At 44.9% G+C, this 115,343-nt stretch carries 106 protein-coding genes, 1 pseudogene and 3 riboswitches (2 of these 110 cut by a window edge); of the genes and pseudogenes, 84 read left to right on the top strand and 23 right to left on the bottom strand.

Features of this window, described 5'->3' with window-relative positions; genetic code table 11:
• The 17 genes from MHI48_RS17935 to MHI48_RS17855 all read left to right on the top strand — a co-directional run.
• A protein-coding gene (locus MHI48_RS17935; protein ID WP_076328524.1) for a serine/threonine protein kinase crosses the window boundary here: on the top strand, positions 1–1,212 show its 3' portion. 267 nt of this gene lie to the left of the window's left edge; 1,212 of the gene's 1,479 nt are visible here — the last part of the coding sequence; its start codon lies off the left edge, out of view; it ends in the stop codon at positions 1,210–1,212.
• 24 nt (positions 1,213–1,236) lie between these two features.
• On the top strand, positions 1,237–2,256 hold the full coding sequence (locus tag MHI48_RS17930; protein WP_036613619.1) for an SAF domain-containing protein: 1,020 nt from the start codon (positions 1,237–1,239) through the stop codon (positions 2,254–2,256).
• 75 nt (positions 2,257–2,331) lie between these two features.
• Positions 2,332–3,045 (top strand): hypothetical protein, encoded by a 714-nt coding sequence (locus MHI48_RS17925; RefSeq protein WP_017688052.1) that lies wholly within the window; start codon positions 2,332–2,334, stop codon positions 3,043–3,045.
• Positions 3,042–3,872 carry a hypothetical protein gene (locus MHI48_RS17920; protein WP_076317614.1) on the top strand — a complete coding sequence of 277 codons (831 nt, stop codon included), beginning with the start codon at positions 3,042–3,044 and terminating at the stop codon, positions 3,870–3,872. The genes MHI48_RS17925 and MHI48_RS17920 overlap by 4 nt, the downstream gene beginning before the upstream one ends.
• Before the next feature lie 7 nt (positions 3,873–3,879).
• Positions 3,880–5,706, top strand: a complete 1,827-nt coding sequence (locus MHI48_RS17915; protein WP_076317615.1) for an ATPase, T2SS/T4P/T4SS family — start codon at positions 3,880–3,882, stop codon at positions 5,704–5,706.
• On the top strand, positions 5,696–7,762 hold the full coding sequence (locus tag MHI48_RS17910; protein ID WP_076317616.1) for a hypothetical protein: 2,067 nt from the start codon (positions 5,696–5,698) through the stop codon (positions 7,760–7,762). The genes MHI48_RS17915 and MHI48_RS17910 overlap by 11 nt, the downstream gene beginning before the upstream one ends.
• A gap of 62 nt (positions 7,763–7,824) precedes the next feature.
• On the top strand, positions 7,825–8,310 hold the full coding sequence (locus MHI48_RS17905) for a hypothetical protein (RefSeq protein ID WP_017688056.1): 486 nt from the start codon (positions 7,825–7,827) through the stop codon (positions 8,308–8,310).
• A 16-nt stretch (positions 8,311–8,326) separates the two neighbouring features.
• Complete coding sequence (locus tag MHI48_RS17900) at positions 8,327–8,725, top strand: hypothetical protein (RefSeq protein WP_036613627.1); 399 nt, start codon at positions 8,327–8,329, stop codon at positions 8,723–8,725.
• Positions 8,722–9,273 (top strand): hypothetical protein, encoded by a 552-nt coding sequence (locus MHI48_RS17895; protein WP_036613628.1) that lies wholly within the window; start codon positions 8,722–8,724, stop codon positions 9,271–9,273. Before MHI48_RS17900 ends, MHI48_RS17895 begins: the two co-directional genes overlap by 4 nt.
• Positions 9,260–10,243, top strand: a complete 984-nt coding sequence (locus MHI48_RS17890) for a hypothetical protein (protein ID WP_076328525.1) — start codon at positions 9,260–9,262, stop codon at positions 10,241–10,243. Before MHI48_RS17895 ends, MHI48_RS17890 begins: the two co-directional genes overlap by 14 nt.
• A gap of 138 nt (positions 10,244–10,381) precedes the next feature.
• Positions 10,382–11,932, top strand: coding sequence for an ABC-F family ATP-binding cassette domain-containing protein (locus tag MHI48_RS17885; RefSeq protein ID WP_036613631.1), 1,551 nt, complete (start codon positions 10,382–10,384; stop codon positions 11,930–11,932).
• 75 nt (positions 11,933–12,007) lie between these two features.
• A riboswitch (TPP riboswitch) is annotated at positions 12,008–12,117 on the top strand.
• A 226-nt stretch (positions 12,118–12,343) separates the two neighbouring features.
• On the top strand, positions 12,344–13,006 hold the full coding sequence (locus MHI48_RS17880) for a thiamine phosphate synthase (protein ID WP_076328655.1): 663 nt from the start codon (positions 12,344–12,346) through the stop codon (positions 13,004–13,006).
• A 17-nt stretch (positions 13,007–13,023) separates the two neighbouring features.
• Complete coding sequence (thiO, locus tag MHI48_RS17875) at positions 13,024–14,196, top strand: glycine oxidase ThiO (protein WP_076328526.1); 1,173 nt, start codon at positions 13,024–13,026, stop codon at positions 14,194–14,196.
• The gene (gene thiS / locus MHI48_RS17870; protein WP_036613636.1) at positions 14,193–14,396 is read left to right on the top strand and encodes a sulfur carrier protein ThiS; all 204 of its coding nucleotides are present in this window, start codon (positions 14,193–14,195) and stop codon (positions 14,394–14,396) included. The genes thiO and thiS overlap by 4 nt, the downstream gene beginning before the upstream one ends.
• A gap of 2 nt (positions 14,397–14,398) precedes the next feature.
• Entirely contained in the window at positions 14,399–15,166 is a 768-nt protein-coding gene (locus MHI48_RS17865; protein WP_076328656.1) for a thiazole synthase, read from the top strand.
• Entirely contained in the window at positions 15,163–16,212 is a 1,050-nt protein-coding gene (locus tag MHI48_RS17860; protein ID WP_076328527.1) for a ThiF family adenylyltransferase, read from the top strand. Before MHI48_RS17865 ends, MHI48_RS17860 begins: the two co-directional genes overlap by 4 nt.
• 119 nt (positions 16,213–16,331) lie before the next feature.
• Entirely contained in the window at positions 16,332–17,036 is a 705-nt protein-coding gene (locus MHI48_RS17855) for a response regulator transcription factor (RefSeq protein ID WP_076328528.1), read from the top strand.
• 109 nt (positions 17,037–17,145) lie between these two features.
• Here MHI48_RS17855 and MHI48_RS17850 read toward each other — a convergent pair whose 3' ends face one another.
• Both MHI48_RS17850 and MHI48_RS17845 read right to left on the bottom strand, forming a co-directional pair.
• Positions 17,146–17,646: a C40 family peptidase gene (locus MHI48_RS17850; protein WP_076250238.1), complete on the bottom strand. Its 501-nt coding sequence runs from the start codon at positions 17,644–17,646 to the stop codon at positions 17,146–17,148.
• A 296-nt stretch (positions 17,647–17,942) separates the two neighbouring features.
• Positions 17,943–18,584 (bottom strand): thiamine diphosphokinase, encoded by a 642-nt coding sequence (locus MHI48_RS17845; RefSeq protein ID WP_076328529.1) that lies wholly within the window; start codon positions 18,582–18,584, stop codon positions 17,943–17,945.
• Positions 18,585–18,766: 182 nt separating this feature from the next.
• On the opposite strand from MHI48_RS17845, the gene MHI48_RS17840 reads away from it, so the two are divergent.
• Entirely contained in the window at positions 18,767–19,468 is a 702-nt protein-coding gene (locus tag MHI48_RS17840; RefSeq protein WP_036613646.1) for a trimeric intracellular cation channel family protein, read from the top strand.
• A gap of 1 nt (position 19,469) precedes the next feature.
• Positions 19,470–19,940 carry a low molecular weight protein-tyrosine-phosphatase gene (locus MHI48_RS17835; protein ID WP_036613648.1) on the top strand — a complete coding sequence of 157 codons (471 nt, stop codon included), beginning with the start codon at positions 19,470–19,472 and terminating at the stop codon, positions 19,938–19,940.
• Positions 19,941–20,105: 165 nt separating this feature from the next.
• On the opposite strand, the gene MHI48_RS17830 is transcribed toward MHI48_RS17835, so the two are convergent.
• A complete protein-coding gene (locus MHI48_RS17830; RefSeq protein WP_076328530.1) occupies positions 20,106–20,840 on the bottom strand; it encodes an esterase family protein in 735 nt (244 codons plus the stop codon).
• 256 nt (positions 20,841–21,096) lie between these two features.
• On the opposite strand from MHI48_RS17830, the gene pdhA reads away from it, so the two are divergent.
• The 9 genes from pdhA (at position 21,097) to MHI48_RS17785 (ending at position 33,292) form a co-directional block, all read left to right on the top strand.
• A complete protein-coding gene (gene pdhA / locus MHI48_RS17825; protein ID WP_017688072.1) occupies positions 21,097–22,164 on the top strand; it encodes a pyruvate dehydrogenase (acetyl-transferring) E1 component subunit alpha in 1,068 nt (355 codons plus the stop codon).
• Positions 22,165–22,265: 101 nt separating this feature from the next.
• The gene (locus MHI48_RS17820; protein ID WP_405141313.1) at positions 22,266–23,243 is read left to right on the top strand and encodes an alpha-ketoacid dehydrogenase subunit beta; all 978 of its coding nucleotides are present in this window, start codon (positions 22,266–22,268) and stop codon (positions 23,241–23,243) included.
• 176 nt (positions 23,244–23,419) lie between these two features.
• Complete coding sequence (locus tag MHI48_RS17815) at positions 23,420–24,742, top strand: dihydrolipoamide acetyltransferase family protein (protein WP_340013326.1); 1,323 nt, start codon at positions 23,420–23,422, stop codon at positions 24,740–24,742.
• Between the two features lie 3 nt (positions 24,743–24,745).
• Positions 24,746–26,161, top strand: a complete 1,416-nt coding sequence (lpdA, locus tag MHI48_RS17810; protein ID WP_036613658.1) for a dihydrolipoyl dehydrogenase — start codon at positions 24,746–24,748, stop codon at positions 26,159–26,161.
• A 505-nt stretch (positions 26,162–26,666) separates the two neighbouring features.
• Positions 26,667–27,461, top strand: coding sequence for a thymidylate synthase (thyA, locus tag MHI48_RS17805; RefSeq protein WP_405141310.1), 795 nt, complete (start codon positions 26,667–26,669; stop codon positions 27,459–27,461).
• A 50-nt stretch (positions 27,462–27,511) separates the two neighbouring features.
• Positions 27,512–28,000, top strand: coding sequence for a dihydrofolate reductase (locus tag MHI48_RS17800; RefSeq protein ID WP_036613663.1), 489 nt, complete (start codon positions 27,512–27,514; stop codon positions 27,998–28,000).
• Positions 28,001–28,616: 616 nt separating this feature from the next.
• Positions 28,617–30,104, top strand: coding sequence for a glutamate synthase subunit beta (locus MHI48_RS17795; RefSeq protein ID WP_036673826.1), 1,488 nt, complete (start codon positions 28,617–28,619; stop codon positions 30,102–30,104).
• Positions 30,105–30,335: 231 nt separating this feature from the next.
• Positions 30,336–30,827, top strand: a complete 492-nt coding sequence (locus MHI48_RS17790) for a Fur family transcriptional regulator (RefSeq protein ID WP_036613667.1) — start codon at positions 30,336–30,338, stop codon at positions 30,825–30,827.
• Positions 30,828–30,952: 125 nt separating this feature from the next.
• Entirely contained in the window at positions 30,953–33,292 is a 2,340-nt protein-coding gene (locus MHI48_RS17785) for a type IA DNA topoisomerase (RefSeq protein ID WP_076328533.1), read from the top strand.
• Between the two features lie 35 nt (positions 33,293–33,327).
• On the opposite strand, the gene MHI48_RS17780 is transcribed toward MHI48_RS17785, so the two are convergent.
• Together MHI48_RS17780 and MHI48_RS17775 are read right to left on the bottom strand one after the other, a co-directional pair.
• Positions 33,328–34,092 (bottom strand): HAD family hydrolase, encoded by a 765-nt coding sequence (locus tag MHI48_RS17780; RefSeq protein WP_036673824.1) that lies wholly within the window; start codon positions 34,090–34,092, stop codon positions 33,328–33,330.
• A 49-nt stretch (positions 34,093–34,141) separates the two neighbouring features.
• Positions 34,142–35,062 carry a helix-turn-helix transcriptional regulator gene (locus MHI48_RS17775; RefSeq protein ID WP_036613670.1) on the bottom strand — a complete coding sequence of 307 codons (921 nt, stop codon included), beginning with the start codon at positions 35,060–35,062 and terminating at the stop codon, positions 34,142–34,144.
• 379 nt (positions 35,063–35,441) lie between these two features.
• On the opposite strand from MHI48_RS17775, the gene MHI48_RS17770 reads away from it, so the two are divergent.
• From MHI48_RS17770 to MHI48_RS17750, 5 genes are all read left to right on the top strand, one after another.
• Positions 35,442–36,632, top strand: a complete 1,191-nt coding sequence (locus MHI48_RS17770; RefSeq protein ID WP_076328535.1) for an MFS transporter — start codon at positions 35,442–35,444, stop codon at positions 36,630–36,632.
• Between the two features lie 83 nt (positions 36,633–36,715).
• Positions 36,716–37,441 (top strand): phosphonate ABC transporter ATP-binding protein, encoded by a 726-nt coding sequence (locus tag MHI48_RS17765; RefSeq protein ID WP_076328536.1) that lies wholly within the window; start codon positions 36,716–36,718, stop codon positions 37,439–37,441.
• A gap of 127 nt (positions 37,442–37,568) precedes the next feature.
• A complete protein-coding gene (locus MHI48_RS17760; RefSeq protein WP_143780983.1) occupies positions 37,569–38,783 on the top strand; it encodes a hypothetical protein in 1,215 nt (404 codons plus the stop codon).
• Positions 38,776–39,474, top strand: a complete 699-nt coding sequence (locus tag MHI48_RS17755) for a response regulator transcription factor (RefSeq protein WP_017688086.1) — start codon at positions 38,776–38,778, stop codon at positions 39,472–39,474. The genes MHI48_RS17760 and MHI48_RS17755 overlap by 8 nt, the downstream gene beginning before the upstream one ends.
• The gene (locus MHI48_RS17750; protein WP_076328537.1) at positions 39,471–40,979 is read left to right on the top strand and encodes a HAMP domain-containing sensor histidine kinase; all 1,509 of its coding nucleotides are present in this window, start codon (positions 39,471–39,473) and stop codon (positions 40,977–40,979) included. Before MHI48_RS17755 ends, MHI48_RS17750 begins: the two co-directional genes overlap by 4 nt.
• 121 nt (positions 40,980–41,100) lie before the next feature.
• On the opposite strand, the gene MHI48_RS17745 is transcribed toward MHI48_RS17750, so the two are convergent.
• A complete protein-coding gene (locus MHI48_RS17745) occupies positions 41,101–42,327 on the bottom strand; it encodes a glucose-1-phosphate adenylyltransferase (RefSeq protein ID WP_076328538.1) in 1,227 nt (408 codons plus the stop codon).
• 193 nt (positions 42,328–42,520) lie between these two features.
• Between MHI48_RS17745 and glgB the strand changes: the two genes are divergently transcribed.
• On the top strand, positions 42,521–44,527 hold the full coding sequence (gene glgB, locus MHI48_RS17740; protein WP_076328539.1) for a 1,4-alpha-glucan branching protein GlgB: 2,007 nt from the start codon (positions 42,521–42,523) through the stop codon (positions 44,525–44,527).
• Positions 44,524–45,966: a glycogen synthase GlgA gene (gene glgA / locus MHI48_RS17735; RefSeq protein ID WP_074095456.1), complete on the top strand. Its 1,443-nt coding sequence runs from the start codon at positions 44,524–44,526 to the stop codon at positions 45,964–45,966. Before glgB ends, glgA begins: the two co-directional genes overlap by 4 nt.
• 151 nt (positions 45,967–46,117) lie before the next feature.
• Here the strand turns inward: glgA and MHI48_RS17730 are convergent, their stop codons facing one another.
• Complete coding sequence (locus tag MHI48_RS17730; protein WP_076328540.1) at positions 46,118–47,875, bottom strand: alpha-glycosidase; 1,758 nt, start codon at positions 47,873–47,875, stop codon at positions 46,118–46,120.
• Between the two features lie 267 nt (positions 47,876–48,142).
• Positions 48,143–49,318, bottom strand: coding sequence for a M20 family metallopeptidase (locus MHI48_RS17725; RefSeq protein ID WP_076328541.1), 1,176 nt, complete (start codon positions 49,316–49,318; stop codon positions 48,143–48,145).
• Positions 49,319–49,501: 183 nt separating this feature from the next.
• On the opposite strand from MHI48_RS17725, the gene MHI48_RS17720 reads away from it, so the two are divergent.
• The 3 genes from MHI48_RS17720 (at position 49,502) to MHI48_RS17710 (ending at position 52,764) form a co-directional block, all read left to right on the top strand.
• Complete coding sequence (locus tag MHI48_RS17720; RefSeq protein WP_083677436.1) at positions 49,502–50,965, top strand: ABC transporter permease subunit; 1,464 nt, start codon at positions 49,502–49,504, stop codon at positions 50,963–50,965.
• Entirely contained in the window at positions 50,952–51,674 is a 723-nt protein-coding gene (locus tag MHI48_RS17715) for an amino acid ABC transporter ATP-binding protein (protein ID WP_076328542.1), read from the top strand. Before MHI48_RS17720 ends, MHI48_RS17715 begins: the two co-directional genes overlap by 14 nt.
• A 218-nt stretch (positions 51,675–51,892) precedes the next feature.
• A riboswitch (cyclic di-AMP (ydaO/yuaA leader) is annotated at positions 51,893–52,087 on the top strand.
• A gap of 2 nt (positions 52,088–52,089) precedes the next feature.
• Positions 52,090–52,764 carry a 3D domain-containing protein gene (locus MHI48_RS17710; RefSeq protein ID WP_036613684.1) on the top strand — a complete coding sequence of 225 codons (675 nt, stop codon included), beginning with the start codon at positions 52,090–52,092 and terminating at the stop codon, positions 52,762–52,764.
• Positions 52,765–52,871: 107 nt separating this feature from the next.
• On the opposite strand, the gene MHI48_RS17705 is transcribed toward MHI48_RS17710, so the two are convergent.
• Positions 52,872–53,663: a polysaccharide deacetylase family protein gene (locus tag MHI48_RS17705; protein ID WP_076328543.1), complete on the bottom strand. Its 792-nt coding sequence runs from the start codon at positions 53,661–53,663 to the stop codon at positions 52,872–52,874.
• Positions 53,664–53,817: 154 nt separating this feature from the next.
• Here MHI48_RS17705 and MHI48_RS17700 point away from each other — a divergent pair, with 154 nt between their 5' ends.
• The 5 genes from MHI48_RS17700 (at position 53,818) to MHI48_RS17680 (ending at position 56,721) form a co-directional block, all read left to right on the top strand.
• On the top strand, positions 53,818–54,159 hold the full coding sequence (locus MHI48_RS17700) for a hypothetical protein (RefSeq protein ID WP_051447323.1): 342 nt from the start codon (positions 53,818–53,820) through the stop codon (positions 54,157–54,159).
• A gap of 111 nt (positions 54,160–54,270) precedes the next feature.
• Positions 54,271–54,942: a PspA/IM30 family protein gene (locus MHI48_RS17695; RefSeq protein ID WP_076210133.1), complete on the top strand. Its 672-nt coding sequence runs from the start codon at positions 54,271–54,273 to the stop codon at positions 54,940–54,942.
• A 95-nt stretch (positions 54,943–55,037) separates the two neighbouring features.
• Positions 55,038–55,439, top strand: coding sequence for a DUF350 domain-containing protein (locus MHI48_RS17690; RefSeq protein WP_076328544.1), 402 nt, complete (start codon positions 55,038–55,040; stop codon positions 55,437–55,439).
• A 23-nt stretch (positions 55,440–55,462) separates the two neighbouring features.
• Complete coding sequence (locus tag MHI48_RS17685) at positions 55,463–55,969, top strand: DUF4178 domain-containing protein (protein WP_076317633.1); 507 nt, start codon at positions 55,463–55,465, stop codon at positions 55,967–55,969.
• Positions 55,970–55,980: 11 nt separating this feature from the next.
• Positions 55,981–56,721, top strand: a complete 741-nt coding sequence (locus MHI48_RS17680; protein ID WP_017688102.1) for a DUF4247 domain-containing protein — start codon at positions 55,981–55,983, stop codon at positions 56,719–56,721.
• A gap of 114 nt (positions 56,722–56,835) precedes the next feature.
• Here MHI48_RS17680 and MHI48_RS17675 read toward each other — a convergent pair whose 3' ends face one another.
• Positions 56,836–57,132, bottom strand: a complete 297-nt coding sequence (locus MHI48_RS17675; protein ID WP_076328545.1) for a restriction endonuclease — start codon at positions 57,130–57,132, stop codon at positions 56,836–56,838.
• 215 nt (positions 57,133–57,347) lie between these two features.
• Between MHI48_RS17675 and glp the strand changes: the two genes are divergently transcribed.
• Together glp and mobB are read left to right on the top strand one after the other, a co-directional pair.
• Positions 57,348–58,616, top strand: a complete 1,269-nt coding sequence (gene glp / locus MHI48_RS17670; RefSeq protein WP_076328657.1) for a gephyrin-like molybdotransferase Glp — start codon at positions 57,348–57,350, stop codon at positions 58,614–58,616.
• 6 nt (positions 58,617–58,622) lie between these two features.
• Positions 58,623–59,156 (top strand): molybdopterin-guanine dinucleotide biosynthesis protein B, encoded by a 534-nt coding sequence (gene mobB, locus MHI48_RS17665; protein ID WP_083677437.1) that lies wholly within the window; start codon positions 58,623–58,625, stop codon positions 59,154–59,156.
• A gap of 245 nt (positions 59,157–59,401) precedes the next feature.
• Here the strand turns inward: mobB and xerS are convergent, their stop codons facing one another.
• A complete protein-coding gene (xerS, locus tag MHI48_RS17660; protein WP_076328546.1) occupies positions 59,402–60,508 on the bottom strand; it encodes a tyrosine recombinase XerS in 1,107 nt (368 codons plus the stop codon).
• A 178-nt stretch (positions 60,509–60,686) separates the two neighbouring features.
• Here xerS and MHI48_RS17655 point away from each other — a divergent pair, with 178 nt between their 5' ends.
• The 5 genes from MHI48_RS17655 (at position 60,687) to MHI48_RS17635 (ending at position 65,971) form a co-directional block, all read left to right on the top strand.
• Entirely contained in the window at positions 60,687–61,175 is a 489-nt protein-coding gene (locus MHI48_RS17655; protein ID WP_076328547.1) for a GNAT family N-acetyltransferase, read from the top strand.
• A gap of 78 nt (positions 61,176–61,253) precedes the next feature.
• The gene (locus MHI48_RS17650; protein ID WP_076328548.1) at positions 61,254–62,027 is read left to right on the top strand and encodes an SDR family NAD(P)-dependent oxidoreductase; all 774 of its coding nucleotides are present in this window, start codon (positions 61,254–61,256) and stop codon (positions 62,025–62,027) included.
• Between the two features lie 128 nt (positions 62,028–62,155).
• On the top strand, positions 62,156–63,049 hold the full coding sequence (locus tag MHI48_RS17645; protein WP_340017668.1) for an aldo/keto reductase: 894 nt from the start codon (positions 62,156–62,158) through the stop codon (positions 63,047–63,049).
• Between the two features lie 552 nt (positions 63,050–63,601).
• Positions 63,602–64,369, top strand: coding sequence for an S-layer homology domain-containing protein (locus tag MHI48_RS17640; protein WP_036613706.1), 768 nt, complete (start codon positions 63,602–63,604; stop codon positions 64,367–64,369).
• A 255-nt stretch (positions 64,370–64,624) separates the two neighbouring features.
• Complete coding sequence (locus MHI48_RS17635) at positions 64,625–65,971, top strand: amino acid permease (RefSeq protein ID WP_405141299.1); 1,347 nt, start codon at positions 64,625–64,627, stop codon at positions 65,969–65,971.
• 56 nt (positions 65,972–66,027) lie between these two features.
• Here MHI48_RS17635 and MHI48_RS17630 read toward each other — a convergent pair whose 3' ends face one another.
• The 6 genes from MHI48_RS17630 to MHI48_RS17605 form a co-directional block, all read right to left on the bottom strand.
• Complete coding sequence (locus MHI48_RS17630) at positions 66,028–66,789, bottom strand: YqcI/YcgG family protein (protein WP_076317641.1); 762 nt, start codon at positions 66,787–66,789, stop codon at positions 66,028–66,030.
• Positions 66,790–66,871: 82 nt separating this feature from the next.
• The gene (locus MHI48_RS17625; protein WP_017688112.1) at positions 66,872–67,498 is read right to left on the bottom strand and encodes a LysE family translocator; all 627 of its coding nucleotides are present in this window, start codon (positions 67,496–67,498) and stop codon (positions 66,872–66,874) included.
• 137 nt (positions 67,499–67,635) lie between these two features.
• Complete coding sequence (locus MHI48_RS17620; protein WP_076250280.1) at positions 67,636–68,244, bottom strand: DUF1989 domain-containing protein; 609 nt, start codon at positions 68,242–68,244, stop codon at positions 67,636–67,638.
• A 135-nt stretch (positions 68,245–68,379) separates the two neighbouring features.
• The gene (locus MHI48_RS17615) at positions 68,380–69,876 is read right to left on the bottom strand and encodes an amidase (RefSeq protein WP_405141296.1); all 1,497 of its coding nucleotides are present in this window, start codon (positions 69,874–69,876) and stop codon (positions 68,380–68,382) included.
• Positions 69,877–70,197: 321 nt separating this feature from the next.
• On the bottom strand, positions 70,198–71,178 hold the full coding sequence (locus MHI48_RS17610) for a DMT family transporter (RefSeq protein ID WP_405141294.1): 981 nt from the start codon (positions 71,176–71,178) through the stop codon (positions 70,198–70,200).
• Positions 71,179–71,322: 144 nt separating this feature from the next.
• Positions 71,323–71,476: riboswitch (FMN riboswitch) on the bottom strand.
• 84 nt (positions 71,477–71,560) lie between these two features.
• Complete coding sequence (locus MHI48_RS17605) at positions 71,561–72,061, bottom strand: DinB family protein (RefSeq protein WP_405141292.1); 501 nt, start codon at positions 72,059–72,061, stop codon at positions 71,561–71,563.
• Between the two features lie 143 nt (positions 72,062–72,204).
• On the opposite strand from MHI48_RS17605, the gene MHI48_RS17600 reads away from it, so the two are divergent.
• The 5 genes from MHI48_RS17600 to MHI48_RS17580 all read left to right on the top strand — a co-directional run bounded on the left by MHI48_RS17600 (position 72,205) and on the right by MHI48_RS17580 (position 78,510).
• Positions 72,205–72,756 (top strand): CGNR zinc finger domain-containing protein, encoded by a 552-nt coding sequence (locus MHI48_RS17600; RefSeq protein WP_405141288.1) that lies wholly within the window; start codon positions 72,205–72,207, stop codon positions 72,754–72,756.
• A 120-nt stretch (positions 72,757–72,876) separates the two neighbouring features.
• Positions 72,877–74,247 carry an amidohydrolase family protein gene (locus MHI48_RS17595; RefSeq protein ID WP_405141286.1) on the top strand — a complete coding sequence of 457 codons (1,371 nt, stop codon included), beginning with the start codon at positions 72,877–72,879 and terminating at the stop codon, positions 74,245–74,247.
• 520 nt (positions 74,248–74,767) lie between these two features.
• On the top strand, positions 74,768–76,204 hold the full coding sequence (locus MHI48_RS17590) for an amino acid permease (RefSeq protein ID WP_076328556.1): 1,437 nt from the start codon (positions 74,768–74,770) through the stop codon (positions 76,202–76,204).
• Between the two features lie 259 nt (positions 76,205–76,463).
• Positions 76,464–77,543 (top strand): hypothetical protein, encoded by a 1,080-nt coding sequence (locus MHI48_RS17585; protein WP_076328557.1) that lies wholly within the window; start codon positions 76,464–76,466, stop codon positions 77,541–77,543.
• 46 nt (positions 77,544–77,589) lie between these two features.
• On the top strand, positions 77,590–78,510 hold the full coding sequence (locus tag MHI48_RS17580; protein WP_405141284.1) for a tyrosine-type recombinase/integrase: 921 nt from the start codon (positions 77,590–77,592) through the stop codon (positions 78,508–78,510).
• 273 nt (positions 78,511–78,783) lie between these two features.
• Here the strand turns inward: MHI48_RS17580 and MHI48_RS17575 are convergent, their stop codons facing one another.
• Positions 78,784–79,713 carry an L-lactate dehydrogenase gene (locus tag MHI48_RS17575; RefSeq protein ID WP_076217081.1) on the bottom strand — a complete coding sequence of 310 codons (930 nt, stop codon included), beginning with the start codon at positions 79,711–79,713 and terminating at the stop codon, positions 78,784–78,786.
• A 338-nt stretch (positions 79,714–80,051) separates the two neighbouring features.
• On the opposite strand from MHI48_RS17575, the gene MHI48_RS17570 reads away from it, so the two are divergent.
• From MHI48_RS17570 to MHI48_RS17485, 18 genes and pseudogenes are all read left to right on the top strand, one after another.
• Positions 80,052–81,329, top strand: a complete 1,278-nt coding sequence (locus MHI48_RS17570) for a YCF48-related protein (protein ID WP_405141281.1) — start codon at positions 80,052–80,054, stop codon at positions 81,327–81,329.
• A 148-nt stretch (positions 81,330–81,477) separates the two neighbouring features.
• Positions 81,478–81,687, top strand: coding sequence for a hypothetical protein (locus MHI48_RS17565; protein ID WP_051447324.1), 210 nt, complete (start codon positions 81,478–81,480; stop codon positions 81,685–81,687).
• Between the two features lie 228 nt (positions 81,688–81,915).
• Positions 81,916–82,395 (top strand): DUF1643 domain-containing protein, encoded by a 480-nt coding sequence (locus MHI48_RS17560; RefSeq protein ID WP_076328559.1) that lies wholly within the window; start codon positions 81,916–81,918, stop codon positions 82,393–82,395.
• Positions 82,396–82,446: 51 nt separating this feature from the next.
• Positions 82,447–82,575 (top strand): annotated as a pseudogene (locus tag MHI48_RS17555) (serine hydrolase); the annotation flags it as partial.
• 222 nt (positions 82,576–82,797) lie between these two features.
• Positions 82,798–83,577: a phosphotransferase gene (locus tag MHI48_RS17550; RefSeq protein ID WP_405141279.1), complete on the top strand. Its 780-nt coding sequence runs from the start codon at positions 82,798–82,800 to the stop codon at positions 83,575–83,577.
• Positions 83,578–83,782: 205 nt separating this feature from the next.
• Entirely contained in the window at positions 83,783–84,418 is a 636-nt protein-coding gene (locus MHI48_RS17545) for an SMI1/KNR4 family protein (RefSeq protein WP_253509045.1), read from the top strand.
• Positions 84,419–84,481: 63 nt separating this feature from the next.
• Entirely contained in the window at positions 84,482–84,907 is a 426-nt protein-coding gene (locus tag MHI48_RS17540; RefSeq protein WP_036673784.1) for an NUDIX hydrolase, read from the top strand.
• Between the two features lie 241 nt (positions 84,908–85,148).
• Entirely contained in the window at positions 85,149–85,895 is a 747-nt protein-coding gene (locus tag MHI48_RS17535; RefSeq protein ID WP_405141276.1) for a class I SAM-dependent methyltransferase, read from the top strand.
• A 189-nt stretch (positions 85,896–86,084) separates the two neighbouring features.
• Positions 86,085–86,678: a C39 family peptidase gene (locus MHI48_RS17530; protein WP_405141274.1), complete on the top strand. Its 594-nt coding sequence runs from the start codon at positions 86,085–86,087 to the stop codon at positions 86,676–86,678.
• Between the two features lie 317 nt (positions 86,679–86,995).
• A complete protein-coding gene (locus MHI48_RS17525; protein WP_405141272.1) occupies positions 86,996–88,099 on the top strand; it encodes a collagen-like protein in 1,104 nt (367 codons plus the stop codon).
• A gap of 252 nt (positions 88,100–88,351) precedes the next feature.
• Positions 88,352–88,921 (top strand): hypothetical protein, encoded by a 570-nt coding sequence (locus MHI48_RS17520; protein ID WP_339193679.1) that lies wholly within the window; start codon positions 88,352–88,354, stop codon positions 88,919–88,921.
• Positions 88,922–89,130: 209 nt separating this feature from the next.
• Complete coding sequence (locus tag MHI48_RS17515; protein WP_017688132.1) at positions 89,131–89,523, top strand: DUF2500 domain-containing protein; 393 nt, start codon at positions 89,131–89,133, stop codon at positions 89,521–89,523.
• A gap of 147 nt (positions 89,524–89,670) precedes the next feature.
• A complete protein-coding gene (locus MHI48_RS17510; protein WP_017688133.1) occupies positions 89,671–90,420 on the top strand; it encodes a glucose 1-dehydrogenase in 750 nt (249 codons plus the stop codon).
• Positions 90,421–90,624: 204 nt separating this feature from the next.
• A complete protein-coding gene (locus MHI48_RS17505) occupies positions 90,625–92,310 on the top strand; it encodes a hypothetical protein (protein WP_156946170.1) in 1,686 nt (561 codons plus the stop codon).
• 159 nt (positions 92,311–92,469) lie between these two features.
• Positions 92,470–92,892, top strand: a complete 423-nt coding sequence (locus MHI48_RS17500) for a cell wall hydrolase (RefSeq protein ID WP_036613979.1) — start codon at positions 92,470–92,472, stop codon at positions 92,890–92,892.
• Positions 92,893–92,967: 75 nt separating this feature from the next.
• Positions 92,968–93,426: a spore coat protein GerQ gene (gene gerQ, locus MHI48_RS17495; protein ID WP_036673979.1), complete on the top strand. Its 459-nt coding sequence runs from the start codon at positions 92,968–92,970 to the stop codon at positions 93,424–93,426.
• A 232-nt stretch (positions 93,427–93,658) separates the two neighbouring features.
• A complete protein-coding gene (locus MHI48_RS17490; RefSeq protein WP_405141269.1) occupies positions 93,659–95,242 on the top strand; it encodes a sigma-70 family RNA polymerase sigma factor in 1,584 nt (527 codons plus the stop codon).
• A gap of 376 nt (positions 95,243–95,618) precedes the next feature.
• Complete coding sequence (locus MHI48_RS17485) at positions 95,619–96,935, top strand: hemolysin family protein (protein ID WP_036673776.1); 1,317 nt, start codon at positions 95,619–95,621, stop codon at positions 96,933–96,935.
• Positions 96,936–97,004: 69 nt separating this feature from the next.
• Here the strand turns inward: MHI48_RS17485 and MHI48_RS17480 are convergent, their stop codons facing one another.
• Positions 97,005–97,655: a hypothetical protein gene (locus MHI48_RS17480; protein ID WP_036673775.1), complete on the bottom strand. Its 651-nt coding sequence runs from the start codon at positions 97,653–97,655 to the stop codon at positions 97,005–97,007.
• A gap of 242 nt (positions 97,656–97,897) precedes the next feature.
• On the opposite strand from MHI48_RS17480, the gene MHI48_RS17475 reads away from it, so the two are divergent.
• The gene (locus tag MHI48_RS17475; RefSeq protein WP_405141267.1) at positions 97,898–98,401 is read left to right on the top strand and encodes a hypothetical protein; all 504 of its coding nucleotides are present in this window, start codon (positions 97,898–97,900) and stop codon (positions 98,399–98,401) included.
• A gap of 2 nt (positions 98,402–98,403) precedes the next feature.
• Here the strand turns inward: MHI48_RS17475 and MHI48_RS17470 are convergent, their stop codons facing one another.
• The 4 genes from MHI48_RS17470 to MHI48_RS17455 all read right to left on the bottom strand — a co-directional run bounded on the left by MHI48_RS17470 (position 98,404) and on the right by MHI48_RS17455 (position 102,729).
• Entirely contained in the window at positions 98,404–99,357 is a 954-nt protein-coding gene (locus MHI48_RS17470) for a hypothetical protein (RefSeq protein WP_051449955.1), read from the bottom strand.
• Entirely contained in the window at positions 99,335–99,925 is a 591-nt protein-coding gene (locus tag MHI48_RS17465; protein ID WP_017688141.1) for an RNA polymerase sigma factor, read from the bottom strand. The genes MHI48_RS17470 and MHI48_RS17465 overlap by 23 nt, the downstream gene beginning before the upstream one ends.
• 248 nt (positions 99,926–100,173) lie before the next feature.
• A complete protein-coding gene (locus MHI48_RS17460) occupies positions 100,174–101,406 on the bottom strand; it encodes an aminopeptidase (protein WP_076250327.1) in 1,233 nt (410 codons plus the stop codon).
• 90 nt (positions 101,407–101,496) lie between these two features.
• Entirely contained in the window at positions 101,497–102,729 is a 1,233-nt protein-coding gene (locus MHI48_RS17455) for an aminopeptidase (RefSeq protein WP_036613753.1), read from the bottom strand.
• A gap of 210 nt (positions 102,730–102,939) precedes the next feature.
• Between MHI48_RS17455 and MHI48_RS17450 the strand changes: the two genes are divergently transcribed.
• The 10 genes from MHI48_RS17450 to MHI48_RS17405 all read left to right on the top strand — a co-directional run.
• Positions 102,940–103,212, top strand: coding sequence for a hypothetical protein (locus MHI48_RS17450; RefSeq protein WP_036613754.1), 273 nt, complete (start codon positions 102,940–102,942; stop codon positions 103,210–103,212).
• A 180-nt stretch (positions 103,213–103,392) separates the two neighbouring features.
• Positions 103,393–104,202, top strand: coding sequence for an MBL fold metallo-hydrolase (locus MHI48_RS17445; RefSeq protein ID WP_405141263.1), 810 nt, complete (start codon positions 103,393–103,395; stop codon positions 104,200–104,202).
• 179 nt (positions 104,203–104,381) lie between these two features.
• A complete protein-coding gene (locus MHI48_RS17440) occupies positions 104,382–105,392 on the top strand; it encodes an aldose 1-epimerase (protein ID WP_405141261.1) in 1,011 nt (336 codons plus the stop codon).
• A gap of 132 nt (positions 105,393–105,524) precedes the next feature.
• Positions 105,525–106,913, top strand: a complete 1,389-nt coding sequence (gene fumC, locus MHI48_RS17435) for a class II fumarate hydratase (protein ID WP_017688147.1) — start codon at positions 105,525–105,527, stop codon at positions 106,911–106,913.
• Between the two features lie 176 nt (positions 106,914–107,089).
• The gene (locus MHI48_RS17430; protein ID WP_405141259.1) at positions 107,090–109,834 is read left to right on the top strand and encodes a CHASE3 domain-containing protein; all 2,745 of its coding nucleotides are present in this window, start codon (positions 107,090–107,092) and stop codon (positions 109,832–109,834) included.
• Positions 109,835–110,055: 221 nt separating this feature from the next.
• On the top strand, positions 110,056–111,678 hold the full coding sequence (locus MHI48_RS17425) for a PucR family transcriptional regulator (protein WP_405141257.1): 1,623 nt from the start codon (positions 110,056–110,058) through the stop codon (positions 111,676–111,678).
• 239 nt (positions 111,679–111,917) lie between these two features.
• Positions 111,918–113,423: a factor-independent urate hydroxylase gene (gene pucL, locus MHI48_RS17420; protein WP_405141255.1), complete on the top strand. Its 1,506-nt coding sequence runs from the start codon at positions 111,918–111,920 to the stop codon at positions 113,421–113,423.
• Positions 113,423–113,800 (top strand): hydroxyisourate hydrolase, encoded by a 378-nt coding sequence (gene uraH, locus MHI48_RS17415; protein WP_405141253.1) that lies wholly within the window; start codon positions 113,423–113,425, stop codon positions 113,798–113,800. The genes pucL and uraH overlap by 1 nt, the downstream gene beginning before the upstream one ends.
• Before the next feature lie 43 nt (positions 113,801–113,843).
• On the top strand, positions 113,844–115,247 hold the full coding sequence (allB, locus tag MHI48_RS17410; RefSeq protein WP_405141251.1) for an allantoinase AllB: 1,404 nt from the start codon (positions 113,844–113,846) through the stop codon (positions 115,245–115,247).
• On the top strand, positions 115,244–115,343 hold the start of the coding sequence (locus MHI48_RS17405; RefSeq protein ID WP_405141249.1) for a Zn-dependent hydrolase. 1,208 nt of this gene lie beyond the right edge of the window; 100 of the gene's 1,308 nt are visible here — the first part of the coding sequence; the start codon lies at positions 115,244–115,246; its stop codon lies beyond the right edge, outside the window. Before allB ends, MHI48_RS17405 begins: the two co-directional genes overlap by 4 nt.

The raw sequence follows: 115,343 nt of genomic DNA, 5'->3' as shown, positions 1-115,343 counted from the left end.
TACTTGGTGATGGAATACATCGACGGGTTAACGCTCAGTGAGTATTTCAAGCAGTGTCGTGGGAAGATCCCGATGGAGCAGTTGACGGAGCTTGTACTTCAATTGCTCGATGTGTTGAGTTATTTGCATAATCTGAATCCACCTGTGATCTATAGGGATCTGAAACCATCAAACATCATGATCACGCCGGAACATGAAGTAAGATTAATTGATTTTGGCATCGCCAGAAGTTACAAACCGCAAAGTGCTGAAGATACCGTTAAGTTGGGAACAGCTGGTTTCGCCGCTCCAGAACAATATGGCTCGGGTCAGACTGATGCGCGTTCAGATCTATACGGACTCGGAGCATTGCTGCTGTATCTTATGACAAGTGGGGCCTATACGGAATGGATTCAGGGTGTGGAAAGCTCTATCCGGAGTGATGTTCCACGGACTTACATCCCTGTGGCAAGGAGACTGTTGAGATATAATGCCGAGGAGCGATTCCAATCTGCCGATGAGGTACGGAAAGAACTGCTCCGAATACCCGGTGGAATAACGCCTGGTGGAGATGCAACCATGACCTTGAATGGCGGAACAAGAGTTATTGCCTTGACTGGTGCTTCATCTGGTGTAGGGGTTACGCACACTGCTATAGCTATCAGTCATTATCTCGAAAGGCAAAACTTCAAAGTAGCTGTGATTGAAATGTCACCTCGCTCTCAATCCTTTGCAAGGATTCAACAAATCGCTCAAGCGGGTAAACCGGTGCCAGCAGGCAGACAGTTTGCAGTCGATGGTGTGCATTATTGGAAACAATCCGGGCGAGCGGATATTTTGTCTTTGCTTGGGGGGAGTTATCAGTTCATCGTGATGGATCTCGGTAGTGGTCAGGATCAGAACCGGCTGGAAGAATTCCTGCGTGCAGATCTACCTATTGTTATAGGCTCAGGTGCCGAATGGAGACAGGCGGAGATTGGTGCTTTTGTTCGATCACATCATCGGTATCCACGAGAGAAATGGATATATTGTCTGCCCCTGGCAGCAAGTGAGGCTGTTCAGCGCATTCGTAAAGCTCTGGATACATCGAGTGTATATGGTCTGCCGTTACATATTGATCCTTTTGACAAGGACGCACAGATGGATAAAGTGTTTTCACATATTTTAATGCATATGATGGCACAGCAGCCCAAGAAACGTTCATTCTTTTCAAGAAGGAAAGTACATGATTAGAAGATTACGAAAGGAGAGCCTCTTTTGTCTAAATTAAGAAAACAAAGCCGTCAACTGATCTATGCCGGACTTATCGGAGCAGGAGCTGTAGGGTTGGTGTTTGGAGGATATGTTATTTACAATGTCAAAACGATGGGGGATGTCAGGTCAGCTGTAGAAGCCCGTTATTTATCGGCATATGAGGAAAAGGAAGCTGAATTAAAGCAACAATGGGATTCGGGAGCACAAGGATGGGTTACGATTCGGGATATTGAAGCAGGTGAACCGATATTACCGGAGGATCTGAAGCTCATTGCTGTTCCGGATGCACAAGCACCGCGAAACCTCTGGTCCAGTACGAAGCAGATGGAAGGCCAAGTGGCCAAAATAGAGTTGAAAAAAGGAACAGCCATTACCACCGAGATGGTGTATGAGGATGTACCGGCTCCGCCTGATTTAAGAAATCGAGAGCTGCAAGTTGTATTACTGCCGTCCTCACTTGTTAAGGGAGATATTATTGATGTTCGTATCCAATTCCCTACCGGACAAGACTATGTTCTCTTATCGAAGAAAAAAGTGGAACGACTCAATGCAGCTACCTTATGGATTACGATGACGGAGGAAGAGATTCTGTCACTCTCAAGTGCAATTGTAGATGCCTATTTACATAAAGCTTCAATCTATGCCTTAACCTATGTAGAACCACAGTTTCAGACACCTGCAATCGCGACGTATCCTGCCAATTCAGAAGTGTTAAAACTGCTGGAGAGTGATCCGAATATTGTTCGACGAGCTGAACAGGAATTATCCAGACAGGTGCGAAGTATGCTTGAAAGTTCACTGGCCGCCTCCATGACAGCACCGTCAAAAGGGGTTGAACAGGATGTGGCACAATCCTCAGTTACATATAACAGTCGTCCATCAGCCAATAATCCGGCAACGTCGGATGGAGTGATGTGGAATGATGGTTCAGGAAACGGAGCAGGAGCTAATTCTGGAAGCGTAAATGATCCTGCTGATGCTTCACAAACAGAACAACAGAGCTTGCTAACGGGTGGAGAATAGAGCGAAATCCGAGGTTTAATTTAGAATAATTCAGTTAACAGGGAGTTTAAGAAAAAGAAAGGAGTTGTAACATCTATGCATACATGGATCTTTGCGGGTTTATGTGAGAAGAATGATCTGATGTTATATCTTTGCAAGATACTGGCTTCGACAGGCAACAAGGTTTTGCTCGTAGATGGAACCTTACAGCAGAAGTATGGGTACGGTGTAGGTGACAGTCAGCAGTCTTTGCGAATTACGGAATTTGAAGGATTTGATATCGCTTGTCATTTTGTTACTTCAGCAGCAGTAGAGAATCATCTTGAAGTAAATGGCGAGCGATTGGATAGTTATGACTATGTGTTATATGACATGGAGACCTCACATTTTGCTTCACGTAATCTCTGGCTAACCGCTGATGTAAGAGTCTGGGTGAGTGATTATGAGCGTTACAATCTGGAACGTGGCAAGGGCTGGTTGAAGCGGTTGCTTGAAGAACAGTCATTACCTGGTGAGCTGTCATTTCAGCGGCTCTTAATTAACGGGGTTGACTGCAAGCTTGAAGCTCGTTATCTATGGGCGTATCTGGAAGGCAGTCCATTTGTGTGGACAGGAGAATCCTTAGTGCTTCCGTGGGATGAGTTAACAGCTGCGGTTAAGCTTGAGAATGAGCATCATCGCCGAGTTCATCTTGGACCTCTGTCACGAAATTACAAAAAATCGTTGTGTCGCGTGGTCGAGCAGTTAACAGGTTGGGAAAGTGTTCGCAGTCGCCGTGCGATGAAAGAAGCAGAGAGGATGAGAGCATGAGCACAATTACCTTTTGGAGCCCTTTTGCAGGAACAGGTTGCACTTCAAGCACATTAATTAGTGCTTATGCGATGGCACTTCACTACAGGACAAGAGTGTTACTTGTTAATGCAGGCCTTGCCGGAACTGGCACAGAAGCTGCTCTACCATCCAAAGATACGGATCCAGCGGATTTTATGTTCTCCTTCGAAGAGGGTGGCTGGGATGCGATTGAACGGCTGCATTCGAGCGGCAGTCTGAATAAGCACAATCTCAGAGATTATACCAAGCCACTTCTGAAGGAAAGACTTGATTTCCTAACCGGAAGAATTGATGAGATGGAACGTTCCCCGCAGGAACATGGTGAGACAGTGAAAAAGCTGCTAAATGTAGCTAACGAGTATTATGATCTGGTTCTTCTGGATGCAGATCATGCTGGTGTTGATTCACAGCTCAAGCTGCAACAGGCGGACTATGTTGTAATTAATCTCGATCAAAATATGCGAAATCTGGAGTTGTTCTTTGAAGAGATCCTACCAGAACGAATGAACAATAAGAATATACATGTCGTCATTAACAAATACGATTTGCATTCCCGTGCAACGCTTTCCAATATTAAGCGACAGTTCAGATATAAAGGCACGATATCTGCGATACCGTACACAACCGGATACCTGGATGCAATGAATCGGCGAGATGTCGCTAGATACTTGCAGTTGGAAAGTTTGACTGAGGATAAGGATATTCGTAAAGGGAGTTTTGCTGCAAGCATGAGCGAACTCGCTCGCCTGATTATGGACGGTGCAGGTATGCGCACAGTTCTGAAGAGGCTGGAAAGGGGAGCCTGAACCTCCGATGCTCTGGAATACCATATGGATAAGTTTGATTTTGATTCTGTGCCTGACTTATATCTGGTTCAAGTATAGAACGTTTCTTCGTGAAAAGAATGCTCGTGTGCCTGAACAGGAATCATTCACGATTGACATGTTGATTGAGAAGGTGAAGAACTCACTTCATGAGCTTAGTCATAGTCAGCTCGCGGATGCGGGTCTCCATGAAGAAGAATATCGTCGAAGAATTAATCAGCGTGCCGAGATGAGAAAAGCACTGAAGGGCTGTGTCTCAGGCAGTATCAGCGACAAAACGTATGTCAAAAATCTGATAGGGGATCTCCTGACCCGAAGCATAGGGCTGAACAAATCAAATGTGGATGAAGTTATTTTGTTTGCAGAACCAGATTTGCTGACGATCCAGGACCGATTCGAAATTGTATTTTATCTGTACCGACAGCAATTCGGTGTGGATGCACTCTCCCGAATGATTGATACCTACGATCTTGGCAGACTGAGAATGGAGGAAGGTACGGACGATGGAGGAAGTTATTATATCTCTGAGGAGGATATTCAGTATGTGTTCGAGTGCGAATATCGAGAGCTTGGATTCAGAGAAAAGACGGATATCATCGTTCAACGTATCTACCAACATTATAAAGGATTCTCGGTTGTTGATGAGATAAGGGACCAACGTATTGACGGTGTTAGTGGTGGTGTCAGCGGTATGCTTGATGCTGTTCATAATATGGGACTTCGAAAACCGGCATCATGGAATGATTTGCTGGATCAAGGACTGGAGGATAATGCACATGAAGAACCACTTAGCGGCATGGAAAGTGTCTGGATTTTCTATAAAGGTAAGTCCATTCATCTATCCTTTCTGTCCTTCGGCAGTATTCGTGAACTGAAAAGGGTATGCCAGAATATATACAAATACAATTACCCCGGACAGTTGTCGGAAGCAAGTGGATACAAGGTGAACGAGATGAAAGACGGCTCCCGTGTCGTTGTTGTTAGACCTCCTTTTGCAGAATCATGGGCGTTCTTCGTGCGGAAGTTCGATATTCCGAATGCTGCACTTGAACAATTGATTACGGGTAACAACGCAGATCTGCCAATTACATTGCTTCAATACCTGATGAAAGGAAGCCGGATCACAGCTGTAACCGGGGCGCAGGGTTCTGGTAAAACAACGTTGCTTATGGCTATGGTCAAACACATCTATGCATCGTACACCCTTCGGGTGCAGGAGATGGCGTTTGAACTTCAATTAAGACGGATCTATAGTCGGCGTAATATTTTGAGTTTCCGAGAGACTGAACACATTTCAGGTCAACAAGGGCTTGATTTGCAGAAAAAAACGGATGGTACCGTCAATATTCTCGGTGAGGTGGCGAGTGATGAGGTGGCCGCATGGATGATTCAAATGTCTCAAGTTGCCAGTCTGTTCACCCTGTTTACCCACCATGCCAAAACGTTTCGTGATCTGGTCTTCTCCCTCCGTAATTCCTTGCTCAAGACAGGTATGTTCCAGCATGAGCATATTGCTGAGGAGCAGGTTGTGAGTGTCATCAATTTCGATGTTCATATGAAGAAAGATGCTGAGGGACGAAGATATATCGAACGAATTACGGAATGTCTTCCTCGTGCGAATCAAGGTGATAGCGTGGAAGAGAGGGCAGGTTTTACATTTCATAATGTTGTGGAGTACAGAGATGGAGCGTATGTTGCAACAGCTCCAATCTCCTCTGGAAGCATGGTGGATATGCGAGAACAGATGACATTAAAGGATGCCGAGAAGTTTGAACAGTTTATGAAGCAACACTGGGGTGATCAGCATGACAATTAAATGGATTTTGCTCCTCGTATTAAGTATTTGTGCAGGGGGTTTGCTGATTACACTTCTGGTTTTAAGTATGTTACGTCACAGAGGAGGTGGTTCAACAAGTCAATCCGGCGTGATTTTTGTTCCTAGCGGGAAGGGATTCAAAGGACTGGGATCAATCTTGTTGCAGTCCTACCGTCTTGGAATGAAAGTGCCATTGCTATCAGCTTATATTCTACAGGTGCAGAAACGTATTTCATTCCGCCATGTTGGGGATGAGCCCTCACTTCGCAGGCTGACGATGACAGTGGTTCTAATTATTCTTGGAGGTTATGGCGGCATAAGTGTCATTCTGTTTCTTCTGCAGCCGGGTATCGCTTTTGTAATACTGTCCGTGCTCTGTGCTGTGGTACTAAACAGCCTGGTATTGGATATGTGCCTTAGTCGTATGGAGAAAAGGTTGCTGGTGCAGATGTTAGATCTCTTTGCAGATGTAAGGCATCGGTATCATCAGCATGGCATGGTTGAGGAAGCGCTCTATGAAGCTGCTGAGGCGGGTACAGGAGAAGCCGCGGAACAGGTAAGACTGATCTACGAAGCTCTGACTTCTCCAGATCCGAATGAAGCACTTGAGCGTTATTATGAAGTGGCTCCCAACCGTTTTCTCAAAGGATTCGCCGGCGTTTCCTATATGGTCATGGAGTTCGGGGATAAGGACAGGGCACAAGGCTCTATTTATCTTAATGGACTTGGTAACCTGACTCAGGAGATCCATCTGGAGATTTTACGGCGTGATAAATTGGATTACCTGCTCAAAGGACTTAATATCATCGCGCTAGCTCCGGTATTGTTCACCGCTCCAATAGAACGCTGGGCCAGAGTCAGTTTTCCAACGATGGATGAATTTTATCGCAGCAAAATCGGTTTTGTAACTAAAATATCGATCTATGTCATCATCATCCTTGCTTATTTGCTTCTGCAAAGACTCCAGCAATACGATGAGACCCGTTATCGGTCAGGGCATAAGCATTCATGGTTGGATCAGTTTCTGTACAAGCAAATCTTCATACGGAAATTGGCGATGTTGTTTGCAGCGAAACCTGGCAGTGCACAGTACAGTCAAACGATACGGCTCATGAGGGAGAGCAGTTCAGAGTTGAAATACGAATGGCTTGCCATTCGACGAGTGTTGTTATTCGCAGGTTGTTTGGTCCTTACAATGGGTTGCATCTTGCTGTTGCACCAGGTTGAACGTAACCACATCTTGTATGATCCAATCCGCGATGATCGAATGTTTGGTGCAATGGCTGAAACGGATCTCAGGAAAGCTGAGGAAAAAACAGCGTTGGATCAATCCGTGCTGGAAAGTGTAGAAATGAACCGAGGAGCTACATACGAAGAAGTCTCCAAAGCGTTACAGCAGTTATCTCCAGTTCAGTTAGACCATGATACCCAGAATGAGACCATCACGCGCATTATGCAGAAACTTGAGGTGTATAACAAGCAATATGTACGCTGGTGGGAAATGATTATAGCCATTCTCATGGGTGCAGCGGGGTACTACATGCCCGTATGGCTCATGTTATTTCAGCGGAAAATGCGAAGGTTGGATATGCGACATGAAATCTATCAATTCCAGACAGTGATTTCCATTTTGCGTGAGATGGACCGTATGTCAGTTGAAGAGATATTGGAATGGCTTAATCGATTTGCCGTCATTTTCAAGCGCCCGCTGCAAAAATGTTTGTTGCATTTTGAACATGGACCAGAGCTTGCACTTGAACAATTAAAGGAAGAGGCGGGCTTGCCCGAGTTCCAGCGACTGGTTGATAAATTGCAGCTTGCCCTTGGAAAAATCTCAATACGTGAAGCCTTCGATGATCTTGAGAGCATGATGGCATTCTATTTTGAACAACGCAAGCAGGAATACAGCAAAATGATAGATGTCAAAGCATCATGGGGCAGAACCATCGGATTTACACCTATGTACGCCCTTATCTTTTTGTATCTGGTTATTCCATTGGTCGGTATGAGTTTCTTACAGATGAGTATTTATTATGAGCAAATTCAGAAACTGTAGCACAATTCATCTGTGTGACAGTCTGAAATAGTCTAATAACTTATAACTTGGGAGGATTTATCATGAACAATGCATCAAGCGCTTTAAAGGTGGCAGCAGGGATATTCTTAACAATCGCTTTGATCACAATTGTAGTTCTGTTGTTTATTTCGGCTCAGGAGGCAACCAAGACGGCCCAGAACAATTTTGCTGATATCCAAACCGAGTTGTCTCAGGCCGCATTTACGGTGTATGACGGAACAACCATCAGTGGATCTCAGGTAACCAACGCACTACGTAAATATGCGGACAAGGAACAGTTTGGTATTAAAGTGATTACGGGTAAAAATGTAGCTGGTCAATGGTACGGTAATCAGTTGAATATTTCTCAGGATCTCAATAATGCGGATTATGGCTCTGTTATTGGACCTGAAGATAAGGTGGGTATTATTAACCAAACCATGAGTGAAAAAGACAATCAGTATGTCAATCCAAGTGGTAAATTCAAAGCGATTATCGTGAAAGACCGATCGAACGTGGTAAGAGGGCTGATCTTCCAGCAATCCTGACAGGAGTTGGTTTAACATGTCCCGGAATACACAGCATCTCATGTTGTTTTGTACGGCGGTTGTCCTGTTTGTGACAGCCTGCCTGTACGGGCAACAGAATGTTAAGATTTTATCAACTTCATTGAATAACAGAGTACAGACAACAGCAGGTATGGAAGGTCGGCTGACAACAACATTGCATACCACCAAACCGGATCAGTATAAGGGCGCAGAAGTATTGCATACCGTGAGACAGATGACAGGCACAGGCATTCCTGTGGAGGTAGACGGAACTTCGTATGTGATTGATCCACTTGTCAGCAAAACAGCGACGATTCCTGTCCAGCTCGATGCCACCTACAGACCAGAGTTTATACGAAATGAAACTGGAGAACTGCTCAAGATTGTTTTTTGGAAGGAGGCGAGTGTGAATTGATTAATGCCGCATCCAAGCTGCTTGCCGTATTGCTCGCAGTCCTTTTGCTCTATGTGTACCCAGCTGCTGAAACAGCCGATCGGCAGGATGATATAGCACGTATGACGGCTGTTCAGAATGTAACACGTTTTGTTGATGCTGTCCGAACAAAAGGGTATATTTCACCTCGAATGTTGGCTGAGTTTGAGGAGAAACTGGCCCAGACGGGCAATGTGTATGAGGTGTCGATGGAACATTTACATAAGAAATATGTACCTCACTATATAGACCCGATGGACAATAACAGTTTTAACGGGACCTATGAGGTTGTGCAGGATGGATATTATTCGGCTCAGATTCGAGAAAGACTATTCCCATCCTCAGGTGTGATACCGGTTGATGATCCTGGCCGAAGATATACGTTGACGACAGGGGATTTTTTCACCGTGACACTCCAAAATACAAATCGTACACCTTCCATGCTCATTCGTGAATGGTTGAGTGGTACGGCTCAGGCTTCAGCAGTATTTGTAACATACGGAGGTATGGTCCTCAATGAAGATTACTGAGCTATCCATTGTATTTGTGCTGATCTTTTTCCCGCTCTTCTGGATCATCTCACTCCATACCCAAGATGCCGAGGAGGCTCAATATCTTGGCCAACGATACAGATCTGTACTTCAAACTGCAGTCATGGATGCAGGTGCAGTGATGCATCAGAATGAGAAACAAAATGATGAAGCAGGTTATGATTCAACCAAGTTTGTTAAAGCGGACAAAGAGCTTGCCTTGTTAACATTTACGCAGACGATGGCTTTGAATATGGGGATTCAGGATGATCCCGCAGCTATTCGAAACATGTTTAATTACATTCCTGCCTTAGTTATTCTGGATTATGACGGCTATTATATGTTGTCCACAGAAACAGAGTTGACAGGTAACCGTGAAGATTCTTTAAGGCAAGTGTGGAGCCCCAAGAAACCTTATACATATTCAGATTCAAATGGTAGCAGTATTAACTTTACACTGGACGACTACGTATATGCCTATGACGCAAGTGCAGGGAAATGGATTGAGGGATTTCAAAAAGAACTGGCTTCAAGCACACAGATTCCTTTACTTCAGAATACCAGCGTATTTGAACAAGTTAGACAAAGCCGGATTGTGACTACTGTGCAGGATGATCTGGCTGATGTGATTAACCGCCATAATGAGTTTGCCAGAAAGAACGGTATTTCCTATACGTTTACGATGCCCCTGATTGCGCAGGAAGATTGGTACAACTCCATTAACGATACAGGGATTATGGCCTTTATCCAAGGTATAGGTGTGGGTGACCAGAAGATCAACAACTACGCAATCGGTGGAGGCAGACTCGTGAAGAAAACGGCCATCGTAGGTGGGGTAGATCCTTTAACGGGTATCAAGTACTATTATCCCTCCACTTGTGGTAATGGTTACCGTGCTGAAGAGGTGTTTACAGACGCAAGACAAGCAGCTGCACAAGGCTATTTCGAATATAAATGCTCTAATCGTTAGGGTAGCCTGTATGACAAAATTATGTAAGAGGTTCCTGAACTGTTTACATTACTTTCAGAAAAGACGGGACCTGTGCTAGAATAGGGTTTCGGAACAATAATAAAAGTAATGTCTAATAGATAGGAGCAACCTCATCTTATGAGTTTATTGTCAGTAGAGAACGTAAGTCACAATTTTGGAGATCGCACGTTATTTAAAAATGTATCGTTTCGTTTACTTGCCGGAGAGCGTGTAGGACTTGTTGGTGCCAATGGTGTGGGTAAATCCACATTAATGAACATCCTTACCGGTAAATTGCTTAAAGATAGTGGAAAAGTGGAATGGACACCTAAGGTCCGTTATGGATATCTGGATCAGCACACGAAGCTTACCCCAGGCAAAACCATTCGTGACGTTCTTAAAGATGCATTCCTTCCGTTGCTTGAATTAGAAAAAGAAATGATGAATATAACGGACCAGATGGCAGATGCAGATCCAGATAAGCTGGAGCAGTTGCTGGAAGAGATGGGCGATATTCAGGAACAACTGGAACAGGGCGATTTTTATCTGATTGACGTAAAAGTGGAAGAGATGGCCAATGGTCTTGGTTTGTCCGCAATTGGTCTTGATCGGGATGTCGCAGCTCTAAGTGGTGGGCAACGTACCAAGGTGCTTCTTGCCAAGCTTCTGCTTGAGAAACCTACAGCCCTTTTGCTGGATGAGCCGACCAACTATCTGGATGTAGAGCACATTGAATGGTTGTCACGTTACCTGAAGGACTACCCTCATGCGTTCCTCTTAATCTCCCATGACACGGAATTCATGAATGAAGTAGTAAATGTCATTTATCATTTGGAATTTGCCAAATTAACGAGATATGCAGCGAACTATAACAAGTTCCTTGAGATGGCTGATATGAATAAAGCCCAGCATATTGATGCGTACGAGAAGCAGCAAGAGTACATCAAGAAGCAGGAAGATTTCATTCAGCGTAACAAGGCACGTGCTTCAACTTCAGGTCGAGCGAAGAGCCGGGAGAAACAGCTGGACAGAATTGAACGTATTGATCGTCCAGATGAAGCGGCCAAACCAACGTTCAAATTCAAGGATGCCCGTGCGAGTAGCAAAACGGTCTTTGAGGGCATTGATTTTGAAATTGGATATACGTATCCTTTGCTGCCTAAGATGACAATGACAATTGAACGTGGTGAGAAAATTGCCATCGTAGGTTGTAATGGTGTGGGTAAATCGACGCTGCTGAAAACCATCTTGGGCAAAATATCTCCACTCAGTGGAAAGACCTTTTTGGGAGATTATCTCGAAACGGCCTATTTTGAGCAGGAAGTTCGTGCTGGAAATATCACGCCGATTGAGGATGTCTGGAATGAGTTTTCACATTTGACCCAGAATGAGGTCCGGGGTCATCTCGCTCGCTGCGGGTTGAAAAATGAGCACATTACCCGTCCGCTTAACATGCTGAGTGGTGGAGAGCAAGCCAAGGTTCGTCTATGCAAACTCTTGATGCGTGAAAGCAACTGGATTCTATTCGATGAGCCGACGAACCATTTGGATGTCACAGCTAAAGCTGAGTTACAGCGTGCCTTGCAAGAATTCAAGGGAACGGTGTTGCTGGTATCTCATGAACCTGATTTCTACGAGGGTTGGGTTACCAAAACATGGAATGTTGAAGAATGGTCTGAGAAAAACTAGACAATTCAAGCAACGCTTAATAGAAATGAACGGTGACAAAAAAATCCGTCTATGGTAATATAGGCTACAACTTCATATGAACACTAGGGGGGCCGCACGATGTGGCTGAGATGGAAGAATGCGATTCCGGACCCTTTGCACCTGATCTGGATCATACCAGCGTAGGGAAGTGGCGAGCGCGTTTAAGTGAATGACGTGAGCAAACGGCAATTCGGAAGGATTTCAACCGTCTGCTTAACGAATTGAAACATGCAGTTGCGTGTATAACGTTATGGCTATAAGGTCTATAGCTTTATTGCACGAAATGAACTGTATGTATCAGTCAGTCATCTGGTCCTATAATTAATACGCAGCCACTCCCCTACGGGAGTGGCTTTTTTGTGTTTTCATAGCATTCACACATGGAAGGGGATGAACAGTACGGTAAGTTCTCATGAACATGTTCACGAATCATTTGAATTGCATGTTGTATCTACGGGTGTAGGGAATCAAGCATCTTTTGTAAAAGCTGCAAAGGACGTTTGGCCATGGGTGGACTACATCCATATACGAGAGAAACAACTCTCGTGGCAAGACAAGATCGGTTGGGCTGAAAGTCTGCGTAGCGTTGGCGTTCCATCTTGTCGCATCGTTATCAATGGTTCAGAACTGCCACCACAGAATGACATCTATGGCGGTGTACATTGGGGGCAAGATGCGATACGTAACTATAACCCTGCTGTAATAAGCAATGTGCAGCGACTTCGTTTGGGCGTATCTGTTCATTCAATCGATGAGGCAAAAATCGCTGAAGAACGGGGAGCCGATTACCTTTTCTTCGGGAATGTCTACTCAACCAACAGTAAGCCTGATCTTGAACCAAGAGGATTATATGCTCTGGCTGAAGTGTGCTCTGGTGTCTCCATTCCTGTCATGGCGATTGGAGGCATCGAACCGGGAAACATTCACGCTATTCGCTCTGCAGGCGCACAGGGAGTCGCTGTGATCTCGAATGTATGGGCGAGCGATTCCCCGGATCGGGCGGCTGAATCATTAAGGCAGGCTATCGTTGCTACAGAAAGTTTGAGCCGCTGAATCAAGGAGATGAGAGGATGAAAAAGATCATTACTGATAGACCGGATAAGATTTATGCAGAAACGATTATTGTAGGCGGAGGCGTTGTTGGATGTGCCATTGCGTATGAGCTTGCTTCCTGTGGACAGGATGTGCTGTTACTGGAGCGTTCGGCGATTGCAGGAGGGACTTCTTGCGCAGCGGCTGGGATGCTGGCAGCAGACAGTGAGGATTTTGCTCATCCTTTGATGGCTAAGCTTGCCAGACAGAGCAGGCAGTTACTTATCGAGCAACAGGTGCTAATGGCTACACTCAGTGAGGTAGAGACTGGACTGCAACGCCAGGGATTCCTAACTCCTTTTCGTTCATACAGTGAATTAAGTAGTTATAAGGACAATCGGAAGTCTGCGTTGTCTGCTTCTGCTGATGAGGTGTGGTGGGACCGTTCCGTTGTACAACATGAGGCATCATGGCTTAACAGAGATACGTATGGAGCCTACTACAGACCTTACGAGAGTGAGATTCTTCCAGTCCATCTAACGAAGGCATATGCTGAATCCGCTCAAGCATTGGGAGCACGGGTTATGGAGGACATACAGGATATACGTGTGCAAGCAAACGAACACGGCGTGCAGGGAATCACCACATCGATCGGTGAGATGAAATGCAAACATGTCATTATAGCGGCTGGATTACAGAGTGAAGAGTTGATGAGACATGTGAATCTGAGCTTGCCTGTGTGGTCGGTAAAAGGTGAAATAGCCGCCGTTCAGTTCTCAGATGAACATGCTGGGTACAGACCTGACAGAACGGTGTATGCAGAGGATATCTATATTGTTCCCAAAGCCAATGGCGAAGTTTGGCTTGGGGCAACCAGTCTGCCAGGTAGAACGGATTTGAACGTTTCTGTACAGGGTGTTCAGAAGCTGCTAACAGCGGCTACCCACTGGGTGCCTGGGATGAAGGAAGCACAATTTATACGAGCGTGGGCAGGCGTAAGACCGGCAACTCCCGATGGACTGCCTTATATAGGTGCTTGCGAAAGTGTTCCAGGGCTGTTTGCCGCCTTTGGACATTACCGTAACGGTATTTTGCTCAGTGCGATAACAGGCAGACTAATCGCTGAATTGCTCGCGGGTAAAAGCTCAGAAGAGCTCGGAATTGAGGCGCTGAGCCCTGAGCGATTGAACAGAAAGGGAGTGGTGCAGTGAATATCATCGTTAATGGTCAACGGATGGAGATTGAAGACAGATTGAATCGTGTGGATAAACTGCTTCAATCTTTTGATCTGCAAGTCAAGACTGTAGTTGTAGAGCTGAATAAGCATATTTTAACCCGCGAGTACCATGAAACGACGGCATTAAGAGAAGGCGATCGAATTGAGATTGTACATTTTGTAGGAGGCGGTTGATGATGTTGAACATTGGTAAATATACGTTTGAGTCCAGATTGTTGCTCGGAACAGGCAAGTTTTCCGATCTGGAAGTGCAAAGTCAGGCTGTGGAAGCATCTGAAACGGAAGTTTTAACCTTTGCTGTTCGTCGTCTGAATCTGGAGGAACGTAATCAGAAGCATTTCCTGGATACGTTGGATTTGAACAAATACACACTTCTTCCGAATACGGCGGGGGCTTCCACTGCGGAAGAGGCGGTGCGGATTGCCGAGCTTGCGCGGGCTTCAGGACTTTGTGATATGATAAAAGTCGAAGTCATCGGAGATGGAATGACGTTACTCCCAGATCCGATTGAAACGTACAAGGCTTGCGAAATTTTGCTGGAAAAGGGCTTCACGGTATTGCCTTATATTTCGGATGATGTCATTCTGGCCAAAAGGCTACAATTACTTGGCGTACATGCTGTAATGCCTGGCGCTTCTCCCATCGGAGCTGGTAGAGGTATCATCAATCCCTATAACCTTGAGATCATCATTGAGCAGGCCGTTGTACCTGTAATTGTTGATGCAGGATTACGCTCCCCAAAAGATGCTGCTTATGCGATGGAACTTGGGGCCGATGGCGTATTGTTAAATACAGCCGTATCCGGATCAGGGGATCCAGTGAGCATGGCTAAAGCGATGCGATTGGGGGTAGAAGCGGGTAGATTGGCATATGAGGCAGGCATGATTCCCGTAAAGCGTTATGCAGTAGCCAGTAGTCCGGTGGAAGGAATGGTTCATACATGACAGATCAATTAACATCTTCCGAGCAGGCCGATCGTTATTCCAGACAGGAACGGTACGCGCCACTTGGTAAGGAAGGCCAGGCTAGATTAAAGGGCAGCAGAGTTTTAATTGTAGGCGCTGGCGCACTTGGAACAGGAATTGCAGAAACGTTAGTTCGTTCAGGAGTCGGACACTTAACGATTGTGGATCGTGATTATGTGGAGTGGAGTAACCTGCAGCGGCAGCAATTATATGTAGAACAGGACGCGATGGAGCGGATACCGAAGGCAATGGCGGCGGAAAAACGTTTATCTGCCATTAATTCCACGGTTCATGTGGAAGGGAAAGTGTTGGACGTCAGAGTAGATGAGTTGGAAGAACTCGTTCAGCATACAGACTTGATCATGGATGCAACGGATAACTTTGATACCCGACTACTTATTAATGATATGGCACAGAAGCACGGTATTCCCTGGATTTATGGTGGATGCGTAGGTAGTTATGGTATTACCTATACGTTTATGCCCGGAGATACGCCATGTTTAAATTGTTTGCTGGGTGAAGTCCCTCTGGGTGGAGATACTTGTGATACGTCTGGCATCATACCTCAAGCGGTACAGATGGTAACGGCGAATCAGACCGCAGAAGCGATGAAGTTACTTAGTGGCAATGCAAATGCATTGAGACGTAAGTTATTGTCATTTGACCTGTGGAGGAACGAATACATATCCATCAATGTGGATGGTGCGAAAAAGCAAGACTGTCCTTCCTGCGGTACTTCGGCAACGTATCCATATCTTTCTGCGTCCAATCTGGAGAAAACAGATGTGTTGTGTGGCAGGGACACCGTTCAGATCCGACCTGCACGGCGCATGAATCTGGATCTTCAACAAACAGCGGAACGTCTGGATAGACTTCAAGAAGGAAAAGTGGAATCCAATCCGTTTCTGGTTTCTTTTACAACAGGAGTCCATAGAATGGTTATTTTCCAAGATGGACGTGTCCTCGTACACGGAACAAAAGACACAGCTGAAGCACGTACGCTCGTCCATCGCTACTTTGGTTAAAGCAAGAAAGAAGCAAAGTCTGTTCCCTTAAGGGAATGGACTTTTTCATTTTACGGCATGCTATCTGTACCAACCATTGCTGCGAGCAGTGGGGATAGAGACAGGCCGGGTGAAAAAGAGTGAAAACAGCCATTTTGCTGATTGGAGCAGGAGAGCAGGTCAGCCTTATTCAGGATGTTTTATGTAGCGAAGGGTATGAGGTGCAACGAATGGAGTGGTCTGAACTAAACCAATCCTTCGAGCCTTCGTTGTTGCATATTAACCTGATCATCCTGGTAGACCGGGAAGAGGGGACGAAACATTGTGGCAAGGATCAGAAATTAGAATTAAAACGATGGTTAGATAAAGGTCAGGTTATACCTCTACTGGTTATTACTTCAATTGCATCTCCTCAGTTCATCGTGGAATGGCTGGATTATGGAGCTAATGACGTGATGGAGGAACCGATCCACATGACCGTAATGCTTGCCAGAATACGAAACTTATTGCGTGTTTTTGCGAATGCAACACCAGAGGGCGAAGAAGTAATTGTAGTTCATGATCTTAAAGTGAATTTGCGTTCAAGACGGGTAAATCGTGCGGGTGAATACCTGACATTAACACCAAAAGAGTACGAATTGCTGGAATTTCTGGCCCTGCATGTGAATGAAGCATGTACTCGGAGTGATATTTTGCGGGAAGTATGGGGATATGAGTATGCGATGGATACCAACGTTGTGGATGTGTATATCAAACATCTGAGGGTTAAGGTGGATAAGGGAAGAAGTGTGAAACTGATTCATACTGTGCGTGGGATCGGTTATATGTTGCATGATAAAAATTAGATTACTAGGTTAGTTCCATGAATCACCAGTTTAAAGTGTGGCAAAAAGAGGGTAAAAATAAAAGACCGGATAATACCCCCGGTCCTTACTCATTAGCTATGATGTGAATCTAAAGTACACGACGAGCTTTAACATACGTTCTCTTCCAAGTACCAGAGTCCAGATCAGAGAGGGTTACGCCTGGAGATCCGTACGTATGCAGAATCTTACCATTTCCCGCATAAACGCCTACGTGAGTGACATTGGAACCGGTAGAACGGCTACCGCTGGAGAAGAATACCAGATCTCCGACACGGAGATTAGCTTTAGACACAGCTTTACCTTCTTTGGATTGGTTCACGGAAGTGCGCGGCAAATCTACACCATACTTTTTGAAAATATATTTCATAAAAGAAGAGCAATCAAAAACTTTGGTTGTTGAGGTTGAAGCACCAAATTTATATGGAGTTCCAGTAAATTGTTTACCATAGTTAACAATCTGTTGACCTGTGGATACAGAAGCAGTTGCTGCCTGTGCAACAGGTGCGTTAGTCATTAATACAGCTCCAAAACCTAGTGTAGCGCACAACCCGACGGTTACGGCCTTTTGGACAAAGATGTTTGTTTTCATGTTAGTTAGTACCTCCAAAATTCGTTTTCGTTAAGTTGCTAGAGCGAGTATAACAGCTTTGTAACAGCCTAGAAATTGGATAGGGGAGTGTAATCCCTTGCACCACAATGGTTTGGGTATGTTTATTAAAATATGATTAAAAATGTCAAAAAATTAATCATTGACGAATGAAGAATAATGATGAAACAACAAAGACCCTTGAATATCAAGGGTCTTTGTTATATGTGAACCTATTTTCTTCATTGAATCACTGGTTACAAAAACGTAACAAATAACTATAAAGCATTCGAATAGATTCAATCTTTGCTCTGAATAATCAGTAATAAGCCGCTATCAATAGTGACTGTACCGGAGGAGCCTAAGAGTTGGTTGCTAACACCCAAGGATTGTCCCATGCGAATGGTGGCTTGATCTAGCGGATACATAAAACCATCTAGAGTTATTCCTGTAACTTCATGAGTCAAGGGGAGCAGAGAAACATATTTATAGTCACGGTGCTCAACCACGGCTTTAGATGTGGTCAGTGTCATGTAGTTGTGCTTGTCCTGAATGGCACAGGAGATATGATGCTGCATCGCGCGAACCATGATATGTACATTGGCGAGTGTGTGATCCATACGTGTACCTGTAGCACCTAACATTAAGATGTGAGAAGGTTCGTAATCTAGCGCTGTCTCAAAAGCCATTTCTGTATCAGTAAGATCTTTATGAACAGGGTCACATGTAATGAATCGAATGCTATTGTTACTTACAATGATACGTTCCTCTTCATTAATGGAGTCGAAGTCTCCAACTGCAATGTGTGGCTGAATGCCGTGTTCAATTAAAAATAATGCACCGCGATCGGCCGCGATGATCATATCATCTTCCCGTATTTCCTGAAGTAATTCTACAGATAAGTTTCCGCCTGTAAAAATAATAATCCGTTTCGCCGTCATTTTATTTCATCCTTCCTAATTCAAAGAAAAATAGTTCATAGTCCAAATCTAATGTTGGAACCTGTACAAATATATTCACCAAACCAGTATAATCCACAAAATGTGGTTGCACAATTTCAGTGCTCGCGGATACAATGGGTAGAGCGACATGGAGATGACTTGAAAAGTGAGGTTTGAACAGGTTGGACTTACACATTTTTGAAGTATTCAGCATTATAGGCACTATCGCATTTGCAATGTCCGGTGCCTTCGTGGCAATGGAAGAGGAGTATGACATTCTGGGTGTACTAGTGCTTGGACTTGTCACGGCATTCGGAGGCGGGATTATCCGGAATGTACTCATAGGTATACCTGTAACGACACTATGGAGTCAGGGATCACTTATTATGTTAGCCTTAGTATCTGTAGCAATTGCGTTTATATTACCTCTCAAGTGGATTAGTCACTGGAAGCGAACAGAGGCGTTGTTTGATGCAATCGGACTCGCAGCATTTGCAATTCAAGGGGCGCTGTACGCGGCGAACATGGGACATCCCATTAGCGCAGTTATCGTTGCAGCAGTGATGACCGGTATTGGTGGGGGCGTTATTCGTGATGTGCTTGCTGGACGTAAACCGCTTGTATTGCGTGACGAAATCTATGCTGTATGGGCAATGACAGCCGGATTTGTTATAGGTATGGGTTGGTTAACAACGAATGCTGGATTATTATTTTGTTTCGCGGCCGTTGTGTTCTTCCGGATGTGCTCTGTACATTATAAATGGAAACTGCCACGTCGTTCGCTCGTACCATCTGAGACCGGAAACGTCAGTCCTCAGCCGGAGAACATTGTGACACAGCCAACATCGTCGGTACTTCAAGGTACGTTAAGCAAGGGGGATTAATATGATTAATGTTTTGTTTGTATGTCTGGGCAATATATGTAGATCACCAATGGCTGAAGCCGTTTTGCGTCACAAAGTCCTGGAGAAGGGGCTTGAACACCAGATTCGTGTGGACTCAGCGGGTACAGGGGACTGGCATGTTGGTAAACCTCCGCATGAAGGGACGCGAAAATTGCTGGATTCGTACCAGATTTCTTATGCCAACATGGCAGCAAGACAGTTCGCTAGCGAAGATTTTACTCAATTTGATTATATTGTGTGTATGGACAATTCCAATGCAGATAATGTGCGCAACGTTCCAGGCGGAGCTGAGGCGGACATCATCAAGTTCATGGACATGCTTCCTAAGGAAAAACTCAGAGAAGTACCTGACCCATATCACACAGGCAATTTTGAAGAGGTGTACGAGCTGGTTAACGCAGGTTGCGATGTTCTGTTGAGTAAGATTGAAGCGGAACATTCCTTAGCCTAAAAAGCAAACAAAATTCATGCTTAATTTGTAATTCGACAAAGAAGCAGGATTAGAGCACTTAAAGCAAGCAGGATATCCTGCTTCTTTTTCAGGTTACAATTGTAAGCGGTATCATTAAAATGAAAAACAATAGCGGCATTTCAGCCGCCTGTTAAAGTGGTCCTTTTATCTTTCCTGGAGAAAATAAAGTAATGCTTCGGGCAATTCCTTCTGCCAAAAACCCCATTGGTGTTTTCCGTCTTTCTCCTGGTAGGAGACGAGGGCACCACGTTTTTCCAGCAATTCTCGAGTATCCCGGTTTAATTGAACAAAATCATACGTACCCGTGTCTGCCTCAAAATCAGTTTCCTGCAAACCAACAATCATCCAGATCGAGAGCCAAGACAGATCTTCAGCTGCGGCATAGATTTCCTGTGAAGCAGAGTAGAAGGCGCCAGACATGCTGATCACACGTGTGAACAGATCCGGATATAACAGAGCAAGATGAAGCGAAACACTGCCACCGAGCGAGTCTCCGGCAAGAATGCGTTCCTGCGGAGATGGACGCACAGGATATTTCTCTTCTATATAGGGAATAATCTCTTGAGCGAAGCAAGCGGTATATGCCTTGAACCGATCTCCAAATGGGGCATATTCCTGCGTTCTCACAGACACATCGACCTGAACCCCTACAATAATGAAAGGTTCGGCTCCTTCGTCCAGAATAATTTGGTTAGCTGTTGTAGCAATTCGTCCGAAATTAAAAAATTCTTCGCCATCCTGACAATAAACGACAGGGTAGCTAAGCAATTCGTTATAGCCCGGAGGAAGGTAAATACGGAGCGTTCGCTTCTCTCCGAGATAGCGACTTTCAATCTCTTCCTTCACAATCGTGCGTTTCAAATAGCGGGAATCCGTCATAAAACGTCACCTTTCTCGGTTAATTTTTTGCATTCGACTGCGCAATACGGTAAGATTACCCTTGTGCGGGGTTAGGTCAAACACGCAATCATGTATTATGCTGTTATACCAATATTAATCCCCTGTTATACATACAATCCGGTAGGAAACATAAAAAAATTACGGATTTCTTTGACGTATGGAGTGAAACAGGTGTATAATAATATTATAACAGCGGAACTTGATATTCAAATTTTTTGTTGAGGTGAAGAAAAAAATGAGCAAGGTTCCTTATGAAGTGTATACAGAGGATGTAGAAGCTCTGTCCGTGCTGTCTCCTGACGGCGAAATTGTTAACAAAGACATGATGCCTACACTTTCCGATGATCAATTAAAAGAAATTATGTACCGCATGGTATTTACCCGTACTTGGGATGACCGTGCAGTAAACCTGGGCCGTCAAGGTCGTCTTGGTTTCTATGCTCCAGTATCTGGTCAAGAAGCGACAATGGTTGGTAGTGAATTTGCAATTGAAAAAGAAGACTTTGTATGTCCTGGCTATCGTGACATTCCGCAACTCGTATGGCACGGACTTCCTCTTTATCAAGCATTCTTGTACTCCCGTGGACACCAACATGGTGGACAAATTCCAGATGGCGTTAATGTATTGATGCCACAAATCATCATTGGTGCACAAATTCTGCATGCAATGGGTATCGCTATGGGTTACAAATTGAAGAAACAAAAACAAGTTGTTATCACGTATACAGGTGATGGCGGTTCTTCTGAAGGTGACTTCTATGAAGGTCTGAACTACGCTGGTGTATACAAACTGCCTGTTATCTTCTTTGTACAAAACAATGGTTATGCCATCACTACTCCTTTTGCTAAACAAACTGCAGCTCTTTCCATCGCTCACAAAGCGGTAGCAGCAGGTATCAAAGGTGTTAAAGTTGACGGTATGGACATCTTCGCTGTTATCAAAGCTGTTCAGGAAGCTGCTGAGCGTGGACGTAACGGAGAAGGCGCAACATTGATCGAAGCAGTAACTTACCGTTTCCGTCCTCACTCCCTTTCGGATGATGCTTCCAAGTATCGTACAAAAGAAGAAGAGGCAGAATGGTCTGCTAAAGATCCTATCGCACGTTTCGCTAAATATCTGGAGAAAAAAGGTCTTTGGACTGAAGAAGATACAGCACGTGTGAAAGAAGAAGCAAAAGCTAAAGTAAATGAAGAGATCAAAAAAGCGGAAAAAACCGAGAAAATGACGATTTCAGGCTTGATCGACAGCATGTTCGAACAAACGCCTAAGCACTTGGAAGAGCAAAAAGCTGATTTCCAATAAGTTTTTTCCGATAAAGCATAAACATCCGCGACTTTAATGTCCCGGTATACATGTACGAATTCAAATGTGAACTGTCAATGTTTAAGGAGGAAATGAAGCAAATGGCACAAATGAACATGAAAGAAGCAATCCGTGATGCGCTTCGCGTGGAGTTGAAACGTGATCCTAACGTTCTGCTTTTCGGTGAAGACGTAGGTAATGTAGGCGGCGTTTTCCGTGTAACGGAAGGTCTGCAAAAAGAGTTTGGCGAAGAGCGTGTATTTGATACACCACTGGCTGAGTCCGCTATTGGTGGTCTGGCTGTAGGTCTGGGTGTACAAGGCTTCCGTCCGGTTGCTGAGATCCAATTCGTTGGTTTTATCTTCGAAGCCCTTGACCAAATGGTAGTGCAAGCTGCTCGTATGCGTTTCCGCTCCGGTGGAAAATACAATTCTCCAATCGTATTCCGTACACCATTCGGTGGCGGCGTAAAAGCGGCAGAATTGCATACAGATTCCCTGGAAGGTCTGCTCACGCAAACACCAGGTATCAAAGTCGTAATTCCTTCTAACCCTTACGATGCAAAAGGTCTGATGATCGCTTCTATTCGCGATAACGATCCTGTATTCTTCATGGAGCACTTGAACTTGTACCATGCTTTCCGTGCAGAAGTGCCTGAAGAAGATTACGTTGTTGAATTGGGCAAAGCGAACGTTGTTCGTGAAGGTTCCGATGTAACGATTATTACTTACGGTATGATGGTTCACACTTCTGTGAAAGCAGCAGATGAACTCGAAAAACAAGGAATCAAAGTTGAAGTTATCGACCTTCGTACGGTTAGCCCGATCGACATCGATACTATCGTTGCTTCCGTTAAGAAAACAAACCGTGCAATTGTTGTACAGGAAGCTCAAAAGAGCGCAGGTGTTGCAGCTGAAGTCATTGCCCAAATCAATGAAAAAGCAATCCTGCACTTGGAAGCACCGGTTCTGCGTGTAGCTGGTCCGGATACTGTATATCCTTTTGCACAAATCGAAGATTCTTGGCTGCCTAACCCAGCGCGTATCGTTGCTGCGGTTAACAAAGTCGTAAATTTCTAATTTAATCATCTGACATGCCGCAAGGCGCAGTATGGTGATTCACACCGCAGCGCAAGCTGCACTGTAAACAGCCATTAGCCCCTTGAGTAACAGTTATTTGCATTAGCAGTAACAGTTGTTTCTTGGAGTTAAGGGTTGTTTTCAGGATTGAGCACATAATCAAGGAGGTTTTTCAGTTGGCTAAATTTGAATACAAATTCCCTGAATTGGGCGAAGGCCTACACGAAGGCGAAATCATCAAGATGCACATCAAAGTCGGTGACAAAGTAACTGACGACGATATCATCATGGAAGTACAGAACGACAAAGCGGTTGTAGAAGTACCTTGTCCGGTTAACGGAACAGTTACAGAAGTATTCGCTAAAGACGGTCAAATCTGCCATGTTGGCGAAGTTGTAGCCATCATCGATGCAGAAGGCGAACTTCCTGAGCAAGACGACGCTCCTGCTGGCGATCAAGGCGAGCAAGAGAAAGATGCAGCTCAAGGCGGAGCTGACACAAGCGGTTCTTCTGCAGCAGCTTCCAGCTCGGATGCAGCTAAAGAAGGCGGCAACAACAGCGTTCCGGCAGTACCTGCCAAAGACGTTCTGGCAACACCAAGCGTACGCAAATTTGCTCGCGAACAAGGTGTAGACATCGCTCAGGTTAACGGCACTGGCAACAACGGTAAAGTAACCAAAGAAGATGTTGAATCCTTCAAAAATGGTGGCGGTTCTTCCGCAGCAGCATCTTCCGAAGCTCCGGCACAAGAAGAGAAGAAATCCGCAGCACCAGCAGCGGTTGCAGCTGATCAACACGTTGAAGAAGAGCGCGTACCATTCAAAGGTATCCGTAAAGCGATCTCTAATGCAATGGTTAAATCGGCATACACAGCACCTCACGTTACAATCATGGACGAAGTGGACGTAACTGAGTTGGTTGCTTTCCGTACTCGTATGAAACCAATTGCAGAGAAAAAAGGAACAAAAGTTACTTATCTGCCATTCATCGTTAAAGCACTGGTTGCGGCTTCCCGCCAATTCCCGGCTCTGAACGCTATGATTGATGAAGAAGCTAACGAAATTGTTTACAAAAAATACTACAACATCGGTATTGCTACAGATACAGATAACGGCTTGATCGTTCCTGTTATCAAAGATGCTGATCGTAAATCCATCTGGATGATCGCTGATTCTATCCGTGATCTGGCAGCTCGTGGCCGCGACGGTAAATTGAGCGCGAACGAAATGAGAGGAAGCACAATCTCCATCAGTAACATCGGTTCTGCTGGCGGTATGTTCTTCACTCCAATCATCAACTTCCCAGAAGTTGCTATTCTCGGAACAGGACGCATCAGCGAAAAAGCAGTGATCAAAAACGGCGAAGTAGTTGCAGCGCCTGTAATGGCTCTTTCCCTGAGCTTTGACCACCGTATCATCGATGGCGCAACAGCACAAAACTTTATGAATTACATTAAACAGCTGCTCGCTAACCCTGAGCTGCTTGTTATGGAGGTGTAAGATATGGTAGTAGGCGACGCTTCTCTCAATATCGACACATTAGTAATTGGTGCGGGTCCTGGCGGCTATGTAGCTGCCATCCGCGCTGCTCAACTGGGCCAAAGCGTATTGATCGTAGACAAATCCGAACTGGGCGGTGTTTGTTTGAACCGTGGATGTATTCCATCCAAAGCCCTGATCTCTGCTGCACACCAATATGAGTCTGCACTTCACGGTGAAGCTTTTGGTATCTCTGCTGAGAACGTAAAAGTGGACTTCAGCAAAACTCAAGAGTTCAAAAACGGCGTTGTTAAGAAAATGACTGGCGGCGTAGCTGGTTTGCTCAAAGGCAACAAAGTAGAAGTTTTCAACGGTGAGTGCATGTTCATCAACGAAAACGAAGCTCGTGTATTCAATGACCACGAGTCTCCACGTTACAAATTTAAAAATGCTATTATCGCAACAGGTTCCCGTCCAATCGAACTGAAACCTTTCCCGTTTGGCGGACGCATTCTGTCTTCGACAGAAGCTTTGAACTTGCCTGAAGTACCAAAAAGCATGATCGTTATCGGTGGTGGATATATTGGTGCTGAGCTTGGCCAAATGTACTCCAAATTCGGTGCAAAAGTAACAATCATCGAAGGTTTGGATACAGTACTGCCAGGTTTCGATAAAGACATGACTAGCCTCGTTGCTAAAAACATGAAGAAAACAGGCATCGAAATCGTAACGGGTGCAAAAGCCGAGAGTGCTGAGCAAACGGATAAAGATGTAACTGTGAAGTACTCTGTAAATGGTGAGTCCAAAGAAGTAACTGCAGATTACCTGCTGGTAACAGTTGGACGTCGTCCAAACACAGATGGAGAACTGGGTCTCGACATGATTGGTGTTGACGTTGACGAGCGTGGATTTGTCAAAGTTGACCACCAAGGTCGTACCAGCATTCCTCACATCTTCGCTATCGGTGACATCGTATCTGGCTTGGCTCTGGCACACAAAGCTTCTTATGAAGGTAAAGTGGCTGCTGAAGCAATCGCAGGACAACCATCTGTAGTTGACTACAAATGTATGCCAGCTGTTGTGTTCACAGATCCAGAGTGTTCCAGCGTAGGTTACACTGAAAAAGAAGCTAAAGAAAAAGGTTACAAAGTAAAAGCAGGCAAATTCCCTTATGCGGGTAACGGCCGTGCTGTATCTTTGAACCACGCTGAAGGCTTCGTGAAAATCGTAGCTGACGAAGAAAGCGGCCTCGTATTGGGTTGCCAAATCGTAGGTCTGGAAGCTTCCAACCTGATTGCTGAGCTTGGTTTGGCAATTGAGATGGGTGCTACATTGGAAGATCTGGCTCTCACAATTCACGCTCACCCAACTTTGGGCGAAATCGTGATGGAAGCTGCGGAATTGGTTATGGGTCACCCGATCCACATCATCTCCCGTTAAGATCATCTAAGTTTCGGATCCGTCCGGCATTATACGTAAATCAGAAGAGACGAATGACGCTAACGCGTTATTCGTCTCTTTTTTCTGAGTAAGAGCCGAGAAATTTAAGATACTCGTGTATGTGATATGATAAAAAGTTAAACGCTCATAAGTTTCAGTGAATTGATTTCTTCCAACAACTCAATTGTGGTACACTGTTGTAATGATCAGTCATGATGTGGCTCCAAGCTAATCATGGTCTATGTAATTAGTATTGAAGTTAAACTAATCTTTTACACGAGAACGTAGAGGACTGAAAGAACCTGAAGAAGCGGAGCTAAAAGCTTTCTGAAGGAAAGCTGCATCGGAAGCATACGCTTCGCCTTTATCCCCGGATTTTACCTTTGGAAAAGGAAATTAAAAAAAATCAGGGAATAACAGCGATCAGAAGGTTGTTCTGTCATCGGAGTGGTAAGTGTAAATAATTTTTAGTTTAGTACGAATAAAAGTGCGAGGAGATTGCAACATGAAAAACTATCTCGATTTATTACAGGATATTCTGAACAACGGTGTGCATAAAGGAGACCGTACCGGAACAGGAACACAATCTGTATTCGGCAGACAGCTCCGTTATGATCTCTCCAAAGGATTTCCGCTGGTAACAACCAAACGAATTCATCTCAAATCGGTTATTCATGAACTGTTATGGTTTTTGAGTGGCGATACCAATATATCTTATTTGAAAGAAAACGGTGTGAAGATCTGGGACGACTGGGCGGATGAAAATGGAGATCTGGGACCGGTATATGGCTCGCAGTGGCGCACATGGGAAGCTCCAAACGGAGAAAAAATTGACCAGATTGCTGCAGTAATTGATTCGATTAAAAATAATCCGGATTCACGCCGTCATCTTGTCAGCGCATGGAATGTGGCTGAGATCAATCATATGAAACTTCCGCCTTGTCATTTCGCGTTTCAGTTTTACGTTGCAGAGGGTAAATTATCATGTATGCTAACGATGCGTTCCGTGGATACGTTCCTCGGGTTGCCGTTTAACATCGCGAGTTATGCGCTCTTGACTCATATGATTGCGCAGCAATGTGATCTTGAGGTGGGGGAATTCATCTGGTCTGGAGGGGATGTTCACATCTACTCTAACCATGTGGACCAGGTCAAAACGCAGCTGGAGCGTGAACCCTATGCTTTACCTAAGCTGGTAATCAAGCGTAAACCGGACTCTATTTTCGATTATAAGTTTGAAGACTTTGAGTTTGAGAACTACCAGCATCATCCGGGCATTAAAGCTCCAATTGCAGTCTAATTACATGTTCAACCTCTATAAGAGACTTGGATTGAAGGAGTGTATTACCCTTGAGTATTGAATTGGTATGGGCAATGGGGGAGAACGGTGTGATTGGATTAAATAATTCGATTCCATGGCGTTTACCCAAGGATATGGCCTTTTTCAAACAACGTACGCTGAACAAAACCATTATCATGGGACGTAATACGTGGGAATCTTTTGGTGGTAAGCCGCTTCCTCAGCGTCGTAATATCGTAGTGACAAGAGATCTGAACTACAAGGTGGAACAGGCTGAAATCGTACATACGATTGAAGAGGGGCTGAGTGTAACCAAAGGTGAGGAACTGTGCGTAATTGGGGGTTCCCAAGTGTATCGTGAGTTCCTGCCACTTGCAGATCGTCTTGTGGTGACCAAAATTCATGAGAATTTTGAGGGAGATACGTTTTTCCCTGAAGTGGATTGGTCCGAATGGGAACTGATTGAACAGATTGAAGGCGAACAGGATGAAAAAAATGTTCATGCGTATACATTTGAATTTTACGAACGTAAACGGTAAATGTGGCAAAAGAAATTCCTGACTTCGGTCGCATTTGTATGATGAGAGGCGCTGATTGCGAAATATTCGTGAACAGCGTCTTTTCTTTATAAAAAAAATGAGTCACTTGTTTAAACTGGTATACATATAACATTAATATAACATGAGTAATTGGTATTTATGTATATTATACATACGACCAAGCATTAAACAGTAAAAAAGTGTAAAAGTTTTGAGGTTTTAACGTTGTGAATCCCTAAAACAGGTCTGATACTCGGAATTGAGAACGATTTATAGCAAAATATGTTGAATTTGATGACAAATTATCTGACATTCACTTAACGTTTCGACCTTTTATTTCTTTAACACACACCAGATTTCGCAGTTCAAAACCACATTTAACACCAAAATAAGGGTATTGACCATGGGTAGACTTGAAAGATATGATGTATAAAATACAAATAATTATGCGGATAATCCATTTAATATTCAGCACAGTAAATGCTACTATAATTGAAATATCTTCGAGAAGATTTTGTGATACAATAGACAAAAACTCAAGTAATGAGTAATCCATTTCATATAGAACCATGCACATGAAGGGATTAAGACAAGAACGGATGGGGGAAAACGTAAGATGTCTACACCTACTGGATTTATGGAATACAAACGTCAACTGCCAACAGATCGTGAGCCAGCGGAGCGGATTAAGGATTGGGAAGAATTTCATAAACACATGGCTGAAGAAGAGCTCAGAACACAAGGTGCACGATGCATGGATTGTGGTACCCCGTATTGCCATACAGGTATAGATATGATTGGTGGCACGTCAGGTTGCCCCGTGCATAACCTGATTCCAGAATGGAATAATCTTGTATATCGCGGACTGTGGAGAGAAGCACTTGAGCGCCTTCACAAAACGAATAATTTCCCAGAGTTTACAGGTCGCGTCTGTCCAGCTCCTTGTGAAGGATCATGTACAGTTGGCTTAATCGGTCAGCCTGTAACCATCAAAACGATTGAAGAAGCAATTATTGAAAAAGGTTTCGAAGAAGGATGGGTCGTTCCCCAACCTCCTGAAAAACGTACGGGTAAACGTGTAGCTGTGGTAGGCTCAGGTCCAGCGGGATTAGCTACTGCGGCTCAGTTGAATAAAGCAGGACACTCGGTAACCGTATATGAGCGTTCGGACCGTGTCGGCGGATTGCTGATGTACGGTATCCCAACGATGAAATTGGATAAAAACGTAGTTCAACGTCGTGTTGATCTGCTCGAAGCAGAAGGCATTCAATTCATTACGAACACCGAGATTGGTAAAGATATTGCAGCACAACAACTGGTGGATGAATATGACGCTGTTGTATTGTGCGGTGGTGCAACGAAGCCGCGTGAATTCAATATTGAAGGCAGCGACTTGAAAGGCGTTCATTACGCAATGGATTTCCTGAATGGCAGCATTAAGAGTTATCTGGACTCCAACTTGGAAGATGGTCAATATCTGTCCGCTAAAGATAAAGATATTATCGTCATTGGTGGCGGTGATACAGGATCTGACTGTGTGGCTACATCGCTGCGCCATGGTTGTCGTACGATCACTCAATTCGGTACGCATACACAAGCGCCTATGGAGCGTGATCGCATTAACAACCCTTGGCCGCAATTCCCGAACGTATACACACTTGATTATGCGCAAGAGGAAGCCAAAGCGTTGTTTGGTCAAGATCCGCGTGAGTTCTCCATCATGACAACAAAATTTGTTGGAGACGATGAGGGGAACCTCAAAGAATTGCATACAGTACAGATCGAGCGTATTGTGGATGAGACTGGTCGCAAGATTTATCAGCCGATTCCAGGTACAGAGCGTGTATTCCCGGCTCAGATGGCCATGATTGCCATTGGTTTTGATGGACCAGAACAAACGTTGGTAGAGCAACTGGGACTTGCAACAGATCGTCGCACAAACGTTAAGGCACGTTACGGCAAATACAACACCAATGTAGATAAAGTATTTGCAGCAGGTGACATGCGTCGTGGTCAAAGCTTGGTTGTATGGGCAATTAATGAAGGCCGTGAGGCTGCTCGTGAAGTGGACAAATACTTGATGGGTGCTTCGGTTCTGGTGTAAAAGTATAGAATAAGTTATCAATGACAACCTTCGCGATCAGCGAGGGTTGTTTGCTGTTATTTTAACCAATTTGACTACATATTTCATGTAAGTGTGAGCAATATCATTGCTTTTTAAGTGATAAAGATTTATTATTATATTATAATTATTATAAATAAGGATTAACTGAAACCATGAATCCGTACGATAAAAGTAAATTTCAATGAATATAAATCGGAGGTGCGACCTGCTATGGCAAGTAACCGGGACAAGTCCATTTCAGAACAGATCTTTCACATTAAAAATCAATTGGTTGAAAAAGGATATAAGTTAACACAACAACGGGAAGTTACTGTACGTGTATTGCTTGAACATGAAAAGGATCATTTTAGCGCAGAGGAAGTATTTCTGCTGGTTAAGGAGCAGTTCCCTGAGATTGGATTGGCTACCGTATACCGCACTCTCGAACTGCTGAGTGACCTTCAGGTCGTTGAAAAGATTAACTTTGGTGACGGCGCTGCGCGCTTTGATCTGCGAAGTACAGACGGTTCCCATCACCACCATCATTTGATCTGTACAGAATGTGGTAAAGTGGAAGAGATTATGGAAGATGGTCTGCTTCGTTTGGAACAACAAATCGAGCGTCAGTATGGCTTTGCTGTTACGGATCATCGTCTGGATTTCCAAGGAGTATGCAAAGAGTGCAGACAAAAGCATGTATTAAAGGAACAGGCAGCAGGATAATTCATTTCGGGAAGGTGCTCCCGAATCCAAAATCTGATATAATGAGTTTCAGAAGCAAGGGGCTTCCGTCGGCGGAATGCCCCTTTTTGCCGTCATGCGGACGGTGAAGGAGGAGAGATGGACGGATGAAGACACTGGTTATAGCGGAAAAACCCGACATGGGTCGAACCATTGCCGCCGTCATAGAACCAAAGGCCAAGAACAATCGCACGTATCTGGAGGGTGAACATTACATCATCACTTGGGCGATAGGGCATTTGCTTGGACTGGCTGAACCGGATGCCTATGATACAAAGTACAAACGCTGGAATATAGCGGACCTCCCGATCATACCCGATCAGTTCAAGATTGTACCCAATCCGAGGACTAAAGATCAGCTTAAAATGATTGGAGAACTGGCAAAACGGGCTTCAGCGATCGTTAATGCTTGCGATGCAGGGAGAGAAGGTCAGTACATTTTCGCCCTCATACAACAGCAATTGAAGCTGCGTCAGCCTGTAAAGCGTTTATGGATATCGGATTTGACGGCAGAGAGCATTAGACGTGGTTTTGATGGTCTGAAGGATGCCTCTGAATTTGAAAATCTGACCCATGCTGCTCGCGCCAGAAGTGAAGCCGATTGGCTGATCGGGATGAATGCCTCACGGGCGTTTACAACCCGCCATAATGCATTGTTGTCTGTAGGCCGTGTGCAGACGCCGGTACTCGCGTTAATCTACGATCGTGAAATCGAGATTGAAGCGTTCCAGTCACAGACCTTTTATGAAGTAGCCGCCTGGTTTCGGCAGGAAGGTGTTGAGTACCGGGGACTGCGTCAGGGAGATAAGTTGACCGATGCGGAGGCAGCAGAGGCCATTGCAGCCAGTGTGAAGGGCAAGACAGGGCAGATTACCAAATACGAAGCGAAGCAGACGAAGGAGTATCCGTATCGTTTGTATGACCTGACCCTTTTACAGCGTGAAGCCAATGCCAAGTTTGGATATGGTGCCAAAAAAACACTGGATATCGCACAGGCCTTGTATGAAAAACACAAGGTGATTTCGTATCCGCGGACAAACTCCAACTATGTTACAGAACAGAATATTGAAGGTATGCACAAAACACTAAACCTGCTTAAAAATGGTACCTATAGTGAGCTTGCGCAGGGGGCCAAGCCGGAGCTTGTTCATAAGAATAATAAAGGGGTATGTAATCCGAGCAGGGTTGAGGATCACCATGCGATCCTACCTACTTTGAAGCGACCAGGTACCTTATCCAAGGATGAGCAGAACATCTATGATTTGATTGTCAGACGTTTCTTGTCTCATTTTTATCCTCCGGCAGAGTATAAGCAACATACCGTGCTCACCGAAGTGGAGAAACATCAGTTTAAGACATCTGTCAAAGAGCTGTTGTCCCTCGGATGGAAAGTGGTTCTCGGTTCTGGAGATCAGGAACAGGGCGGTGCAGGCAAGAAGAAGAGTAAGAAAAACGGCAATGAGGAAGAGGAAGCTGAAGAGTGGACGGACAAGGCTTTTGCTGTACAACCTGAATTGCCTGTTCAATGTACGAAGAGTGAGTTTAAGGAGAAGGCGACCCAGCCTCCCAAAAGTTATACCGAGGGAACATTGCTGAAAGCGATGGAGAGTGCAGGCAAGCAGATCGAGAATGAAGAGCTGCGAGATGCGATGAAAGATAGTGGTCTGGGTACTCCGGCAACACGTGCGGCTACAATTGAACGCCTCAAAAACGTAGGTTACATTACGCTGCAAGGGAAGAAAATGCAGTTAACGCTCAAAGGCAGAACAGCTATTGAGTTGATTCGTCGCGCGGGTGTAGATCTGTTAACTTCACCTGAGATGACCGGGCAATGGGAAAGAAGGTTATATCAGATTTCCAAAGGTGAGGCGGGTCAGGACAAGTTCATGGAGAACGTCAAGAAATTCACCTTGTCCATCATTGAGAAAGTGCGTGTACAAGCCCCAGCACCAGCAGATGCTTTTGGAGAAGATTCACGGGCAGGCAGGGGGAAAGGCAAGGGAGCCAGAACCCAGGCAGGCAATACAAGGACATCAGCCAAGACGGCTAGTGGCGGTTCAACTGTAAAAACGTCCCGTCAGACTACGGTATCTTCGTCCAGAGCTGGCACTGGGAAAAGCACGACCACCAAGGCGCCGTCCTCAAGTGCGAGCCCATCTGGAGTGAGAGAGTTACTGGCACCTTGCCCTTCTCCCGGCTGCTCGGGTCAGATTATAGAGGGCAAGAAGGGTTATGGATGCTCACGTTTCAAGGAAGGCTGTTCATTTGTGGTCTGGAAAGAGTATGCAGGCAAGAAAATCACCAGTACGATGTTAAAATCGCTGATTGAGAAGGGCAGTACACAAGTACTATCGTTCAAACGAAAAGACGGGAGTACGGTGAAAGCGCGTATTATTTTGCAGGACGTAGTAACAGGCAAATTATCTGGTGAGAAACAGGATGCTTGATCTTAGTTAACAGTTAACATACAGCAAAAGGACCCTTATCCAAGGGTCCTTTTCTGTTGCTGCTGTTGTATATTTTCGTGTATGACTTTTGGTACCTCTTCCAGTGCAGTGATGGTATACATCGACGTTTCCGGATTAGGCTGAAGTTCTACGATATTGTATTGCCATTCATTCGGTTGTTTGATATAAATGCTGTGAATTCCGGCTTTTACCGCAGGCATAATATCTGTGCGTAGTGAGTTGCCAATCATCCATGTTGCACGACGATCAAACGGACCATTAGACAGAATGCCTTCCAGTGCCTCGACGTTTTTGTGTTGTCGGATATAGATCCGATCATCAAAATAAGCCGAGAGTTTCATCTGATCAATCTTGCGCTGCTGAATCACGGTTTCGCCGCCGGTATATAAGTAGAGGGAGTGTCCAGCACCCTTGAGGTTCTCAAGCGTTTCAACCATATGAGGGTAGGGTTCAACCTCCTGATCGTACACACTCATACCCAACTTGCTCAGATAAGATTCTTCTCTGGGAGAGGTTAATCTGGTGAACTTGCCGGAGAAATAACGATAGGTATCAATCAGGGATTGCGGGAAATGATGACTCGCAAAACCAAGCTTGTTCACTCCGGTTACATCGATCTCCAGCTGTTTTTCCCGAATCTCTTGTGTTGTCAGAGAATGTCCATCAAACCACTCTTGCATATTCTCAAAGAATTCTCCCAAAATCAGGTTGAAGTATTTGTTGCAATATACGAGTGTATCATCAAGGTCAAACAAAATATGTTGTTTCATTATTTTCATGATCTAACTCACTCCTTGTAGCCAGTAAATCCACAATGGTTCAACTAAATTAAATGCGAATATAGGATTCCAGGAACATATTCAATTCAGATACGCCATCCGGCCGAATACTGTATTTCTCTTTACGGTTACTTCCGAGCAGATGGGTCCGTAGCAGACCTGCGATGCGTAGCGCCATAACCTGGTCTTTGACCGTGTCTTCGTCTTTACCCAATTCTTCACACATCTCAGCGAGGGATTTGGGTTCATCCGATACGTAACGAAGCAGGCGAAGTCTTTCGGGATCAGCCAGCGCATGGGTGAAACGTAAAAGACATGTTGGTGGCTGGTCTTCGTTCTCTTCAGGTGCATCTACGGGATACTGCATGATCATCATACCCTCATAGAAGCAGTACATATTAATAGGACGATTGTGCACCGTTGGGAAGAGGATGACTTCGTTCAGTCCAGGCATCGGTTCAACAAGAACGCCCGCTGTAGCATATTCAATAAGCAGTTCAGAGCCCATTTTATCAAGCAAAATGCGTTTTTCTTCGGCATCTTCTTCTAGCCACACACGCTGATCTTCGCTCATATTTTGACAGTAGTGTTCATCCCATAGTCGCAATAATGGGACATAACTGTTCCGAATGCGCGTAGATTCTTCTATTGTAAGAGCCGGCAGAAGAGGAGACACACGTGCAAACAGGTCTTCCGCTGTCATTCCGGCAAGCATGTCCAGGAAATCACGATTCTCCGATGTATCATTTTGATAGGCTGCCCATGCAAACAAAACATCAAAATCATCAAAAGGCCAAGTGGCAGCAGGTGCGAGCGCAGCTCGTACATTGGAACTTAGTTTGCCTTCCACTTCCAGAATCCATTCAGGACCAATATCCAGATGCTGAATCCATTTTTTCGTGACATAAACCAGAAAGCTGTTGAGCATTTCATATATCGGTGAAACATCAATTTTCACATGATAAGCCATATTGTTGCAGAATCCTCCCGTCACATCTAAATGTACGCAGCGACTTAAGTACGATTAGTGCGTGTTCAAAAAGTCTGGTTTTCAGTACCAAGAAGATGGAAATGGAGTAGCGGAACGTAGGAAAACTACGTGAGCAACGGACATTTCGGCTAATTTCATCTTCGAAGCTGATGATGCCACTAGGCATGAGTCGTAATCAAAAGTGAACTTTTTGAACAACCTCTATTATGGCTTGTTTTGCAGGGCGTTGTCCACTATAATGTTCAAGTCCGGGGCAAAGCCCTGATTCAAGAATAGCAGTTTAAAACCATATGTATAACATACAAAAGTCGTCAGCGATGGCGATTTTTCTTTGTGTGCTCGCAGGAGGAATGAATTCGTGTCATCGATTACTCGTCCCAAACTATCACACTCGACAGCGAACTATCTCATTTTGATTACGGTTATTGTGGTGGCGGGAATAAGTCAGGGGCTTTTGCTGCCTGTGCTTTCGATTTTTTTGGAGCAAAAAGGGGTTTCACCAGGTTTAAACGGATTAAACGCCGCCGCATTGTACATTGGCTCTTTTGCCATGACTCTCGTTGCGGAGAGACTACTGGGTGCATTCGGTTTCAAAAAGTTGATTGTAGGTGGCCTGATATTAGTCATGGTCCCTTTAATACTATTTCCGTATTTACCAGATATTAAAATATGGTTCATATTGCGTCTGATCGTTGGAATAGGAGACAGCGCACTTCATTATGCGGCTCAGCTCTGGGTGCTACTTGTTACCGCTCCTGAAAAGCGTGGACGCTACATATCACTATATGGCATGTCCTACGGGCTGGGATTCAGTATTGGTCCGCTGGGAATTAAGCTGCTTGGCTTCGGTGATGCTGTCCCTTTCTGGGTCTTGTTCATCTGTATAGCAGCAGTGCTTATACTGGTATTAATGAAGCTTCCGGATACAAAACCGGAAAAAGCAGAGCATGGCCAACTGCCGGAACGTCGATTCCGTCGTAGTCTGGCATGGGCTTGGTATGCACTTTTACCAGCACTCTTATACGGATATATGGAAGCAGGTATGAATAGTAACTTCCCCGTGTATGGGCTGCGTATTGGATTTGATACCAATCAGATTTCGTCGTTGCTTCCTTTTATCGGGATTGGAGGTTTGTTCCTTCAATTACCTCTCGGAATGTTGAGTGACCGATATGGGCGGAAGAAGATATTGATGTTTGCGGGCATCAGCGGGGGAATCATCTTCATGCTGGTTCCAGTCGCAGGTACGCATTTCTGGTGGACGCTTGTATTGTTAACAATCGCAGGTGGCCTGGTCGGCTCCTTTTTCTCATTAGGGCTGGCCTATGCCGCAGACATTTTGCCTAAGGTGTTGCTGCCTGCAGCCAACGTTGTGGCATCCTTTCATTTCACGATTGGAAGTATTATTGGACCGAATCTGGGTGGTCAGATGATCAACTGGATTTCACCCGGAAGCATGTTCACCTTGCTCGGAATCATGTACCTTCTTTTCGGCGTGGCAGGTATATTATTTCGTCGTAAACCTGAGTTCGAATCTGTGTTAAAATAGAAGCTGGTGTTCGCATGGAAATTGATGTCCATTTCCGAGTACACTAGTGGTAGGGAAAAACATGGACAAGAGGAGACATCGCGATGATCAGAGTAGAGAACTTGAGTAAATCCGTTGGCGTGGACCGCGTTCCCGTTCTGCGGGATATTCGATTTGATATGCAACAGGGTGAAATGATAGCTGTAGTTGGCTCAAGCGGTAGCGGTAAAAGCATGTTGCTTAAATGTTTGGCCATGATGGAAAAATGGGATTCCGGCCGGTTTACGGTGGATGGCGCCGAGATTTTGAAAGAAGGCTGGTCCGGAAAACGGAAAATCAAACGGGAATGGGCATACTTGGAACAAAATCCAGAATTATATCCTAGACGTACGGCTCTTAAAAATGTATTAATCGGACGATCAGGTCAGACTCCTGTATGGAGAATGGTAACCGGTATGGTACGTTCCGATGATTATATGGGTGCTATGGATTATCTCGAAGGATTGGGATTACTTGATAAAGCACATCAAATAGCAGAGAAGCTCAGTGGTGGCGAGAAGCAGCGTGTTGCTATTGCAAGAGCACTTGCTCACGGTGCCAAAGTCGTTTTGGCGGATGAACCAGTGATTGGTCTTGACCCTCACACAGCAGATTCGGTGCTGGAAACGCTGCGCAAATTATGTGAAGAAGAACGTGCAACAGTCATTGCAGTACTGCCTATTGAACTTGCTGAGAAACATGCCACACGGATCTGGGGATTGGCAGAAGGCAAGATTGCTTTTGATATTCGTGGACGAAGACTGACACAGCAAGAAAAAAACCAGATTTAAACTATTGAAAAGAGTGATGAGATTGTTTAATTCACGGTGGGGACGCTTTGTAGCAGCAGGAACTATGGCAATTATGCTTGGTTCTGTTCTAAGCGGATGCACAGTCATAAGTGACCCCAAGGGTTTGATGAGAAAACCAATGATGTCCACCGATAAGGAGAAACTGTACAACGTGGTTCAGGTTAAACTGCCGCCAGAGAGTACATTGATTCGTCCCAAGGATATGAATAATACCAGCATGATTCGGGTGGAAGACCTGAATGGGGATGGAACTCGGGAAGCGATTGTTTTTTATGAGACACCAAATGAGAATGTGCGAATCCATGGCATGATTTTGGAAGAGCAGGGAGGCACATGGGTTAAAAAACTTACATTTGATGTGCCGGGAAATGAGTTGCAATCCTTTAAAGTATTGGATATTACGAATGACGGAAATCCGGATATTATTCTTGGTGTAAGCCTGCAGGAGCAGAAAGCCCTGACTGCATATTCCTACAAGGGCGGGGCACTGGAGCAGGTCTTGGGTGGAGTTCCGTATAATCAATATATCATTGATGATGCGCAAGGGAACACGCTGGATTTGAGCGGAGATGGTAAAAGTGATTTTGTTATCATTTCGCTGAACAACAGCGGTTTTGCAACGATTGCGTTATACCAGTACGAAGATGGCAGCTTCAAGGAAGTTGATCGGGTGCAGACCGATTATACCGTTAAAGAAGTTTATAATGCTCTGGGCGGAGAGATTGCCAAAGGACAGATGGGCATTGTACTGGATGCCGAGCTGGATGATCGGAGTTCCTTCTCGCAAATTATGTATGTTAAAGATAACAAGTTAGTCAATGCTTTCAAATCACCGGATCAAACGTATAGAGATGACAAAATTTTAAGCGGTGATGTTGATAATGATGGTATTATTGAGTTTGGGCTCAAAGAGACTCCAAAAGGTTGGGAGCATTACGTATTTGACTCTCGGTTGTGGTTTTACACCTATTATCAGTGGGATGGCAAAGATAGCAAGAAATTTGTCTCATTCCAATTCCGAGATGATGCTGATTTATTCCATCTAAATCTCAAGCCAGAGTGGTACGGTAAGATTACTATTGACACCAAATCGGAGAAGGAAAAATATATTCGATTTAAAATGATTGATACGGACGAAACCGTAGCAGAGATCAAATATTTCACCCTTTCCAAGTGGGAACAGGAGAAGGGTAAAAGCTGGAAGGAAATTACACGTACCAAAGATCGGGTTATTGCTTCACGGGTAGCACAATCAGAGGCGGGTAAAGATGCACTGAGCAATACTTCTCAGCTGAATAGAAAGGGAGAACTTAATGAGTAAAGTACTTATTCTTGAGGATGAAGAATCCATCCGCAGTTTTATAGTGATTAATTTAAAGAGAAACGGATTCGAAGTGCTTGAAGCGGGTGACGGTCATGAAGCGCTTCGCATACTGCAGACAGTACCGGATATTGATCTGGCTCTGCTGGATGTCATGGTACCAGGTATTGATGGATTCGAGGTGTGTCGACGGATCCGTGAAACCAATGAACGTCTGGGCATCATCTTTTTGACCGCCAAAGTTCAGGAACAGGATAAAGTGTACGCACTCTCAGTTGGTGCAGATGATCACGTCAGCAAGCCTTTCAGCCCAACAGAGTTGATTGCACGTATTCAGTCATTGTTACGCCGCGTGAATGTGCATCGGGAAACTGCGGCAAAGGTTACGTTCCAGTCCGGGCCATTTTCACTGGACCTGATCTCGAAGCAATTCAAAAAACAGAATGAAGCCATTGAGTTGACTCCAACGGAGTTTTCCTTGATTCAGTTTTTCCTGGAAAAAGAAAATACACCGCTCAGCCGCGATGTATTGTTAGATCACGTATGGGGAAAAGAGTACATGGGTGATCCAAAAATTGTGGATGTCAACATTCGTCGTTTGCGTCAAAAAATTGAGAACAATCCTTCCGAGCCCGAATACCTGCAGACTGTATGGGGTCACGGGTACAAATGGAAGGGCCGGGAGCAATGATTAAAAAAGGCATTACTCGGCAGATCGTACTACATTATTTCTTTGTAGTTTTTCTCGCTCTGCTGTTGGTCGAATTCGTATTTATGTTGGCAGTTCAAAGGTATTATTATGAGAGTATCTACAATACGATTAGTACCCACATTTCTAATTCAAAGGACTTTTTCGAGCCGATCGCTCGTGAGAATACTACGGAGGATGGCAATAATCTGTCTAGACTCCTTGTGAACTTGGCATTGTCCAATACTGAATTGGAAATTTTGGATCTGAACGGGCGCGTATTGGCGAGTTCGACTGCTTTTGAATCTGACCGTGCTGTGCTACAAACCAGTGATATTATGCAGGCTCTGAATGGGGATATGGGACGCTGGATTGGAAGACAACCAGGTACTGGAGAATCTGTCATGGCCGTTTCACACAAGTTTGATCTGGGCGGCGAAAATACTTATGTTATTCGATATCTGACTTCACTTGAAGATGTGAATTCAAAGCTGTTGAATATGGGACTACTCGCCGCTGCCGTTGGTGTTGGCGTGCTTGCTATAGTGTTGATCATTAGTATTGGTATGGCAAATTCCATTGTACGTCCAATTAACAACATCACCGCAGTATCTGCTCAAATGGCCAGAGGGCGGCTGGATGTCAGGGTTAAGGGAAATTATAAGCACGAACTGGGCGAATTGGCATCAACACTTAACTTCATGGCACATGAGATTGTTCGGAGTAATCAGATCAAAGATGATTTTATCTCTTCGATCTCACATGAATTAAGAACACCTCTGACCAGTATTAAGGGCTGGAGCGAGACACTGGATTCAGGCGGTTATGATCCGGAAGAAACCCGTATCGGTATGGGTATTATCTCCAAGGAAACCGAACGACTGATTGGACTTGTTGAAGAGATGCTGGATTTCTCCAAATTGCAGCAGAATCAGATGAAGCTGGTCAAAGGAACCGTCAACATTCGTGAAATTGTACAGGAAACGATGTTGAATGTTTGGGCCAAAGCGGAACAAAAACAGGTCCATCTCAAGTTGGAGACGGACGAGACTCGTGCTTATAATGTCCATGGAGACGGTAACAGACTGAAACAAGTCTTCCTGAATGTTGTGGATAATGCGATCAAATTTTCACATGAGAATTCCTGGATCTTCTTGTCCGTCAAAGAGGAGAATGGTCAGATCATTGCAGCTGTTCAGGACACCGGTATCGGAATTAGTGAAGAACATTTAATTAAAGTACGGGACCGTTTCTTCCAAGTGAATCATCAAAATGGGGGAACGGGACTAGGTCTTGCGATTACGCAAGAATTGGTAGAACTGCATGAGGGAACGATCACGATGCAAAGTGAACTCGGATCGGGTACAACCGTTACGGTTACGTTACCGGCTGTGGCTGAGGAGATGGGTCCAGAAGAGTCTGTAACCGCGTCTGGTGATGCTGAAGTCACAGATGAGCGAACAGCTAGTAATGCAAGCGATACAAAATCAGATCTAGAAAAGTCTTAAGGTTTTAAAAGATAAGAGATTTTTCTGCCTGATGATCGAGCATGCACGCTCCATAACACTCATATCAATACCAAAAAAGGCGAGCCATCCGAGGCTCGCCTTTCTTATATTATTTATTTAATTATGAAGAAAGTTCACCAGCGCGCAGGCGCCCACTTTTTTCATATACTTCTTTCAATATACGGACAGGTTGCGTACGGACAGCCGGCTTGGCAGAGACGATCTCGTTAGGCCCAACGACAACAATTTCATCCGCCGTACCCTTCACAATTGCACCGTCTTTGATAATCGCACCTTCACCGATGATAGCACGTTCGATGTGAACACCACGACCTATGCGTGCGTTAGGCATAACAACACTGTCTTTAACCTCAGAGCCTTTACCCACTTCTGCACCGCAGAAGATAACGGAACGTTCTGAACGACCTTCGATTGCACAAGAGTCGTGAATCATGGAAGTAACATGTTCGATCTTTGTATGTCTTGCTTTGTAAGCACTTGGCTTGGAGCGCCAGTCGCGAGTAAACATCGGCCAGTTTTCTTTTTGCAGACTCCAGTCTTCCTCGTTGTGTAACAGATCCATATGTGCATCCCATAGGCTCTTAACCGTACCTACATCTTTCCAATAACCATTAAAGTTATAGACAAAGAGGGGATTATTTTCGTTCAACATTTGAGGAATCACATCTTTACCGAAGTCATGGCTGGATTCAGGATTAGCGGCATCTTCCAACAGATGGCGTTTCAGATAATCCCATTTGAACATGTAAATGCCCATTGAAGCCAGATTACTTTTTGGTTCAGCCGGTTTCTCGGCAAACTCGGTTACACGCAAATCAGCATCGGCAGCCATGATCCCAAAGCGATGTGCTTCATCCCATGGAACTTCCATAACTGAAATCGTTGCTGCGGCATTATTGGCTTGATGAGCCTCCAACATATCGCGATAATTCATATGATAAATATGGTCACCCGACAAAATTAGAACATTTTCGGGGTTTTGTTGATCAATATAGTCGATATTTTTATAAATAGCATCCGCCGTTCCCAAGTATTCGTCATTTCCTGTATGATAAGATGGAAGCAAGGATATTCCTGCCTCACTTGAGTTGCCATGTCCCCATGGTTCTCCTCCACCGATGTGATCGTGTAAAGATTCCGCTTGGTACTGCGTCAATACTCCTACAGTATCGATCCCTGAGTTTACGCAGTTACTGAGAGGAAAATCGATGATCCGGTAGTGCCCGCCAAACGGTACAGCGGGTTTTGCGATACTCGAGGTTAAAGGGGCTAATCGCTTCCCTTCTCCTCCCGCCAACAGCATAGCGATGCAATCTTTATTAAACATAATCGTTTCCCTCCCAAAATATTGTGCATTGTAGTACATCATTAACGCAAAGTAGAGCAGATGAAACGATTGTTACTGTAAAAATTCAGAAAAAAGACAACATTTTCTAAACCACCGCATTTTTCTTTTCAACTTGGCTAGACTGGGGTAATGGTTACTGTTATATCTATTTTCTTGAGAAGAAGGTGATCTCTTGGCCATTCAACCGTTAGCACACCCGGACATATTGCCGGAGCATATTTATTTATTTCATGAAGGTAACCTTCATCACAGTTATCGAATGTTGGGCGCGCAGCCTGAGACTTGCGATGGCCTTCGGGGGTATCGCTTTACCGTATGGGCACCAAATGCCGTAGAAGTAGGACTGGCTCTGGACCGCAATGAATGGAAAGGCGAAAAGGAACCTTTATATAAGATACCCGAATCAGGATTTTGGAGTCGTTTTTTTCCGGAAATCAGCGAAGGAACTTTATACAAGTTCCGTATATTAACGGAAGATGGAACAGAATTGCTCAAAGCGGACCCATATGCGTTTCAAGCAGAGGTTCGACCTCAGACAGCCTCTGTCACCAGTTCAATCGAAGGGTACAAATGGAATGATGGAGCCTGGAGACGCAAACAACGTGCCATGTATAACAAACCTCTACATATTTACGAAATGCACATGGGAACCTGGAAGCGCAAAGAAGACGGAAGCCTCTATAGTTATCGCGAGATGGCTGATTTGCTTGTTCCTTACTTATTAGAAATGAAATATACACATGTTGAAATGATGCCTCTCAGTGAGCATCCATATGACCTTTCGTGGGGCTACCAAAACACAGGGTTTTATGCGCCAACCAGTCGTTATGGGCATCCAAAAGATCTGATGTATCTAGTGGATACACTACATCAGGCAGGGATTGGCGTATTGCTGGATTGGGTACCTGCACATTTTGCCAAAGACGCTCATGGGTTGCGTATGTTTGATGGTACGCCTTTGTATGAGTATGCAGATCCGATGTTAGCAGAGAAGCCAGGCTGGGGCACACTTAGCTTTGACTACTCGAAACCTGAGATTCGTTCATTTCTGATCTCCAATGCATTATATTGGATGGAGATGTATCATTTTGACGGACTCCGTGTTGATGCGGTTACGAGTATGCTTCGGCTTGATTTTGAGAAGCAGCCAGGACAATATCGTACTAATGATGAAGGTGGTCTTGAGAACAAGGAAGCTGTAGCCTTTTTGCAGCAGCTGAATGAGACAGTGTTCAAATATTTCCCTTATGCATTGATGATGGCTGAAGAATCCAGTGCATGGCCTATGGTGACTTTACCTGTAGATGAAGGTGGTCTGGGTTTCAACTACAAATGGAACATGGGCTGGATGAACGATACGCTTGATTACATGGAATCTGATTTTCATGAGCGTCCTTCCAAACATCATTTGCTGACTTTCCCGGTCGTATACTCCTTTGCTGAAAATTATGTGCTACCTCTGTCTCATGACGAGGTTGTTCATGGCAAAAAGTCGCTCCTCGACAAGATGCCAGGAACTTATGAGCAGAAATTTGCCGGCATGCGTGCTTTTCTGGGCTATTTTATGACTTTCCCAGGGAAAAAGCTGTTGTTTATGGGTGGAGACTTTGGCCAGTTCATCGAATGGAAAGATGAGGATCAACTGGATTGGTTCTTACTGGATTATGACAGTCACCGCAATTTGCATAAGTTTGAGCGTGAGCTGTCTAACCTGTACTTGAGTGAAAAAGCTTTGTGGGAGCTTGATCATTCCCTAGACGGTTATGAATGGATCACTCCGGATGATCAGGACCAGAGTGTCATTTCATACGTACGCAAAGGAAAAAAACCTGCGGATACACTCCTTGTGCTCATTAACTTTCAGCCGGTCAAGCGGGAGCGTTACCGGATTGGTGTCATGCGTCCCGGTATGTATACCGAAGTACTGAACAGTGACCATTCCGTTTACGGCGGTTCAGGCATTACTAATGATATGCAACTGCCTACCGAAAAGATTCCTTTTCATGGGCATCCGCATAGTCTCGAATTGGTATTGCCTCCGCTTAGTATCGTGATTCTAAAAAAGAACACACGTCGGAAAACGGATGAATCACCTGCGAGTATAACTTCCGTCAGTTCAAAAACGAAGAATAACAATGAAAGCAACACGCTCAAACCGAAGAGGAGGACAAAGGCATGAATATTCTATTTGCTGCTGCTGAAGTACATCCATTTATCAAAACAGGAGGCCTTGCTGACGTAATCGGTGCTCTCCCGTTTGCTTTGAAGAAGAGCGGGGCAGATGTGCGGGTGATTATGCCTAAGTACAAGGGGATTCCCGATGAGTATAAAGACGCGTTACAGCCCGTAATTACAACGGATGTGCCTCTTGGCTGGCGCAGACCCTATTGTGGAATAGAAATGCTGGTTCATGATGGGATTCCAGTCTATTTTGTGGATAATGAGTATTATTTTGGGCGTGATGGAGTGTACGGTTATATGGATGATGGCGAGCGTTTCGCCTTCTTCAACCGTGCAGTGCTCGAAGTATTGCCACAGATTGAGTTCAAGCCTGACGTGTTGCACAGTCATGACTGGCATGCAGGAATGATTCCTTTGGTGCTTGAAGCCCATTACAGACATGATTCATTCTACAGTGATATTCGTACGGTATTCACCATACATAACTTGTTGTACCAAGGGGTATTCCCGCATGAGTTATTCAGTGATATCCTTGAGCTGGACGATCGATATTTCACCGTGGATGGAGCCGAATATTACGGTAACGTCAATTTCTTGAAGGCTGGAATTGTCTACGCTGACCATGTAACAACCGTTAGTCCAACTTACGCACAGGAAGTGAAAACATCTTATTACGGATACGGTCTGGACGGACTGCTTAGTTCACTTGGAGATCGATTCAGCGGGATTGTAAATGGCATTGATACCAAGAGCTACAACCCGGCTACAGACACCAAGATCCCGGTGAAATACAGAACAAGTCTGTCCAAGAAAACGGAAAACAAAATTGAGCTGCAAAAGGAACTTGGACTTCCTGTTCGTCCTGATGTACCTCTTATGGTCATGGTCACAAGGCTTGTGGATTCCAAAGGACTTGACTTGGTCTGCCGTATCCTGGATGAATTGTTGTATTATGATGATATTCAATTCGCTGTACTTGGAACAGGGGAGCAGTCCTATGAACATTGGTTCCGTGAAGCCGCGAATCGTTATCCACTTAAAATGTCTGCACAGATCAAGTTCAACGACGGATTATCCCGTCGGTTTTATGCAGGCAGTGATATCTTCCTGATGCCGTCCAGATTCGAACCGTGTGGTATTAGTCAGTTACTGGCTCTGCGGTACGGTAGTGTGCCTCTCGTAAGGGAAACAGGCGGTCTGAACGATACTGTGCAGGCATATAACGAGTTTACTGGAGAAGGTAATGGTTTCTCATTCACAAGCTTTAACGCTCATGACATGATGAGTACCATTCGGCGTGCTGAGGAGATCTACAAACAGCCAGAACACTGGAAGAAAATTGTGAAAAATGCAATGGGCGGAGAATACAGCTGGAATGTCTCAGCTGAAGAATATATGGATATCTATCGTCGGATCACACTTGACCCTGTAAATTGATGTAGTCTTGAATGAGTCACAGCACATGATGCTGTGGCTTTTTCTCATCCAAAAAAACACTTCCAAAGTTCAGAATGAAGTATCATCTGAGACGGTGGAAGTGTTTTTCTTTTCTTTTATATGACTGTTCAGAATTTAAATCTCAGTAGTGTTAGATGGTCGCCGGATTAAGCTGTCTGTACAAAATGCGATACCCATAGGGGTCAAGCTTAATGTTCATCATTCCATCGGCTGGAAACACAGGCTCTTCAGTTAATGCATCTTTCCAGTCTTTTGTTTCCATGGGATGAGAAAGCGTTCGATCTTGAGGTGTATTGTTCATCCATACGGTAAAGTGAAGGTTGTCATCCACACGCTCGTACACGATACAGGGATCATTGTGATCCGCCTTGAGGAATCGGAAGCGTCCTTTGCGCAGGGCTTCATTGCTTTTGCGTAGATCGATCATCAGACGATAGAAATCATACAATTCTCTGTCTTGCTTGTCCGGGTCCCATTCCATACATTTTCGACAATCCGGGTCAGCATCACCACTAATCCCAACTTCGTCGCCGTAGAAGATACAAGGTGTACCGATATAGGTGAAAAGAAATACAACCGACAACTTTAAACGGCGTTTGTCTTCTCCTAACCGGCTGAGCAGTCGTGGGGTATCGTGGCTGCACAGCATATTAAAGATCACTTCGTTGGTTTGTTGCGGATAGCGCATAATAAGTGAACCCATCTCGTTGGCAAAGTTATAACCGTCCATTGAACCACAGAAGAACTGAAGCACTTTGTCGGCAAATGGATAATTCATGACGGAATCGAATTGATCTCCCATAAGCCAGGTCAAGGAGTCGCTCCATACTTCACCAACAATATAGGCTTCAGGGTTCGCTGCCTTAACAATCTTGCGAAAATCACGCCAGAAATGGTTGTCCACCTCATTTGCTACATCCAGACGCCACCCATCCAGCTTAATTTCCTTGATCCAGTATTCAGCTACATCGAGTAGATATGCCTTAACCTCAGGGTTGGCTGTATTGAACTTGGGCATGTTGCCATAGAACCCAAATGTATCGTAGGTTGGTATACCATCCTTGATCTGAACCGGATATTCATTGATGTGGAACCAGTCGGCATACTTAGAGTTTTTTCCATTCTGGAGAACGTCTTGAAAAGGAGGGAAGTCTTCGCTGCAATGATTAAACACCGCGTCAAGCATGACACGTATACCCAGGCGATGACATTCTTCTGTCAATTGTTTAAGCAGGGCATTATCACCGAAATGGGGGTCGACTTTTTTATAATCAATCGTGTCGTATTTGTGGTAGGAATTGGCCTGGAATAACGGGGTAAAGTAAATGGCATTCACGCCAAGTTCAGTTAGGTCATACAGATGATCCAGCACACCTTGCAGATCTCCACCAAAATAATTGTCCAACTCGGGTTTGCCACCCCAGTCATGCGTTTCTTTTGGATTCAGCTTGGGATCTCCGTTAGCAAACCGTTCCGTCATGATCTGATAAAAGACGGCTTCTTTGGCCCACTCGGGCACCTTAAACACATCAATTTCATGTATATACGAGAACTCATAATATCCTCCAGTTGGATAGGGGGTCTCATAATGAATTCCGTTATCCGCAAGAAAAACATCTTCTGAACCGGCAGTTATCCGAAATATATAGGTGAGACGTTTGAATTGTGGCTTGACGGCAGCCTCCCAATAATCAAACATGTTATCCGAAGCAGCCTTCTCCAATTGAATTTCCTTGTACGTTCCATTCCAATCGTACTTATCTCCGGTCAGTGCAGTCACGTATTGCACATCATTACGTTTGGTTCGTACGCGCAGATGTATGGTAGACGAATTATAAGCATAAGCCCATTTGTCACGAGGAACATGATACATGGCTTCGAGCAGCATGACAGCACCTCCTGAATATAGGATAAGTTATGAAAACCGGTCTTTAGAACACGCACTTATAGTTATAATTAACCAAGTTAGCCAGCAAACGAATCACATTTACTGTAATAAAATGTATTATTTTCATCGTTTTCAAAGGTTTCTTTCACAGCATTTCCAGCTTTGTGCTGAATATACTTACAGCTAATTTAGAAAAAAGGGTGCCCTGAACAGCTTGGAATTCAAGATTGTTCAGGGCACCCCTATATAACATGTTGAAAGTGAATTTTAGCGAATAGCTTGCTCGAACTCCGTGCGGATGGTTTGAAGCAGCTCTGGCTGGCTCAGTACGTCATAGGCTGTTGTTGCAAGTGCCTTGGCTCCCAGAATCATGCCATCCAGCGCGCGCTCCTGTAATGCAAGGTCACGGAAGGCTATGGAGTGCAGGGTATGAACCTCATCCACAACACGAATGTAAGGATGGATCGCAGGACATTTCAGGGAAACGTTACCGATGTCCATAGAGCCGTGATCATTACCACTCACAATCTCTTCTTGCGTGATACCAAGTTCCATCAGATTTTGACTAAACGCAGCTGAGAATGCTTCATTGGTAACCATCTCATCATAGGACGTTTCATAGTTGGATGTTACCAGCTTGCAACCTGTCTGGAGAGCAGAACCTTCAGCGATCTGAATCACACGTTCTGTGAGGATATTCAGTTCTTTGCGAGTTGCTGCCCGTACATAAAATTGCGCAGAAGCATAGTCAGGAATGATATTTGCTGCCTGACCTCCGTTGTTGATCACACCATGAATCCGAACGGTGCTTTTCACTTGTTGACGGAATGCATTAATCCCGTTGAACGTTTGAATGACAGCATCAAGTGCATTAATACCTTCGTGCGGACTTGCAGCGGCATGTGAAGATCGGCCATGGAATTCAAATTGCACAGCATCAATAGCCAGCGAGCTGCCTGACTTTTCGTGGGCATAATATGGATGCGCCATGAGAGCGACGTCACAGTCATCGAACAAACCTGCTTCAGCCATCGGAACTTTGGCACCACGTGTCTCTTCAGCGGGGGTACCAAACACTTTAATGGTTCCACCTACTTCATCCAGAATAGATTTTAGCCCAACAGCGGCCCCAAGACTCATCATACAGATTAGATGGTGACCACAAGCGTGACCGATCTCCGGCAAGGCGTCATATTCGCACAATAAAGCAATGGTAGGGCCGGGTTTGGCGGCTGAATAGGTTCCGATAAAGGCTGTCTCCAGACCGAGGATTGGAGCCTCTACAGTGAAACCGTGGAAGAGCAGTTCTTCTTTCAAACGGGCAGAAGCGAGATACTCTTCATTTCCCAGTTCGGGGTTGGCACCGATATATGATGAAATGGCTTTAAAACGGGAAGCATATTGATCAATAACCGTCAGAATTTGTGATTTGTTAGCTGTCATTAGTAAACTCCTTATGCAAAAATAAAAATAATTCATTGATTATATCATGTTTGCTTTATTTTTTCAGAAACAAGTCAAGATTTGTATTGTCAAAATGCATTGCATAATCATGCATTGTACTTTATAATGACTCAGTCATCAACATGAGAAGCATACAAAGTATTGTAAGGGGAGAGAAAAAGGTTGAAATTAATAAGTCGTTACACCATGATGCTGTTGACCTTTGTTATTCTGCTGACGACTGCCGTTCCTGTGGCACTTGCAAGTGGAACTACAGATAATTCAAGCAGTAAAAAGCTGGTGCTCGGTACAAGTGCCGATTTTGCACCATATGAATTCCATAAAGTGATTAATGGCAAAGATGAAATCGTCGGCTTCGATATTGAGATCGCCAAAGAGATTGCCAAAGATCTTGGCGCTGAGCTTGTGATTGAGGATATGGGCTTCGACGGTCTTCTGCCTTCATTGCAGAGCGGGCGTGTTGATCTGGTGATTTCAGGTATGACGCCGACGGATGAGCGGAAGAAAAGTATCGATTTTTCCGACACCTATTATAAATCAAAACAAGTGATTATGGTTCGGAATGTGGATAAAGACAAATATCCAACCATGGCAGAACTTGAAAATGCGAAGATTGGCGTTCAGAAAGGCTCCATTCAGGAAACGATCGGACAGAGTATTCCAGGAGCGAAGCTTACTGCGCTGGATAAAATCTCGGATATCGTGCTTCAACTGCAAACAAAACGCATTGACGCGGCAATCGTTGAAGATACCGTTGCTGTAGGTTATCTGGACGATATCATTGGACTTGCTGCTGCTGTTCCGGACGAAGAGCAAGCAGAAGCGGCAATCGGGATTCGTAAAGGTAATACCGAGCTGCTAGCTGCAGTAAATGGAACACTGGAGCGACTGAAAAGCGAAGATAAAATCAATCAGATGGTGACGGACGCCAGCCTCTTGATGGCGGATAAAGCGAACAAATCACAAAATATTTTCCAAGTATTCTGGGAGTACAAAAGTTTCTATGCTACAGGTGTAGGATACACACTTCTGTTGTCTGCACTTGGGGTTATCTTCGGGGTAATTATTGGATTGATCATCTGTTTGTTCCGTTTGCATGACGCTGCAATCTTGCGCTGGATCGGTACGGCTTACGTTGAAGTGATCCGTGGCACACCGATGTTGGTACAGTTGATGATTATTTACTATGGTTTTTCCCTGAGCTTTGGCATTAACTTCACTGCACTTCAGGCAGGTATCATTACACTTTCAATCAATAGTGGTGCCTATCTGGCGGAGATTTTCCGTGCAGGTATCCAAGGTGTGGATCGTGGTCAGTTGGAGGCAGCGCGTTCATTAGGTATGGGAAGAGGCGCCGCGATGCGTTATATCATATTGCCACAAGCCTTCAAAGCTGTATTACCAGCGATCGGTAATGAATTCATAACTATCATCAAAGAATCCTCCATTATCTCCGTTATCGGTATGGTGGATATTATGTATCAGGCAAGTGTAGTCAAGAACATTACGTACCAAGGGTTGAGTCCATTTTTGATTGCAGCAGCCATCTACTTTGTAATGACGTTCATTTTGTCCAAGCTGCTGGGACGACTGGAAAGGAAGTTGAGTGCAAGTGATAGACGTTAGACAATTACACAAATCTTATGGAAATAACGATGTGCTTAAGGGCATTAACGTGACGATTGGCAAAGGTGAGGTTGTCGTGGTCATCGGTCCTTCCGGTTCAGGTAAAAGTACTTTCTTACGTTGTCTGAATCTGCTGGAACAGCCTACCTCAGGAGAGATTGATTTTGAAGGCGTGTCAATCACGGACCCCAAGCATAACATTAACGCAACTCGTGAGAAAATGGGCATGGTGTTCCAGCACTTCAACCTGTTCCCACACAAAACGGTACAGCAAAACATCACGATTGCTCCGATTAAAGTGAAGAAACAATCCACTCAGGAAGCGGAGAAAATTGCCTCTGATCTGCTTAACACCGTGGGCTTGTACGATAAAAAAGATACATTCCCGAATCAGCTGTCTGGTGGACAGAAACAGCGGATCGCCATTGCTAGAGCATTGGCCATGCAGCCGCATGTGATGCTGTTTGACGAGCCTACGTCGGCACTGGACCCTGAGATGGTCGGCGAAGTGCTGGATGTCATGAAACGTCTTGCAGAAGGCGGAATGACGATGGTCATCGTAACCCATGAGATGGGTTTCGCACGTGAAGTGGGAGACCGCATCTTGTTCATGGATGGCGGGGTTATTGTGGAAGAGGGAACACCTGATGAGGTGTTTGGAGCACCCAAAAATTCACGTACACGTGATTTTCTTGCGAAAGTACTCTAAACGATGTGATCAAATAGCGTTACTGACTTCGAGTCGGTAACGCTATTTTTTATGGATAATAATGACGTATGGATTCGGAAAAGTAACTATTCTGTTACCAAATATAAAGGAATCGGGTCAACCAAACTTTCTGAATTAACCAGTATTCTTACAAATGCTTACATGCTAAAAACCATTTGGTAAGAATTACTACAAGTTCAGGTTACAAAATTGTGATATATTGAACTCTGCCGAAACTTCCGGATAGGGAGTGCGGGGGATGTAACGATGCAGATTGTGCAGGGGGAAGATCTACAGCACACTGCTTGGGGTGAATTGGGTACATAACGTTTCAAATGTAACGAAGAACCTATAGGGTGGGCTCCTCATCCGAATCCGACAACTAACTTCGCAGGCACAATGAGGGAGGAAGACCATGATTAACAAGAAACGTATAGCCAAAACAGCAGTAGCATTAATGACAACAGCAATGCTCATTCAAGCCGTTCCGGCTCACGCCGATTCAGTTCATGTGGCCAAAGAAGGGGATACCTTCTACACCTTATCAAAACAATATGGAGTAGCACTCAACACGTTAATTAAAGCAAACAACGACATTTCGGCTTACAACATTTATGGTGGTTTGAAAATTACGATTCCCGGTAAGGCAAACAATGTAGCAGCCGCTGCGGCAACGGAGAGCAAGACCCAAGCGAAGACTGTTACTACAGCAAGCTTGGACGTCAACGCAGATAACAAAGTTGTTCAAGCCTGGGGTAAAACATTCGATTACAGCAAAGCTGTGAACGTAAAAGCAACGGCATACTCTGCAGATCCGTCTGAAAATGGAGGCTGGGGTGCAGTCGATTATTTCGGAAATGACCTTGAACTGGGTACGATTGCAGTTGATCCAAGTGTAATTCCACTTGGAACCAAAGTACTGGTAACTGGTCACAGCCATCCAGGATTGCCAAAACAGGCTTTTGTAGCCACAGCGCGGGATGTGGGCGGTGCAATCAAAGGTCACCGGATTGATATCTTTATCCCGGGTAGCAAACAGTCTGTAAGCTCATTTGGTTTTCAGGATATCGAGCTGTACATTCTGAAGTAGAGAGAAAAGAACATTTAAAATGAATTCAAACAGGGTGTCTGCCAGTCGCTAATTCGCGATTGAACAGCACCCTTTTAATATTCTCATTTATTTCTACCACGGTCATCTTAATCTTTGGCCTTGGGCAATCCCAGCATTTCGTCCAAGGTGACCAGTTCATATCCCCGATTACGTAGTTCCTCAATAATTTCAGGCAAAGCCTCAATCGTGCCGTTCAGGTTTGACCCTACACCGCCTCCAGCATGTTGCAGAACGATGGAGCCGGGTTTTACGGCAGAAAGAATGTTATCTTTCACCTGTTCCTTTGAAAGGCCTTTCCAGTCCAGGGAGTCTACGTTCCAGTTCACAATGCTATAGTGTTGTTTGGCAGCCCATCTCAGCTGTTCTTCATTAATGTCTCCATAAGGTGGCCGAATCATCTTGGGCGTATATCCTGCCAAACGTTGGATAATATCCCCGGTATGTAAAATTTGTTTGCGAAAGGCATTCATCGACAGTTTACTGAATTCAGGATGATTGTAGCTGTGATTACCAACCATATGCCCTTCCTTAACGATGCGTTTCACCAGATCCGGATGTTTCTCAGCACGACTACCCACGATGAAGAATGTAGCTCTGACATTGTATTTCTTCAATACATCCAGTACTTGTGGAGTAAATCGTGGATCAGGTACATCATCAAAAGTCAGTGCAACCTTCTTGGTTGAAGGACCATTGGTTTTGAACGTATCGGCATATTTTTGACGTAATTGTCCCAATGTCAGTTGTTCTTCTTCCGCAGAATCCGAACCTGATACTGATTCACTTGGTGGGCTTGAAACATCCCGCGATGAAACTGGAGCATGAGATCCCCCGAGAAAAATAACGATAACCATCAGCATAATGAGGCGTACGCGCATAATAAACGGCCTCCTTTTCCAAAATGACGTTCTCCTTGGTATGCCCGGGGGTTCCATAAAATATGCGTAGTGTGAGAAGTTTCATTGCGGATTTATCTTATGACAGCCATAATTCCTCCATACATAACATATAGAAAAGGATAGGTGGATGGGTATGAGTACATATGATTTGAAATCCATACGTTTACAGGTGATTGAAGCAGGAGAAGATAAGGTTTTTCTCGTTACCGGAGGAAAGGCGCATATTGGCGCCGTAGCCACGTTCTACGTGGATCATGAGCGCGTAAGCGGGACGACAGTCCATATTCCTGGGCATAAAGAACAAGAGCTGTGTGAGCGGCTTGCCCGAAAGGCTGCCTTGCAGCTGAAAGTAACCGTTACGGTGATCATGGGTATCCATTTTGATTCCATCACGCGGATGCAGATCGACGAAATCGTGCAGACTGCAGAGAGGTTGATGGAGGATCATCTGAATAAAGATAAACGATCTTCCTGACATAAGAGCCATCGAATGTTTTGATTTTATTTGCTAAAATTGAAACGAGTTGTAGATTGTTACGTATGTATGTTTATATACGATGTAATATCGACTAGGAGGAATAACATAATGTCCATTTTCAAACGTTTGCGTGATCTAACTATGTCTAACATCAACGCCATTATTGACAAGGCGGAAGATCCAATCAAGATGACGGACCAATATATCCGTGACATGCAAGAGGATCTGGAAGATGCGGAGAAAGCAGTGGCTCAACAGATCGCCATTGAGAAGAAATTCAAGCAGTTATTCGAAGAGCAGGAAGCTCTTGTGAAGAAACGTGAAGAGCAGGCGCATACGGCGGCACGTGCTCAGAATCTAGATTTGGCTCGACGTGCCCTGGAAGAGAAAAAGGCTGCTGAAGAGAAGATGGCTGAGTACAAAACCAGCTATGACCAAAACAAGGCTTCTGCAGATAACCTGCGTGGCAAGCTTGACGAAATGCGTAAGCAGTTGACTCAAATGAAGAACAAACGTGAAACACTGGTAGCCCGTTACAATGCAGCAAAAGCCCAAACGGAAATCAACAAAGCGTTGAATGGGTTTGGCTCTGATACTGCAAGTGCTGGTATGAAGCGTATGGAAGAGAAAATGATGCAGATGGAAGCACAGGCCGAAGCAAGTAACGAAATGTCTTCCAAAGGAAAATCTTTGGATGAAGAGTTCGAGAAGTTGGGTAAAGATCAGGCTGTTGAAGATGAACTCGCAGCATTGATGAAACAGTACGATAATAAGAACTAATACCTTGGTTGTCAGCAGGGTTAACCAGCGGAGGAGAAGAGTATTTCTCCTTCGCTTTTAAATGCGGTTCATGTTGATATGTGGGGGCTGTGTAAATGGATTTGAACATTTTGGCGATGCTGGTCTGGACCGGATCTGGTTCGGTTTTGCTGTTTGTCCTGATGTATATTGATTCACTGTTCACGAAATATAAGGATTTTGCTGAAGTTAAGGCTGGCAATATGGCCGTTACTACACGCATGGTTATGAAATTATTTGCACAAGGATATGTACTCGCTACGTCCATTTCTACGGCCGGTCACCTGGGAGAAGCACTGCTGGTCTCCGTTGTATCCTTTATCATTTTGTTGATTCTGGAGAGTGTTGTACACTTTATGATTCGCAAATGGGCCAATCTGGATCTGGATACGGGAATTCAGCAAGGGAAGACAGGGTACGGATTGTTCTCTGGCGCTTTACATATCGTGGGCGCACTGATTATTGCAGCTTGTTTATAAGATAAGGAACAGGAGTAATTCTCATGAGTGTATGGAAACGAATTAAAGGAATACTAACGAAACCTGAACCACCGCAGGCAGAGAAAACGATGCTTCAGCTTGCACCTGGTGATATCTGTGAGGTTTCTCTGGTCACTTATGAAGTCGTTGGTCGGGTACAAAATCGTGCTCGAAATGCAGTTGTGCTCACGCTACAGGATGGTACCGCATTTCGATATTTGCATATCGAAGAACGGGAACTCACACGTTACGCCCTATATACACCAATTGATGGCAGGCTTGATGCGCCTGATGAGGTGCCTACATTGCTGGACCTGGATGGACGCGCATATCATCTGGAGGAAGAGTATGGAGGCATGGTATCAACGGCAGGTAGAACTCCATATGGCCAGGCTGGAGAACAATTGGTATGGCAGTATCAGTCGGATGATAATATGCTTCTTCGCGTGGAGTGGCAAGACAGAAGATTTACACTGTATGAGGGTGAGTCCATTCTTCCTGCGGATATCAAAGTGATTCGTTCGAGCTAGGAGAGGTTCCAATGAAAAAACGCTTGGCACATGGATTAAAATTAATGCTGGTCCTCAGCCTTGTCATGTCTCTGTTGTCCGCGTGCGGAGCAGCACCTTCTGTTCAGGACACCTATCCGCTTGAATCGGTTAACGGCAGTGGTAACTCAACGTCCTATGTGTACCGGGCTTCGGACCGTACCGTTCCGGAAGTGGCTCAGGAATTGTCTGACCAGCGGCAACCGGATCAGATCTCGGCAGAGAACACAGAGCGTATGTTCCTCGTGTATCAGGACGAGTATTATCACCTGCAACAAGACCCGAACAAGCCGGAGGATACCTTGGTTGAGGTGGACTCCAAGGAATATGTTCGGCAGAACTACGATTCATCTTTTTTACAAGGTTACCTCACCGCTACATTAATTGGTAATTTGTTCGATTCTTTTGGCGGGCGAGGTTATGGCAACTATCGGGGATACACCAATAAAGATACGTATAAACCGAGTGCAGGATCTTATCGTGCACCAACAAGTAATGACAAGAAGCTTGCTCCACCTATTACTGTTGATCGGAAAGGTACGATTACAAGGCGCGGAAGCGATAAAGATTCAAGCGTGGGATCTGGCGGAGGATTATTCAACCGCAACAAGGATCAGAGCAAGGGAACCATTGATCGCAACAAGAGCAGTGGTGGGCTGTTTGATTCACCTAAGAAATCCTACAAAAAACCAAAAACCAGAGTGGGCGGCGGCCGAATTAAGAGGCGAAGATAATGATTTAATTATAAGCTTGGCTGCCCAACATATAGTTCAATCCAAAAAGAACAGGAAAAGGTATGACGGATTTATCTCTATCCGCGCATTTACCTTGGAGCTGTTCTTTTTTCTTTACGACTTGCGAACATGATTGGACTTGTGTACGCGGGGAATCGTTGTAGCAGGTTGTTTGCGAATCCAGCGGATAAATGGAATCATTCGTTCATCCTGTCTCAAGGATTGCAGATCAGTGAGACCAAGGGTTACAATGTCGCGATTGGTGTATAGCGAATGAATCTGTTTGTGACAGGGGATGCACAGGTTGGCCGTTGGTAGAAATGTTCCGCCCATTTCTTTGGGTGTCAGATGATGAACGGTCGTGTTCACAGGTTCTCTTCCGCATAATTCACATCGATTACTTATGATCATCGCCTCCCTTTGTCACTTATATTATGGGCAGACAAGATGCCTTTCATGTTGAATATAGATCAAGGAATGTTACACCTGTAAGAAATAAGATTTTGTCACAGGATTCAATAAGTGATGTACTTGTTATCTTACAATATTCGGGCTACACTTTCTTAAAGGATGATAGTCTTTAGGAGGTAAGAATACTTTTGAAATTGAACTCACATTCACATGATATGACAACTGCCAAATTCAATCGTACAGCTGTACAGGTACCGGATGCCCAGGCCAAAATAGCTGCAAGAGTTACTGTAGGCTCCATAGAGAAAGTTCATCTTGAATCTGCTCATGGCCGCACACTTGCAGAGACGATTCAGGCACCCCATCCGTATCCATTCTTCCGGAGATCGGGTATGGATGGATTCGCGATTATAAGTACAGATACCATAGATGCATCGAGTGATCATCAAGTTTGGTTTCGAGTAATTGATGAAATTCCTTGCGGCTACACTTCGGATCACACCATTGTTTCAGGTACGACGGCTCGCATCATGACCGGTGCACAGGTTCCGGAAGGTGCGGATGCGGTGGTCATGATGGAGATGACTGAGAGCAAGGTAGAGGACGGAGAACAGTGGATTGCATTGAAACGGCACATATTGTCGGGTGCTAACATCACCCCAATCGGACTGGAAGTCCAAGAGGGACAGCAACTGCTCGAAGCAGGAACGATCATCAGGGCAGGAGAGCAGTCCGTGTTAGCTACTTTTGGCATAGCAGAAGTTCCTGTATTTCAACGTCCAAAGGTGGCGATATTCGCAACCGGCACGGAATTGCTTGATGTAGATGAGCCATTACAACCAGGTCGGATTCGGAATAGCAACAGTTACATGCTGCGCTCTCTGGTTGTAGAGGCAGGTGGAGAGCCTGTGATGTACGGTTCTATTGCAGACGATGTGAATACGGCAAGGGCCAAACTGGAAGAAGCCATTCAAGATAATGATATCGTAGTGACCACAGGCGGTGTATCCGTTGGGGATTATGATATTATGGGCGAACTTGTGCTGGAAGAACATGTGGAGATGTTGTTTAACAAAGTGACGATGCGACCAGGCAGTGTGACCACAGCTGCTATATATAAAGATAAATTGCTTTTTGCACTTTCGGGTAACCCCGGGGCTTGTTTTGTAGGTTTTGGTCTGTTTGTTCGTCCAACCATTCGTTCCATGCAGGCGGATGCTCATCCTTATATGGAAGAATGGACTGCGATCTTGGAAGAAGAGTACACCAAAGTTAATAATTTTACACGTTTCGTACGTGGACGCACAGAGATCCGCAACGGCATGGTGTACGCAATACCGGCTGCCGCCCGTGTAGATGAATCTAGCGTGATGATCACCATTAAGGACAGTGATTGCCTGATTGTTGTTCCACCTGAGAAAAAAGGCATTCCTGCGGGTGAGCAGGTACGCATTCTCAAACTGCCCTCAGGTCATGTGAGGTAGTGGTAGATGACTACAATGAGTGATACAAAGCCACATATCATACAGATTGTTGGATACAAAAACACAGGCAAGACAACCCTGACAGCCGCGCTGATCGGGCACTTTTCTTCTATGGGACTTAAAGTAGCAGCAATTAAGCATGATGGACATGACCATTTTGAGATGGATCAAGAAGGAACGGATTCTTATCGATTTGGAGAGTCTGGGGCTTCGGCGGTGGTTATCATGTCAGAGAAACGTACTGCGATTATGGAGCGACAGGCAACCAAGCTAGAGGATATGCTGAGCTATCTATCGGATTATGATTGGATTGTTGTTGAAGGATTCAAGGATGCTTCTTATCCCAAATTTGTGATGGTTCGAGAAGAGAAAGATCTGACCTTGGTTGATCAGCTTGAAGGGGTAGTGGGTATAATCTCATGGCTACCTTCAGAGCAGTTTATTGAGCAGAGCACCGTAAGCAGAGATATAACATGGTACTCGGTTCAAGAAACGGAGGATATAGCCAAAGCGTTGATACAGATGGTTGAGAGCGAGTAAAGGCAGAATCGTGAATTCGAAGCGTAGAAACGTCAAGAAGTGGGATATTATGATCGCTGGATATGATTGATTGTACAGAGAGCGTGATTGATCGACTTCGGATATAACGTAATTTTTATTATGTAAACTAAATTGTTTCTACTTATGCTCTTCTCCTTGAATAATGCAAAAAAACCAAAAAGCAGCAGACCTTTCTCGGATCGAAATCCTTGATGCGGTTTGCTGCTTTTATTATGTTCGGGATGTTACATCCCTTCGTCGGTACGACGTTCAATGGCTTCGGACATCGTTTTGTCGGTAAGGTGAGCATAGATCTCGGTCGTTTCCGTAGAAGCGTGTCCAAGCTGCTCCTTCGTTTTGTAAATATCATTTTGTAAATAATAGTCGGTTGCGAATGAATGGCGTAATTTGTGCACGGTCAAGAATGGTTTGCCAAAACGTTTGGCGTATTTCATGATCATCGCCTGGATCGCCCTTTTGGTCATTCGACTGCCTTCTGAATCTCCGTTACGCAAAGCAATGAACAGACCTTTCTCCCGCTTGGGCGTGCGGTAACGTGATTGCCGCAGGTTCATATAAGTTGCGAGTTCGTCCTTGGCCTGTTCCCTGAAATAAACGGGTGTTTTGTACGTCTCATCATTGTTACCTTTGCGATAAACATACAGGAGTTTGTTGTTCAGATCGAGATCATCGACGTTCAGGTTCACAACTTCCGACACTCGTAAACCTGAATTTAGAATCAGGCTGGCAATGCAGGCGTCCCGTTCTTTGTTGAGCTCATGGGAATAGAGTGCCTGCTTGTTCTTCTCCATATCAACAGCGTAACCTTCAAGGATATAGCCGATAAATTCCAGCAGTTCCTCTTCCTCCAGGATTTTACCTTTGAGTTTGGCAGCGGTGTCCTTGGGTTTATGGGTACGCTTGATCTCGATTTTGGCCATAATGTTCCGCTTCAGCAAAGGATAAAAGTCTTCATCTTCCGCAATTTGGCTCAGGTAATGAAAAAGGGAGCGAAGGGAAGAGAGCTTGCGGGAGACGGTAATTCTGGAATTGGTTCCTTCCCGTTTGGTTGTAAGAAATAACCGATAGGCGGTAACCGAATCCATGCGAAGGACTTCCAGTTCAGTCAAGGTAACTTCTTTATTAGATCTTGCCTCGGATAGCCCCTCTGCTCGCAACCATCCGAAGAAAGCTTCGTAATCTCTCAGATATTCGAGCAGGGTAGAGGGGGACAGGTCAGGCAGTTTGTAGTCCATGAATTGCTGAACGAACCAAGGCATGGAAGGTAGTTTGTCATCCAGCTTGCGTCGATCAATCTCTTTTTGCACGTTGGTCAAGTTCGACACCTCCATGTGAAAAACATATAAAATGAATATTCAATTTAATAGTATTCTATGCTCTAGTGTACCATAATTTACATGCTCACAGCTTGTTCACCAAAGCAGGCAGTAAGTAGGGTATGCTTCCTTGCCCTTCGGCGCGTAAACCTTTAAAGTAATTAGTATACGTAGAGCAGAGGAGGTGAACCGGATGAATATGAAAATAGAACTGGTTCCCCGGGACCGCAGTCAGGTGATTCGGCATTTAATGCAATTTTATCTATATGATTTTACCAAATACCTGAATATTGATGTGGACAGTAACGGCATTTTTCCGGAATATCCCGGTCTGGAGGCATTCTGGGCAGAAGAGGACCGCAAGTTTCCTTTTTTGATTACAAGTGATGGGGCACCTGCAGGGTTTGCTCTGGTGGAGAAATTGGAGCCTGGTAGTAAGGATAATGACTACTATTTGACTGAGTTTTTTGTGATGCAAAAATATCGGCGCAGTGGGGTGGGCACTCGGGCAGCCTATGAATTGTTTAAACGTTTTCCTGGCAGATGGAAAGTAACTCAGGTTCGGAACAATGTTATTGCGCAGGCGTTCTGGCGAAAAATTATAGGGGAATATACGGGAGGACGCTTTCGAGAGAAGTTCCATCCGGAACTGGGTAATCCAAGCCAGTATTTTGTAACCTGATTCCTATCGGGGTTTACCTACATATACAGCATTCTGCTTGAATGCTGAAATAAAGAATCTGATGAAGGAGTGAGTGACATGAACGTACCCACATTCCATCTCGATGGACAGACAGCACTGGTGACAGGTGCAGGGAGAGGGATCGGAAAAGCAATTGCGATTGGACTTGCCCAGTCAGGCAGTGACGTTGTACTTGTATCCCGAACGATGAAAGAAATTGAGGAGACAGCAGCCTACATCTATGAACAGACAGGGCGTAAAGCGCTCGCTCTGACTGCGGATGTGACATCAAAAGAACAAATGGAAGAGACGTTTCAAGAGGCAATCTCGGAGATGGGTAGTCTGGACATTCTGGTGAATAACGCAGGTATGAACATACGGACACCAGCACTTGAAGTAACGGACGAACAGTGGGAGACCATCATGCAGACAAACTTAAAATCGGCTTTCTTCGCTTCGCAATTGGCGGGTCTGCATATGAAAGAACGTGGGACTGGGAAGATCATTAACATCTCTTCGGTAGGCGGTCACACGGCTTTACGGACAGGGGTTGTATATGGTGCAACCAAAGCTGCTTTAATTCATATGACCAAAGTGCTCGCACTGGAATGGGGCAAGTATGGAATCCGTGTCAATTCAGTAGGGCCATGGTATTTCCGAACACCTCTGACTGAAAAACTGCTGGATGATCCGCAGTATTTGCAGGAAATTGTAAGCCGTACACCGCTTCAGCGAGTGGGAGAACTGGAAGAAGTGGTAGGGCCGGTTGTATTCCTGGCATCAGATGCAGCGGGATACATAACGGGTCAGACGTTATTGGTTGACGGTGGAATGTCCATTTATGGATTTTAAATAAATGAAGTTGGTTACATTTTGGAAAAGTGGGTGGCATAACCCACTCATGGGTAATAACATAGGGAAAGTTAATCAGTATTTCTATTTATCTGTACCCAATTCACTGAACTTGGAGGAAGATAACCATGGAAACGCGCAAGTACGGTAATACTGGCATGAACGTAAGTACACTTGGATTTGGCGGAGCGGAAATAGGCAAAAATGTATCCAAAACGGATGTAGCGACATTGCTGAATAGTGCCCTGGATGCTGGATTAAACGTGATAGACACGGCTGAATGTTACGGTGACAGCGAGGAATTAATCGGCGAGGTGTTGTCATATCGGCGTGATGACTACTATTTGTTCACCAAATGTGGACATGCTGCCGGGATCGAAGGCCCGGATTGGGATGCCAAAGTACTGGAGCAAACGATTGACCGTAGTCTGAAACGGCTGAAAACGGACTATGTGGATGTTATCCATTTGCATAGCTGCTCCGAAGAAGTACTCCGACAAGGAGCAGTGATCGAAGTACTACAGCGTACCAAGGAAGCAGGAAAAACCAGATTTATCGGATACAGTGGGGATACAACAGATGCGCTATATGCGATTCAGACCGGAGTATTTGACAGCCTGGAGACTTCATTAAATATCGCAGATCAGGAAGCAATTGATCTTACGTTGCCTGAGGCAAGAAAAAGAAACATGGGTGTCATCGCCAAAAGACCAATTGCCAATGCGGCCTGGACGTATGATACACTTTCAGAAGAGGCTTATCCATTTATATACTGGAAGCGCTTAAGTGAACTGAACTATGGTTTTCTGGGTGAAGATGCCCAGGTAGCGGTGGAAACAGCACTGCGTTTTACACTAAGTACCGAAGGTGTAGACACAGCTATTGTAGGAACAGCCAAGCCCAATCGCTGGCAGCAAAATGCTGATCTTGTGGCTAAAGGGCAACTCCCACAGGAATTGTATGATGAAATTAGAGCACGATGGAAAGAAATCGCCGGAGCAGATTGGACTGGCCGGACTTAAATCAGAAATATTAGCGAAGCCGCCATATGGCGGCTTTTTTATGACCAACATAAAATATTTTCAACATATGAAAAATTCACAACAACTTTCGGATCAGGGGCTGCAAAAAAATTTAGGGAATAATGTCTATACGTCAGCTTAGTTCAAAACGGGTGACAAAGGATGAAAGAGGAAAAATCCCAGGAAATATCCCTTCTTATAAGCGACTAAATTTATAAAAAACGACGAAGATATTGAGAAAATACGAAAAATGGGCAGTCCGCGTTCGAGATAATAGAAATAAAGACTTAATTTATAATATTTCAACATATGAAAAATTCACAATAGAAAGATCATTTTCTCACCTTAGTTACTATCGCTCATACAGCCACATTGACACACCCCAAGTTTAAAAGGAAAACCATTCTAAGCGATTGAAGTCAACCACTTTTTTTAGGGATAAAGATGCAGTGGATTATCGGAATAATCTGGTCGTGTTCTAATGATGTGCTCTTGAAAGGCCGATATAAATATGAGTAGATTGATCTACATAAGACAGGAGAGTGAAGATTAATGTTAAAAAAGAAGTGGCTAATAATGCCACTGATCGTTGTATCATTGTTTTTTTCCCAATCCTCATTTGCGGCAAATACATTTTCTGATGTGCAGGGCAAAAAATATGAATGGGCTGCTGAATCTATTGATTTGATGGTCAAAAAAGGCGTTATTAGCGGTTATAAGGATGGAAGTTTCAAGCCAGGCAACACGATAACCAAAGCAGAGTTTGTACATATGTTTCATAAGCTTTTCCCAGAAATTAATTATTCAGATGGAAAATCCTCAGAGTTTGTAGATGCACGTAAACATTGGGCAAACAAAGATTTTGCAGCTATATTCAATGGAGATTACGTGTGGAGTTTTTTTGAAGGTTTAGATGGGCAATACCCAGACTATAAATTTTCTATTAAACCTGATAAACCTTTAACTCGCTGGGATATTATGATGATCTCTTCTATTAGAACTAATTTCACCGATCAGACCCTTCACCCAGAAATTGAAGATGTAGTTTCTGCAGCTTCAAACTATAAGGATATTAAAGTTCGTCCTGCAAGTTACTATGATAATTTCTCGGTTAACTATCCGGTGATTTACATTGATCAGGATGAAGGAGAATACTATTATGATGGTGATTCTCAAGATTTTAAGGCAGAAGCGTTTTACACACTGACTAATATGGACATTATTACTGCGAATAACGGATACCTTCGTCCGAAAGATTTTGTGACACGTGCTGAAGCAGCAACCATTTTACATCGTCTGTACGAAGCAACACAAAATTAATTATTGATGCGAGTTTGATTAGATATACCCAATGGAAAAACCTCTCACAATATTTACATGTGGAAGGTTTTTCTTTTTTTGATTTGTATAATAAGAAGTTTTCCATATAACGGAGACAACAAATAATTACAAGTCAATACATCCGAAAAACATATTAATTATTATGTAAACTAATAATAATTCTTTTTGGTAATACAGACATAAAACCTCCATGACCTGTAAATCGTAAGGGGATAAGGCAGAAGGAGGAACTTCATGAAAAGTCAGCAACACCGTAAAAACGACGACGAAAAACTAAGTTGGGTCAGCCTATCCTTGTTTGGCGCGGGTTGCACACTGGGAACGGGATTTTTTCTGGGAACCAGTCTAGCGATTCATTGGGCCGGCATATCCGTACTTATATTGTTGGTGCTGGCGGCGGCAGGTACTTACTTTGTATTTGGTGCGCTGGCACAGATGACGGCAGATGATCCAAAGGAAGGCGCTTTTCGAACGTATGCGGGCGAAGCATTCGGACCTTGGGCTGGTTTTGGTAGTGGATGGATGTACTGGTTCTCTGAAATGCTCATCATGGGCAGCTCATTAACGGCACTTGGGCTGTTCTCTCAATTCTGGTTTCCCAAGTTTCCGCTATGGGCATTTGTTGCGATCTATGCCGCTATAGGTCTGTTCATTGCTGCACTGGGAGCGAAGGGATTAACCAAAACGGAGAATATTCTTGCTGTAATCAAACTTGCTGCAACGGTTGCATTTATAGCTATAGCAGGAGCGGCTTGTCTGGGTTGGTTACCTGTAAAAGTCACACCCGAGCAATTGAAGAATGAATGGTTCCCGCATGGAGGTAAAGGCGTATGGACCGGTTTCATCTATGCATTCTTTGCTTTTGCCGGGATCGAGGTTATGGGTTTGATGGCAGCTAACCTGAAAGAACCAAAAGATGCAGTGAAATCAGGTCGAGTAATGCTATTGACGGTGAGTACACTCTATGTGATTTCAATTGCGTTGATCCTGTTGCTTGTGCCTTCAGTTCAGTTAACTCCAGATGAAAGTCCGCTTGTCAAAGCCATGTCCACCATTGGATTAACCGTTGTGGTCCACATACTCAACGGAATTCTGATTATAGCCGGATTCTCGACGATGGTGGCTTCGTTATATGCCATTACGTCTATGTTGGTGAAACTCGCGGAAGATGGAGATGCACCAAAGCTGTTCACAAAGACCTGGGGGAAAAAGGACATGCCACTTCAGGCATTGTGTTGCACAGCGGCTGGATTAGTCCTGTCTACGTTGATGGCATTATGGATGCCCAAGAGTTTGTTTGAATATGTGACGACAGCAGGTAGTCTGGTATTAATGTATACATGGCTGCTCATCTGCATCACGTACATTAAAAAAATGAAGCCCGTGAAGTGGAATCGCATCAAAGTATGGATTGCCATAGTATTAATTGTAGCTGCTGTGGCTGGGACAGCGATGGAAAAAGCCAGCAGAACGGGTCTGCTGGCAAGTGTGGGACTTCTGGTGTTCCTTGGCATCATCACGTATGTTGTTCATAAGGTACGTGGCTCGAAAGCATCGCAGTCAGCACCATCCAAACCATAAGCAACTCTCAGCAACTTTCGTGGAGGTCGTACAACGGATTAATGAGTGCTTTAAGATTATTTCGTCAACTTGCCTAAGGCTTGCTTCATCCGCATGAATGGACATTTGGAAGGTGTCTGCTCATCATCAGGCAGGAAATACTGTTTCCATTCCAGATTATCCTGCTGACCATACCACATCAGCGAAGGGTGAGCAGGTACAGCATCATACGCAGCGAGACGTTTGCGAATTAAGGTTTTCATTTTACGGCCAAGAGGGGTGTTGTCATTAATGGATTCGAATACCCACCGTGGTTGAAAAGCAAACATGAGATAAGGAAAATGCCGGCTGGCTCGGAGTTCATGTGCAGGAGTTGCACAGAAACAAAAGTAAGGCTCTCCGCCAAAGCAAAACTCCCATGATGAATCATGAGGATCGGTTGAAATATGTTCCGGCCACGGCTCGGTATCGTGTGAACTTACCCGATTAAGCATTTGCCAGAATAACGTCTGATATTGTTCTACCGTTGTATGATCTTTCAGATCACTTGGTGTCTCACAGATCACGACCATCGAAGCGTAATGACCGGTGTCTCTGGAGACAGGACCATATTGTCTAAGCAGATCGGCCATATCTTCGGCAGCATGTTCAGATCGGGGGTCACACGTAAATCCGTACCTCAAATGTCCTGACAGAAATCCCATTCGTCCAGGTACACATGGATACGTATTATTTTCATCGGCGATCATTTTACCAAATTGCGAATAAGCGTCCTGCTGCCAAGATGGAAGACGCTCAAACAAGGTGTTTATTTCGTCGGCACTATACAGCTCCGCCATTGATTCCCAACTCCATTCCACATGATACCGTTACAGTATTAATGTCGGGGAAGTTGGGTGACTGTCCAGCCTGATTTTGTTGTCAGAAAAATATGGAACGTACAGCTTCGTACCCAAAATACAAACCAAATCCGATCAGGCAGATTCCCGAAATGATAGAGATCCAGCGCAATACATTCTCACTGCTATGTTTGTGGAATCGACTGGCCATGCCAGCCATAATGACATCCCACACCAGAATACCAATGAATATGCCTGAACTGTAGAGCAGCAAATGAGCAGTATCCGTATGCTTCACAGTTGTCGCGAGAATAGAGCCATAGATCCCCAGCCAAAATAATATATTCAGTGGATTGGACAGGGCCATCAAAAATCCGGAAATAAAAGATTTTCGAACAGTTGCTTCCGCAGTAGATGTACCTTGAATGCCTTGCTTTAGCTTCGAGAGCGTTTCCACTCCCGTGTAAATCAGAATAAAACTGCCAAATGACCAGAGAAAAGAGCGCATGAACGGCGTGTCCAGAAAATGGGCAACTCCAAAATAAATCAGCAGCATATACACCAAATCTGCAAACATAGCTCCGAGTCCTAGAATCCAAGCATGCATGAATCCGTGGCGGGCTCCACGGTCGAGTTGGGCGGCGTTAATCGGACCGATTGGAGCGGACAATGATATTCCCAGAATGATATAACTGAACAGTACAGACATAAACACGTTCACTCCTTAACGGGTTCGATGAATTGTACCAGTTGTCACAGAAAATGGGTACAAGTCATCGTATTCCCGCAAGGAGTGAATTAGAACAAACCACTTTTATCATATCGCTTTAAGGCGTTGTTATTCTGTTAAAGTTCCACATCCAATTGAATTGGGGTGCAGTTGTATCCGTTGCATGAGCTTTCTTCACAAGGACAGGCGGAGAGCCCAATTGTGAGATCCATTAATGCCTCCATCTCGATATAATCACCTGCACGAGAATCGGGAGCTACAACATCAATCTTGCCTTCACTGTCTACAACGGACTTCATAAACAGGTTAAACGGATAGTGTTGGTCTGGTGGTAGAATCCCGAAGGGTTCCAGTGCCGTGTTCAGATTGTGATAACAACTGGCGTGATCCTTTTTGTCGTATAACACCTCATACATCTCTGGACGACAAGCAGAGTTGAAGAAATCATGGACCCCAACGGTGTCACGGACAATCTTGAGTAAAGGTTGATACTGATTGGAATATACAAATTGTCCTGGTTTAATTCGATAAGTACGCAATACGTCCATTGTCACGCCGGGATCCAAGCGATGGTTAGCATCCGTAGCATCATATGCCACAAAATCAATGACTTGCTGTCCCTCCAGATCCGTTATGCGTAGTAAAGAACCCTTGCTTACTTTCAGGGCATATCCCGTTTTGGCTGGGATACGATAAGACTGTTTATGGCGCTGATTTGTATTCATCCGTCACATTCCTCCGCTACTTTTTGCTTTCAGTATGCGGAGCAGATGAAGCTTTCATGCACTGTTATGGCGCCGTACTCTACTCAGGCAGGAACATCCAATGGTGAATTTAAACACAAACCACATTATATGCCTTTATGCTGGGAACAGTGGATTACCTCTCATTCCGATCCAGAGGTCTGATTGTTCAAGCTGACCAGCGAGATGCAGCAACCAATCTTCGCGTCCCTTGGTTGCCATCACTTGAACGCCCATTGGCAACCCTTCAGGTGTCATATGCAGAGGTACACTTATCGCAGGCTGGCCTGTCAGATTTGCAAGCTGGGTGAACGGTGTATACGTAAGACTTGGCTCAAACATTTCATAGATGAGTTGCTGCTGCTGGGTCTTGTCCAATTCACTAATTCGCATCAGATTACGGATCTGTTCGTCATGAGGCGTTAATTCACCAATCTTAGGCGCAGGAAAAGCATTAACAGGTGTGACGTAGAAGTCATAACGCTCAAACAAGGTGGACATCTGGGCTGCAGCTACATCCCATTCAGCTAAGCTATGTACAAACTCCGCAGCGGATACCTTTTTGCCAGCTTCAGCCAGAACCCATGATTCAATCTCCATATCATCGGAGGTCAGAGCCCGGCCCATGGATCGTTCCATGGAAGAGATCATCGCAGCCATCTCACCACTGTTCATCATGTAATAGTTCTCCATCAACCGAACTCCGTTGACGGGACTCAGTTTTTCTTCAACATGATGACCTTGTTCTTCCAACCAGCGCACGAGCTTGTATACAGACTCTTTGGCTTCTGCGCTGACAGGTGTACCCACGGGTGAATCCGTTGTGTATGCAATTTTCAGTTTGCGTTGATGTGGATAGCTCATATCAGCCAAGTAACTGCCTGGAAAGAGTGGAGCATGGAACGCAGCTTCGGGCTGAATGACTTGTAACGTATCAAGCAATGCAGCACTGTCCCGAACCGAGCGAGAGAGGGCAAAATCAATCGATGCGCCTTGCCATTGACGACCAACTCCCGGTCCTACAGGTGTGCGCCCGCGGGTTGGCTTTAACCCAAACAATCCGCTAAAGGAAGCCGGGATACGAATCGAACCTCCTCCGTCACTGGCTCCGGCAAGAGGAACAATACCCGAAGCTACAGCAGCAGCGGCACCACCACTTGAACCACCTGGGGAGTGATTGATATTCCATGGATTGCGAGTGGGACCATGAAGACGGGGCTCGGTAATATTTTTTAAACCAAATTCAGGCGTATTGGTATGTCCTATGAAGATAAAGCCTGCATCACGGAGTCGAGTGACAAAATTGGAATTGCGTAATGCACGATGCTCGCTGAACAAACGGGAGCCTGAAGTCAGAAATTCACCTTCCAAGGATTGCGAGATATCTTTCAGGAGCAGGGGAACACCGGCAAAAGGTTGTTCTCCAGGTCGAACCAAACCGGCTTCCTCCCGTGCACGAGATTCATATGTACGAATAACCGCATTAAGTTGCGGATTCACTTCTTCAAGGCGTGCAAACGCCGCTTCAAGCATTTCAACCGGGGATACTTCCCGGGATCGGATCAGTTCAGCCAAACCTACGGCGTCGTAGGAGGTATATGAGAATGAAGACATTATGATCGTTCCTCTCTGAATATATTTCATCTGTTTATTCCATATGTCATCGTACCACCGGATTAGACAAAAGACAAAAGATAGAAGAGACGTAGTGCGATGATATGCATACTCGTTATGAGGTTGGAGGGAAAAGAGGGGGATTTGCATTTGCGAAATAGAGATAAAGCAAAGGGTTAATAGCTCATATTGCTAATTGAGAAAATGAACGAGTAATATCGAGTCATGGAAATAAAAAACCACTGCTCATCTAATTTGATGTGCAATGGTTTTATTTTATATTTGACTATTTGTTTATATGTGAACCTCAGATATATCCACTTACTCTGTACGCAGCTTCGGTGCAGCATCGGCCGCAGTTGATGATCTTTCCTGCTGTCTGGAAATGGCGAAGAGGGCCACCCAGATCAGGATAAAACCAAGCAGCTGCTCCCATGTAATCAGTGTACGGAAAGCAATCCAGTTCACCAACACACCAGCCATCGGGAAGCTAAGTTCTGCGAGTGTTGCAACAGAGGCTTTGGTTGACGACAGACCTTTGTAATACAACAGAAGACTGAGCAAACCTGGTAACAATGCCTGACCGAGAATGTTGAGGATGACAGCAGTCTGTTCACCCGTTCCGGACGGAAACGTCCATGCCGCACCTTCGTTCCACGTCATAAAGATCAGGAGCGGGAGAGCAACGACAAAGCGCAGGGAGGTGACGGTTTCGTAACGCGCCTGACCCAGCATCAATCGTCCCATAACGGTTGAACCTCCCCATAGGGCAGCAGCCCCAAGGGATAACAAGCTTCCAGCATGAATCCAGTTGTCCCAGTTACCTAATGGCAATGTGAATCCAAATGTAAGCAGGTACGTTCCTGCTAATGCAATGAAGAACAATCCACCGAAGCGACGTGGTAACGTTTCTTTTAGTAACAGTTTAGCCAGCACGATAGCGAAGAGTGGTTGCATTTTTTGCAATAAAAGTACCGTATTCGGATCGTTATGTGTTAGTGCCATGGTGAACAATACCGTTGCGAGTGCTGATCCTCCCCATGAGATAAAAATCACGGCAATCCAGTGGCGAGCGTGCAGGTTTTTCAGATCAGCCCGAAATTTCCACAGTACGGGAATGGCAATAAGACTGACGATGATATGTTCCACCAGTACAATCTGCGTGGATGTCATCGTATTTAGCAAAATAATGCGGAAGAGTGGGTCGACACCCCATAAGGCGGCGCCGAGAACTACAAGCCAGAATCCGGTATTACTTCGTTCCTTGCGGTAAACAGGTGATGCTGCTGATGTCTTTTCCATATTCAGGACTCCTTCGTCAGAACACGGAATCTTCAGTTGGCAAAATCGACAAAAGCCCCCGTTTTGGTATATACCAAATAAACGGGGGCTCATCCAAGGACATGCGTCAGGAAAGAGGCCTTCCCGTGAACGGCATGTCAATGTGTTGATCTTCTCTCATCCGGACTGTACCGTCGGCCTTGGATTCACACCAAGTCAGTCGCTGAATGTCCTTCGTTAAGAACAATTAGCGAGTCGCGGGCTGGTTCCGAAGAACATCACCGCCGGTTGGGAATTGCACCCTACCCCGAAGATCCTATTCAATTATATAGTGTGTTGAACAAGCTGTAACATTAATAAGTTCATCTTATTCCTGTAAGCGCTAGCAGTTCAAGCATTTTTTTTAGAAAACGATTTTCCAACTTCCTTGCTGTCTGCGAAGAAGCACGATCTGACCTGCGTGATACGCATCATGGAGTACCCAGCGAGCTAGTTCGTGTGCCCATTTCTCTTCGGAATCCATATATGCGGCTTCAAGATCTGACTCTTGTAGTGCAGCCAATTGATCTCGCAACTGTTGGGCTAATCGAGTTGTACCCTGTAGCAGTGTATTCCATCCGGCTGCGTCCGTTGGATCTCCAGGATTCCCAAATGTGTATTCATTGGAGTCAACAGCAGGAAGGGTAGGCTCCTTACCTTGCATGCGACATAATAAGCGATGGTTGTAATAATACATATGGTTAACCAACTGCCAGATGCTTAATCCCCCTGAGGGTGGAATCCAAGCTGCTTGTTCTGCTGTAAGACCCTCCAAGGATTTCGACAAAGGTACAATCCAATTACATTGATCCCAAGTATCATCCTTTTGAATAAGTAACACATCTAGTGCTGTTGTTTTTGTCATTGCCTTTTCCTCCTTGCGTATAATTGTGATAGGTGATGTAACTAGCTAAAACTGATTAATGAGGTTACACTTAATATAACACATCAAAGATGAGTTGTAACCTTCTTTGTTTAATTAGATGGTTACAATAAACGGAGGTATATATGGACAGGTTATGGACCGATTTTGTAAACAGCGATTATCACGACTGGCGTGGGGGAGATCGATCGGAGGACAGACTTGGGAAGGCGAACTGGCAGCAAGATTTTCTGGAACGATGGCAACTCCACGCTTCTGTCCCTGCATCTCCAGAAGAGGAGTTGTCGATGAGAAATTTCAGGAATGAATTGATAGCTCTTGGAGCCCGCTTATCTTCTGGAGCATCATTAACGGATATAGAAAAACAATGGTTGAACGGCGTTATGGAAGCAGGGCATGTGAGAAGAACATTGACTACAATTGATCAGGAACTGAAACTCCAACTGGTAGCTGTAGAAGCACATTGGAGTCAGGTTATGGCTGAGGTAGCTGCTGACTTTGCTTTGACTTTGGTAGAGGGAGAAGGCGGCAGGATCCGGATCTGTGATAATTCGGATTGTCGCTGGATGTTCTATGATGATACCCGAAGCAGAACACAGAAGTACTGTGATGATAAGATGTGTGGCAATCTGATGAAGGTCAGAAGATTTCGGGCGAAACGTAAATCCCAAAATTGATAAATACTAACAATAACTATATAATGTATATATACTAGCGAAAAAATAGTCAGAAGTAGTACAGATTCGTAAGCAGGATGTGATCGTCTTTCAAACCAAAATAGATGGGAGATGTTTCTTATGCGGACAAGTTATCTGTTGAAAAATGGCTGTGTGTTGTCGATGGATGCTAAAATTGGACAGTATAAGAGGGCGGACGTTCTGATTCAGGATTCACTGATCATGGCGGTTCAGCCCGACCTGGATATTCCGGATGCGGAGATCATTGATGCTTCATCGATGATTATTATGCCTGGGCTGGTGGACACGCATCGGCATATGTGGGAATCACTTGTCAAAACAGTGGGAACCAACTGGTCGTTACCAGTTTATTTGCAAAATCTCTATTATGGTGCGATGGGAAGCAAGCTCCGCCCACAAGATAGTTATATTGCCAACCTGCTCGGTTCCTTGGAAGCGCTTAACGCAGGAGTGACGACAGTAATGGATTGGAGCATGCCATATTCCCCTGACCATACGGATGAACTGATTCGTGGACTTCAGGATGCTGGCATTCGGGCGGTATTTGCTCACGGAGTACCTGGTGAGACGGACTACTGGAATCGGGATAGTCAACTCACGTATTCGAATAATGATGTGAGAAGAGTCAAAGAACGTTATTTTTCATCACGGGATCAATTGCTTACTTATGGGCTTGCCATTCGTGGTCCGGAGTTCAGTCATTGGGATACAACCGTGAAAGAGATCGAGCTAGCACAAGAACTGGATGCGATCTGTTCCATGCATGCCGGATTTGGCAGTTGGGGATCTGCGGATCGCTCGATCAGTCACTTGTACGAAGCGGGACTCTTAAGTCCACGGGTGAATATCGTTCATGGTAACACCATGGGCATGGATGAATACAAAATGCTGGCAGATAGCGGCGCTTCCTTGTCGGTCACACCTGAGGTTGAAATGATGATGGGTCATGGATATCCGGCCACCGGCTATTTTCTTGAACATGGGGGAACACCTACACTTGGTGTAGATGTGGTGACGTCTACAGGCGGAGATATGTTCTCGCAGATGAAGTTCGCACTTCAAGCTGAACGATCCAGAGCCAATGAACAACTTTTGCAGCAGGGTGAGATGCCTGGTGAGTTGAACTTGCAGTCCAGCCAAGTGCTGAGATTTGCAACTTCAGCTGGTGCCCAAGCGTTGGGATTGGAGCAGAAGGTGGGTACGTTGACCCCAGGGAAAGAAGCGGATCTGATCATGATTCGTACCACCGATCTGAATATGTTCCCCGTTCATGATCCAATCGGCGCTGTCGTGCAATTTGCCAATCCATCCAATGTGGATACGGTCTTTGTGGCAGGTAGACTCGTGAAGCGAGAGGGTAAGCTGTTGAATGTTGATCTGGATGCGATTCGTCATGCGGCCATGCAGAGCAAAGATTATTTGTTAACCCAATACAGGATGTCAGATGCAGAGAGAATTGCTTTCTCATAATTTACTTTTTCATAAAAACCTGAAATGAAGTCAGTTCGTATTTTTATATACACCTCTACCTATAGTAAAAAATAAAGGGCCGCATAATGATATGTGGCTCTTTTACATGCCTTCATATCGTGGAATTAGACAGGATAAGGTAGGAAGATACAGCGGAAAAAGACGAAAAGAGCTCTCTTTTTCTTAACTTCAGATAACAAGGTACCAGAGATGTTTTTCGCGGAAAAATAGGCTCATAAAAACTGCGCATAATATAAATTATACGCAGTTTTGTTTTAAATCCATTTTCATATTCATCCACGTGCAACAGATCATGATAAATTTCGCGATAAAAGAACAAAATAAGTGATCTACAAAAATAAATTTAACCAAGCAACGCGATAACGTGTAGAATTCGATAGGTTTTTATAGGTGATCGATAAGATAGAACAAACGACTTTTTCATAGAACAGATGGGAAGCCATCCAATCGCTGCTACATCCATAGCACATTCAAGATTCATGACGAGAGGAACATGACTATGCGTGAGAACAAACAACGATCTTCATTATTTCGTAAAAAACCAATTGCCTCAGCGGGTGATAACGGCAGTGCATTGAAACGGGCGCTTGGTCCGCTGGACTTAACCACACTTGGGGTGGGTGCCATTATCGGCACAGGGATTTTTGTGTTGACTGGTGTAGCTGCCGCAACGTATGCCGGCCCGGGCCTTGTACTGTCATTTTTGCTGGCAGGTATCATATGTGCATTCGCGGCATTGTGTTACTCGGAATTTGCATCAAGCATACCGGCATCGGGTAGTGCATACACGTATAGCTATACGGCTTTTGGTGAAGTTATTGCCTGGATTCTGGGATGGGATCTGATATTGGAGTATGGTTTTGCGAGTGCGGCGGTAGCCAGTGGATGGTCTGGATACTTTCAAACGTTGTTGTCCGGATTCGGGCTGGAGTTACCACATGCTCTTACGAGTGCGTTCAGCCCGGAAAAGGGAACTTATTTTGACATCACAGCTGCGGTCATTACGTTAATTATCACTTTTCTGCTTACCCGAGGGGTGAAGGAGGCGGCTCGTGCGAATGGCATCATGGTAGCGATTAAAATTATCGTGGTGCTGATCTTCATTGGTGTAGGTGTTTTCTATGTAGAGCCAACTAACTGGCAACCATTCTTGCCTTTTGGTATCTCGGGTGTAACTGCGGGAGCAGCGACGGTATTTTTTGCCTACATCGGATTTGATGCGGTCTCCACAGCGGCAGAAGAAGTTAAGCAGCCACAACGGGATTTGCCGATTGGAATTATTGCGTCACTGGCAATCTGTACCGTTCTCTACATCGTTGTATCGTTGATCCTCACAGGGATTGTGCCTTATAACATGTTGAATGTAAGTGATCCAGTTGCGTTTGCATTTGAATTTGTTCAATTGAAGGGATTGTCCTGGATTGTATCTCTTGGAGCGATTGCCGGCATTACGACCGTATTGCTAGTCATGATGTATGGTCAGACACGTCTGCTCTATTCCATGTCTCGTGACGGACTGCTGTCACCTGTCTTCTCCAAAGTTAGTGGCAAGAGTCAGACACCTGCGGTAGGGACATGGGTTGCAGGCATTATCGTGGCTCTGTTCTCCGGGTTCATCTCGTTGGGACATTTGGCGGAGCTTACGAACATCGGAACGTTGTTTGCTTTTGCAGTTGTAAGTCTGGGCATTATTGTGTTGCGTAAAAATAACCCGGATCTCAAACGCGGATTCCGCGTTCCACTTGTGCCGCTGATTCCGATTCTGAGTGCCTTGGGTTGTGTATACTTAATGACACGCCTTGCAGCGCTGACATGGATTACGTTTTTTGTTTGGTTGATCATCGGATTAATTATCTACTTTGCGTATGGAAGGCATTACAGTCATCTGAATCCGGCGCGCCGGATCTCGAGTGCTTTCAGAGCAAAGGATAAATAGATTAGTTGAGAACGTCTTTAACCGAGAACATCTTTATTTTTCCTCATTTCGTATCGCTTAGGCGAAGCGGGATGGGGATTTTTTTATCTAGAAAGATAAAGGATGATAACAGCAGGGGAAGGTTGGGATTTTCTTCATATATGGGTAAGTAATAAGGGACGTGACGAACTTAATCACGGGGGCGGGGTTGCGGCTAAGCCAAATATGAAATATATTTGGGGATGTGACATGCCATCAGACATAAGAGAGGGGATGTATCATGAACACACCATTACATACGAATTCAGATCATCAAAATGCAGCTTTTGGATTTGCATTAGCTGACTCATCCGTACTTGCAGAGGCACAATTAGTTGTTTCACAATCAGGAGGTGCAGATGACCTACAGTTAGATATTGATCCGCAGCGTCTTCTGAAGGATGGACGTAAGGTATCTGTCATTGCACAACAGTTGGACTCACCGGTCAATCGTCAGGATGCCAATATCATCTATGGTCAGGAGCTGGCATACGTGCAGTATGCTGTTAACCTGAAAACGGATAGCACGATCTCCATTGCTTCTATTGAAGGCGTTGAACAGTCTGTTAATCTTGGTTGGGCAGCATTTACAGAGGGGGAATACGAACTTCGAATCTCCCTGCATATGAAAACACCTCGTATTGCTGAAGGTACACTCGAACCTGAACAACTTGCAATGGTTAAGTATGCGCAAGTTATCACCGTATATATATCGCTTTTCCCGGCAGAAGCAGCGTCGTTGAGTTCACCAACTCAAGCTGTGTGGAGCAGAAACCATCATGTATTTGACTCCTACGGCAGAGGGGGATTCATTCTCGCTGATCTGCCTCGACTCGCTGAACGTGTAGGGGAACTGATGGGACCGGGTAACCATAATCTGATCGAACAATTTGCTGAAGGAAACTTGTCGGATACGTTGCTGGAAGAGGGGATGATGGCGATCGCCTGGGGCGTGACTCCGTGGTGTTATTCACTCTATTCTGCACCAGATGAGCAGTCGGCTGGAATACTTGCCGTGGACAAGCTGGGCGATGAACCTGAACGGCAAGGGATCTACCGTATTGATCCGTCCATTCAACAATTAAGTATCGTACCTGCGAATGAGCTGGCTTATTGGCCTGCCTGCGTTCAGAACGATTGGCCTGTTATTGATGTGGCGGGTGAAGGCGAGACGTTGCACATGGATTTGTATACTCAGATCTGTGAATCCGTGAATGGGCTGCATGAGAATCCATTGCCATCGTTTGTACTTACCCGTAGTCAAGGCAAACCCGAAACGATCATTCCGCTGATTGACGTTGTCATTGTGGATGAAGCGTAGAGCACTGTTCAACTTATAAAGAACCGAATCGAGGTGACGTAGACAGATGATGACCGAGGAGATTCAGGAGCAATATGCGGACGAGCTTGAAGCTTTTCACATATGGATGAAGGACGCCGGATATACAGGCCATACGGTAAAATCATACACGGGTGACGTGGTGGAATTCCTGGTCTCCATTCAAGGGAAGTCACTGGAGCAGGTCAAAAAGCTGCATGTGTTGTCTTTTCTGTCCCGCGCTCGGGAGCGTGGGGTTAGTGATGCCACGAGAAATCGCAAACATGCGGCGGTGAACTGTTTTTACAAGTCCCTCATTGAACTTGAATTGTTAACGAATAATCCGGCGTTTGGGATCAAAAAATCCAAAACCGAAAAAAACCGTGCCCCCGTTTTCCTTGATGAAAGTGGGCTGACACGTTTTCTGGAGTCGGTAGAAGGCAAGTATCGTACACGTAATCTGGCTGTTTTTCTATTGATGGGATATATGGGATTACGGGTTGGAGAAGTACATGCGTTGGATTGCAAAGACTATAATGCGGAGCGGCGTACTTTAGATGTATTTGGTAAAGGTCGTAAATGGCGCTCGCTTCCTGTACCAGAGACCGTGGCAAAAGTATTATCTCAAGCGATGGCTGAGCGTCTCGATCCTTGGCGGCCAAAAGAGGAAGCGTTATTTGTCTCGCAGAAAGGGAAGAGACTGTCGATTCGCAGCATCCAGCTCATATCCACAGAAACCTTTGAACGTTTCCAGCAGGAATCACCAGTCAATCAACGTCAAAACTACTCCAGTCATAAGCTGCGTCACTCCTTCGCGACCATGATGTTACGGCGTGGAGCCGATCTGCGTACCGTGCAGGAGCTACTTGGTCATGCATCGATTCAAACAACAACCGTGTACACTCACGTAACCAGCCGGGAGAAAGAAGAGGCTATGGCTCTGTTGGACGTTAAACTTCCGACATATTAGAAGAAAAAAGCCAATATTTAATCCGAAAAGTAGTCTGTCCAAGTGACAGGCTTTTTTTGTTATTGATTTGGATGGTGGATATTTAAACATAATTAATATTATGTAAACTAGTAACTGAAATCTAAATAGTTATCTAAATAGAAGTCAAACCAAAGAACCATTCGCTTCTTCTCTCTGGAAGAAACAAATGGCCCTTTTGGCTAAGACAGATATCTTAATTTACAACTTTTAACGTGCTGAATCGTTCACGATATGAATGATTGCGCGATGGAATTACTCGAGTCCAGCGATCTGTTCTTTTAATTTGTTAGCAGAAGCCTGGAAAGCCACTTTCTCGGATTCATTCAGCGGAAGAGGCAGAATTTCGCGCACACCGTTGCGATCGACAACACATGGAACGCCCAGATAAACATCCGATACACCATTGTAGTCTTCAAGGTAAGTGGATACGTTCAGAACGGAGCCTTCGTTGCCGAGAATTGCAGCTACAATGCGGTCCAGAGCAAGGGCGATTGCATAGGAAGTCGCTCCTTTGGCATTAATAATCTCATACGCTGCATTTTTGGTACGGTCGAAGATATCCTGTTGTGTTTCTTCATCCAATTCCAGATCTGTTCCTGCAACGTTAGCCAGGCTCCATACCGGTACTTCGGAATCTCCATGCTCACCAATAATGTGTGCGTGAATACTACGCGGGTCGATCCCTTTATTTTTACCAATCAGGTAACGGAAACGTGCGCTATCGAGCAATGTACCTGAACCGATGACACGGGAGGCAGGCCACCCACTTTGTTTCCATGAAGTATAGGACAAAATATCTACAGGATTGGTTGCAATCAGCAAAATACCATGAGAATTCACTTCAGTAATGCGCTCAATAATATCTTTGAAAATGCTTGCATTTTTCTTCAGCAGATCAATCCGGGTTTCGCCCGGCTTCTGGGAAGCACCGGCTGTAATAATAATGATATCTGCATCTTTGCAGTCGGAATAATCGCCAGCCCATACTTTCACGCCTCCCGTAAATGGAAGACCGTGGTTCATATCCAGCATTTCGCCGGTTGCTTTATCATGATTCACATCCACAAATACCAACTCGGACGAACGCTGTCTCAACATTAGCGTGTATCCCGTTGTTGTTCCCACCGCACCCATGCCTACAATCACGACACGACTTGGTTTCAGAGCTGCACTATTTGTCATGTTCAATATCCTCTCCTTTTTGGGTTATACTCCCATCCATATTAAGGGATTAGAGAATATAAAGCGAGTGTTGTCTATAAAATAGTTCACATTTCATGTCTTTTTACCAATTATTCCGTCGAAAAACAGTTTAGGATGAAATTAATGGTAATAATTGTGCGACCTATAGCCTAGAGTATGAGCTGGAAAAAGGGAGCGGGCCGACCATGAGTGGGCAATGAGCCTTTTACATAAGGTTTGTGGTAGAATAGGAGCAGTGGATTCTGATGAATCGTAAATAAAAACGCCATAGGACAGGCATGCGCGCCTGTATATTGGATGAGAGAGGTGGAACCCACTTGCGTTTGCAATGGATTAAAATCGCGCAGACAGCATTGCTGTCTATAGGTATAGCAGCTGTATTGACTGCATGCACCGACTCAGATCAACCTCCGGTAGCAGAACCTCCGCAGCAGCAGGAGGACGCCGGGAATACAGGGCAGACGTTAACTGTCGTTCCCCCTGTGAATAGTACAGAATCTGCAGACATGGCCAAGTACCAGATACAGACCCGTTTGACCGATTTTCAGTTGCTCAATGACAACGGAGGATTGGCGTGGGGGGTGACGCGGAATGCGCTGCGCCTGTACTACACTCAGGATCAGGGAAAGACCTGGACCAATATTTCACCTTCGGAAAATGTACAATTTCCGGCTAACCCTAAATATGGACAAAGCATTTATTTTGTAGATCGTGCGCACGGTTGGATTGTTCGTGAAGGTATGGGTGGAACAGATACCATGGTGCTTCGCACCAACAATGGGGGCGTAACTTGGAGCCTGTCTTCTCTGTCCAAGACGGATAAAGTGACTGCGATCTCATTTGTATCTCCTGAGAAAGGCTGGATTCTCACCACGGTCGATACCGCTATTGGTAAACAGGACAAGAAACTTTACTTTACCGAGGACGGTGGAATTACCTGGAATCGGATGTCTTCCAGTGATGAAGATGGCAAACAGGAAGCAGAAGAGATTTCCAAACGTGGATACACCACGGGCATGACTTTCTCGGATCCAAAACACGGTTTCTTAACAGCGCTGGAGTTCGGCACACCGAAGTTGTATGTAACATCAGACGGCGGAGAGAACTGGAATACTGGACCATCCTTCTTTGATCGAAACAAATTCAACGGGTGTGGTAATTTCAGTGTTAGTTCACCAGAATTTTTTGGACGTGAAGCGCAATCAGCCTGGATGTCAATGTCCTGTTCTCAAGGCGAGAGCACGACATTTAATGGATTCTTTACCACCGATGGAGGAAAGAGCTGGAAGCTGTCCAATTTCACTTTAAACAAACAAACGGGTCCGAATCGTAACCTTTCACCAGTATTTCTGAACGCATCGGAAGGTTGGGCGATGCAAAAGGGCATAACCTACCACACCAAGGATGCGGGCAAAACGTGGAGCGCTCTTCCTGCAAGCAGTGTACTGGAGAAAATTCTCGAAGACTATCCGGAGATTGTGAAGATGCAGATGGTTACCCCCAAGCTTGGCTGGATATTGGTTGAAAATACAGATGCCAAAAGATCGTTGTTATTGCAAACGGTAGATGGCGGTGTACATTGGAAAGTACTTTAAACGTAGAGTGTTATCGATGTGAATAGATAGGAGAAAGGAGAGGAGCCTACGGGTTCCTTTTCTTTTTTTGCTTAGTTTGTGAAATAAATCACAAATAAATCCACTAGAAGGTGATATATTTAACTCAACAAGAGAAGGAGTGATGAAGATGAGAACCAACGGTCAAACTCAAATCACGCAGGCGGATGAATTAACCAGATATATGCTTCAATTATGTTACACATGTGACGATGCCAATCGTTGTACAACAGAGGAAGCAGTGAAGGCTTGCATGGCAGAACACGCACAGGCAGACCAGCCCGAACCAGCCGAAGGTGGAGATGTAACTCGCGGGTATATGGATCTAATGTACGCTTAGGCTAATGATACACGGATCAATCACGGAGAACGCTCCTGCGGGAGGGTTCTTTTTGATTTGGAGAGAAATGTATACGCTTTAAACTCACTTCGCAAATATTGCAGCATGGGTTATTATAGAAATAATTAAGGTAAATTACTCAAAATGTGGAATTAAAGAAGCGCGCTAGAAATTGTTGCTGTAAAGAGTTCGAAATATATTTCAAAAAAACAAAGGAAGGTGAAATTAATGCAGCTCAGTGCAACATTTGACCCAGAAAAAAAATACAGATATCTGCTAACTAGAGAGTGGGATGTTACTCTACCTAAACTATTGTACATAATGTTGAATCCTAGTACTGCAGATGAAGTTTCTGAGGATCAAACTTCAAGACAGTGTCTATATTTTGCAAACAAATTTCAATATGGTTCATTTGAAGTAGTTAATCTTTATAGTCTGATATCAACTGATCCTAAAGGACTGAAACAATCATTAGTAGATCCTATAGGACATAAAACTGATCAATATATTATTGAAGCATCACTGAGAGCTAACAGAGTGATTATAGCGTGGGGTGAAAAACACTTTTTTAATCAAAGAGATAAACAAGTGATAGAAATGTTAAGAAGCAAAGACATTAATTTGTACTGTTTGAAAATGGCTAAGTCTGGTCATCCGAGACATCCTTCAAGGCTTGCACATGATATAGAAGATTTAATTTTATTTTAAGGGATTATTATATGTAGCCTTTGTGTATGAGTATATGATTCAACTGTATTTGAATGGGGTTCAACCTCTAAACTATTAGTCTGGACGAGTGTTATGCAACTTGTAGAACAGGGGAAGCTTGATTTGGATACCGATATTCAGGACTATTTGCCGGAAGGATTTGCATACATCTCATTTTGAACCTGGTTTATGTGATTCTAGCTGTGGCGTATCTTGTCTTGTTGTTCTACAAACTGCTGAAAAGAAGCTATAGTAAAAAGCAAAAGGCGGTATACATCATGTCTGGCATGTCGGCTTTCCTATTTGCTGCTTTTATTATGGGATGGGACTTGTACTTTTAGAGCGGAATTATCGACGAGAACATGATCAAAAAGGGCATGTAATTGTAGAAAGGATAAAACTATGAATATTCAAGATCTCCCAATTGAAATAAAAGAACATATAGGGGAAGTCCAGAAAATCACTTTTCCTAAGCAAGGTCATACTTCTACTGTGGCTATACTGGATACGTTTGATCAAAAGTACATCATCAAGAAGACAGAAAACGATCTTTATAATGAATGGTTATCCGATGAATATAAGGTACTCCAATACCTTTACCGTACGGGACTCCCTGTTCCAAAGGTATATTCATTTCATATTGAGGACACATCGAGATGGCTTCTGATGGATTACATTGATGGAATAAGTTTAAGAGAATTTCTCTCTAAGATGCCTGACCTCCAAAGTAAAGAAAAAGCGATTTTTAACTTTGGGCTTTGTTTAAAGAAAATACATGAATGCTCTTGTCCTGTTGAATTATTGAACAATAACACTCCTTGGTTAGATACAATGCTTAATAAAGCAGAATATAATCTAACTCACTTTGCTGTAAACGGCTCAGCAGAACTACTTCAACAGTTGAAAGAAGGAAGACCAAAACCAATAGAGAACACTTTCATCCATGGAGATTTTACTATAGATAATGTGCTAGTTAATGATTGCAATATTGTTGGAGTTATTGACTGGGCAGGAGCAGCTTATGGCGACCCAAGATATGATGTAGCGTTAGCCATTAGACCGAAACATAATGCTTTTGATAATGAAAGAGATAGAGAAATATTTTATAACGGGTATGGAAAGTTAAGAATAACGGATGAAGAATATAATTATTTTGAAGACGGGATATATAACTTCTTTTAGTCTGGCTATAAATTGTTCTTTCAGATTAAAAAATGTTCCGTTTCAGTCATTGACTCTTGATCTGTTGAATGCATTAGAGAAGTAAGTTCACACGAACACAACCGCACGGACTATCCGCATTGCAACTAGCGATTGGGCTTAATTCGGAGGAAGTCGTGAACTCAAGACCGGCATACGATAACTTTAAGCAAAGGGATGAAATCTTATGGAATCTTCGGAAATCTTCAATATAGTTGAGTTAACTCTAGAGGGTTTGAAGAAAAGATTAGATAGTAATAATTCATTATTAATACAAGGTTCAACTGGTTATAGTGAGCCTGCAAGATTTACGTTCTATCCGGGTTCATCAAATCAGGAGATCGATTCTTTATTTGAAGAGTTAAATTTAGTTATACCTTGGGACTATAAAGCTTTTTTACTAAATCATAATGGAGCAGATCTATTCGTGCATCCCTTTTATGGAGGGGGGATCCAATTGTATAGCTTAAACATGATTCGACAGGTATACATTGATTATGATTATGTTAGCATGATACCGCAGGGTTGGATTCCAATAGGTTCGGATAATGGAGATATGCTTTTTATAAATACGAATGAATGCATTGATAGATTTTCTAGCTATTTGTATTGGACTGAAATGTTGTTCGTTGATAGCGCAATTAAGGTAAATATGAATTTTGAGAGATGGTTTGAAAGACTGATTATATGTAATGGTGCGCATTTCTGGAATTGGAATAATGAAAATTCTGAACGTTATTATAGGCATTTACAAGGACACATTGAAAATGTGAATAACTATGATGGCAAGAACTATACGCTCGCTTTGTCAAAGAAGGATTAATGACTCCGTATTAGAATAAAGAACTTCAATTAATATCCAATCTCTCTAGAAGGAGTCGAATAAATGAGCCCTCCAAAACATATCTTATCTGCCGCTGCAATCGTGATAAACGAACAAAATGAATTATTACTTATTAGAGGACCACGAAGAGGATGGGAAATGCCAGGCGGTCAAGTAGAAGAAGGAGAATCCCTAAGTCAAGCTGCGATCAGAGAAACGAAAGAGGAGTCTGGAATCGACATTGAAATCATCAAATTCTGTGGAATATTTCAAAATATCGAAAATTCAATATGCAACACATTATTTCTAGCCAAACCAATAGGAGGAGAATTAATCACATCAACGGAGAGTTTAGAGTCTGGTTTCTTTCCGATCGAAGAAGCCATTTTAAAAGTCGAATGGAAAAACTTCAGAGAAAGAATAGAGTATTGCTTAAAACCTGAGATGCAACCTTTTTGCATTGAGTTCAGTGATAAGAATAATATTTAAAAGTTTCCGGAAAGGAAGTTCAATCAATGAAACGAGTCGATGTAAATCGTCGGAGGGAGAGAAGAGATATCAAGACCAGACGAAATCTCTGAGATTGCATGGTTGGATATAACACAGGCAGATGAGCTTATGCCTTACTATAAGAACGGCTTTAAAAGCTTACTTAATGGCAATGAGATTACATATTTCAACGAAGGTAACAAGTGATGTTCTGAATGTGGTGTATAAAGGAGACTATCAGATGAACAAGTACAGTGTTTATGAAACAAACAGCTTTTATTGGGATACAAAAGGGAATGACTTTTTGAGTGCAATCGTGCTTCCACATTATGGAGCATTTATCTCAGAAGAAAAACACCAACTTTTTGGTGATGTCTCAGGATTAAAGATACTAGAGGTGGGCTGTGGAAATGGTCAATCCTTGCAGTATCATGGAGACCGTAAAGCTGGCGAACTATGGGGTATCGATATTTCCCAGAAACAGATAGAAAAGACACAACAACACTTGAGGACAAACGGTATTTCTGCAACATTGATATGTTCACCCATGGAAGAGGAGTGTGGTATTCCTACGAATTATTTTGACGCTGTGTTTTCGATTTATGCCATAGGTTGGACAACCGATCTTCAAGGTACTTTCAGCCGAATCGCTTCTTATTTAAAGAAAGATGGTATTTTTATTTTCAGTTGGTCTCATCCAATTCATAGATGTGTCGTTGAAGAAAATGATAGATTTGTCTTCAATAAGCCATATTCTGATGAATCGTGGTATGCGATATCTCCTGATTTTTGTCAGGGTGAATTAACCTTGGCTGATCGTCAACTATCAACCTATGTCAATGCGTTAGCGAAAGCGGGATTTGTCATTGAACAAATGATAGAAGAATCCGATGAGGATATCATGCAATTACATAATAATAGCGATAGTCTCCTTAAAAGAGCAAAGATGTTACCTGTATCCTTTGTGATTAAAGCAAGAAAACGGTGATTAACTGAAATGAATCGGAAAGTGGGCTATGTTTAAATATCAAATGGATACTGCTACCTATGTATCGCTATTATTTATGGGTTGAAAGCAGATCAATGGAGAACGTAATAAATCAAATTTTATTTTAAAGAACTGGTGTGTTGAATGAACATTTAAAAGACATCTTGATGAGACGAAGGAGGTCACGAATTGTTTCTCAATGTATTACTTTGGTTGATTATTTTCTGGGTGATCTCCCTTTATTTCAGTTTTCCTAAGAAAGATCGCATGTACACAGTCAATGTGCCGAGCACATATTACATTCAATCTTCAAATCAGTTGGATATTCAGAAAAACTACGAATGCGCTGCATTTTCCAGTGCGTTTGTCTTGAGACATTTCGGTTTGGAGTCCAACGGAACAAAGCTATATGAAACCTATCCTCGCAAATTACTGGATGGGACGGTATATCCCAAAGCGGTCGTTGTTTTTTTCAGAAAACTAGGATATCAGGCAATGTACTTACGAGGAAATGTGAATACGTTGAAAAAACAGATCAGCCAGGGTGTGCCTGTTATTTTATTTATTAGAGTACATCCCAAACAACGTTATTTGCATTTTGTTCCCGTCGTTGGCTATGATGAAACACATTTTTACTTGGCAGAATCGTTAGACCACAAGATTAATTGTGATGAAGAATATTACAATCGAAAAATCAGCATAAGTGAACTCAACGTGTTATGGAGGTCGTGGTTACCTTTTTCTCAAAACTCCTATATCGTCGTCCATCCGACGCAGATTTAAGACGGCTCTCTTTCAATGGGCATGATTTTATTAGCTTTAAACGAACTAATCGGCATTATTCGGAACGTCTGCGTTGTTAAATCATGAAACTCATGCCCAAATGGCATGAGTTTTTTTGAACAAATATCGTTACGTAAACCAACTCAACTCAATTAATGGTTATCAACAATTAAGATCAACCGTATGGGCGGTGTGATATCCATTTTATTGTTTCTTCTGGGAATTAGCTGAGTTTTTTACTAAAATGGTTGTTCGTCCACGCATCTATTCATCTACATACGTACGTTAAACTATGTCTATAGGGAGGTGTCCACACTGTGAGTCATTCAGAAGTGAAGAAACGTGTGAAGAGAAAAAAGGCAACATGCCATCCGTGTAAAGTTAAAAGAAAAGACCGCCGATTAAAAGTGGTTAAAAAGTTCGTTCAAGTAAAATGTCCGCCTCCAGAAGTGAATATATCTACCCCTACTGTTGTTGGACCAACAGGACCCCAAGGTATACAAGGCGTACAGGGCGTACAAGGTATTCCAGGTAAACAAGGGGTTGAAGGGCCAACTGGAGCTCAAGGACCAGCAGGGGGGCCACCTGGACCACAAGGGCCTCAGGGACAGCCTGGTCCTGCTGGAGCGGTAGGTTCTCAAGGTCCGGTCGGGCCTGCTGGACCTATGGGAGCACAGGGGATTCCGGGAGAAGCAGGGGCCGTAGGGCCACAAGGTCCGCAGGGTAATCCTGGGCCTGCCGGGGCAATTGGGCCTCAAGGTGTTGCTGGAGCTGTTGGGCCGACGGGTGCGACAGGAGCTGCAGGAGCAGTAGGCCCGGCAGGCCCAGCCGGTGCAGCAGGAGCGGTAGGCCCTGCTGGGCCAGCCGGTGCAGCAGGAGCAGTAGGTCCGGCAGGGCCAGCCGGTGCAGCAGGAGCAGTAGGCCCGACTGGTGCTACAGGAGTAGCGGGTCCAGCTGGAGCCACGGGAGGTACAGGTGCAACAGGAGCAGCCGGAAGCGTACTGGGATTTGCTGACTTTTTCGCACTGATGCCACCTGATAATGCAGCAACGGTTGCTCCCGGTACTGATGTAAGCTTTCCTCAGGATGGGCCGACAAGTGGAACAACTATCGCACGTACGGGGCCTAGTTCATTCAATCTGGCAGCCATTGGTACGTATCAGATTTTGTTCCAGGTGAGCATCAATGAAGCCGGTCAATTAATCTTAACTCTCAATGGGGCAGATTTGGCTCCTACTGTAGTTGGGCGAGCAACGGGAACGTCTCAGATTGTGGGTATGGCTTTGGTGCAGACAACCGTGATTAATTCTATTCTGACCGTGCGGAACCCGGCTGGTAATGCTACAGCATTAACAATCACGCCACTTGCGGGCGGAACTAGACCTGTATCCGCACATCTTGTGATCACACAATTAGCATGAGTCCGTTAACAGGCTAGCAAACTCTCCTCAACTTTATTAAATATGCATCCACAACGGTAACATGGGTTTGCTTGAACTGAGATAGCAGTGCTTTACCTGAGGCTGTTATCTCAGTTGGAGCGGATAATGGTACAAGAGTAACTACATATCGGATACCCTTTTTGTTTTTGAGGAATGGTGAAAACGTCACTACTAATTATTTTTTCAGTTGATAATATGATAAAATATTGGAAAAACATCAGAGGTGAGTGCATGAAGAATGGACACTGGAGAAAAATTACATGGGTTGTTGCGGCATTATTATTAATCATGGTCACGGCTTGCAGCAATAGCAAATTCAATCCAAACGAATTTTCAGAACAGGATCTGGCTGTGACGAAGACCGACAGTGAGGATAAGATTACGTATGGAATGAGTCAGGAAGAGGCGGAGAAAATTCTCGGTGAGGGAACATCAACCGGTGTGGGTCAATCCTATCAATACAATAACGGGATCACGATTGGTTATAGGGATGCCAAAGTCGTTAGTATCATCTTGAATAAGGACTCGAAAGGGTACTTTAAGACGGCTCGCGGGGCAGAGGCGGGGATGACACATCAAGAGATTCTCGATCTGTATGGCAAGGAACATGTTCTGGTCGAATCTGAACGTAATATTGATTATGCCTATCATATTCAGAAGGAAACATTCCTGGATGAGAAGTCGCTGCAAGCGGAAAAAGATGATCTGGCTATCTATCGTGCATCGTTTATGCTGACAAAAGAGGGACAGGTTAATCAGGTTATATTGTCGGATCAACGATTTGCAACAACCTTTAAGTAAAACAGGGCTGCTAGTTAAGCAATGTATTAGATAATGAAATAGTACTTATTTTCGTATAAAGCAACCCTTCGGTATTCTGCCGGAGGGTTTTTCCCTTCACATCGTTTGATTTCAATCCCGATAACAAGTTCCATGTTTACGTGCATATACATTACAGGAGACGGGTCAAGATTCCGGCTGTCCTAAGTTGTATGAACGGAGGGAGAGACATGGGCATTGAATCATCCTGGATGTTTGATTTGTTTGGAACCGTCTTTCCGGTTGTATTTGTTCTGATTATAGGTATAGTCCTTCTGTCGATGGGAAAGGAGGTATGGAGGTGGGGACGCAACAACTCGGAGCCGCTATTAACCGTGCCTTCACGAATCACCAGCAGACGGATGAAGATGAGTCAGTCGCAATCTGAACCGGGGAGTACAGCACGAACGTTATACTACGTCACCTTTGAAGTCGAAAGTGGAGATCGGCTCGAATTCAAAGTCAATGGCGAAGAGTATGGTTTGTGTGCTGAGGGGGATGAAGGACGGCTCTCGTTCAAAGGAACGCGTTATGTAGGCTTCGAGCGATATAATCGCGTATATTCTGAACGCCTACGGGGTTAAACTGAGCAGCTTGCGCCAGAATGGCGTGAGCTTTTTTTGATTATTTGCTGGACAAGCGTTTCTTAATGGGCCTAACGTGTTTTTATATAAGAAGAGGCGTAATGAGATTATGATCAAAGGATCATTACCATAGAGGAGGCAATCAATATGTCATTTACAGATCAGGTCGTTGTTGTAACCGGGGCCGCTCAGGGAATAGGACGAAGTGTGGCTGAGGCTTATGCAGTCGCTGGCGCCAAAGTTGTACTTGCTGACTACAAGGAAGCAGAAGGGGCGGCAGCGGCAGCTTCCATTCGTAATGAAGGCGGAGAAGCCATCTTTGTCCAATGTGATGTTCGGAGCGAGCAGGATATTACGAATCTTTTTCGTACAACCGTGGAAGAATTCAAGCAAATTGATGTTTTGGTGAATAATGCAGGACTCGCCAAGTGGAAGTCACCCTATGAGCTGACGCTGGAAGAATGGGACGATGTACTCAATACCAATGTGAGAAGTTGCTTTTTGGCGAGTCGGGAAGCAGCCAAACATATGAAAAGCAATGAACATGGGGGTGCCATTATCAATATGGCTTCTACTCGTGCACTGATGTCTGAGCCGGATACCGAAGCTTATGCCGCATCCAAAGGAGCGATTGTAGCTCTGACGCATGCGCTGGCGGTCTCACTGGGCAAGGACCAAATTCGGGTCAATTGTATCAGTCCGGGATGGATTGAGACAGGAGACGTGGAAAAACTGAAAAAGGAGGATCATGAACAGCATCCCTCCGGTCGTGTGGGTGTTCCTTCGGATATCTCCCGTGCTTGTTTATATTTATCTGACCCAAGCAATACCTTTGTCACAGGGACCAACCTCGTTATTGATGGAGGCATGACCCGAAAAATGATATATGAGGACTAGAACCGGGATTAAGCCGGGCGAGCCCTAAGCTGTCCCAACTTCAGAGTGATAAGCCCAAGTTAAGCACTTGGGCTTATTTGTTTTTAATAACTCGGTTGCTATAATAAATGTGATTTTACAACAGTAGAGGAATGGAGGGAGTATATGTTCGGGAAACAATCCCGGAAGGTATTTTGGCTGTTACTGCTGATCGGAGGGATGATAATGATAGGGAATGAGTCACCTGCTGAAGCAGACGGCGCAGATATACGGGCGGCCTGGGTATGGCAGGCACAGTCTGTTAGCAACGGAGATGAGCTGTTGGCCAATGCAGCTAAACATAAGATAAACAGGCTGTACGTGAATGTAGACATGACGCTATCCAAGGAGGTATACCAGACGTTTATAGCCAAAGCAAGCCGTGCAGGTATTGCGGTTGAAGCGCTGGGAGGCGATCCATCCTGGGCACTCAGTGGCCGTGAAGGCCCCATGCTCAGATTAGCGTCTTGGGTAAGTGATTACAATCAAGCTGCTGAGCCCAACGAACAATTTGATGCCATACATCTGGATATCAAGCCCTATGTGTTACCAGCCTGGAAAGAAGATGCTAAGCCACTGGTACAATCCTGGGTAGCCAATATGAATCTGTTATTTGAGCAAGTGAGACAGGATGGCGCAGTTGCAGTGAATATTGACCTGCCATTTTGGCTGGATTCCTATACCGTCACAGGAAATAGAGTTTCTGAGGATGCAGATAACGAACCATTGTCACGTTGGTTCATTGAACAAGTGGAGCATGTCACTTTACTCGCTTACCGTGATAACGCGCAAGGGAACAATGGTATCATACGTTTGATTGAACAGGAAATGAACTGGGCCGATGCCAGCAATGTGAGCGTCACGGTTGGGTTGAACACCAAGCCCATGCCTGGCGAGGAGTTCACGTCATTTGCCGGGAAAGGTGCAGCACAACTGGAAAGTGTTATTGAAGAAGTTGCCTCCGCATTCGGCGAGCATAGTTCCTACGCAGGTTCTGCAGTACATGACATCGTATACTGGGGACAACTGGAGCCGTCGGAACTGCCATCACCGGAGATTCCATCCAATCAGCCTGAGATTCGGGGAACGTATATCTGGGAGGCCTCTCAGGTGACGAATGACGGGGGAGAGCACATCCTAGCGTTTGCTAGAGAGCAGAATATTAACTGGTTGTATGTCCGGTTGGACCTGGATCAACCCTACTCCAGTTACCGCAGTTTTGTGAAACGGGCAAAAGCGCAGGGCATTGAGATCCATGCGATGGGTGGACACCCGATCTGGGGCAAGGAGGAGAATCGTCCACGGATTAAGCGCTTGATTGATTATGTGAAAAACTATAATGCTGAATCCGAGCCGGATGAACGATTTGAAGGCATCCATCTGGATATTGAGCCTTACACATTGCCGGAGTGGGAGAATAGTCGGGACACCCTGTTGACCGAATGGGCTGCCAACATTACATTTTTCCAGGAAGAAACAAAGAAGGACAGTGATCTCGAAACAAGCGCAGACCTTGCTGTATGGCTGGATAGCTTCGCGTTGCCAGGAAAGGAAACATCTGTGGCTGAATTTATGATCCGTACACTCGATCATGTGTCGCTGATGGCTTTCCGTAACAACGCCGAAGGTTCCAATGGGATTGCTGCTGTTGTGAGTCAGGAGATGGAGATTGCGGATCGTTTGGGTAAAAGGTTGATGATTTCGGTCGAAATGAAGCAGAACCACGAAGGTCCTCATATTTCTTTTTATGAAAAAGGGGCAGCGGAGATGGAACTTCAGCTTGCCAAGCTTCCGGATCTGCTGGCCGAATATCAGGCTTACCAAGGCAACATTGTTCATGCCTATGATTATTGGATTGAAGCCAAGCCTTAAACAGGCAAGTATTATAAGAAACGAGTTGCTTCGGGACTTCACCTTGGGTGAGGTTCCGGGCTTTTTTTATGGAAAAAAGATGGAATCGTGTCACCGAATGGGCTCCTGCACAATACGATGTACGGTGATGAACAGCTGAAACAAGGGAGGAAACAGACTATGGCTGTTATTAAAGCCAACTCAGAGGACGTCAAGCTGCTGGCTAGGCTCATGAGGGCAGAGGCTGAAGGTGACGGCGATCAGGGTATGTTGCTTGTGGGCAATGTAGGTGTGAACCGGGTGCTGGTGGATTGTCTGGACTTTAAGGATATTCGCGATATCAATCGTATGGTATTCCAGAATCCAGGAGGCTACGAGTCAACACAGAAGGGGTACTTTTACCAACGGGCAAGACAGTCCGAGATTCGTCTCGCACAACGGGTGATCAATGGAGAGCGCATCTGGCCAGCGAGCAATTCATTGTGGTTTTTCCGACCTGTGGGCGACTGCCCACCAACGTGGTATGACCAGCAAAATACAGGACGTTTCAAAGCGCATTGTTTCTTCAGTCCGACAGGCGATGACTGTCCGGAAGTATATTAAATTTTGGGAGGAATCACCATGATTAATCAGCCTTATCAACCAACAACTCAAACACTGGGGCAGCAAGCAAATTCTATGATGGGTCAACAAGCCAATTCTCAGGTTCAAGGTACGTCTTACAAAATCGGTAACGGAATGCCTGCCATGTCACCAACGCCAGGGATGGTATCACCAAGCTCCACAAGTGTACCGCCACTCGTATCCAGTGGAAGCCCAATGACACCAACGGGTGCAGTGATTACAACAACTGCTCCACAGTTTGAGCAGTCATACATTGAGAATATTTTACGTTTGAACCTTGGGAAATTCGGTACGTTCTACATGACATATGAAGGCAACAAAGAATGGAACGCTCGTATATTCCAAGGTATCATTGAAGCAGCGGGACGTGACCATATTATCATCAGTGACCCAAAGACAGGTAGACGAATCATGCTGTTGATGGTCAACTTCGACTATGCTACATTTGATGAGCCGTTGTTGTATCAATATCCGGGCGTGGTAGGCAATTACCCGCAAGCTCCAAGCAGATAATCATTGGCACTTCATCATGTTGATTGATAACTGACATGTCACATGTCTAACACATACTGATTTATTTCGCTGTCCTGAATGTGGAGGTAATCCGCAGACAGGACAGCTTTTACATAAACATATATACGAAGGTTACTATAGGTTTAAAGTCATACGTAACCTTTTGGCGATAACATGGCACTTATACATGAATAGAACAAGCAGCATGCTTATATGAAGGGAGTCCATAGCATTGAATTCATGGATTGAAGGAGCGATGAAGGGTGAACCCGAAGCTTACGCACAACTGATGTCTCAATATCGCGGGATGGCTCTTGCTGTTGCCTACAATCGTTTAGGAGATACATTTTGGGCTGAAGATGTCGTACAGGAGGCATTTACTGAAGCCTTTGGCAATCTGTCCAAGCTGGAAGCTCCTGAGGCTTTTCCCGGGTGGTTCAAGGTAATCGTGGAGAGGCAGTGTTATCGCTGGCTAAGACGCAAGCAGCATACCATGATCCCAGTTCAGGAGCTGGAGCATGTATTCCATGAAGAGGATCAGGCGCATAATCCGGAAAAACAAGCGGTGCAAAACGAAATGCATCGTACGCTGCGTGATTCTATTGCAATATTGCCATCATCGATGCGGATTGCTGTTGAACTGTTTTATTTGGAAGGATACTCGCTCAAGGAAATATCGGATTTCCTCGGGGTCAAGGTACCTGCATTAAAGAAAAGATTGTTCGATGCCCGATCCAAACTCAAGCGCTCTATGCCTGTAAGGGATCTGGTGTCTGTATTCAGTGACTTGTATGAAGGAGGAAAAGGATTGTTACACATTATGAATGGGGATCACGCTGCCAATCGTTTAAGAGAGAGTGGAATTCAGGGAGACATCCTGGTATGGAGAGAGTTGTATACTTTCGGCCCGGTAGCCAAAGAGATGGGAGATACGAAGGAGCGGCAGAATCGGGCATCCGTGTTAGAGCAGCAGTTGGGCATTCCACAGGCGGAATACTTGAAGATTGAGGAACTTGAACGCAAGTTACATTCGTTTCAACAATACAAGGAAATTGTCTTATGGTTCGAATACGATCTCTATGATCAGACGATGTTATCTTATCTATTGCATTATTTCAAAGGACAAGCACTCCAGAATACAAAACTGAATCTGCTCTGTATTGACTCGTATCCAGAGATCGAGCATTTTAGAGGACTGGGACAGCTTACCTCCACACAGATTGAACGTCTGTCCGGCAGTTGGCATGTGATTGAGAAAAACGAGTTACAAGCCGGTGCACAGTTCTGGCAAGCCTATACGTCGACTGATTTCCGGTATCATCTGGATTACCTGCAGGCAGATACTTCTGCGCTACCCTTTGCGAAAGCTGCCTTTAAGGCACATTTGTCCCGTCTGCCATCTGTATCGAACGGTCTGGGACTCATTGAACAGACAACACTGGAGACCATAAGAGCAGGTGTGGAGCATCCGTATCCATTATTTCGCGAGGTAGGGGACAAGCTGCATATTCTTGGGATGGGTGATCTTGAATACTGGGCACATCTGAAGCGGATGACAGAAGGACCTCATGCCCTTCTTCAGATGACCGGTGCAACCACTTTCCCTAATTTCAAGCAGCATGATGAAAAATTCCGTGACGGAGTCCTGTCGCTAACGGAGCTGGGAATTCAGGTGTTGAATGAAGAAGTCGATTGGGCGCTGCTGAAGCAGGATGAATTCTGGATCGGTGGATTGCATAACCCAAGCGGGAAACTAGCCAGATGGCGTTGGAATACCGCTTCAGAAACTGTAGTGGAGATTGAGTCGACATCGTAATTAACGGATAGAATCTGAGGAAATAACGTATTACAAAAAGAGAGTATCCAGCCATGCGGAAGCATGAGCGAGGATGCTCTCTTTGGTTTGGTTCTGGTAGATCATTGTTTGTGAAATGTTAAAAAAACAGCGTAATCGAGACTTTTGTTAAAGAAAAAAGGCGTTTGTGCCATTTCGTTGTCATAGGACACGGATTGACTGTGTAGTTTAGAATTATATAATAAAAGAAGCATATCTTTTTTATTCGACAGAACAAGGTGGAGGTGGAAGCATTGGGAAGTTGAAATTGCATATGAGCGGCAGAATGGCAAATATCCTACATTTTCGAAGGAGGTGGACCTATTTGCCGAAGAATGACGGCGAATAGGATGAAAATTTGAGTGACCCCTTACCGAGTATTTTAAATTTAGTAATCATTGGTTTACTTGTATTAATGAATGGTTTCTTTGTGTCGGCGGAATTTGCGATGGTGAAAGTTCGTGGAAGCCGGATTGAGGCTTTGGTGGAAACAGGCAACAAAAATGCCATCTATGCTTCCAATATCGTACGTAATCTGGATGCATATCTATCAGCTTGCCAACTAGGTATAACTTTGGCTTCACTGGGACTCGGGTGGCTGGGAGAACCGGCAATTGCACATCTGTTAGAGCCCATGTTTACCGCATTTGGACTGGGACCAGTCTACGTTCATGGAATCTCTATTGCCATTGCATTTGTGATTATTACGATCTTGCACATTGTACTGGGAGAACTTGCTCCCAAAACGATGGCGATTCGAAAGTCTGAGACGATCACGTTGTGGTCTGCGGCTTTGCTAACGTTCTTCTACAAGTTAATGTATCCATTCATATGGGCACTGAACGGTATGGCTAACGGCTTGTTGAGACTGTTCCGAATGGCACCAGCTTCGGAGATTGACTCGGCACATAGCGAAGATGAAATACGTATTCTGATGAAAGAAAGCAATAAGAGCGGTTTAATTGACAACACTGAATTAGCACTTGTTGATAATATATTTGATTTTACGGATACAACCGCCCGTGAAATTATGATTCCGCGGACGGAAATGATCTGTCTGAATGCCAATGAGTCCATGCTGGAGAATCTGGAGATTGCCAGTGAGAGTATGCGAACAAGGTATCCGGTATATAATGGAGACAAGGATCATATTATCGGCTTTATTCACATTAAGGATCTGATGCGATCCCAACTTACGGATACCATCTCCGTGATCCGGCCCATCCTGGCTGTGCCAGATACCACGCTGATCAGTGATCTGCTCAAGCGTATGCAGCGTAGCAAGACACAGATTGCGATTCTGATTGATGAATACGGGGGAACCTCCGGGCTTGTCACACTTGAAGATATCATGGAAGAGATCGTAGGCGAGATTCAGGATGAATTCGACCATGAGCGTCCTGTCATTGAACAAGTGGATGAGATGGAATACTCTATTGATGGATTGATGCTGATTGAAGAAGTCAGCGAACGATTCGGACTGGAGATGGATCGTGCCGATTACGATACCATCGGGGGCTGGCTGTACTCCAGAGTAGATGCCATTCCACCTGAGGTTGGTCAATCGGTTGAGTATGGGGGTTATGTATTTGTCATTCAAGAGACAGAACATAAGCGGATTTCCCGAGTAAATGTGATTAAGCTGGAACTGTTGGTTGAAGAAGAAGGAGCGTAGCCGGATCCAAATTGTAACAAATGAAGCTGTATGGTGACGTAATGGTCATCGTACAGCTTCTTTGCATGCTCATGATTCTTTGGGTGCATGAATGACAATATCGGCGTAACGATTCTCCGTGACCAAGCTGTTCTCGATAGAAATTCGCTTATAAGTGACGTAAACATTCTCTCCCGGAGCCAGATCATGCTGGATATTCAGCTTTTTTCGAGTGGATTGGGTTGTTGTCGGTGTCTTAATGGTGATGATGGTGTACATAGGCGTATCGACAAAAGTAACCTCGTAAGAATTGAAGTCCCCCACCTTAGTGGTGGATAATACCGGATTTTGCTTATACTGGGTCAGGTGATCATTCACCATGCCAAGTGTTACGGGTAACACATAAAACAGAAGTACCAGAGGCAGAAGGGAGAAAGCAATCCCGAAAACACGTAAAAATTTGACATGGGAAAGGGTCCGTCCGCTCTGCTTGAGGAAAAGAAAAGCAAGGATGGGGGACAGTACAAGTCCCCAGATCATAAAGGGCAATACATAGCGGTCAATCCCCATGCTTATCCAGCTTTCCCGAGCTGTAGCCAAGAAATATATTAAGGTCCCTGCGGTAAGCGCACTCACCAAGATAACAAGCCAACGTTTGAACGAGCCGGAAACTTCGATATGTAGTTGATTCGGATTGGAGCTGTGACGATGCCTTCTGGATTTGAATTGAAATTTACTCAAGTTATACACCTCATTTGCAAATCTTGTTGGTTCATATGGTTTCGTGTATCCATTACCCAATACATACGGGCTGGAATAATTTAGGTTTCAACTATGCTGGAGATGTATGCAAAGATAAAAGACGCTGCCGACAGAAACATCGGAGCGTCTAATTTTTTTTTGAAACCTGTCACCCGATCCGTCCGTTTATACCCTTACACAAAATCAAGTATGGAAGCGGAGGATGGATCAATATGCGGGAAATGAAAACGAAGAGTGCAGCATCTATACTAAAAATAACCCTTGTTGCCTTGTTAATGGTGCCAACAATTCTGGCTATACCTACGTCCGAACCAGCCGTTGCAAGCCCGATGATCAACGTGTCCTCTGGTGCCCTTACAGCTCCGCCACCGCCAGAACCATCCATCCATTCGCTTGCTACCACTCGAGAACTTGGACATATCTATCAAGCGGTCGGTGCAGTCATTCCGGGGGGGGGACTATCGGCTATCGTCAATACCAAGACCATGACATATACAGCAATGAAGACACTTTCCGTAGATTATCGACTTGAGCGCTGGACAGGAACAGCATGGGTAACTTTTAAAATGAGTTCCAACAATGCAACGAATACAAACTTACTGAATGCTACATCGGATTGGACCGTTATGCCAGGATATTATTATCGCGTTACCAGTATTCATACAGCGTATGATGGAAGTACCACGGAAACAAGCAAACATGTCTCTGGCACCGTGTTATTTTGATCTTATCGACGGGTGCTGCCTGGAAACTTCTGCTCTTGAAAATCATTGGCAATAGCAGTCATTTCTTCTTCCGAAAGGGTGCCAAACAGACTCATATTGTTGGAACCCATCATCCACTGAAAAGAGTTATAGGGTGGGCCGATATACATCAGTGCTTCCGAGCCATCTGCCAGCTTTACGGTGCTCATATCACGAAGCATGGCCCCTTCAATTTTCTCCCCAGGCATGACATGGACATAATCAAACTGGATAATCTCATCCTCTATGCTCTTGCCTTCACTGGTATATTGAACTCTCATTTGTGTGGACTCATAATAATCGTCTGGATTCACAGGGTTTTCAGTATCGATCACGAGTTCGAATTTGACCTTGTTGAATCTCTCGGGAATGGCATTGGATAACAGAAAGTCACCCATGAACCCTTCGCGTGCGATCTCTTCCGTAACAAGTACTGGACGAAACAGATGGCTCGATAACTCATACGAAGGTGTATTAAGAGCTTCTTCTTCTTGTACTTTAAGAATGTCGTCTAAGCTGGTTTCTGGTGGTGGAGGCGTTTTGGCTGTTGACGGATCAGCCCCCAATTGGGTCGTACGATCCTCAATGATAATGGATTTCATGCCATTACCCCAATCCTTGATGGATTGCACAAAAGGGGATACTGCTTGCGTACCGGATGGCAGGCTGAAAATAACGGCTCCGATGGTCACGGACGCAGCTACGACGACTGAAAGTCGCAAGGTACGTATTCTTTTTTTACGTAAACCGATTCTGTTAATTTCCCTGTTTACCTTCTGCCAGGATTGCTGCATGGCTTCGGTATGGGAGGCGGAAGGGGCAGAGACGGCCTGATGGAAAGCTTCATCAAAAGCCAGGTCAAACGCAGCGTCGAAATATTCGTCTTCCAGCTCTGAATCGAATCGCTCCACGTTTTTATCGGACTTGCCTTTGCTCAATGCTTCCACCCCATTCCTTATGTAATTTCTTCTTGATACTGCCACGGGCTCTGAACAAACGTTGCTTCACAATGTCTTCGGAGGTATCCAGCAGTTCGGCCATCTCTCGGTAGGAGAGACCTTTTTTCCACCGTAACTCCACCAATACACGATATTCCGGTTTGAGCTGTCTGAGATAATATTCAATGGACTCTTCCATCATCTGCGTTTCTACCATGCTTTCCACGGAAGCTGCCGTCTGATTCATTGTCTCCATATCTATAAAAACACTATCCGTATCCAATTGGTTACGGTTATTTTTATTTTTTCTCAGATAATTAATAGCTGTGTTCCGTGTGACAACCTTGAGCCAGGCTTTCAGTTTGACCTCGTCTTCAAAGATGGGTTTGTTTTTAATGATTTTGATAAAAGCTTCCTGAATAATATCTTCTGCTGCAGCACGCTCCTTGATGATATAAACGATAAGACCATGTACCATATTATAATATTCATAATACACTTCTTCTTGAAGTGCAGAGCCTAAATTATGGAAATCCGAGGCTAGTAATAACTGGAGCCGATTGGCCATGATGTTCTCCTTTCTGGTGAACAGTCCACAAACATTGGTATCATTACATTTTACAACATAATATGGAAACGGTACAATGGGAGGTTGGTCCGGGAAAAACCAGATGAGGGAAGTATGCATAACATGCGGGAAAGTTTGCTGAAAATTAATAAAAGGCCGTCTCGCCAACCATGAATACATGGTTGCAAGACAGCCTTTTCGACTGTTCAGTGAAAATACATTAGTAGGAGATAACTCTCCGTGATCAGTTAAAACGCCCAGTCTCCCTTAAGGAAGATGGCTTCACGTTCGCCGTTTGCTGTGATACCGTAAATGTCCGTCTCGGGAGAGCCCATCATGAAGTCCACATGGGTGATGCTGGTGTTCATACCACGGGCTGCAAGCTCTTCAGGAGACATCGTTTTGCCACCTTCGATATTGAATGCATAGGAACTGCCAATCGCAAGATGGCACGACGCATTCTCATCATACAATGTAGTGTAATACAGGATGCCACTCTCAGAGATCGGTGAATGGAAGGGAACCAAAGCGACTTCGCCGAGGTAATGAGATCCTTCATCCATGGAAATGAGTCTTTCCAGCGTATCCTGACCTTCTTCAGCATGAAAATCAATGATACGTCCGTTCTCAAATGTGAGTGAAAAACGATCAATGATACTGCCGCCATAGCTGAGCGGTTTGGTGCTGGACACTTTGCCATTAACGCCATGTTTGGCTGGAGCGGTGAATACTTCCTCTGTCGGGATATTCGCGACAAAAGGGGTGCCTTGCTCATTCACGCTACCTGCCTGCGCCCAGATATGACCTTCTGGAAGCTCGACAGTAAGATCCGTCCCTGGGGAGAGGAAGTGCAATGCTTGGTACTTCTTGTTATTCAGTGCAACGGCTTTGGTCTCCAGTCGTTCAATGTGCTGTTCCCAAGCCGCTACAGGGTCTTCCAGATCGGCTCTCACCGCAGCGAAAATGGCTTCCCACAACTGGCTAACCTGCTCAGATGCCGGGAGATCCGGGAATACTTTGGCTGCCCAATCGGGGGAAGGACAAGCCACACCCGTCCAGCTCATTTTATCCGCCTGTTGATACTGACGGTACTTGGCCATCGCCTGACCATATGTACGCTGATGGGTGGAAATCCGCTCCGGGTCAATACCTTTCATCAGGTCTGGGCTGGATGACAATACGGTCAGGAAGGCTGCATTATTGGCTGCCAGTTCTTCAAGCTCCGCTGCATGCCATTTCGGCGGCTCTTGGAAGGATTCCTCAGGGGCCATCTCAAACCGCAATCGATTGACGGTTTCATCTCCGTATTTTACAATCACCTGCTTGGCTCCAGCTTCATATCCCTTACGTACCAGCAAACGTACAAATTCAGCGGTATCAATCATCGCAGAGATGACAAATACTTGTCCTGGCTGCACGTTAGCACCTACTCTTACAGCCAGTTCAGCGTAACGATCCAGTTTTTGTTCAAAACTTAACATATGAGTTCCCTCCAATTGTGGAATTTTTGACCTGTTGACGCAGGAAAAGAGAGGAGTAATCTCCTCTCTCCTAAATCACATCAAACGGGATTAGAATGCCCAGTTTCCTTGCAGGAAGATCGGCTCTTCCGCGCCTTCGGAGGTCACACCGTGGATGTTCATTTCTCCGGATCCAATCATGAAGTCTACATGAGTGAGGCTGGAGTTCATGCCACGTTCAATCAGCTCTTCTTTGGACATCGTTTTACCACCTTCCAGACAGAAGGCATAGGCATTACCAATCGCCAAATGGTTGGAGGCATTTTCATCAAACAAAGTATTGTAGAACAAAATATTGGTATCGGAAATTGGGGACTGATGTGGAACGAGGGCTACTTCACCCAGATAGTGTGCGCCATCATCTATCTCGATCAGGTTTTTGAGTGCATCGAGACCTTGATCGGCGGTATAGTCAACAATTCGGCCGTTCTCGAATGTTAGTGAGAAACCGTCAATCAGGTTGCCGCCGTAGCTCAGTGGTTTCGTGCTGCGCACTGTACCGTTAACACCCGTTTTCAGCGGAGCCGTGAATACTTCTTCCGTAGGCATATTGGCAATAAAGACATGTCCTTGCTCATTCACACTTCCACCGGATACCCAGATATGGCCTTCTGGAAGTTCAATGGTCAAGTCTGTGCCTGGAGCTGTATAGTGAAGCTTCTTGTATTTTTTGTTGTTCAACAGATCAGCGCGGGAATCCAGGTTTTGCAAATGGGTTTTCCATTCGGCAACAGCATCCTGCTCACCGATCCGTACCGTTTTGAAAATGACATCCCACAGGCGGTCCACTTGTTGCGCTTCTGGCAGATCCGGGAACACTTTAGCTGCCCATTCCGGAGAAGGAACGGCCACGATAGACCAGCTGAATTTATCAGCCATCTGATAAGAACGATATTTTTCGAGCGCTTTGCCGCGCACTTTTTGGCTGGTAATAATGCGTTCCTGCGCTACACCGTTCAGCAGATCCGGATTTTCAGCGATGACGTGCAGAATAGCTGCACCTTCTTCAACCAGTTCAGTCATTTCAGCTGCAAACCATTTCGGTTCAATGGAGAAAGCTTCATCAGGTGCAAGATCGTAATGAAGACGTGTAACGGTTTCATCACTCCAGTTTACTTTGACCAATTTCGCACCTTTACCGTAGGCTGCTTTGACAATCAGTCGTACAAAATGTGCTGCCGAGATTGGAGCGTTAACCACGAGCGTTTGTCCAGGATGGACATTGACACCGACTTGTACAGCCAGTTCAGCATATTGCTGCAGATTCGTTTCAAAAGTATTCATGCTATTTTTTCCTCCAATGTGATAATAATATCGTAGCTTGTTGGCTATTATAGTCCTCATTACAACTATGTAAGGACTCAGAATGGTTCCTTCATTGAATAAGGTATACGTTGCTACGTTATATATTGTACAATTAACCAATAATAATTACCAAACTAGGTTTACCAGAAATGTTGGAGACCGACTGTAGATGAAAGATTAAAGGAGAGAATGATTGTGAATATTGAAATTATAAGTACTGAAATGCGCCGTGAAGGTGAAAAAGGATACGTGGGAAATACCGTTTACCGCACAGAAGGCGAAAAGTCAGTATATGAGATTACCTTCATGAGCAAGAACGGAAAAGATTGGGACTATAGCTTGCATTTCACGGAGCAATCCGGTGATGAAGAAGAGTTACTGCGTATGGACGAGTTGCTTGAGAATGATGACGATCTGTATAATCAATTGCTCGATGCTGCTTTGGAGGCATTTCCAGCTTAACTGGCTGAGATGTTCTTGTTCTATTGTGTTGTGTCGATGACTATACTAGACGGTGTATGCCCAAAACAGGGTGTATACCGTCTATTTTATTGGAAATGTTGAATAGATGATCCAGAAAAGGGAAGTCTACGAGATGAATGGAACCAGAGAGACAATCCGCCTAATGGGAGGTAACCGTGAATGGCATCTGACAATCTGATTACAGAAGGGTTGACGGGACTTGAAGAAGTCGCGCCCGATATTCTCAGTCTACGTACACTATTCGTTAATGTCGTGTTCATCGGAGAGCCAAGAAGCAGGAACTGGGTCCTCGTGGACACCGGAATGGCGAGGTTCACAGATCATATTGTTCAGGTTGCAACAGAACGATTTCAAGGTCCGCCGTCTGCGATCATATTGACGCATGGTCACTTCGACCATGTAGGAACCGTTATTGAGCTGGAACAATTCTGGGGTGTGCCAGTGTATGCTCATCCGCTTGAAATTCCCTATTTAACGGGATTAAAAGATTACCCGCCAGCGGACCCTTCTGTAGGTGGAGGTTTAATGTCCAGGTTGTCATTCGCTTATCCCAATGAGGCAATCAATCTGGATGATCGGATATTCAGTCTACCCAAAGATCATTCCGTTCCAGGTCTATCAGGATGGGAATGGGTGCACACGCCAGGTCATACGCCTGGACATGTGTCGCTGTTTCGGGAAGCGGACCGTTTGTTAATTGCGGGAGATGCAATCATCACAGTGAAGCAGGAATCGCTGTGGAGTGTGTTGCTTCAGGACAAACAGTTGCATGGCCCGCCTTCCTATTTTACAACCGATTGGCAGGCTGCTCATCAATCTGTACAGCATATAAGGCATCTGGAGCCGAAACTTGCGATTACCGGGCATGGGCATGCCTTGAGCGGAGATATGCTGAGTGAATCCTTGAAGCGGCTTGATCTGGACTTTGAAGAGAGCACTGTGCCGGATCACGGCAAATATGTGGATTAATTGAACCATCATATGAAAGACAGCAGAGACAGCCGTAACGTATTGCAGCTGTCTTTTTCCTGTCTTTTTTGTCTTTCTATCATGAATTTGTTCTCTATCATAGATTGGTATTTTGCGCTCGGGCATGATATAGTCGAGCCGTATAATATAACCTTAGTATGCAGGAGGTACATATAACGATGACACAGCAAAATGCAGCATTTGAAGAACAATTTGGAGGGATTCCGGCCGTTTGGCTTCGTTTTAATCAGTTTGAAGCGGCAGTTATTCCAAGTGTGGGTGCCAACCTCGTTGCTTTCCGTGATACAGAAAAGGGTTTTCGTTACTTGAGAGAACCGAATCAGGACCAGATGGATGAGTTTATGGCTGCACCTGCGGTCTATGGAATTCCGATTCTTTCTCCACCGAACCGTTATGAGGATGGACGCTTCCCCTGGAATGGTAAAGTCTATCAATTGCCTGTGAACGAACCGGCCACAGGTAACCATTTGCATGGATTTTTGCATGATGCCGAGTGGAAGGTTGAGGGATACGGTTCGGATCAGCTGGAGAGTTATGTGTTGCTTAGCCAGGATGTGAAAGAAGGGCATACATTCCATCAGTACCTGCCGTTTACGTTTACGGTGACGCTTCGTTACTCTTTGAGCAGCCAAGGACTTCAGCAACAATTGATCGTCCGCAACAACGGGACTGAATATATGCCGAATTTGTTTGCATTCCACACGGCGATTGCTGTACCTTTTGCACCGGATAGTCAAGCCTCGGATTACACGGCCAAAGTTACGATTGGACAACGTCGTGAATTGAATGAGCGTTCCCTGCCAACAGGACAATTTCAACCGCTTACAACTGAGGAAGAACAATTGAAGAAAGACGGGGTTAGTCCGTTCTTTGCTGCCATGGATAATCATTACACTGCGGAGCCGCAGAATGGACGTAACTATATGGAACTTACGGATCACCGTACTGGAGACAAACTGGTATACGATGTGGGTACCTCCTACAAGCACTGGATGATCTGGAACAATAACATGGGTGGCGAATTCTTCTGTCCTGAACCACAGATGAACCTGGTTAACGCTCCTAATGTTGAAGGCATACCTGCAGAAGAAATCGGATTGATCGGTTTGGAACCAGGTGAACTATTCGAACAGAGCAGCCGATTGTATCCAATTGCGTCACAAAAATAATTCACGCTCATTTTGCGATACGCTTACAATTTTGTCGAAAAGGTGAAAACCTGCTCGCAAATCATGTATAATATGACGAGATACACAAGCTTTGTAGAGACCCAAACCATCTTTTTGGAGGAGGACAAGCAAGTGGAATACCGCATTGAGAGAGATACGTTAGGCGAAATGAAAGTACCAGCCGACAGGCTGTGGGGAGCTCAGACGCAGCGCAGCAAGGAGAACTTCCCGATTGGCAATGAACATATGCCGATGGAAGTTATCCGTGCCCTTGCCATTTTGAAAAAAAGTGCTGCGGCCAGTAACCATAAATTAGGTAAATTATCTGCGGCTAAATCCGATGCTATTGCTTATGCAGCAGACGAGATTATTGCAGGCCGAATTGATGACCATTTCCCACTGGTAGTATGGCAGACGGGGAGCGGAACACAATCCAATATGAACGTGAACGAAGTGATTGCCAATCTGGGGAACCAACTGCTGGAGCAAAAGGGCAAGGAAGAGCGTCTGCATCCAAATGATGATGTGAATATGTCCCAGAGCTCCAACGATACATTCCCGACGGCTCTGCATGTTGCAGGTGTTCTGGCTGTTGAGGATCAACTCTTGCCGGCCATTGCGGTATTAAAAGCCACTTTTGCAGACAAGTCGGAGGCATTCAAGGATATTATCAAGATTGGACGTACTCACCTCCAGGATGCAACACCAATTACGCTTGGTCAGGAGATCAGTGGTTGGGAAGCCATGCTGGGCAAGAGTGAGCGTATGATCCGTGAAAGTGTACAGTATCTGAAGGAGCTTGCAATTGGCGGTACAGCTGTCGGAACGGGCATTAATGCGCATCCGGACTTTGGGGACTTCACTGCCAAGGAGATTGGCAAACATACGGGGAAAGATTTTGTATCTGCACCAAACAAATTCCACGCACTTACAAGTCATGATGAAGTTGTGTATGCGCACGGTGCCGTTAAAGCGCTTGCAGCTGATTTGATGAAAATTGCCAATGATGTCCGCTGGTTGGCCAGTGGCCCTCGTAGTGGATTGGGCGAAATCCGTATTCCTGAGAATGAGCCAGGCAGCTCCATTATGCCGGGTAAAGTCAACCCAACTCAGAGCGAGGCTATCACTATGGTGGTTACGCAGGTCATGGGTAATGATGCAGCGATTGGTTTCGCGGCAAGTCAGGGTAATTTTGAACTGAATGTATTCAAACCGGTTATCATCTATAACTTCTTGCAATCGGTGCAACTCCTGGCGGACTCCATTATTGCGTTTAATGACAAGTGTGCCGTGGGCATCGAGCCTAATTTGGATCAGATTGAACATAATCTGAACAATTCGCTTATGCTGGTTACAGCGCTTAACCCGCATATTGGTTATGAGAATGCAGCCAAAATCGCGAAACTTGCGCATAAAGAAGGTTTGTCCTTGAAACAGGCGACGTTACAAACGGGCCTGCTTACCGAAGAGCAATTTGATCAATATGTCGATCCGGCTAAAATGATCGCTCCAAAGGCCTAAAATCAGCCAAAATGAGCAATATAGATCACTGAAGAGGACGACCTGCACAAGCAGGTCGTTTTTCTTATGATTACCGATGAACTTAAAGCTTGTCAGACTATACGTATACATATAAACTACATATGCACCAGTTTTAATTTAATTATGGGATTCGTATATATTTGGAGGTTTCCGCGTTGTCAAAAACGAGAAGATTTACGATACGCTCCAAAATTTTATTGGGCTATCTTGTGGTTGTGCTTTTGTTTGGAGCTGTTCTGTTAGTGCTTACGGCCCAAATTAATGTGTTACAGAAGGAAAATGATTTTATCTCCCATCATGATCTGGAAGTGCATAATCTGACCAACGCGATTGAAAAAAATGTCTTGAACATGGAGACAGGACAGCGTGGATTCATGATTACAGGCAATGAAAGTTACTTGGAGCCTTATTCCCAAGGCCTATCCCAGTGGAGTTCCAACTATGATCAGTTGAATGCTCTCATTAGTGATAATCCTTCACAGCAGCAGAGTCTGCAAAGCATTAAAGCGCATATTACACGCTGGATTGAGATTGCCGGGGAGCCGTCGGTGGACTTGAAAAAGCAAGGGGATCAAGCGAAAGTTGTTGCATTCTTTCAATCTGATCCGGGTAAAACTGAAATTGATCTGCTGCGCTCTCAACTTACAACCTTCCGTAATACAGAGATCGCTCTGACCGAGGCGAGGGTTACTGAACTTGCCAGACGTAGCTCCACACTGCTGACGATTATGTACACGCTGTGGGGTATTATTGCAGCATTATCCATTGCAGCCGCGATTGTGATATCCGGAAATATCGTCAAAACGTTGCGAGATGTTATGCAGACCATCAGTGATATCTCCAAAGGTGGAAACCTGAAGCAACGAATTCAGGTGCGGACACATGATGAAGTGGGAGACCTGGGCCACGAAACCAACAAATTACTGGATGAAGTACAGGAACAGAATCGGGTCAAGGACCAGATTACAGGCATTGCCACACTCTTACAGAACCCGACCAATCTGGAAGGATTGTCCCGCTTGTTCCTGAACGAGCTTGCCATGTTGTTTGAAGTTCCCTATAGCGTCTTATATTACTGGAAAGACAATCGACTGCTGCGTGTGGCTGCATATGCTGGGGATGGAGAGAAAGAACGTTCGCTCGGTAAAGTGTCGCTTGCTCCAGGTGAGGGGCTTGTAGGTCAAAGTGCTGTGGAGAAGCGAGTTCTACGTATGAATGATCTGCCCCAGAACTATATCCGAATCTCTTCGGGTCTTGGGTATACATCTGCCACATCACTTACTGTAGTACCGGTCCTCTTCGAAGGCAGAACGATTGCGGTAATCGAGCTTGCTTCAATGAAGCCGTTGCAAGAGAATGACATGAAGCTGATGCAAGAACTGACGGATATTTTTAGTGTTTCCCTACACTCGACCGTCACTCGCATGGAATTACAGCAATTATATGATGAGTCACAAGTTCTGAATGAAGAATTACAGGCACAATCAGAGAAACTTCAGGCTCAGACCGAAGAAATGTTGTCTCAGACGGAGGAATTGCAAATGCAGACCGAAGAGCTTCATATGCTGAACGATCGTCTGGAAGTACAGAAGAGTGTTGCAGAGACATCAGCCAATGAACTTTCGGTTGTGGCGGATCAGTTACGCACGAGCTCGGGGTACAAATCCGAATTCTTGGCGAACATGTCCCATGAACTGCGGACACCGCTCAACAGCATGTTGATTTTATCTGAGATATTGTCTGAAAATAAAAATCAACACTTGAATAGTGAAGAGCAGAACTATGCTTCAGTCATTCACAAATCAGGAAAAGACCTGCTGAATCTGATCAATGATATTCTGGATCTATCCAAGGTGGAAGCTGGACAGATGGAAGTGGATTTCGATGATGTCTATCTGGGCAGTGTTCCTGAAGTTATGAACCAGTATTTCCTGAAAACAGCGGAACAGAAAAAAATAGATTTCCGAATTCAGCTCCAAAGTCCTTTACCGGAAACGATCGTGACGGATGAGATGAGATTGCATCAGATTCTCCGAAACCTGCTCTCGAACGCATTCAAGTTCACCAGTGAGGGTGAAGTTGCCTTAACCATCTCCAAAATGAGTCTGGCTCATCCTGAATTGAAAGATCAAGAGACCGACGTGATTGCTTTTTCCATCAGTGATACAGGGATCGGAATTGCGGATAACAAACTCGTGCAGATCTTCGATGCTTTCAAACAGGCGGATGGAGCTACAGCACGTAAATACGGGGGAACCGGACTTGGCCTGTCTATCTCTCAATCGCTTGCGAATTTGCTGGGGGGTTCAATCTCGGCTACAAGTCGTGAAGGACATGGCAGTGTGTTCACGCTGTTCCTGCCACTGCGAAGAGATGAACCTGAGACTATGAATGCATCGCGGTTGTTCCTGAATGAGGTGGCTACCACTACACCTGAGATCAATAAGCTTCCTTCAATCACTTCCGGACAATCGGATGTTTTATTGACACCTCTGGAAGAAGCGTTGCTCAGCGGACGCCAAGTACTTGTCGTTGATGATGATATACGTAATGTATATGCCCTGGCTAACGCCCTTGAGCAATACGGTATGAATGTCATTTCAGCGCAGAACGGGTACGAGTGTCTGGAATTGTTGGAGCGTGGAGGAGTCAAACCTGATATCATCATGATGGATATTATGATGCCGGAACTTGATGGTTATGAGACAACTCGCCAGATCCGTGAACGACTTGGTCTGACTCAGCTTCCGATTATTGCGCTGACAGCCAAGGCCATGAAAGAGGATCGGGAGAAATGTATTGCAGCAGGTGCTTCGGACTATCTCAGCAAGCCATTGAATATCAAAGATGTATTATCCCGTATGAAATTATGGATGAATCACGAAACCATGGAAATCTGATCTAAAAACCTATGCCGATTACAGGAAAGTGCGCTGTAATTAGGTCATAGGTTTTATTTTTTTGCCGTGTAAGCTTTATTCAGAAAAATGATGTTATAATACTTAACAACAAATAAAAGTTGAACGCATAAATATGGATTTAATTAGAAAAACAATGCGAAATTTAGTTTCGTTAACCAGAATGACATAACATTGTGTTATATATATGGGAGGTAGTGTCCATGCAACTTACGGTTAAAGAGGCTTTACAGGTGTACCCGTTGTCAGAGGCCAAACTGGTTGCGGGTGGAGAAGGGACTTCACGGATGATGAAATCCGTTAATGTCATGGACGCTCCTGATATCGCGGATTGGATCAAATCCGGAGAAATGTTGTTCACCACCGCTTTTATTATGAAAGACAGTGAGACGGATGCACTACGTTTGATGCGACGTTTGAATGAACGCGGCTGCGCAGGACTCGGCATCAAGCTGGGACGTTTCTGGCAGTCCATTCCCCAAGGTATTGTCGAGGAAGCTGATCGACTTCGTTTGCCACTGCTTGAGCTCCCCTTTCAATTCACCTTCTCCGACCAGATGAATGCCTTGTTCAAGGCTGAACATGAACGTAGCAACCGTTTGTTGCATGAGGTTGTGCAAAAGCAGAAAAAATTAATGCAGTTTGCGCTGCAACAGCAGCCACATCGGAATGTGTTTGCCGAACTTGCCACGGTGCTGAACTATCCGCTTGCCGTCATTGGTTCACGTGGGCATGTGCTGTATGGTAGTGAAGGCATTGCAGGGGATGCTGTAACCCAAGGCTGGCCTTGGAAATCTGTCATGCACCGGGTGAAATGGAATCAGGGAAGTTGTCATCGCGTACCCATCAAGCAAAATGATGAAGAGTACGGGTCGTTGCTTGTGTTTACGGATTCAGCCCTATCGCTTCGAGCAGAGGAAGAGCTGTTTCAACAGGCTGCCGATGTGCTGGCATTTTATATGGATATGACTTATCGCGAGCATATTAATCCGACCGTGCAAGATGAGATGCGTACACTGCTTTCACAGTATCTGGATAACAAAATGACTGTTCAGGAATTGACCACTTTGAGTGAAAACAAAGGTGTACATCTGTTCCAGGGAACCTATCAGTGCGTATTGATTACACTTGAGCCGACTCTGTTTGCCGAGGGAAAGCTACTTAAACAGATTCATCGTGAGTTGCAATACAATCCGCTGATGCAATTCACGGCCTCACAGCATTTTCAGATTGAGGATGGCATTCTGTCCATCTACACCTGTCCAACAGGGCGAGATTATGGAGAAGAGCTGTCAAGTTTTCTCTTGAGCCGTTTCGGTGATGTTCTGGCAGCGCAAGAAGCAAAAGGGGCACCGGCTCCGCGTTTCTGGATCAGCAAAATGAAACATGAGCCCAAATCGCTCCGTGAAGCATACCAGGAGTGTCTGGATACACGACAACTGGCTCGTCGGTTCGGCATGAAAGACCGTGCGTTGCAATTTGAAATGCTCGAATTTGCCTATGTGTTCCAACACGTACCGGATAACATCATGGAGAACTACTGCAATAAAGTACTCGAACCACTACTTGCCAGGGATGGTGATCCCAATCAGGTGCTGATGAATACATTGGAGTCCTTTATCGAGAATGATGGGCTGATCAATGAAGCTGCCAAGCAACTGTTTGTGCATCGCAACACGGTCACTTATCGGATGGAGAAAGTTGGCAGCTTGCTGCAAATGGACTTTAAGAAAACGAATGATCTGCTTAAATTAAAGCTGGTATTCACCTTCCGCAAGTTCGTGCGGGACAAAGCAGTTGCAAGACCGCACAATGCCCAACTCTAGACCACACATTGTGCAGCATGACAATGCTACCGGGTTAGACCCCCAAGAACCGCATTCCCTTGATGGAGTGCGGTTTATTCATGTTTGAGGACAACAAAAGCTGATCTTCCCGTGCACAGCAAACAAATCACAACTCTGATGTTATGTTATATTACAAAATTGCGTAAATATTATTGTCGCGACATTGAACGGCACTTAGAATGAAGAACAATAATCCACAACAGACCGGAGGTTCTAACATGAGCGACTTAATTAAACTTGTTAACAACTGGTCTATCACACAGTTTGTGCATGCGTTTGGCGGCTTATTTGAGGAATCACCATGGGTGGCTGAGCGTGCCGGGCTTTCACGACCTTTTGATTCATTTGAACAGATGATGAAAGTGATGAAAAACGTGGTTCAGGCATCGGATGAACAGGTGAAGTTGCAGTTGCTTCGAAATCACCCGGATCTTGGAGCGCGAATCAGCATGAGCAGCAACTCCGTTCAGGAGCAGGTTGGTGCAGGACTTGATTCACTCTCACAAGAGCAACACAACGAACTTCAACAATTAAACAAAGCATATACAAGCCAATTTGGCTTTCCTTTCATATTAGCCGTAAAAGGCCATACCGCAAGCTCCATCCTCGAATCCATGAGGCAACGTCATCGCCGAGGCAGGGAAGAAGAATTCGAGACTGCATTGAAGGAAGTATTCAAGATAGCGGGCATTCGTTTGGAGCAGTGGCTTGCACAGATCGGTCATGAACATGAGTTCGTGAGCAAGCGAGCCGTAGTGCAGCAGCGGACGATGTATTACGGCAAAGGGGATGTGTGGATGTACCGTTCCTACGCCAAACCGTTGACGGGTATACAGTCCATTCCGGAATCTCCTTTTATGGGACGCAGCAATATTCTGTTTGGATTGAACATCAAGGTGGCTGTCCAGGGGGATGAATTCTTGCCTTCTTTTGCAGAAGGGGATAATTCGCTGGTGGTTGCAACCGATTCGATGAAAAATTTCATTCTCAAACATGCAGCGGATTACACAGGAGCGACGGTGGAAGGATTTCTTGCGCGGGTAAGTCGGCGTTTCCTGGAGACGTATCCGCAGATGAGCAAGGTTCAGATGACAGCGGACCAGATTCCGTTTGAAGATATACCCATTGGATTAGAAGGAAGTTATCGACCGAGTGCGCTCGTATTTCGTTATTCGCAGAATGATCGGGCGACAGCTGCCGTGGAAGCAGAACGATCAGGAGACTCGATTGAACTCAGCAACCATTTCAGTGGTGTAGCCGATCTGAGACTGATCAAGGTCAAAGGCAGTGAATTTGCCGGATTCATGCAGGATGAATATACCACTCTTCCAGAGACATGGGATCGACCGTTATTTATTTTCCTGAATATCAATTGGCGTTATGAAGATCCGAGAGATGGCATGGACGATCAGCGTGGACGGTATGTAGCGGCGGAACAGGTCAGAGATTTGGCTGCTGCGGTATTTCATGAGTGTCGATCCGCTTCCATTCAACATCTGATCTACCAGATTGGACGAAGGTTGTTAAGTCGATTTGAGCAACTGAGTGAGGTTTCATTTGAGTCGAACAATCGGACATGGGAGACAGTGCTGGAGGAAGTGAAAGAGGGAGAAGGCAAAGTGTTTACCGAGCCGAGACCGCCATATGGATTCCAGGGTTTCTCGATGACAAGGGATGATCTGGGAACAGACGGCCGTGACTCCAGGAAAGCAGGTGACGTCTAATGGCGCTGTCTGATGGACGAATTACAACTCATGTGCTGGATACATCCAAAGGTGTGCCTGCTGCGGGTGTTCAGATCGAGCTGTATACCCTGAAGAGGGATGGGGAGCAGGAAAGCAAGACAAAAGTGGCTGAATCGGTGACCAATGCGGATGGACGTTTGGATGCACCGCTGCTGGATGGAGGCAAGTTGGAGCCAGCCATATATGAGCTTCAATTCCATGTCGAGAGTTATTACGCACAGCGTTCGTTGGAGGAGCTAGGCCAGGCATTATGGACGATTGTTCCGATTCGTTTTGCCGTATCAGATGCATCAAGCCATTACCATATTCCATTATTGATTGCTCCAGGAGGTTACAGTACATACCGGGGAAGCTGAACATGCACACATCCGGTTCTGATTCAGGAGGAGGGTCATCCACATGACAACATTTGATACCATCATCCGGGGGGCCCGGGTGGTGCTGAGAGATCGGGTAGAACAACTGGATATTGGTATAACTGGTGAAAAAATAACGGAACTATCCACGCGGCTGACCGCTGGTGAAGCAACTTGCATCATAGAAGCTGAGGGGCTTACAGTGATGCCGGGTGTCGTGGACATTCATGTACACTTCAATGAACCCGGACTCGCCAGTTGGGAGGGATTTCGATCGGGTTCGGCAGCTCTTGCCGCAGGGGGAATCACGACCTATGTCGATATGCCGCTTAACGGTGTACCACCAACCACAAGGCCGGAAGCATGGGAGATGAAAAAGAAAGCAGCTGCCGACCAATCCTATGTTGATTATGCCTTCTGGGGAGGTTTGGTTCCCGGCAATCGTGAGGAACTTGCTCCACTGGCAGGGTTGGGTGCTGCCGGATTCAAGGCATTTATGTCCGAGCCAGGTGGAGATGGGGAAGATATTTTTGCCAGAGCCGATGACCATACGCTATTGGACGGGATGCATGAACTTGCCAAATTAAACCGTGTGCTGGCACTTCATGCAGAGGACGAAGGCATGGTTGCCGAACTCGGCGTGAAAAGCATTGCAGAGGGAAGGACTGGACCGATGGACTATGTCCAGTCCCGTCCTGTGGAAGCCGAAGTCGTCGCGGTTGCGCGGGCATTGAGATACGGTGAACAGACCGGGTGTGCGCTGCATTTTGTGCATATTAGTACCCGGGAAGCCCTGGATCTAATTGCAGAAGCAAAACGGCGTGGGCAGGATGTGACTTCGGAGACATGCCCTCATTATCTGACGCTGATCGATCAGGATGTGGTCCGATTGGGTGCTGTAGCAAAATGTGCTCCACCGCTTCGCAGCTCTTCCGAACAGGAGCAATTATGGGATGCACTGACGTCAGGATTAATTGATGTTATTGCCTCAGACCATTCTCCATGTCCGCCATCCATGAAACAATCCGATAACTTTTTTGAAATCTGGGGCGGTATATCCGGAGCGCAAAGCACACTGCTGATTATGTTGGAGGACGGACATCTTCAGCGTAATATCAACCTCCCGTTGCTCGGAAGAGTGCTCTCCCTGCAGCCTGCCAGAAGGCTTGGTCTGGAGAGTAAAGGGGAGATTGCAATTGGCAAAGATGCAGATCTGGTCCTGATTGACTGGGAGAGAAGCACAAGCCTGAACACAGAGGATCTGCTCTATACGCATAAACAGAGCCCTTATGTGGGACGTACATTTAACTGTCAGATTGCAGACGTATTTTGCCGTGGGCAGCGTGTTTACAACTCGGAATCCGGATTATCTCCTGTGCCTCTCGGGCAACACATTACGGCTTACTCTTCTAGTCCTATCGAAGCGGGAACGGAGGAGACGTCATGACAGAGTCTGGAGTATACCGGTCATCCGGTACAAATAATGCACCTCTTCCTTTGCCGGATGTGGAACAGGTGGAGCTGCAAGCCATGCTTGACTGGC

It is taken from the genome of Paenibacillus sp. FSL H7-0942 (genome assembly GCF_045040715.1).
GTDB classification, from domain to species: Bacteria; Bacillota; Bacilli; order Paenibacillales; family Paenibacillaceae; genus Paenibacillus; species Paenibacillus amylolyticus.
This window is presented reverse-complemented; position numbering and strand designations above follow the sequence as displayed.

Coding starts and splice junctions, on each gene's coding strand:
- MHI48_RS17925 (WP_017688052.1), top strand. CDS start 2,332: ATGCATACATGGATCTTTGCGGGTTTATGTGAGAAGAATGATCTGATG.
- MHI48_RS17920 (WP_076317614.1), top strand. CDS start 3,042: ATGAGCACAATTACCTTTTGGAGCCCTTTTGCAGGAACAGGTTGCACT.
- MHI48_RS17915 (WP_076317615.1), top strand. CDS start 3,880: ATGCTCTGGAATACCATATGGATAAGTTTGATTTTGATTCTGTGCCTG.
- MHI48_RS17910 (WP_076317616.1), top strand. CDS start 5,696: ATGACAATTAAATGGATTTTGCTCCTCGTATTAAGTATTTGTGCAGGG.
- MHI48_RS17905 (WP_017688056.1), top strand. CDS start 7,825: ATGAACAATGCATCAAGCGCTTTAAAGGTGGCAGCAGGGATATTCTTA.
- MHI48_RS17900 (WP_036613627.1), top strand. CDS start 8,327: ATGTCCCGGAATACACAGCATCTCATGTTGTTTTGTACGGCGGTTGTC.
- MHI48_RS17890 (WP_076328525.1), top strand. CDS start 9,260: ATGAAGATTACTGAGCTATCCATTGTATTTGTGCTGATCTTTTTCCCG.
- MHI48_RS17885 (WP_036613631.1), top strand. CDS start 10,382: ATGAGTTTATTGTCAGTAGAGAACGTAAGTCACAATTTTGGAGATCGC.
- MHI48_RS17880 (WP_076328655.1), top strand. CDS start 12,344: ATGAACAGTACGGTAAGTTCTCATGAACATGTTCACGAATCATTTGAA.
- thiO (WP_076328526.1), top strand. CDS start 13,024: ATGAAAAAGATCATTACTGATAGACCGGATAAGATTTATGCAGAAACG.
- MHI48_RS17865 (WP_076328656.1), top strand. CDS start 14,399: ATGTTGAACATTGGTAAATATACGTTTGAGTCCAGATTGTTGCTCGGA.
- MHI48_RS17860 (WP_076328527.1), top strand. CDS start 15,163: ATGACAGATCAATTAACATCTTCCGAGCAGGCCGATCGTTATTCCAGA.
- MHI48_RS17850 (WP_076250238.1), bottom strand. CDS start 17,646: ATGAAAACAAACATCTTTGTCCAAAAGGCCGTAACCGTCGGGTTGTGC.
- MHI48_RS17845 (WP_076328529.1), bottom strand. CDS start 18,584: ATGACGGCGAAACGGATTATTATTTTTACAGGCGGAAACTTATCTGTA.
- MHI48_RS17835 (WP_036613648.1), top strand. CDS start 19,470: ATGATTAATGTTTTGTTTGTATGTCTGGGCAATATATGTAGATCACCA.
- MHI48_RS17830 (WP_076328530.1), bottom strand. CDS start 20,840: ATGACGGATTCCCGCTATTTGAAACGCACGATTGTGAAGGAAGAGATT.
- pdhA (WP_017688072.1), top strand. CDS start 21,097: ATGAGCAAGGTTCCTTATGAAGTGTATACAGAGGATGTAGAAGCTCTG.
- MHI48_RS17820 (WP_405141313.1), top strand. CDS start 22,266: ATGGCACAAATGAACATGAAAGAAGCAATCCGTGATGCGCTTCGCGTG.
- lpdA (WP_036613658.1), top strand. CDS start 24,746: ATGGTAGTAGGCGACGCTTCTCTCAATATCGACACATTAGTAATTGGT.
- thyA (WP_405141310.1), top strand. CDS start 26,667: ATGAAAAACTATCTCGATTTATTACAGGATATTCTGAACAACGGTGTG.
- MHI48_RS17795 (WP_036673826.1), top strand. CDS start 28,617: ATGTCTACACCTACTGGATTTATGGAATACAAACGTCAACTGCCAACA.
- MHI48_RS17790 (WP_036613667.1), top strand. CDS start 30,336: ATGGCAAGTAACCGGGACAAGTCCATTTCAGAACAGATCTTTCACATT.
- MHI48_RS17785 (WP_076328533.1), top strand. CDS start 30,953: ATGAAGACACTGGTTATAGCGGAAAAACCCGACATGGGTCGAACCATT.
- MHI48_RS17780 (WP_036673824.1), bottom strand. CDS start 34,092: ATGAAAATAATGAAACAACATATTTTGTTTGACCTTGATGATACACTC.
- MHI48_RS17775 (WP_036613670.1), bottom strand. CDS start 35,062: ATGGCTTATCATGTGAAAATTGATGTTTCACCGATATATGAAATGCTC.
- MHI48_RS17765 (WP_076328536.1), top strand. CDS start 36,716: ATGATCAGAGTAGAGAACTTGAGTAAATCCGTTGGCGTGGACCGCGTT.
- MHI48_RS17760 (WP_143780983.1), top strand. CDS start 37,569: ATGAGAAAACCAATGATGTCCACCGATAAGGAGAAACTGTACAACGTG.
- MHI48_RS17755 (WP_017688086.1), top strand. CDS start 38,776: ATGAGTAAAGTACTTATTCTTGAGGATGAAGAATCCATCCGCAGTTTT.
- MHI48_RS17750 (WP_076328537.1), top strand. CDS start 39,471: ATGATTAAAAAAGGCATTACTCGGCAGATCGTACTACATTATTTCTTT.
- MHI48_RS17745 (WP_076328538.1), bottom strand. CDS start 42,327: ATGTTTAATAAAGATTGCATCGCTATGCTGTTGGCGGGAGGAGAAGGG.
- glgA (WP_074095456.1), top strand. CDS start 44,524: ATGAATATTCTATTTGCTGCTGCTGAAGTACATCCATTTATCAAAACA.
- MHI48_RS17730 (WP_076328540.1), bottom strand. CDS start 47,875: ATGCTGCTCGAAGCCATGTATCATGTTCCTCGTGACAAATGGGCTTAT.
- MHI48_RS17725 (WP_076328541.1), bottom strand. CDS start 49,318: ATGACAGCTAACAAATCACAAATTCTGACGGTTATTGATCAATATGCT.
- MHI48_RS17710 (WP_036613684.1), top strand. CDS start 52,090: ATGATTAACAAGAAACGTATAGCCAAAACAGCAGTAGCATTAATGACA.
- MHI48_RS17705 (WP_076328543.1), bottom strand. CDS start 53,663: ATGCGCGTACGCCTCATTATGCTGATGGTTATCGTTATTTTTCTCGGG.
- MHI48_RS17700 (WP_051447323.1), top strand. CDS start 53,818: ATGAGTACATATGATTTGAAATCCATACGTTTACAGGTGATTGAAGCA.
- MHI48_RS17695 (WP_076210133.1), top strand. CDS start 54,271: ATGTCCATTTTCAAACGTTTGCGTGATCTAACTATGTCTAACATCAAC.
- MHI48_RS17690 (WP_076328544.1), top strand. CDS start 55,038: ATGGATTTGAACATTTTGGCGATGCTGGTCTGGACCGGATCTGGTTCG.
- MHI48_RS17685 (WP_076317633.1), top strand. CDS start 55,463: ATGAGTGTATGGAAACGAATTAAAGGAATACTAACGAAACCTGAACCA.
- MHI48_RS17680 (WP_017688102.1), top strand. CDS start 55,981: ATGAAAAAACGCTTGGCACATGGATTAAAATTAATGCTGGTCCTCAGC.
- MHI48_RS17675 (WP_076328545.1), bottom strand. CDS start 57,132: ATGATCATAAGTAATCGATGTGAATTATGCGGAAGAGAACCTGTGAAC.
- glp (WP_076328657.1), top strand. CDS start 57,348: ATGACAACTGCCAAATTCAATCGTACAGCTGTACAGGTACCGGATGCC.
- mobB (WP_083677437.1), top strand. CDS start 58,623: ATGACTACAATGAGTGATACAAAGCCACATATCATACAGATTGTTGGA.
- xerS (WP_076328546.1), bottom strand. CDS start 60,508: ATGGAGGTGTCGAACTTGACCAACGTGCAAAAAGAGATTGATCGACGC.
- MHI48_RS17655 (WP_076328547.1), top strand. CDS start 60,687: ATGAATATGAAAATAGAACTGGTTCCCCGGGACCGCAGTCAGGTGATT.
- MHI48_RS17650 (WP_076328548.1), top strand. CDS start 61,254: ATGAACGTACCCACATTCCATCTCGATGGACAGACAGCACTGGTGACA.
- MHI48_RS17645 (WP_340017668.1), top strand. CDS start 62,156: ATGGAAACGCGCAAGTACGGTAATACTGGCATGAACGTAAGTACACTT.
- MHI48_RS17640 (WP_036613706.1), top strand. CDS start 63,602: ATGTTAAAAAAGAAGTGGCTAATAATGCCACTGATCGTTGTATCATTG.
- MHI48_RS17635 (WP_405141299.1), top strand. CDS start 64,625: ATGAAAAGTCAGCAACACCGTAAAAACGACGACGAAAAACTAAGTTGG.
- MHI48_RS17630 (WP_076317641.1), bottom strand. CDS start 66,789: ATGGCGGAGCTGTATAGTGCCGACGAAATAAACACCTTGTTTGAGCGT.
- MHI48_RS17625 (WP_017688112.1), bottom strand. CDS start 67,498: ATGTCTGTACTGTTCAGTTATATCATTCTGGGAATATCATTGTCCGCT.
- MHI48_RS17620 (WP_076250280.1), bottom strand. CDS start 68,244: ATGAATACAAATCAGCGCCATAAACAGTCTTATCGTATCCCAGCCAAA.
- MHI48_RS17615 (WP_405141296.1), bottom strand. CDS start 69,876: ATGTCTTCATTCTCATATACCTCCTACGACGCCGTAGGTTTGGCTGAA.
- MHI48_RS17610 (WP_405141294.1), bottom strand. CDS start 71,178: ATGGAAAAGACATCAGCAGCATCACCTGTTTACCGCAAGGAACGAAGT.
- MHI48_RS17605 (WP_405141292.1), bottom strand. CDS start 72,061: ATGACAAAAACAACAGCACTAGATGTGTTACTTATTCAAAAGGATGAT.
- MHI48_RS17600 (WP_405141288.1), top strand. CDS start 72,205: ATGGACAGGTTATGGACCGATTTTGTAAACAGCGATTATCACGACTGG.
- MHI48_RS17595 (WP_405141286.1), top strand. CDS start 72,877: ATGCGGACAAGTTATCTGTTGAAAAATGGCTGTGTGTTGTCGATGGAT.
- MHI48_RS17590 (WP_076328556.1), top strand. CDS start 74,768: ATGCGTGAGAACAAACAACGATCTTCATTATTTCGTAAAAAACCAATT.
- MHI48_RS17585 (WP_076328557.1), top strand. CDS start 76,464: ATGAACACACCATTACATACGAATTCAGATCATCAAAATGCAGCTTTT.
- MHI48_RS17580 (WP_405141284.1), top strand. CDS start 77,590: ATGATGACCGAGGAGATTCAGGAGCAATATGCGGACGAGCTTGAAGCT.
- MHI48_RS17575 (WP_076217081.1), bottom strand. CDS start 79,713: ATGACAAATAGTGCAGCTCTGAAACCAAGTCGTGTCGTGATTGTAGGC.
- MHI48_RS17565 (WP_051447324.1), top strand. CDS start 81,478: ATGAGAACCAACGGTCAAACTCAAATCACGCAGGCGGATGAATTAACC.
- MHI48_RS17560 (WP_076328559.1), top strand. CDS start 81,916: ATGCAGCTCAGTGCAACATTTGACCCAGAAAAAAAATACAGATATCTG.
- MHI48_RS17550 (WP_405141279.1), top strand. CDS start 82,798: ATGAATATTCAAGATCTCCCAATTGAAATAAAAGAACATATAGGGGAA.
- MHI48_RS17545 (WP_253509045.1), top strand. CDS start 83,783: ATGGAATCTTCGGAAATCTTCAATATAGTTGAGTTAACTCTAGAGGGT.
- MHI48_RS17540 (WP_036673784.1), top strand. CDS start 84,482: ATGAGCCCTCCAAAACATATCTTATCTGCCGCTGCAATCGTGATAAAC.
- MHI48_RS17535 (WP_405141276.1), top strand. CDS start 85,149: ATGAACAAGTACAGTGTTTATGAAACAAACAGCTTTTATTGGGATACA.
- MHI48_RS17520 (WP_339193679.1), top strand. CDS start 88,352: ATGAAGAATGGACACTGGAGAAAAATTACATGGGTTGTTGCGGCATTA.
- MHI48_RS17515 (WP_017688132.1), top strand. CDS start 89,131: ATGGGCATTGAATCATCCTGGATGTTTGATTTGTTTGGAACCGTCTTT.
- MHI48_RS17510 (WP_017688133.1), top strand. CDS start 89,671: ATGTCATTTACAGATCAGGTCGTTGTTGTAACCGGGGCCGCTCAGGGA.
- MHI48_RS17505 (WP_156946170.1), top strand. CDS start 90,625: ATGATAGGGAATGAGTCACCTGCTGAAGCAGACGGCGCAGATATACGG.
- MHI48_RS17500 (WP_036613979.1), top strand. CDS start 92,470: ATGGCTGTTATTAAAGCCAACTCAGAGGACGTCAAGCTGCTGGCTAGG.
- gerQ (WP_036673979.1), top strand. CDS start 92,968: ATGATGGGTCAACAAGCCAATTCTCAGGTTCAAGGTACGTCTTACAAA.
- MHI48_RS17475 (WP_405141267.1), top strand. CDS start 97,898: ATGAAAACGAAGAGTGCAGCATCTATACTAAAAATAACCCTTGTTGCC.
- MHI48_RS17465 (WP_017688141.1), bottom strand. CDS start 99,925: ATGGCCAATCGGCTCCAGTTATTACTAGCCTCGGATTTCCATAATTTA.
- MHI48_RS17460 (WP_076250327.1), bottom strand. CDS start 101,406: ATGTTAAGTTTTGAACAAAAACTGGATCGTTACGCTGAACTGGCTGTA.
- MHI48_RS17455 (WP_036613753.1), bottom strand. CDS start 102,729: ATGAATACTTTTGAAACGAATCTGCAGCAATATGCTGAACTGGCTGTA.
- MHI48_RS17450 (WP_036613754.1), top strand. CDS start 102,940: ATGATTGTGAATATTGAAATTATAAGTACTGAAATGCGCCGTGAAGGT.
- MHI48_RS17445 (WP_405141263.1), top strand. CDS start 103,393: ATGGCATCTGACAATCTGATTACAGAAGGGTTGACGGGACTTGAAGAA.
- MHI48_RS17440 (WP_405141261.1), top strand. CDS start 104,382: ATGACACAGCAAAATGCAGCATTTGAAGAACAATTTGGAGGGATTCCG.
- MHI48_RS17425 (WP_405141257.1), top strand. CDS start 110,056: ATGCAACTTACGGTTAAAGAGGCTTTACAGGTGTACCCGTTGTCAGAG.
- pucL (WP_405141255.1), top strand. CDS start 111,918: ATGAGCGACTTAATTAAACTTGTTAACAACTGGTCTATCACACAGTTT.
- uraH (WP_405141253.1), top strand. CDS start 113,423: ATGGCGCTGTCTGATGGACGAATTACAACTCATGTGCTGGATACATCC.
- allB (WP_405141251.1), top strand. CDS start 113,844: ATGACAACATTTGATACCATCATCCGGGGGGCCCGGGTGGTGCTGAGA.